General features: G+C 64.0%; 100 protein-coding genes and 4 tRNA genes (2 of these 104 only partly in view). 76 read left to right on the top strand and 28 right to left on the bottom strand.

Translation table 11 applies throughout. From position 1 onward, the window contains the following. Nucleotides 1-643, top strand: partial view of a class I SAM-dependent methyltransferase gene (locus QRM60_RS07765; RefSeq protein WP_228419107.1) — the 3' portion only. The gene continues 176 nt to the left of window position 1, outside the view; 643 of the gene's 819 nt are visible here — the last part of the coding sequence; its start codon lies off the left edge, out of view; the stop codon is at nt 641-643. A 21-nt stretch (nt 644-664) separates the two neighbouring features. Here QRM60_RS07765 and QRM60_RS07760 read toward each other — a convergent pair whose 3' ends face one another. Continuing rightward, nucleotides 665-1420 carry a hypothetical protein gene (locus QRM60_RS07760; RefSeq protein ID WP_115556370.1) on the bottom strand — a complete coding sequence of 252 codons (756 nt, stop codon included), beginning with the start codon at nt 1418-1420 and terminating at the stop codon, nt 665-667. 320 nt (nt 1421-1740) lie between these two features. Here QRM60_RS07760 and QRM60_RS07755 point away from each other — a divergent pair, with 320 nt between their 5' ends. After that, nucleotides 1741-2232, top strand: coding sequence for an acyl-CoA thioesterase (locus tag QRM60_RS07755; protein WP_014508277.1), 492 nt, complete (start codon nt 1741-1743; stop codon nt 2230-2232). Between the two features lie 479 nt (nt 2233-2711). On the opposite strand, the gene QRM60_RS07750 is transcribed toward QRM60_RS07755, so the two are convergent. Together QRM60_RS07750 and QRM60_RS07745 are read right to left on the bottom strand one after the other, a co-directional pair. Beyond that, nucleotides 2712-3461, bottom strand: a complete 750-nt coding sequence (locus QRM60_RS07750; RefSeq protein WP_115000983.1) for a C40 family peptidase — start codon at nt 3459-3461, stop codon at nt 2712-2714. Nucleotides 3462-3570: 109 nt separating this feature from the next. Next, nucleotides 3571-4146 carry a C40 family peptidase gene (locus QRM60_RS07745; protein ID WP_115530845.1) on the bottom strand — a complete coding sequence of 192 codons (576 nt, stop codon included), beginning with the start codon at nt 4144-4146 and terminating at the stop codon, nt 3571-3573. A 74-nt stretch (nt 4147-4220) separates the two neighbouring features. On the opposite strand from QRM60_RS07745, the gene QRM60_RS07740 reads away from it, so the two are divergent. The 6 genes from QRM60_RS07740 to QRM60_RS07715 all read left to right on the top strand — a co-directional run bounded on the left by QRM60_RS07740 (nt 4221) and on the right by QRM60_RS07715 (nt 9986). Continuing rightward, nucleotides 4221-4700 carry a peptidylprolyl isomerase gene (locus tag QRM60_RS07740; RefSeq protein ID WP_011037712.1) on the top strand — a complete coding sequence of 160 codons (480 nt, stop codon included), beginning with the start codon at nt 4221-4223 and terminating at the stop codon, nt 4698-4700. Nucleotides 4701-4790: 90 nt separating this feature from the next. Further along, on the top strand, nt 4791-6035 hold the full coding sequence (locus QRM60_RS07735; RefSeq protein WP_115530741.1) for a DUF418 domain-containing protein: 1245 nt from the start codon (nt 4791-4793) through the stop codon (nt 6033-6035). 3 nt (nt 6036-6038) lie between these two features. Then, on the top strand, nt 6039-7289 hold the full coding sequence (locus QRM60_RS07730; RefSeq protein WP_285445900.1) for an FAD-dependent oxidoreductase: 1251 nt from the start codon (nt 6039-6041) through the stop codon (nt 7287-7289). Next, on the top strand, nt 7286-8656 hold the full coding sequence (gene gorA, locus QRM60_RS07725) for a glutathione-disulfide reductase (RefSeq protein ID WP_115530739.1): 1371 nt from the start codon (nt 7286-7288) through the stop codon (nt 8654-8656). The genes QRM60_RS07730 and gorA overlap by 4 nt, the downstream gene beginning before the upstream one ends. Nucleotides 8657-8859: 203 nt before the next feature. Then, on the top strand, nt 8860-9258 hold the full coding sequence (locus QRM60_RS07720) for an MGMT family protein (RefSeq protein ID WP_285445899.1): 399 nt from the start codon (nt 8860-8862) through the stop codon (nt 9256-9258). Nucleotides 9259-9302: 44 nt separating this feature from the next. Next, nucleotides 9303-9986, top strand: coding sequence for a rhomboid family intramembrane serine protease (locus QRM60_RS07715; RefSeq protein WP_029216918.1), 684 nt, complete (start codon nt 9303-9305; stop codon nt 9984-9986). A 210-nt stretch (nt 9987-10196) separates the two neighbouring features. Here the strand turns inward: QRM60_RS07715 and QRM60_RS07710 are convergent, their stop codons facing one another. From QRM60_RS07710 to QRM60_RS07700, 3 genes are all read right to left on the bottom strand, one after another. Then, nucleotides 10197-12209: a M13 family metallopeptidase gene (locus tag QRM60_RS07710; RefSeq protein ID WP_259175852.1), complete on the bottom strand. Its 2013-nt coding sequence runs from the start codon at nt 12207-12209 to the stop codon at nt 10197-10199. 184 nt (nt 12210-12393) lie between these two features. Beyond that, on the bottom strand, nt 12394-14499 hold the full coding sequence (locus QRM60_RS07705) for a M13 family metallopeptidase (RefSeq protein WP_103699989.1): 2106 nt from the start codon (nt 14497-14499) through the stop codon (nt 12394-12396). Nucleotides 14500-14975: 476 nt separating this feature from the next. Next, complete coding sequence (locus QRM60_RS07700) at nt 14976-17075, bottom strand: M13-type metalloendopeptidase (protein WP_285445923.1); 2100 nt, start codon at nt 17073-17075, stop codon at nt 14976-14978. Nucleotides 17076-17426: 351 nt separating this feature from the next. Between QRM60_RS07700 and QRM60_RS07695 the strand changes: the two genes are divergently transcribed. Next, the gene (locus QRM60_RS07695) at nt 17427-19022 is read left to right on the top strand and encodes an NAD(P)/FAD-dependent oxidoreductase (protein ID WP_285445898.1); all 1596 of its coding nucleotides are present in this window, start codon (nt 17427-17429) and stop codon (nt 19020-19022) included. A gap of 106 nt (nt 19023-19128) precedes the next feature. Here the strand turns inward: QRM60_RS07695 and QRM60_RS07690 are convergent, their stop codons facing one another. Together QRM60_RS07690 and QRM60_RS07685 are read right to left on the bottom strand one after the other, a co-directional pair. Beyond that, the gene (locus QRM60_RS07690; protein ID WP_285445897.1) at nt 19129-22188 is read right to left on the bottom strand and encodes a TonB-dependent receptor; all 3060 of its coding nucleotides are present in this window, start codon (nt 22186-22188) and stop codon (nt 19129-19131) included. A gap of 361 nt (nt 22189-22549) precedes the next feature. Continuing rightward, entirely contained in the window at nt 22550-25540 is a 2991-nt protein-coding gene (locus QRM60_RS07685) for a TonB-dependent receptor (RefSeq protein WP_285445896.1), read from the bottom strand. A 321-nt stretch (nt 25541-25861) separates the two neighbouring features. Between QRM60_RS07685 and apbC the strand changes: the two genes are divergently transcribed. Both apbC and dcd read left to right on the top strand, forming a co-directional pair. Beyond that, the gene (apbC, locus tag QRM60_RS07680; RefSeq protein ID WP_115005885.1) at nt 25862-26713 is read left to right on the top strand and encodes an iron-sulfur cluster carrier protein ApbC; all 852 of its coding nucleotides are present in this window, start codon (nt 25862-25864) and stop codon (nt 26711-26713) included. A gap of 91 nt (nt 26714-26804) precedes the next feature. After that, the gene (dcd, locus tag QRM60_RS07675; RefSeq protein WP_010366727.1) at nt 26805-27374 is read left to right on the top strand and encodes a dCTP deaminase; all 570 of its coding nucleotides are present in this window, start codon (nt 26805-26807) and stop codon (nt 27372-27374) included. A 26-nt stretch (nt 27375-27400) separates the two neighbouring features. Here the strand turns inward: dcd and QRM60_RS07670 are convergent, their stop codons facing one another. The 4 genes from QRM60_RS07670 to QRM60_RS07655 form a co-directional block, all read right to left on the bottom strand. Continuing rightward, complete coding sequence (locus QRM60_RS07670; protein WP_115556359.1) at nt 27401-27586, bottom strand: DUF5668 domain-containing protein; 186 nt, start codon at nt 27584-27586, stop codon at nt 27401-27403. A 344-nt stretch (nt 27587-27930) separates the two neighbouring features. Continuing rightward, nucleotides 27931-28098 carry a DUF5668 domain-containing protein gene (locus QRM60_RS07665; protein WP_011037698.1) on the bottom strand — a complete coding sequence of 56 codons (168 nt, stop codon included), beginning with the start codon at nt 28096-28098 and terminating at the stop codon, nt 27931-27933. Nucleotides 28099-28123: 25 nt separating this feature from the next. After that, complete coding sequence (locus QRM60_RS07660) at nt 28124-28561, bottom strand: HIT family protein (RefSeq protein ID WP_285445895.1); 438 nt, start codon at nt 28559-28561, stop codon at nt 28124-28126. Beyond that, nucleotides 28558-29220 (bottom strand): dienelactone hydrolase family protein, encoded by a 663-nt coding sequence (locus tag QRM60_RS07655; RefSeq protein WP_115540601.1) that lies wholly within the window; start codon nt 29218-29220, stop codon nt 28558-28560. Before QRM60_RS07655 ends, QRM60_RS07660 begins: the two co-directional genes overlap by 4 nt. Before the next feature lie 183 nt (nt 29221-29403). Between QRM60_RS07655 and rimO the strand changes: the two genes are divergently transcribed. Further along, nucleotides 29404-30777 carry a 30S ribosomal protein S12 methylthiotransferase RimO gene (gene rimO / locus QRM60_RS07650; protein ID WP_115556357.1) on the top strand — a complete coding sequence of 458 codons (1374 nt, stop codon included), beginning with the start codon at nt 29404-29406 and terminating at the stop codon, nt 30775-30777. Nucleotides 30778-31101: 324 nt separating this feature from the next. On the opposite strand, the gene greB is transcribed toward rimO, so the two are convergent. Next, nucleotides 31102-31608: a transcription elongation factor GreB gene (gene greB, locus QRM60_RS07645; RefSeq protein WP_285445894.1), complete on the bottom strand. Its 507-nt coding sequence runs from the start codon at nt 31606-31608 to the stop codon at nt 31102-31104. A 107-nt stretch (nt 31609-31715) separates the two neighbouring features. Between greB and QRM60_RS07640 the strand changes: the two genes are divergently transcribed. Further along, nucleotides 31716-33182 (top strand): rhomboid family intramembrane serine protease, encoded by a 1467-nt coding sequence (locus QRM60_RS07640; RefSeq protein WP_285445893.1) that lies wholly within the window; start codon nt 31716-31718, stop codon nt 33180-33182. 33 nt (nt 33183-33215) lie between these two features. Here the strand turns inward: QRM60_RS07640 and QRM60_RS07635 are convergent, their stop codons facing one another. Next, entirely contained in the window at nt 33216-34490 is a 1275-nt protein-coding gene (locus QRM60_RS07635) for a hypothetical protein (protein ID WP_285445892.1), read from the bottom strand. Between the two features lie 534 nt (nt 34491-35024). Here QRM60_RS07635 and nudK point away from each other — a divergent pair. Then, nucleotides 35025-35624, top strand: a complete 600-nt coding sequence (nudK, locus tag QRM60_RS07630; protein WP_285445891.1) for a GDP-mannose pyrophosphatase NudK — start codon at nt 35025-35027, stop codon at nt 35622-35624. Nucleotides 35625-35826: 202 nt separating this feature from the next. Here nudK and QRM60_RS07625 read toward each other — a convergent pair whose 3' ends face one another. Both QRM60_RS07625 and QRM60_RS07620 read right to left on the bottom strand, forming a co-directional pair. Beyond that, on the bottom strand, nt 35827-36348 hold the full coding sequence (locus QRM60_RS07625; protein ID WP_285445890.1) for a hypothetical protein: 522 nt from the start codon (nt 36346-36348) through the stop codon (nt 35827-35829). A gap of 121 nt (nt 36349-36469) precedes the next feature. Continuing rightward, on the bottom strand, nt 36470-37975 hold the full coding sequence (locus tag QRM60_RS07620) for a helicase HerA-like domain-containing protein (protein WP_285445889.1): 1506 nt from the start codon (nt 37973-37975) through the stop codon (nt 36470-36472). A gap of 235 nt (nt 37976-38210) precedes the next feature. Between QRM60_RS07620 and QRM60_RS07615 the strand changes: the two genes are divergently transcribed. Further along, nucleotides 38211-39791 (top strand): transglycosylase SLT domain-containing protein, encoded by a 1581-nt coding sequence (locus QRM60_RS07615; RefSeq protein WP_042598379.1) that lies wholly within the window; start codon nt 38211-38213, stop codon nt 39789-39791. A 90-nt stretch (nt 39792-39881) separates the two neighbouring features. Here QRM60_RS07615 and QRM60_RS07610 read toward each other — a convergent pair whose 3' ends face one another. From QRM60_RS07610 to QRM60_RS07600, 3 genes are all read right to left on the bottom strand, one after another. Then, nucleotides 39882-40871 (bottom strand): hypothetical protein, encoded by a 990-nt coding sequence (locus QRM60_RS07610; protein WP_285445888.1) that lies wholly within the window; start codon nt 40869-40871, stop codon nt 39882-39884. A 307-nt stretch (nt 40872-41178) separates the two neighbouring features. Beyond that, nucleotides 41179-42027, bottom strand: a complete 849-nt coding sequence (asd, locus tag QRM60_RS07605) for an archaetidylserine decarboxylase (RefSeq protein ID WP_057672031.1) — start codon at nt 42025-42027, stop codon at nt 41179-41181. Next, nucleotides 42024-42674, bottom strand: coding sequence for an SCO family protein (locus QRM60_RS07600; RefSeq protein WP_011037684.1), 651 nt, complete (start codon nt 42672-42674; stop codon nt 42024-42026). The genes asd and QRM60_RS07600 overlap by 4 nt, the downstream gene beginning before the upstream one ends. A gap of 80 nt (nt 42675-42754) precedes the next feature. On the opposite strand from QRM60_RS07600, the gene prmB reads away from it, so the two are divergent. The 9 genes from prmB to QRM60_RS07555 all read left to right on the top strand — a co-directional run bounded on the left by prmB (nt 42755) and on the right by QRM60_RS07555 (nt 51724). Next, a complete protein-coding gene (gene prmB, locus QRM60_RS07595) occupies nt 42755-43681 on the top strand; it encodes a 50S ribosomal protein L3 N(5)-glutamine methyltransferase (RefSeq protein WP_115000955.1) in 927 nt (308 codons plus the stop codon). After that, nucleotides 43671-44159 (top strand): hypothetical protein, encoded by a 489-nt coding sequence (locus tag QRM60_RS07590; protein ID WP_285445887.1) that lies wholly within the window; start codon nt 43671-43673, stop codon nt 44157-44159. The genes prmB and QRM60_RS07590 overlap by 11 nt, the downstream gene beginning before the upstream one ends. Continuing rightward, nucleotides 44149-45252 carry a chorismate synthase gene (gene aroC, locus QRM60_RS07585; protein ID WP_285445886.1) on the top strand — a complete coding sequence of 368 codons (1104 nt, stop codon included), beginning with the start codon at nt 44149-44151 and terminating at the stop codon, nt 45250-45252. The genes QRM60_RS07590 and aroC overlap by 11 nt, the downstream gene beginning before the upstream one ends. Continuing rightward, a complete protein-coding gene (locus QRM60_RS07580) occupies nt 45245-46303 on the top strand; it encodes a D-glycerate dehydrogenase (RefSeq protein WP_285445885.1) in 1059 nt (352 codons plus the stop codon). Before aroC ends, QRM60_RS07580 begins: the two co-directional genes overlap by 8 nt. Nucleotides 46304-46387: 84 nt before the next feature. After that, nucleotides 46388-47413 (top strand): aspartate-semialdehyde dehydrogenase, encoded by a 1026-nt coding sequence (locus QRM60_RS07575; protein ID WP_011037679.1) that lies wholly within the window; start codon nt 46388-46390, stop codon nt 47411-47413. Nucleotides 47414-47895: 482 nt separating this feature from the next. Next, a complete protein-coding gene (locus tag QRM60_RS07570) occupies nt 47896-49869 on the top strand; it encodes a FimV/HubP family polar landmark protein (protein WP_285445884.1) in 1974 nt (657 codons plus the stop codon). Then, on the top strand, nt 49866-50246 hold the full coding sequence (locus tag QRM60_RS07565) for a VOC family protein (protein ID WP_076054659.1): 381 nt from the start codon (nt 49866-49868) through the stop codon (nt 50244-50246). The genes QRM60_RS07570 and QRM60_RS07565 overlap by 4 nt, the downstream gene beginning before the upstream one ends. Before the next feature lie 39 nt (nt 50247-50285). Further along, on the top strand, nt 50286-51059 hold the full coding sequence (truA, locus tag QRM60_RS07560; protein WP_011037676.1) for a tRNA pseudouridine(38-40) synthase TruA: 774 nt from the start codon (nt 50286-50288) through the stop codon (nt 51057-51059). Beyond that, complete coding sequence (locus QRM60_RS07555; RefSeq protein ID WP_011037675.1) at nt 51056-51724, top strand: phosphoribosylanthranilate isomerase; 669 nt, start codon at nt 51056-51058, stop codon at nt 51722-51724. Before truA ends, QRM60_RS07555 begins: the two co-directional genes overlap by 4 nt. Nucleotides 51725-51978: 254 nt before the next feature. On the opposite strand, the gene QRM60_RS07550 is transcribed toward QRM60_RS07555, so the two are convergent. Beyond that, the gene (locus QRM60_RS07550; protein ID WP_285445883.1) at nt 51979-52875 is read right to left on the bottom strand and encodes a LysR family transcriptional regulator; all 897 of its coding nucleotides are present in this window, start codon (nt 52873-52875) and stop codon (nt 51979-51981) included. Between the two features lie 111 nt (nt 52876-52986). On the opposite strand from QRM60_RS07550, the gene trpB reads away from it, so the two are divergent. From trpB to QRM60_RS07500, 10 genes are all read left to right on the top strand, one after another. Next, nucleotides 52987-54204 carry a tryptophan synthase subunit beta gene (trpB, locus tag QRM60_RS07545; protein ID WP_011037673.1) on the top strand — a complete coding sequence of 406 codons (1218 nt, stop codon included), beginning with the start codon at nt 52987-52989 and terminating at the stop codon, nt 54202-54204. Beyond that, a complete protein-coding gene (locus tag QRM60_RS07540; protein WP_186829758.1) occupies nt 54201-54719 on the top strand; it encodes a hypothetical protein in 519 nt (172 codons plus the stop codon). The genes trpB and QRM60_RS07540 overlap by 4 nt, the downstream gene beginning before the upstream one ends. Then, the gene (gene trpA, locus QRM60_RS07535) at nt 54716-55534 is read left to right on the top strand and encodes a tryptophan synthase subunit alpha (RefSeq protein ID WP_285445882.1); all 819 of its coding nucleotides are present in this window, start codon (nt 54716-54718) and stop codon (nt 55532-55534) included. The genes QRM60_RS07540 and trpA overlap by 4 nt, the downstream gene beginning before the upstream one ends. Before the next feature lie 214 nt (nt 55535-55748). Continuing rightward, a complete protein-coding gene (gene accD, locus QRM60_RS07530; protein ID WP_042598394.1) occupies nt 55749-56636 on the top strand; it encodes an acetyl-CoA carboxylase, carboxyltransferase subunit beta in 888 nt (295 codons plus the stop codon). Beyond that, nucleotides 56633-57982 carry a phosphoglucosamine mutase gene (glmM, locus tag QRM60_RS07525; protein WP_285445881.1) on the top strand — a complete coding sequence of 450 codons (1350 nt, stop codon included), beginning with the start codon at nt 56633-56635 and terminating at the stop codon, nt 57980-57982. The genes accD and glmM overlap by 4 nt, the downstream gene beginning before the upstream one ends. 114 nt (nt 57983-58096) lie before the next feature. Then, the gene (locus QRM60_RS07520) at nt 58097-59035 is read left to right on the top strand and encodes a 2-oxoglutarate and iron-dependent oxygenase domain-containing protein (protein ID WP_115573205.1); all 939 of its coding nucleotides are present in this window, start codon (nt 58097-58099) and stop codon (nt 59033-59035) included. Between the two features lie 264 nt (nt 59036-59299). Next, a complete protein-coding gene (locus tag QRM60_RS07515; RefSeq protein WP_285445922.1) occupies nt 59300-59929 on the top strand; it encodes a methylamine utilization protein in 630 nt (209 codons plus the stop codon). Next, nucleotides 59926-62289 carry a bifunctional diguanylate cyclase/phosphodiesterase gene (locus tag QRM60_RS07510; RefSeq protein ID WP_285445880.1) on the top strand — a complete coding sequence of 788 codons (2364 nt, stop codon included), beginning with the start codon at nt 59926-59928 and terminating at the stop codon, nt 62287-62289. The genes QRM60_RS07515 and QRM60_RS07510 overlap by 4 nt, the downstream gene beginning before the upstream one ends. Next, nucleotides 62286-63161, top strand: a complete 876-nt coding sequence (locus QRM60_RS07505) for a DUF3034 family protein (protein WP_285445879.1) — start codon at nt 62286-62288, stop codon at nt 63159-63161. The genes QRM60_RS07510 and QRM60_RS07505 overlap by 4 nt, the downstream gene beginning before the upstream one ends. Then, nucleotides 63161-63586, top strand: a complete 426-nt coding sequence (locus tag QRM60_RS07500) for a group 1 truncated hemoglobin (RefSeq protein WP_161962732.1) — start codon at nt 63161-63163, stop codon at nt 63584-63586. Before QRM60_RS07505 ends, QRM60_RS07500 begins: the two co-directional genes overlap by 1 nt. Nucleotides 63587-63689: 103 nt before the next feature. Here the strand turns inward: QRM60_RS07500 and QRM60_RS07495 are convergent, their stop codons facing one another. Then, the gene (locus tag QRM60_RS07495) at nt 63690-64490 is read right to left on the bottom strand and encodes an SDR family oxidoreductase (protein ID WP_285445878.1); all 801 of its coding nucleotides are present in this window, start codon (nt 64488-64490) and stop codon (nt 63690-63692) included. A 112-nt stretch (nt 64491-64602) separates the two neighbouring features. Between QRM60_RS07495 and tpiA the strand changes: the two genes are divergently transcribed. The 25 genes from tpiA (at nt 64603) to pnp (ending at nt 90557) form a co-directional block, all read left to right on the top strand. Further along, nucleotides 64603-65358, top strand: a complete 756-nt coding sequence (tpiA, locus tag QRM60_RS07490; RefSeq protein ID WP_014508214.1) for a triose-phosphate isomerase — start codon at nt 64603-64605, stop codon at nt 65356-65358. A gap of 33 nt (nt 65359-65391) precedes the next feature. After that, on the top strand, nt 65392-65880 hold the full coding sequence (secG, locus tag QRM60_RS07485) for a preprotein translocase subunit SecG (protein WP_011037660.1): 489 nt from the start codon (nt 65392-65394) through the stop codon (nt 65878-65880). A gap of 49 nt (nt 65881-65929) precedes the next feature. Continuing rightward, nucleotides 65930-66014: transfer RNA gene (locus QRM60_RS07480), tRNA-Leu, on the top strand. A gap of 105 nt (nt 66015-66119) precedes the next feature. Continuing rightward, a complete protein-coding gene (locus tag QRM60_RS07475) occupies nt 66120-66476 on the top strand; it encodes an NADH-quinone oxidoreductase subunit A (protein WP_011037659.1) in 357 nt (118 codons plus the stop codon). Then, the gene (locus QRM60_RS07470; RefSeq protein ID WP_016944318.1) at nt 66467-67021 is read left to right on the top strand and encodes an NADH-quinone oxidoreductase subunit B; all 555 of its coding nucleotides are present in this window, start codon (nt 66467-66469) and stop codon (nt 67019-67021) included. Before QRM60_RS07475 ends, QRM60_RS07470 begins: the two co-directional genes overlap by 10 nt. 36 nt (nt 67022-67057) lie before the next feature. After that, entirely contained in the window at nt 67058-67810 is a 753-nt protein-coding gene (locus QRM60_RS07465) for an NADH-quinone oxidoreductase subunit C (RefSeq protein WP_011037657.1), read from the top strand. Next, the gene (locus tag QRM60_RS07460; protein WP_011037656.1) at nt 67807-69114 is read left to right on the top strand and encodes an NADH-quinone oxidoreductase subunit D; all 1308 of its coding nucleotides are present in this window, start codon (nt 67807-67809) and stop codon (nt 69112-69114) included. Before QRM60_RS07465 ends, QRM60_RS07460 begins: the two co-directional genes overlap by 4 nt. Continuing rightward, nucleotides 69111-69638, top strand: coding sequence for an NADH-quinone oxidoreductase subunit NuoE (gene nuoE, locus QRM60_RS07455; protein WP_011037655.1), 528 nt, complete (start codon nt 69111-69113; stop codon nt 69636-69638). The genes QRM60_RS07460 and nuoE overlap by 4 nt, the downstream gene beginning before the upstream one ends. Before the next feature lie 3 nt (nt 69639-69641). Then, the gene (gene nuoF, locus QRM60_RS07450; protein ID WP_012437962.1) at nt 69642-70976 is read left to right on the top strand and encodes an NADH-quinone oxidoreductase subunit NuoF; all 1335 of its coding nucleotides are present in this window, start codon (nt 69642-69644) and stop codon (nt 70974-70976) included. Continuing rightward, nucleotides 70973-73207, top strand: coding sequence for an NADH-quinone oxidoreductase subunit NuoG (nuoG, locus tag QRM60_RS07445; RefSeq protein WP_285445877.1), 2235 nt, complete (start codon nt 70973-70975; stop codon nt 73205-73207). The genes nuoF and nuoG overlap by 4 nt, the downstream gene beginning before the upstream one ends. Beyond that, entirely contained in the window at nt 73204-74295 is a 1092-nt protein-coding gene (gene nuoH / locus QRM60_RS07440) for an NADH-quinone oxidoreductase subunit NuoH (protein WP_115573201.1), read from the top strand. The genes nuoG and nuoH overlap by 4 nt, the downstream gene beginning before the upstream one ends. Before the next feature lie 3 nt (nt 74296-74298). Further along, nucleotides 74299-74787 carry an NADH-quinone oxidoreductase subunit NuoI gene (gene nuoI / locus QRM60_RS07435; protein ID WP_014508211.1) on the top strand — a complete coding sequence of 163 codons (489 nt, stop codon included), beginning with the start codon at nt 74299-74301 and terminating at the stop codon, nt 74785-74787. A 4-nt stretch (nt 74788-74791) separates the two neighbouring features. After that, the gene (locus QRM60_RS07430) at nt 74792-75454 is read left to right on the top strand and encodes an NADH-quinone oxidoreductase subunit J (protein ID WP_016944316.1); all 663 of its coding nucleotides are present in this window, start codon (nt 74792-74794) and stop codon (nt 75452-75454) included. Next, complete coding sequence (nuoK, locus tag QRM60_RS07425; RefSeq protein WP_005914274.1) at nt 75451-75756, top strand: NADH-quinone oxidoreductase subunit NuoK; 306 nt, start codon at nt 75451-75453, stop codon at nt 75754-75756. The genes QRM60_RS07430 and nuoK overlap by 4 nt, the downstream gene beginning before the upstream one ends. A gap of 7 nt (nt 75757-75763) precedes the next feature. Then, nucleotides 75764-77932 carry an NADH-quinone oxidoreductase subunit L gene (nuoL, locus tag QRM60_RS07420; protein WP_115573200.1) on the top strand — a complete coding sequence of 723 codons (2169 nt, stop codon included), beginning with the start codon at nt 75764-75766 and terminating at the stop codon, nt 77930-77932. Nucleotides 77933-77952: 20 nt separating this feature from the next. Continuing rightward, the gene (locus tag QRM60_RS07415) at nt 77953-79455 is read left to right on the top strand and encodes an NADH-quinone oxidoreductase subunit M (protein WP_011037648.1); all 1503 of its coding nucleotides are present in this window, start codon (nt 77953-77955) and stop codon (nt 79453-79455) included. Nucleotides 79456-79491: 36 nt separating this feature from the next. Further along, the gene (gene nuoN, locus QRM60_RS07410) at nt 79492-80952 is read left to right on the top strand and encodes an NADH-quinone oxidoreductase subunit NuoN (RefSeq protein ID WP_285445876.1); all 1461 of its coding nucleotides are present in this window, start codon (nt 79492-79494) and stop codon (nt 80950-80952) included. Nucleotides 80953-81153: 201 nt separating this feature from the next. After that, a tRNA-Met gene (locus QRM60_RS07405) sits at nt 81154-81230 on the top strand. Nucleotides 81231-81428: 198 nt separating this feature from the next. Then, a complete protein-coding gene (gene rimP, locus QRM60_RS07400; protein WP_014508208.1) occupies nt 81429-82019 on the top strand; it encodes a ribosome maturation factor RimP in 591 nt (196 codons plus the stop codon). Nucleotides 82020-82023: 4 nt separating this feature from the next. Next, entirely contained in the window at nt 82024-83535 is a 1512-nt protein-coding gene (gene nusA, locus QRM60_RS07395) for a transcription termination factor NusA (protein ID WP_011037645.1), read from the top strand. 95 nt (nt 83536-83630) lie between these two features. Next, complete coding sequence (gene infB, locus QRM60_RS07390; protein ID WP_285445875.1) at nt 83631-86339, top strand: translation initiation factor IF-2; 2709 nt, start codon at nt 83631-83633, stop codon at nt 86337-86339. A 115-nt stretch (nt 86340-86454) separates the two neighbouring features. After that, nucleotides 86455-86847, top strand: coding sequence for a 30S ribosome-binding factor RbfA (rbfA, locus tag QRM60_RS07385; RefSeq protein WP_029216910.1), 393 nt, complete (start codon nt 86455-86457; stop codon nt 86845-86847). A gap of 77 nt (nt 86848-86924) precedes the next feature. Further along, on the top strand, nt 86925-87851 hold the full coding sequence (gene truB / locus QRM60_RS07380; protein ID WP_115556334.1) for a tRNA pseudouridine(55) synthase TruB: 927 nt from the start codon (nt 86925-86927) through the stop codon (nt 87849-87851). A 157-nt stretch (nt 87852-88008) separates the two neighbouring features. Next, entirely contained in the window at nt 88009-88269 is a 261-nt protein-coding gene (gene rpsO, locus QRM60_RS07375) for a 30S ribosomal protein S15 (protein ID WP_011037641.1), read from the top strand. Nucleotides 88270-88442: 173 nt separating this feature from the next. Further along, the gene (gene pnp, locus QRM60_RS07370; RefSeq protein ID WP_011037640.1) at nt 88443-90557 is read left to right on the top strand and encodes a polyribonucleotide nucleotidyltransferase; all 2115 of its coding nucleotides are present in this window, start codon (nt 88443-88445) and stop codon (nt 90555-90557) included. A gap of 702 nt (nt 90558-91259) precedes the next feature. Here the strand turns inward: pnp and QRM60_RS07365 are convergent. The 3 genes from QRM60_RS07365 to QRM60_RS07355 all read right to left on the bottom strand — a co-directional run bounded on the left by QRM60_RS07365 (nt 91260) and on the right by QRM60_RS07355 (nt 93534). Then, entirely contained in the window at nt 91260-92321 is a 1062-nt protein-coding gene (locus QRM60_RS07365) for a DUF2272 domain-containing protein (protein WP_161962730.1), read from the bottom strand. Between the two features lie 62 nt (nt 92322-92383). Then, complete coding sequence (gene nadC, locus QRM60_RS07360; protein WP_115556332.1) at nt 92384-93256, bottom strand: carboxylating nicotinate-nucleotide diphosphorylase; 873 nt, start codon at nt 93254-93256, stop codon at nt 92384-92386. Nucleotides 93257-93264: 8 nt separating this feature from the next. Further along, entirely contained in the window at nt 93265-93534 is a 270-nt protein-coding gene (locus tag QRM60_RS07355) for a Trm112 family protein (RefSeq protein WP_011037637.1), read from the bottom strand. Nucleotides 93535-93592: 58 nt separating this feature from the next. Here QRM60_RS07355 and purE point away from each other — a divergent pair, with 58 nt between their 5' ends. Both purE and QRM60_RS07345 read left to right on the top strand, forming a co-directional pair. Then, the gene (gene purE, locus QRM60_RS07350; protein WP_115556331.1) at nt 93593-94096 is read left to right on the top strand and encodes a 5-(carboxyamino)imidazole ribonucleotide mutase; all 504 of its coding nucleotides are present in this window, start codon (nt 93593-93595) and stop codon (nt 94094-94096) included. After that, a complete protein-coding gene (locus QRM60_RS07345; RefSeq protein WP_115556330.1) occupies nt 94093-95235 on the top strand; it encodes a 5-(carboxyamino)imidazole ribonucleotide synthase in 1143 nt (380 codons plus the stop codon). The genes purE and QRM60_RS07345 overlap by 4 nt, the downstream gene beginning before the upstream one ends. A gap of 232 nt (nt 95236-95467) precedes the next feature. Here QRM60_RS07345 and QRM60_RS07340 read toward each other — a convergent pair whose 3' ends face one another. After that, nucleotides 95468-96046: a Fe-Mn family superoxide dismutase gene (locus tag QRM60_RS07340; RefSeq protein WP_012437975.1), complete on the bottom strand. Its 579-nt coding sequence runs from the start codon at nt 96044-96046 to the stop codon at nt 95468-95470. Between the two features lie 121 nt (nt 96047-96167). On the opposite strand from QRM60_RS07340, the gene grxD reads away from it, so the two are divergent. The 5 genes from grxD (at nt 96168) to ppnN (ending at nt 102913) form a co-directional block, all read left to right on the top strand. Further along, complete coding sequence (grxD, locus tag QRM60_RS07335; protein WP_011037633.1) at nt 96168-96488, top strand: Grx4 family monothiol glutaredoxin; 321 nt, start codon at nt 96168-96170, stop codon at nt 96486-96488. Further along, complete coding sequence (locus QRM60_RS07330; RefSeq protein WP_115556329.1) at nt 96485-97225, top strand: SDR family NAD(P)-dependent oxidoreductase; 741 nt, start codon at nt 96485-96487, stop codon at nt 97223-97225. The genes grxD and QRM60_RS07330 overlap by 4 nt, the downstream gene beginning before the upstream one ends. Further along, entirely contained in the window at nt 97222-97821 is a 600-nt protein-coding gene (locus tag QRM60_RS07325; protein WP_006450537.1) for a YhgN family NAAT transporter, read from the top strand. The genes QRM60_RS07330 and QRM60_RS07325 overlap by 4 nt, the downstream gene beginning before the upstream one ends. 394 nt (nt 97822-98215) lie before the next feature. After that, nucleotides 98216-101422, top strand: coding sequence for a TonB-dependent receptor (locus QRM60_RS07320; protein ID WP_285445874.1), 3207 nt, complete (start codon nt 98216-98218; stop codon nt 101420-101422). Between the two features lie 105 nt (nt 101423-101527). Next, complete coding sequence (gene ppnN, locus QRM60_RS07315; protein ID WP_040941054.1) at nt 101528-102913, top strand: nucleotide 5'-monophosphate nucleosidase PpnN; 1386 nt, start codon at nt 101528-101530, stop codon at nt 102911-102913. Here ppnN and QRM60_RS07310 read toward each other — a convergent pair. Further along, entirely contained in the window at nt 102895-103941 is a 1047-nt protein-coding gene (locus QRM60_RS07310) for a histidine kinase (RefSeq protein WP_115573195.1), read from the bottom strand. The two genes, ppnN and QRM60_RS07310, sit on opposite strands and share 19 nt — an antisense overlap. 165 nt (nt 103942-104106) lie before the next feature. Between QRM60_RS07310 and QRM60_RS07305 the strand changes: the two genes are divergently transcribed. The 6 genes from QRM60_RS07305 to QRM60_RS07280 are packed head-to-tail and all read left to right on the top strand — an operon-like array spanning nt 104107 to nt 110533. Continuing rightward, nucleotides 104107-104679: a GspH/FimT family pseudopilin gene (locus QRM60_RS07305; protein ID WP_115573194.1), complete on the top strand. Its 573-nt coding sequence runs from the start codon at nt 104107-104109 to the stop codon at nt 104677-104679. Between the two features lie 19 nt (nt 104680-104698). After that, nucleotides 104699-105160, top strand: a complete 462-nt coding sequence (gene pilV / locus QRM60_RS07300; RefSeq protein WP_115557421.1) for a type IV pilus modification protein PilV — start codon at nt 104699-104701, stop codon at nt 105158-105160. Further along, complete coding sequence (locus QRM60_RS07295; RefSeq protein WP_115556326.1) at nt 105157-106182, top strand: PilW family protein; 1026 nt, start codon at nt 105157-105159, stop codon at nt 106180-106182. Before pilV ends, QRM60_RS07295 begins: the two co-directional genes overlap by 4 nt. Then, entirely contained in the window at nt 106179-106733 is a 555-nt protein-coding gene (locus QRM60_RS07290; protein WP_103702882.1) for a PilX N-terminal domain-containing pilus assembly protein, read from the top strand. Before QRM60_RS07295 ends, QRM60_RS07290 begins: the two co-directional genes overlap by 4 nt. Before the next feature lie 12 nt (nt 106734-106745). Further along, nucleotides 106746-110099 (top strand): PilC/PilY family type IV pilus protein, encoded by a 3354-nt coding sequence (locus QRM60_RS07285; RefSeq protein WP_285445873.1) that lies wholly within the window; start codon nt 106746-106748, stop codon nt 110097-110099. 5 nt (nt 110100-110104) lie between these two features. Beyond that, nucleotides 110105-110533, top strand: coding sequence for a type IV pilin protein (locus QRM60_RS07280; RefSeq protein WP_285445921.1), 429 nt, complete (start codon nt 110105-110107; stop codon nt 110531-110533). A 431-nt stretch (nt 110534-110964) separates the two neighbouring features. On the opposite strand, the gene QRM60_RS07275 is transcribed toward QRM60_RS07280, so the two are convergent. Beyond that, nucleotides 110965-111041: transfer RNA gene (locus QRM60_RS07275), tRNA-Asn, on the bottom strand. Nucleotides 111042-111099: 58 nt separating this feature from the next. Further along, nucleotides 111100-111498 (bottom strand): GspH/FimT family pseudopilin, encoded by a 399-nt coding sequence (locus QRM60_RS07270; protein WP_228419381.1) that lies wholly within the window; start codon nt 111496-111498, stop codon nt 111100-111102. A gap of 288 nt (nt 111499-111786) precedes the next feature. Here QRM60_RS07270 and uvrB point away from each other — a divergent pair, with 288 nt between their 5' ends. From uvrB to QRM60_RS07250, 4 genes are all read left to right on the top strand, one after another. Beyond that, complete coding sequence (gene uvrB / locus QRM60_RS07265; RefSeq protein WP_012437987.1) at nt 111787-113808, top strand: excinuclease ABC subunit UvrB; 2022 nt, start codon at nt 111787-111789, stop codon at nt 113806-113808. A 96-nt stretch (nt 113809-113904) separates the two neighbouring features. Next, nucleotides 113905-113979: transfer RNA gene (locus QRM60_RS07260), tRNA-Val, on the top strand. A 406-nt stretch (nt 113980-114385) separates the two neighbouring features. Next, entirely contained in the window at nt 114386-114628 is a 243-nt protein-coding gene (locus tag QRM60_RS07255; protein ID WP_115556322.1) for a hypothetical protein, read from the top strand. Between the two features lie 33 nt (nt 114629-114661). Continuing rightward, nucleotides 114662-115343, top strand: the 5' end (the start) of a protein-coding gene (locus QRM60_RS07250) for a type IV secretory system conjugative DNA transfer family protein (protein WP_115556321.1). 992 nt of this gene lie beyond the right edge of the window; 682 of the gene's 1674 nt are visible here — the first part of the coding sequence; the start codon lies at nt 114662-114664; its stop codon lies off the right edge, out of view.

Here is a 115343-nt window from a genome sequence, read left to right as displayed (position 1 = left end):
GCGCCCCGGTGGCGCGCTGGGCAATACGCTTGAATGGCAGGTGCGCGCGCTGTCCAGCAGCCTGCTGGTGCAGCATCTACAAGCGCACACCGGGCATGGCGCCATTCTCGAACTGGGCTGCGGCAATGGCTGGTTGTCGCATCTGCTTGCGCAGGCCCTGCAGCGCGAGGTCTGCGGTGTCGACGTCAACCGCACCGAATTGACCCAGGCCGCGCGCGTCTTCGGCCATGACGCGCGGCTGACATTCGTCGCTGCCGACATCCACACGCTAATGTTGCCGTGCGATGTATTCGATGTGATCGTGTTGCCCGCCTGCGTGCAGTATTTCAGCGATCCCGCCGCGCTCGTCAGCCGCCTGCTCGGTTGCCTGCGCGAAGGCGGTGAGCTGCACATCCTCGACAGCCCGCTGTACGCCACGCCGCAGCGCGGCCGGGAAAGCGCCGCACGCAGCCTGCGTTACTTCACCGACCTGGGATGTCCGGCGCTGGCCGCGCACTATCACCAGCACACCTACGCCAGCTTCGACCGCTTCGCCGTGCAGTGGTTGTTCGATCCCCGGCGCGCGAGCGCGCGGCTGGGGCGCCTGTTCAAACGGCGGCAGCCGCATTTTCCGTGGTTGTGTCTGCGCAAGCAGGACAACTGACGGCCAGGCAATCGATCGGGGTCAGTGGGCTCGCACGGCCTCCATCAGCGTGGTGGCCCCCGGCGCCTGGTGCTGGGCAACCGCGCCCACCACGATGAAGAAGACGAGCACGCCCAGCAGCGGCCAGATCGTGTGGCGGACGCACAGCCACCACCAGCCCTGAGCCTGGATGCCGCGCATCCGCCGGTACAGCCCGCCGGCCAATGCCGCGTCCACCAGGAGTTCGGCCATCAGCACCGGTGCCGACCACATCACCCAGACAGCAGCCACCAGGGCGGCTACGGACGCAGCCAGTAGCGCCACGATTGCCAGGACAGGCAATCCCGCATCGCCATCGATGAGGTCCGGAAGTACATCGCCCTCCAAAAGCCCGGAGCCGGCCGGTGCGGCTCCTGTGCCGGAACGGCCCGCACCACTGGAGCCGCCACCGCCGTTCCAGCCGGGCGTTGTTGGCGTGCTACCGCCGTCGAGGTCGATGCTGTGATCCAGCAGCTCCTCGTACGCGTCATCCATGTCGTTGCGCCAACGCACCCAGGCCCACATCAGTAGCAGGAACACGCCATAGGCGGCGAGTGTGGCTAGCGGATAGCGCAGCACCATCGCGTCGATGCCGCCATTGCGCAGCAGGTGCGAGCTCAGCAGCCCGCCACTGGCGGTGATCATCACGATGGCGCTCATCTGCAGCCGTGGCCAGCCGTCGCGTTCCAGGCGCTGACGTGTCTGCAGGAGGTCGTGGATGTGCCGTTCGGGCATCGCGGTGCGTCCTGCAGCAGGCACGCCTGTGCCGGAATGCCGAGCGTAAGGAGTTTCGCGTGTGCGTGCATGTGCAGACGCCTATCGATCCTGCGTGGTGGCGAGAACGGGAAGGGCATCCGCGGCGCGCATTCGTCGTTGCAAGTGGTCTTTGTCCAGCCTCCTGCTGGAGGAATGACGGATTCGCTCGCAATGCGCTGGCCTGCTGGTACGTAGAGACGCAGCTTGCGGTCGATACCACTCAGCGGAATCCAGGCGGGACGTGGTGCGTTGAACACGACGGCGATGCCCGCCTGCGCGCACACATGGCACACTTCAAGCTCATCCTTTGGCGAGAGACACCGGTGATTGGCCAACAACGTGATCTGACATTTCGTTTCCTGGCCGAGCCCAGCGACGTCAACTTCGGCGGCAAGGTGCACGGCGGCGTGGTCATGAAGTGGATCGACCAGGTGGGTTTTGCGGCGGCCAGTGGCTGGAGCGGGCATTACTGCGTCACCGTGGCGGTGGGCGGCATCCGGTTCGTGGCGCCGGTGCGCATTGGCGATCTGGTCGCAGTGTCGGCCAAGCTGGTCTACACCGGCCGCAGCAGCATGCATTTCGCCATCGACGTACGCGCGCGCAGCCCGATGGGCGGCGACTCGCGGCTGTGCACCCACTGCATCATCGTGTTCGTGGCGATGGATCCAGACGGCGTCACTCCGGTGGAAGTACCGTCATGGCGGCCGTCCACACCGGAAGACCAACGCCTGGCCGAATACGCGCTCAAGGTGATGGAACTGAGCAAGGGCATCGAAGACACGATGGCGCATTACCAGGCCGATACTGGCCGCTAAGCGGTATTTGATGATGTGGGAGCGGGCCGCCGCCTCGTGGGGCTTGCACCGCATGTTGCCGCAGGTGCTTCCCACGCATTGTTTGTCGGTGTCGGCCGCGTAAGCAGCTGCGCCCTCGCGTCGCTCTACAAGCAATGCGACGCGCAAGCCTCACAGCTCATCAAGCACGTATTGCACTCGTTGCTCTGTGTTGGCAAGCAAACGTTGATTGTTGGCGAAGTGGGCCAGATCAAACCCGTATGGCAGGCGCCGCCGCCTATCGCTGTGCAAATGGCCTTGGCGGTGGCGGTGGCGCGGTCGGAGACGGGGCTGGTCTAGAGGCTTGCAGCCATTCGCGCTGACACCTGGATTGCAGCGGCTCCGGCCATCGGCGGTCAGGGCAGCGCGTTGCACCGATGGCTCAGGCCGTGCGCGGCCGGCCGAAAACAAAAAAGCCGCAGCAACCGCCGCGGCTTTGATGTGCAGAACGAACGTTGCGATCAGAGTACGCGGCGCGCCTGGATGAACTTTTCGCTCCAGTAACCGCTGGCCAGCGAGTCCACGCGCACGTCCTTGCCGCGGCTCGGCGCGTGCAGGAACTTGCCGTCGCCGACCACCAGGCCGACATGATCGATGCGGCCGCGGCGGCCGAAGAACACCAGGTCGCCGGCCTTGAGCGCGTGCGGGTCCTTGATCAGCTCGGCGGTTTCATCGCGAGCGATATCGCGGGAGACGCGCGGCAGTTCGATGCCCAGCGCAGTCTTGAACACGTAACCAACCAGGCCGCTGCAGTCGAAGCCTTCGGTGGACTCGCCACCCCAGACGTACGGCGTGCCCAGCAGGGCCATTGCGCGCTGCAGGATCACCTGCACTTTGCTGTCGGCCACGGCGTTCTGTGCCGCGTTGGCGGCGCTCTGCGAAACGTCGTAGTTGGCGAGCAGGCGGCTGAGGTCGCCAGCGAACATCGCCGAGCGGTCCATCAGGGGAATGGCGTCGTTGGCAGCCAGGTGCGGAAGCAGGGCGGCCAGCGTTGCAGTGGCAGCGGCATCAGCGCGGCTGCGGGTGGCGGCTTTCTCAGCGGCGACGGCGCTTTCAGATGCGGTCGTCGGCGGAACGGAAGAGGGGCTGGGGGCGGTCTGTGCCAAGGCGGGAAGTGCTGCGAGCCAGAGCGCGGTGGCGCACAACAGGCGGAGCGGTTTCCGGGGCGGATGCGGTGCGGCGCCAGGGTTGAGCTGTTCGTCGTTCGTCACGCGGGAATCACAATTCTGCTGTCGATGCGGGATGATGCCTTGGTGAAGGGTTCGTTACGTTCAAAAAACGTTAACTTTCCGTTTTATGACTTGTGACGTACATCACATTTCAGTGTAAAACCCGCTTTGAACCTGAATAATGGTCACGCCAGTAAGCCCCATCGAGGAAATCCAAGCGGACGGTACCGCCGCTGCTTGGGGCGTGCACGAAGCGGCCTTCACCGACGTAAATGCCGACGTGGGTCACGCTTCCGCTGGAGCCAAAAAAGACCAGATCGCCAGTTGACAGTTTTTCCGCTGGAATCTTAGGACCCTGCACGGCGGCCAGGTCACGCGAGGTCCTGGGCAATGAGAGCGCCAGCACGTCCTTGTAGACATAGGTGACAAGCCCGCTGCAGTCGAAGCCGCTCTCCGGAGTGTTGCCGCCATACCGGTACGGCGTGCCGACCAGGCCCAGGGCGCGCATGAGGATGTTGTTGGCGGCAGCGGGGTTTGCCGGCGGTACCTGGGGCCAGACGCGTGCGGTGGCCGGTGCTGGCGCCGGGCGGCGCACCGGTGCCTGCGAGCAGGCGGCCAGCAGCGACAGACCCAGCATCAGGCAGGCCGCGGCGGTGCGGGGACGAACGGCAGCAACTGGCGTGATAGGCATTGAGCCGGGATAATGGGCGGTTACGAAGGTCGCCATGATGGCGGCGCACTCGACGGCCCACAAGCCGTCCTCAACCGTCTGCCACCGGGCAGCCCCATTCAGAGCCAGGCATGAAGATCGAAAAAGACAGCGTCGTCCGCTTCCATTACACCGTTTCCGAGCTCGGCCAGGAGCCGATCGAAAGTTCCAAGGAGCGCGACCCGTTGGCGATCCTGATCGGCCACGGCAACATCATCCCGGGCCTGGAAGCGGCCATGATGGACAAGGAAGCCGGCGAGAGCTTCGGCGTCGACGTCAAGGCCACCGAGGCTTACGGCGAATACCGCGAAGGCCTGAGCCAGCGCGTGCCCAAGAAGCACTTCGGCGCCACCAAGCTGGTGCCGGGCACGCAGGTGGTGCTGCAGACCAACTTCGGCCCGCGTGCGGTGACGGTGCAGAAGGTCGGCATGAGCGTGGTCGATGTGGATCTCAACCACCCGATGGCCGGCAAGGACCTGCACTTTGACGTGGAAATCATCGAAGTGCGCGAAGCTACCCAGGAAGAGCGTGACCACGGCCATGTGCACGGCGACGGCGGTCACCACCACTGAGTCACCGCTGTGCATCCTGACGGCCCGCCTCTTCGGCGGGCCGTTTGCATTGTGCGACCTGCTGTGCCGCCTGCCGTTACCCAGGTTTCGATGACCGAGCGTTCTGTATTGTTGCCAATTGCCGCGACCGAGCGGATTGCGGTGCTGGATGTGCTGCGCGGTTTCGCGCTGCTGGGCATCTTGCTGATGAACATCGAAGGCTTCGTCGGCCCGCTGGACCTGGCGGTGACCGGCGTCGATCCGCACTGGCATGGCCTGGACCGCGTGGTCGATGCGCTGACTTATGTGTTTGTGCAGGGCAAGTTCTACACCTTGTTCTCGCTGTTGTTCGGCATGGGGTTTGCGGTGATGGCGCAACGCGCCCAGCAGGCGCAGCGCCCGTTCCTGGGCATGTATCTGCGCCGCAGTGCCGGCCTGCTGGTGATCGGTCTTGCCCATGCGGTGCTGCTGTGGTCGGGCGATGTGCTGGTGACCTATGCGCTGCTGGCGCTGCTGTTGCTGGCCACCCGCTCCGTGCCCACGGCCACGCTGCCGTGGTTTGCGGTGTTCGTGTACCTGTGTGCGCCGGGGTTGATCCTGCTCTATGGCGCGGTGGGCGCGCTGGCCCAGGCGGATCCCGCCGCCGCGGCCGAGTGGAACGTGGCGATGCGCGAGGTGGCGCAGCAGGCGGTGGCCAACGTGCAGGCGCAGCGCAGTGCGCTGGGCAGCGGCACCTATGTGCAGGCCACCGTGCAGCGTTGGCACGATCTGCGCGAGGCCTTGAGCGCGCTGACCATCAACGGCCCGGCCATGCTCGGGATGTTCCTGCTGGGTGGCTGGTTTGTGCGCAGCGGCGCGATTGCCGCGCCCGAGCGCTTTGTGCGTCTGTTCGGTTGGCTGCGTTACGGCGTGTTGCCACTGGGTCTGGCGTTGATGCTGGTGAGCTACCGGCTAGAGCCGTGGATGGATCCGGCCCGGCTGGATCTGCGGCTGTCGTTGGCGTTCGCGCTGGCACTGCTGGGCGGGGCGATGATGTGCCTGGGCTATGCGGCCTGGGTGATGCGTTTTGCAGCGCAGCTGCGCTGGCTGGCACCGGCCGGGCGCATGGCCTTGAGCAACTATCTGCTGCAGTCGCTGCTGTGTACGAGCATCTTCTACGGCTATGGCCTGAGCTATTTCGAACAGTTGCCACGTGCCTGGCAACCGCCATTTGCGCTGCTGGTTTTCGCAGTGCAGGTGGCACTGAGCCACCTATGGTTGCGCTGGTTCCGCTTCGGCCCGGTGGAGTGGCTGTGGCGCTGCGTGACCTACCTGCAGGTGCCGCCACTGCGGCGTCATGCTGGCGCTGCGGGCTGACGCATGAGCAACGCACGCGTGGATGTGGTGGTGATCGGTGCCGGTGCGATCGGGCTGGCCACTGCGCGTGCGTTGGTCGGTGCCGGCCGCCAGGTGCAGGTGCTTGATGCCGGCGCGATCGGCGGGGCAACGTCGTATGGCAACTGCGGCACCATCACGCCCAGCCATGCACCGCCGCTGGCAGCGCCGGGCATGCTTGGCCAGGCGCTGAAATGGATGTTGACGCCGGATGCGCCGCTGTATATCCCGCCGCGGCTGGATCCCACGCTGTGGCGTTGGTTATGGCGCTTTGCACGGCGCTGCAACCAGCGCGATTGGCGGGCCAGCGTGCAGGCGCGCGCTGCGCTGCTACACGATGCACGCCTGCGGCTTGCCCACTGGATCGAACGCGACGGGCTGGACTGCGAATTCCGCAGCGATGGCTTGGACTATGTATTCGGCGATGCGCGCAGGTTCGAACATTACCGTGCCGAATGCGCAGCGTTGGCGCAGTGGGGCATCCAGGCACACGCTATCGATGGCGAAGACTATGTGCGGGACGACCCCGCCTTTCGCCAGGGTATTGCCGGCGCGATCCACTTCCCCGGCGATGCGCATCTGCGCCCCGAACGCTACACCGCCGAGCTGGCACGCGTGCTGCGCGCACGTGGCGGCGTGATCCAGGAACACTGCCGTGTGCACGCCGTGCGTCCGGATGCGCAGGGCGTGTGCCTGCACACCGCGCACGGACAACTGCATGCGCGCGAGGTGGTGATCGCCACCGGGCCGTGGTCGCCGCAACTTGCTGCACAACTGGCGCTACGGCTGCCGGTGCAGGCCGGCAAGGGCTATTCGATCACCTATAGCGCGCCGGCGCAGATGCCAAAACGCCCGGTGGTGCTGAAGGACCGTTGGGTGTTCGTGGTGCCATGGCGCGACCGCCTGCGGATCGGCAGCACCATGGAATTCTCCGGCCACAACAGCCAGCTCAACGCGACCCGCCTGGCCGCGCTGGAGCGCGCGGCAGCGCAATTCCTGCATGCGCCGAAAGGCCCTGTCGAAATCGAACGCTGGTATGGATGGCGCCCGATGACCTGGGACGATGTGCCGGTGTTGGGCGCGGTGCCGCGCAGTCCTCACGTCTGGCTCGCGGCCGGCCATGGCATGCTCGGCATCAGCATGAGTACTGCAAGTGGACAACTGATGGCCGACCTGATCACCGGGCGCGCACCCGCGCTGGACCCGCATCCCTACCGCGCAGAGCGTTTTGCATGAGCGCACGTTACGACTACGACGTGGTGGTGCTGGGCGGTGGCTCCGGTGGTCTTGCCGCAGCGTTCCGCGCAGCCAAGCATGGCGCGCGCGTGGCGATCATGGAGCCGGGCGAGCTCGGCGGAACCTGCGTCAATCTCGGTTGCGTGCCGAAGAAGGCGATGTGGTTGGCGGCCGATCTGGCGAGCAAGATCGAACTGGCCGGTGCACTCGGGTTTGATGTGGTGCGCCCAACCTTGACCTGGCAGGAATTGGTCACCCACCGGCAGGGCTACATCGGCAACATCCACGCCAGTTACCGGCGCCGCCTCGACGATGATGGTGTGGTGCTGATCCCGCAGCGTGGCGTGTTGCAGGACCGGCATACCTTGATGGGCGCCGACGGCGTGCCCGTCACTGCCGAGCACATCGTCATTGCCACAGGTGCGCATCCATTGCGCCCGCACGTGGAGGGCGCCGAGCATGGTCATGTGTCCGACGACTTCTTCAACCTCTGCCATGCGCCGGACCACGTGGCCATCGTGGGCGGCGGCTATATCGCGGTGGAGATTGCGGGGCTGTTGCAGGCGCTTGGCAGCCGCGTGCATCTGTTCGTGCAGGGCGAGCGGTTGCTGGAACGCTTCGACGCCGAACTCACGTTGCAGCTGGCCGATAACCTGCGCCATCTCGGTGTGCGCCTGCACTTCGGTTTCCGCACCACCGGTGTGCAGCGCGATGAGGCGGGCAAGCTGCGCATGCGTGGCCACAGCGCACATCCGGGCGAGCTGGGCAACGATGTCTTTGACCAGGTTTTCTTTGCAATTGGCCGCCGTGCCAACACCGCCGGGCTTGGCCTGGAAGCGCTTGGCGTGGAACTCGGCAAGAAGGGCGAAATCGTCGTGGACGACGGCCAGACCACCAACGTGCCCAACATCCATGCGGTTGGCGATGTGGGCGGCAAGGTCGGGCTGACGCCGGTGGCGATCGCGGCCGGGCGCAAGTTGATGGATCGCCTGTTCGGTGGTCAGCCGGATGCGCGCATGGATTACGACAACGTGCCCAGCGTGGTGTTTTCGCACCCGCCGCTGGGTGCGGTGGGCCTCACCGAAGAGCAGGCGCGTGAGCGCTACGACGGTGCGGTGCGCGTGTACCGCAGCAACTTCCGCCCGATGCTGCACGCATTGGCCGATGCGCCGCAGCGCAGCGTGTTCAAGCTGGTGTGCGTGGGCGAGGAAGAGCGCGTGGTCGGCGTGCACCTGCTCGGCGAAAGCGCCGACGAGATGCTGCAGGGCTTTGCGGTGGCGGTCAAAATGGGCGCCACCAAGCGCGACTTCGACGAGACCGTGGCGATTCATCCCACCTCATCGGAAGAAATTGTGTTGATGCATTGAGCGCTGCATGCTGGCGGCATGCGTTTGCGGGTCGCAGCGTGGCAATCAGCGCAGAGGTCAGGCCCGGCACGTTGTTGCTCTGGGCAAAGCTGCACGTCTCTCAGCAGCCAGCAAGGCGTTGTTGTCCGATGGTGTGTGGTGCCTTATCACACGAGCGCGCAGCTGGCCTGACGCGCATTGCCTCCGGATGGCATCATCCGCGCATGCCGTCACCTCGCCCCTCCAAGACTCGTCTCGCCGGCTCGCACGCCGGTGACGTCTCCACCACGCGCACTGCCGAGCAGGTTCGGCTGCGGATTCTGGACGTGATCCGCGCCATTCCCGCGGGCGAGGTTGCAGGCTACGGGGAAGTGGCGATGCGTGCGGGTCTGCCAGGGCGTGCGCGCCTGGTGGCTAAGCTGTTGAGCAGCAACCAGGATGCAGCGTTGCCCTGGCATCGGGTGCTGCGCAGCGACGGGCGCATCGCGCTGCCGGAGGGCTCTGCCGGCTACCAAGCGCAATGCCAGCGATTGCGTTCCGAAGGCGTGCTGGTGGAGCGGGGCAGGGTACGGCGTGCCACTGCAGCGCAACGGCTGGATGCGGCCGTGTGGGGTCCTTCATAAGCCTGCCGTTATGATGAGCGGCAGTCCCGAAGGATGCCGCCATGCTGCCCCAACTGCCGCCCGTCACCAAAGCCCTGCTGATCGCCAATCTCGGCATGTTCATCCTGCAATGGGCGCTGGGTGACCTGGGTGCCGGCCTGCTGCCGTCCGATGCAGCCCTGTCGCCGCTGATGTTGTGGCCGCTCTCCAATGGCTTCGATGCGTTCTCGCCGGGCGCCAGCTTCATGCCGTGGCAACTGCTGACCTATGCGTTTCTGCATGGCGGGTTCAACCATCTGTTCTTCAACATGCTGGCGCTCTTCATGTTCGGCGCGCCGCTGGAACAGACCTGGGGCCAGAAGCGATTCCTGACGTATTACCTCGTGTGTGTGGCCGGCGCCGGCGTGTGCCAGCTGCTGATGGCCTGGTTCACCCAGAGCGGGGCACCGGTGCTGGGCGCGTCTGGCGGGGTGTTCGGCTTGTTGCTCGCCTACGGCATGCTGTTCCCGAACCAGCGGGTGATGCTGCTGTTTCCGCCGATCCCGATGAAGGCACGGACCTTCGTGATCGTGTTCGGTGCGATCGAGCTGCTGCTTGGTGCCACCGGCTGGCAGCCGGGCGTTGCCCACTTTGCGCACCTGGGCGGCATGCTGTTCGGGTGGTTGTTGATCCGCCACTGGCGCGGCCAGCCGCCGTTTGGTGGCAAGCGCGGCAAGGGGCGCAAGCCGCCGCTGCGTGTGGTGCGCTGAATCAAGCGACGCTATGGCAGGTGCGCTGTGAACCTGTAGGAGCGGCCTTGGCCGCGATGGCCTGTCATCGGTAAGGCCCCATCGCGGCCAAGGCCGCTCCTACAAAGCGTGCTTGGCGGTGGTGAGCAACGCGACGGTTCAAACGCCAGACAAAAAAAGAGCGCGGATTCCGCGCTCTCTTCATTGCTGCCGATGATGCTTCGCGCTAACTCAGCGCCAGATCTTCAACTGGTCTGCATCCACACGCTGCATCGGCTGGCCCGGCTTGCAGCTGAAGGTGGCGCCGAACTCCGGCAAGTTGGACAGCGGGCCGTTGGTGCGCCACTGGCCAGGTGCACGGATGTCCGCACTGGCCCGCTGCACCGCTTCGTTCGGTGACAGCTGCTGCGCCCACAGGCCGGCCCAGGCGGTGAAGAAGGCCTGCTTGTCGGCCTGCGTTGCCGCCGGCTGCGCCTTGCTGAAGGCCTGCCATGCCAGCTCCACGCCGGCCAGATCGGCCAGGTTTTCTTCGGCGGTCTGCGCGCCATTGACCTTGGTATTGGGCACACCCGGGTAGGCGTAGGCACCGTACTGGTTGGCCACCTTGCCGGTCAGCAGCGTCCAGCTGCTCTTTTCGGCGGGCGTCCACCAGCTGCGCAGTTCGCCCTTGGCATCGACCAGTGCGCCCTTGGCATCGATGGCACGCGTCATTTCATGCGCCACCAGCGCGCCGTAGGCACCGTATTGCGCGGCCGGCGTGGCGCCGGTGCTCAAGACCGGCGGCTGCAGCACCGCAGCGGTGATGATCAGGCGGTTCTGTGCGATGTCGTAGGCCAGGGCCGGCTGCTGCGGCAGCACGTCCCAACGGCGGTCGGCGTTGCCCTTGCCGATGCGCTTCATTTCTTCCCGGTGACGCCAGGTGGAGGCGATCAGCATGTTGCCGCCGAAGCTGCCACGGCCCATCGGCTGCACGGTGTAGTCGAGGTCGCGGCGCGGTGCGCCCACTTCGATCTTCATTGCGCTCAGCTTGGCCTTGGCTTCGGCGATGACCTCGCCATTGCCCCAGCCGGTGCGCTCCAGCGCGGCCAGCTGCGCATCGCGGATCTGGTCGGCGATGGCTTCGGCCTGGCGGCGGGTGTCGCTGCTGAGGTAACGGCTCACGTACTCGCGGCCGAGCATCGGGCCGGCGGCCACGTTGATGGCATCGAGCACCTGCTGCCAGCGCTGCGGCGGCAACGCGTCGCCGCGCAGCAAGCGGCCGCGGAACTGGTATTCGGCGTCATGGAAGCTCTTGGACAGGTACGGCGCCATGGCATCGCCCACGCGCCAGCGCAGGTAGGCCTTCCACTGCTCGGGCTTGATGCTGACGATCATGCTGTCGAGCTGCTTGAACATCGCCGGGTCGGCCATCGACACCAGGTCGTCCTTGACGCCCTGGGCCTCGAGGAAGTCGCCCAGGCGCAGGTTCTTGTACTGCTTGGTCAGCTCCTTGGTGGCGATCGGCGCGTAGTTGTTGAACGGGTTGTTGATGCCCTGCACGGACTGCGCGCTGCGCGCCAGTGCGGTTTCGATCTGCAACACCGAGGCCGCATCGGCATCGAGCTTGTCGGCCGGGGTGCCGGTCAGCGCCAGGATCTGCTTGACGTAGGCGCGGTAGCGGCCCATCAGCGCCTGGGTATCGGCGTCGGTGCGGGTGTAGAACGCCGGATCCGGCATGCCCATGCCGCCCTGCATGAAGTAACCGATGTGGCGGTCGAGCGCCTTCAGGTCCACGTCCGGGCCGAAGTTGAAGCCGACCGGGATACCGACCTGGTGCAGCGCGGCGATCGAAGCGGGCACATCCTTGGCCTTCTTGATCGCATCGATGCGCGACAGCAACGGGGCGATGGGATTGGAGCCATCCTTTTCCACGGCGGCCTCATCCAGGCCGCTGGCCCAGAAATCGCCCAGCAGCTTCTGCACATTGCCCTGCGGGCTGTTCATCGCCGCATCCAGCAGCTCGCGCTGCTGCTGCAGGGCGCGGTCGGACAGCTGGCCCAGCGCGGTGACCGCGCCAGCCTGCGGCACCGGGTTGCTCTTGAGCCAACCGGCATTGGCGTAATCGTAGAAATCGGTGCAGGCGGCCGGCACAGCCGGGGCCTTGGGGGCTGCCTTCTTCTTGCGAGCGGCGTCGGCGTCGGGGGCGGACAACAGCGTGATCAGGCTGAAGCCAAGAGCGAGGGCAAGCGGACGAATGGTGGGCATCGAGACGAAGGGTGGCCAGATTGAAGTCGGCGGAGTTTAGCAAGGCTGCGCCTCGCGCAGGCAGGCGGCAGCGGCCGTTCGTCCGTGCGAGCGCTCGCTGGCATGAACGCGACAGGCCCGCGGGTGCGGGCCTGTGCGTGATGCGTTGGTACTGGAAGCGATTGCAGACGGTGCCTGCATCGAATTACCAGATCACCACGCGGTCTTTCTCCGGGCGCACCATTGCATCGCCCGGCTTGCAGGCGAAGGCGGTGGCGAACTGCGGCATGTTCGACGGTGATGCGATGGCGCGTAGCTTGGCTGGCGCGTGCGGGTCCGACGCCAGATAGACCATCTGTTGTTGATCACGGACGCGTTGACGCCAGCTGCGGGCGAAGGCAAGGAAAAAGCGCTGGTCGGGGCTGTAGCCGTCGATGGCCTTGGCCCGTTCCGGATGCTGCTGCAAGGCGGTCTGCAACGCGTCATAGGCAACGTTGGTGCCGCCCAGGTCGGCGATGTTCTCGCCAAGGGTGAGTTTGCCGTTGACGTGCAGGGTCGGATGGCTGGGCAGGGGCGCATACGCATCGAACTGTTTGACCAACTGGTTGCTGCGTTGGTCGAACTTGCGCCGATCGTCTGCCGTCCACCAGTTGACGTTGTTGCCTGCACCATCGAACTGGCTGCCCTGATCGTCGAACCCATGGGTGGCCTCGTGACCGATCACCGCGCCGATACCGCCGTAGTTCAACGCATCGTCGGCAGTGGCATCGAAATACGGAGGCTGCAGGATCGCCGCAGGAAAGTTGATCGAATTGGTCATCGGGTCGTAATACGCGTTGACCGTCTGCGGCGTCATCGACCAACGGCCGCGATCGGTGGGTTTGCCGATCTGCGCAATGTCGTAGCGATAATTGAACGTGTCCGCCGCCTGCAGGTTGCCGTAATAGTCGCCGGGTGTGATCTGCAACCCCGACCAGTCACGCCAGGTGTCCGGATAGCCGATCTTGGGCAGGAAGGTCTGCCACTTGGCCAAGGCTTTGGCCTTGGTCTCAGCACTCATCCAGTCGACCTGTTCGATACGTGTCTTGAGCGCCGCGCGAACGTTGTCGACCAGTTCGCTGGCGCGTTGCTTGGCATCTGGCGTGAACACCTTGGCCACATAGAGCTGCCCAACGCCTTCGCCCATTGCGCCGTTGACCGAACGCAGCACGCGCTTCCAGCGCGGCAGCTGCTCTGGCTGCCCGGACAGCGTCTTGCCATAGAACGCAAAGCGATTATCGGCAAATGCCTTGCTCAAGCGCGTGGATGCGTCATCGATCGCATGGAAGCGTAGGTAGGCCTGCCACTGCGCAATGGGCGCGCTGGCCAATGCCTGATCGAACGCGGCAAAAAACCGTGGCTGCGCGAGCGAGAAGCCGCTGCCGACCGGTACGCCTTGGGTGGCGAAAAAATCCTCCCACGGAAAGTGCGGAGTGAGCTTGTCCGCCTCGGCGAGGGTGACCAGGCGGTATTGGTTCTTTGGTTCACGCGCGTCCACGGGGGCCAGCGATGCGGCAGCCAGGCGCGTTTCGAGCGCAAGCACGTCGTTTGCCTGTGTCGTGGCCAGCGCGGCAGGGGTGCCGGTGAGTTCGAACGATTTGGCGATGTAGGCAAGGTAGGCTGCGCGGATCGGCGCGTGCTCCGCACCCGTGTAGTAGTCCTTGGTTGGCAGGCCAAGGCCACCTTCCTGTGTAAACGCAATCTGCTGGTCGGCATTGTGGAAATCTGCACCGGCACCGAACGCAAAGACCTGTGCGTCGCCTTCGCCATGCCGGCTGATGATGTAGGCAGCGACATCTTTGCCGGAGTGCAATGCGGCGATCTTATCCAGCTGCGGCTGGATCGGCTTGGCACCGGCGGCTTCGATTGCGGCCTCGTCCATGCCGGACGCATACAGCGCGCCGATTTTTTGTTCCAGCGATGGGGCTTGTGTACCGGCCTGTTTCGCCGCGGCTTCAAGCAGCTCGCGTTGGATCAGCAGGCTTTTTTCAGTCAGGAGTTCGTCGATGCCCCAGCTGGTGTGGTCGGCCGGAATCGGATTGGCCTTGGCCCAGGCGCCATTGACGAACTCGTCCAGGTTTTGGCACGCGCTGGCTGCAGGGCCCAGCTCGCTGATGTCGAATGCGGGTGTGTCCGCTGCCGTGGCGGGCGGCGCGGCAGGCGCTGCAGTGGCGGCCGATGCAGGGGCGCTCTCTGCATCGGAGGCGCGCTTGCAGCCGGGCAGGGCCACCAGCAGGGCCAGGGCAAGGGTGGAGGTCTTGAGCAAGGGCATGTCTGGCATCGGCGAGGAGATGGATGCCGAGCATAAGCGGACGCGGCCTTGCGAACGCCGGGATTGAGGTTTGTTGAGCTTGGTCAGGCGATAGCGGTTCACGAAGCGCATCCAGTGACTGGATGCTGCAATGGCAATCAATGTCAGTGCTGTACAAGCGCTTGTCTTGAGCGTGCCTGGTAAAGCACTCCCGAGAGCGTTGCAGCGAGATTGGTTGAAGCGCATCCAGTGACTGGATGCTGCAATGGCAATCAATGTCAGTGCTGTACAAGCGCTTGTCTTGAGCGTGCCTGGTAAAGCACTCCCGAGAGCGTTGCAGCGAGATTGGTTGCCGAAGTGACGTGCCGACTTTCAATTGAGGCATTTGCACTGCCAGCGCGGAATAACGAGGTTGCACGCCCGCCAACGGCGCCACAGCACGCACAAAAAAAGCGGCGACCCGAAGATCGCCGCTTTCTCTTAACACGGTTGCGCGATTACCAGATCACAACCTGCTGATCGCCTTGACGCACCATCGCATCGCCCGCCTTGCACGAGAATGCGGCGGCAAATGCCGGCATGTTCGACGGCGCGCCGATGGCGCGGAAGTTGGCCGGCGCGTGCGGGTCGGTCTTCAGGCGCACCACCAATTCTTCCGGGGTAAAGTTACGACGCCACACCGTGGCCCAGTTGAGGAAGAAGCGCTGGTCGCGGGTGATGCCGTCGCTCTTGGGGTCGTCCTTGCCGGCGGTGGCGGTCTTCATTGCGTCATAGGCGGTGTTGAGGCCGCCCAGGTCGGCGATGTTCTCGCCCAGGGTCAGGTCGCCCTTGACCTTGTCGCCTGCCGGCGTGCGGTAGCCGTCGAACTGCGCCACCAGCTTGCCGGTGCGTGCTTTGAACGCGTCCAGATCCTTCTGCGTCCACCAACCCGGATCGGCGATGAAGTTGCCATCGGCACCGAAGCGGCTGCCCTGGTCGTCGTAGCCGTGGGTCATCTCATGCCCGATCACCGCACCGATGCCGCCGTAGTTCATTTCCTCCGGCGCATTGGGGTCGAAGAACGGCGGCTGCAGGATGGCGGCCGGGAACACGATCTCGTTCTGCAGCGGGTTGTAGTACGCGTTGACGGTCTGCGGGCTCATGCCCCATTCGGTCTTGTCCACCGGCTTGCCGATCTTGGACAGATTCCACTTGTAGTTGAACTCGGATGCCGCCATCACGTTGCCCAGGTAGCTATCACGGCTGGTGCTCAGGCCGTTCCATTCACGCCACTTTTCCGGGTAGCCGATCTTGGGCGTGAAGCTTTCCCACTTGGCGATCGCCTTGGTCTTGGTCTCCGGGCTCATCCAGTCGAGCTTTTCGATGCGCGCCTTCAGTGCGGTGCGCAGATTGGTCACCAGGGTTTCCATCTTGGCCTTGGAATCGCCCGGGAAGGCGACCTTGACGTACATCTGGCCCAGCGTTTCGCCGGCCTGGCTGTTGATGGTGGCCAGCACGCGCTTCCAGCGCGGCTTGATTTCCTTCTGGCCGCGCATGGTCTTGTTGTAGAACGCGAAGCTCTCATCCACGAACGGCTGGCTCAGGTACGGCGAGGCACCGTCGACGGTGTGGAAGCGCAGGTAAGCGCGCCAGATGGCCGGGTCGGTGTCGGCGATCATCTTGCTCACTTCCTGATGGAAGGCCGGGATTGCCAGCGAGAACATCTCCGGCGTAGCCACGCCCTGCGACTTGAAGAACTCGGTCCACGACCAGTTCGGGGTCAGCTTGTCGGCATCGGCCGGCGAGATCGGGTTATAGGCGAGCGAGGCATCGCGCGACATCTGCGTGCTGGTCTTGGAGACCTTGGCCAGGCGGGTTTCGAACGCGACGACCTGCTTGGCCTGCGCGGTGGCATCGGCGGCGGCAACGCCAGACAGTTCCAGCACCTTGGCGACGTGCGCCTGGTAGGCGTCCAGCTTGGCCTTGTTGCCGGCGCTGGTGTAGTACTCCGGGTCCGGCAGACCCAGGCCACCCTGCATCGCATAGGCGATGTTCTGGCTGGACTTCTTGAAGTCCGCTTCCGCGCCGAAGCTGAAGAGCTCGTTGTTGCCCTTGGCCGCGCTGCTGCGCAGATAGTCGACCAGCTTGGCCTGGTCGCTGATGGCGTCGATGGCGGCCAGGTCCGGCTTCAGCGGCTCGATGCCCTGGGCGTTGATCTTGGCTTCGTCCATGCCGGTGGACCACAGGTCGCCGACGATCTTTTCGACGCCGGTGGCACCGGTGTCTGCAGCGGCCTGTTCGGCCAGCTGCTGCTGGATCGCGTTGGAGCGCTCGTCGAGCATTTCGAACGCGCCCCAGCTGGTGCGGTCGCCCGGCACCGGGTTGGCAGCCAGGAACTTGGCGTTGGCGTAGGCGTTCAGATCGGTACAGGCATTGCCGTTGGGATCCAGATCGGCCGCAGTGAACTGATTCACCGCCGGCAGCTTGCTCTGGTCCAGGGTCAGCGTCTTGGGTGCGGCGGCCGCGCTGGCAGCGGCATCAGGCGCGGTGGCCGGTGCGGCGTCTTCGGGCTTCTCGCAGCCGCTCAGCGCGGCGGCGACGGCCAGGGACAGCGTCAATAGATGAGGGGTACGAATCACAAAGGCTCCAGGAGCAACAGTCAATTGGGAAGCCCCGTCACAGCGGAGCCGTGGCGGCACTCTACCTTTCTGTATGACAGCACGCATGGTGTCGAAGGTCATGGGTAGGCAATGTCCAGAGGGGCTGGCCCTTTGTGACCTTCGGTGCAGCCGTGGTGCACAAGGGCGGTGCACACGGCCGGCATTCGGTGGTTCCGCGTCCTGCGTTGCGGCGTTGGCGCGTGTTGTGCTCCTTGGCCTGACCATCGATTCCCGTGACTTCGTGGAACCCCTTGATCGCGATGAGCGCCTGAATGGTCCAGCTGCGCGCGCGGTGCTATATACACGCGCATGCCTACCGCTTCCGCACCGTTGGATGCACTGATCATCGGCGCCGGCCACAACGGCCTGGTGTGCGCCGCCTACCTGGCCAAGGCGGGCAAACGGGTGCTGGTACTGGAGGCGCGCGATGTGGTTGGCGGCGCGGCGGTCACCGAAGAGTTTCATCCCGGGTTTCGCAACTCGGTGGCGGCCTACACGGTCTCGTTGCTGCAGCCCAAGGTCATTGCCGATCTCGCCCTGGAGCAGCACGGCTTGCAGGTGGTTGCGCGCCGTATCAACAACTTCCTGCCACTGCCCAATGGCGAGTATCTGTTGGCCGGCGCGGGCCGCACCGCGATGGAAGTAGCCAAATTTTCCGCACGCGACGCCGCTGCACTGCCAGCTTACGAGGCGCGCCTGGAACAGCTGGCCGATGTCTTGCGTGCGTTGGCCTTAGAGCCGCCGCCCGATGTCACCGAGGGTGGCTGGCTGCGCGCGCTGCCGCAGCTGTGGCGCGCCGGCAAGGTGGGGCTGCAGCTAAAGGAATTACCGCTCGCGTTGCGGCAGGACCTGCTCGACCTGTTCACCATTTCCGCAGCCGAGTACCTGGATCGCTGGTTCGAAAGCGCGCCGATCAAGGCGCTCTTCGGCTTCGACGGCATTGTCGGCAACTACGCCAGCCCTTACGCGCCAGGCACGGCGTACGTGTTGTTGCATCACGTGTTCGGGCAGAGCAACGGCGTCAAGGGCGCCTGGGGCCACGCCATCGGCGGCATGGGCGCGATCACCCAAGCCATGGCGGCCAGCGCGCGTGCAGCGGGTGCGCAGATCCGCACAGGCTGTGCGGTCGTCCAGGTGCTGGTGGAGGAAGGGCGTGCGGTGGGCGTCGTCACCACCGGTGGCGAAACACTGCGCGCGCGTGCGGTGGTGGCCAACGTCAACCCAAAGCTGCTGTATGAGCGCCTGATGCAATCGCAGGATGTGCCAATGGACACCCGCGAACGCATGGCGCATTACCGCTGCGGATCAGGCACGTTTCGGATGAATGTGGCGCTCGCGCGCCTCCCCGATTTCAGCGCATTGCCGGGGGCAGGCGAGCACCTCACCGCCGGCATCATTCTCGCGCCCAGCCTGGACTACATGGACCGTGCCTGGCAGGACGCGCGCGCGTTCGGCTGGTCGCGCGCGCCGGTGGTGGAATTACTGATTCCCAGCACCCTGGATGCCAGTCTGGCGCCTGCCGGCCAGCATGTGGCCAGCCTGTTCTGTCAGCACGTGGCCCCGGTGTTGCCAGACGGACGGCACTGGGATGACCACCGTGAGGAAGTGGCCGATCTGATGATCGCGACGGTGGAGCAGTACGCCCCCGGATTCGCCGCATCGGTGCTCGGCCGCCAGGTGCTGTCTCCGCTCGACCTGGAACGCATCTTCGGCCTGATAGGCGGCGATATCTTCCACGGCGCACTCAGTCTCAATCAGCTGTTTTCCGCACGCCCGATGTTGGGGCAGGGCGGCTACCGCGGCGCCGTCCCCGGGCTCTACCTATGTGGATCGGGCGCGCATCCCGGCGGTGGGGTGACGGGAGCGCCTGGACATAATGCGGCGCGGGTGATTTTGGGGCATTGATAGGTTGCGAGTTGCAGCACCCCAAAAAAGAAGGCTCCGGAAACCGGAGCCTTGGAGAGGTCTCAACTGCCCGGAGCGTCGATGACGCTCCGGGTTTGTTGCGCTATCAGAAGTCGTAAGACGCGGAGAGACGTAGGTAGCGCGGCGTGTTGTAGCTGTAGTCCTGCAAACCGATGCCATACGTATTGGATACAAGGCCCGGGTCGGTCTCATAGACGCCATCAACACGGTTCGCGCTGCGATCGTTCAGCACATTGAAGATCTGCAGACCAACGGCCAGCTTGTGGTCTGCAAACGACGGACGATAGGTCACGCCAAGATCCACATTCTTGATCCAGGGCGTGCGGCCTGCGTCGCCAGGATTGGAAGGCTGACCGCCGCAGTAATGATAGGCGGAGCCATAGCTGATCGGATCCTGGCCATTCTCAAAGTACCCAAGGCATGTTCTTGGCGTACCGGACATCACGCGCAGCGTTGCCGATGCCATCCACTCCGGGCTGATCTGATAAGCACCAAAGGCCTTGAGTTGGTGGCGACGATCATTGGCGAGGCTTCCGCCGGCGTAATACATCAGTGCCGCAGCATCCCAGTCCTGTGTCTTGGACACGTCCGCCTGACCAAGATCCGACTTCACCTGACCTTCGGTGTTGCCGTAGCTGTGCGACCAGGTGTAATCGACGCGGCCATACCATTTTTCGTCGAACGGGTGTTCCAGGAACAGGTCGACCGAGACATAACTACGCTTGGCCTTATCGGTGAAACCCCAGTCCTGCTGCGACATTTGCACCTGCGTGTAACCGGAGCCGTCGGCATTGGCCAAGCTATAGGTGTTGGTTTTGCCGGGATTGAACATGACGCAGCCAGGAATATCGACTGCATCTGGATTTCCACCCGTGGCGACGAGCTTGTCGGCAATCCTTGCGGTGTCGCAGACGTCGTCAATCGCGCTCTGCAGCTTGCGATATGTGAACTTGGCGCCCGAGTTCCAGCTTTCGCCCAAGGTCTTCTCGAAGCCAAGGATGAATTCGTCCTGGTATTGCGATTTCAGGTCGGTGGGCGCGAAGGCATTCGGATCAGGTGCCTGCCCGTATTCGCCATTGGAGGAGACCGGGCCGGGACCGATGGGCGCTAGGCCGGTTGGTTCGCCATTGGCGTCGATGCCCGTATAGGTGAAGTACTCATCTGTATAGGTCGAAGCCGAGGCACCACGAACTGCAACGCTGTTGGGAAGGGCAAGATAATAACGACCCAGATTGGCAAACACCTTCAGAGAGGAATCGCCAAAGACATCCCAGCTTGCGCCAAAACGGGGCGCCCACTGGTCACCACTGTCGACATATTCGACATGATCACTGTTGTAGTTGGTGAACTGGTCGTTACGGATACCGAGTGTTAACAGCCACTTGTCGTTGACCTGCCAACGATCCTCAAGGTAATACGCCTTTTGCTCAACGGCCATGCTGGTTGTGGTCGTGAAAATGCGCTGCTGTGCGTAGTAACCGTCCGACCCAGGCCCCGTGGCACCGACCCCGAGACCGGGCCGCACGGCGGTCTGCTCATCGGCCGCTCGTCCGTAGATCCACTGGTAGCCAGGGCCCGTGGTGCGGACGCCTTCGTCGTAGGCGTTGAAATACATGTTGTCCACGCCTGCGGTCAGGTCGTGGTCACCCAGCCGATAGTTCAGCTCCAGCCTCAGGCTGCGGGTCTTGTTGATTGGATCGTCAGCCTTCGCCCGATTGGTCGCCTGATTGTTGCGAATCGGCGTGCCACCGGTGATGGCCGGATTCTGGCTCGTCACACTTCCGAGAAACGGCAAGTCAGAAATGAAGGGATTGAACTGCTGATTGTGCTGCGTGCTGCGGCCCCACGTCGCGTTCAAGGTCAAGTCGTCGGTGATGTAGCCGGTGTACTTGAAGATGTCGTAGGTGTCTTTGATTTTAAATGTGTCAGGAAACGTCCCAGTCGGGCCTCCACGGACTAGGCCGTCGTAGTCGAAGCTGGTGTAGGAACCACTGCGCCGGTCGGTGTTCTGAATTCGGGTGTACTCAACGATGTTGTTATCGTTGATATTCCAGTCCAATTTTCCGTAGAACTTCGGCGTGCTGTACTCGTAATTGTTGCGGGCCTGGATGGAGTCACTACTCGCATTGGTGCTGACACCGTCAACCTTCTCGGACTCGCCTGCCACAAAGATAAACAGGCGATCTTCGATCAGAGGGCCGCCCGCGTAGGCGCTGTAGACGGTACGCGTCTGCGTATTGTCCTTGCCAGCCCGATACAGCGTGCCCGGCTGGTCAGGTGTGTCGTATTTGTATCCAGCAGGCAGCGTGGCATTCGGAAACCACACATCTCCCCGCGAGCTCGCCAGCGAGTCGGGTTCCCAGACAGACTGGACACCGAAGTGCCACTCATTGGTGCCGCGCTTACCAAGCTGATTGATCACGCCGCCGGTCGAGCGACCGTATTTTGCGCTGTAACCACCGGTGTAGGTTTCCTGCTGGTCGATCGCACCGTATGGCAGGCTGACGCCACCGAGGTTGCTGAGCGGATTGCTGACATTGAAACCGTTGATGTAGTAGGCATTTTCGGTGACGCCCGAGCCGCCGAACGACACTACCGAGCGGGAACCGTTATTGAATGCACCAGCGCCCGACACTGCGCCGGGAGCGAGCAATGCGATCGCTTCCGCACTCCGTCCCAACGGCAGGGTCGCCAGCTGTTCGGAGGTAATCACCGAACGCGATGTGGTCGAGCTGACATCGATCTTCGGCGCATTGGCGGCGGTCACCGTGATCGCGCCGAGCGTCGTGGCGTCGGCAGTACTTGAGCTGCCGGCATCCGCAAACGACACTTCTGTGCCGGAACCGACGCGCAACTGCACGTTCTTGCGGGTATCGACGACCTGATCACCGCGCTTCAGCGTGACGGTGTAGGCGCCCACCGGCAACGAACCTAGGTTGTAGCGGCCATTCGCATCGATGGTGATGGTGCGGCTGAGGCCTGTATCGCTTTGCACAACGATGGTGCTGCCGGCTTCGCTGGGCGCGCTGCCGTAGATGCTGCCGGTGGTGCTCTGCGCATACACCGCGCCGTTGGCTAGGCACGCACCGAGCACGACAGCGAGAGCGGTGCGCTTGAGGACCTGGCGACGAAATTGATTGCTCATTCCTAACCTTTGAACTGGGAAATCGGGGAAGTGGCGGTCACCGAAGAGTCAGATGGCCTTAACCCGAACGTAATGAATCTGTGCCCGCCGTTGCAATAGCTATCAACGGTTCATTAATGAAATGACGGACATCCGCGTTGAAAGTGCGGAAGTCAGCACAATTCGGTGCCAGTTTGCACAATGCATGACGATTGGCGTCTGTGAATTCATCTTCGTAATCTCTTCAGATAACAGCCGATTAATGTGAGATCCATCAGTTATTGGTTTCAGTAAAAACCAATAAGCACTGCAATAGGTTTCGAAAGAAACTAAAAAGGCCCCGACAAGCGGGGCCTTCCGGTGCTGCGGCTAATGCCAGCACTTAGAACTTCACAGTCGTCCCCAGGTAGAAGAACCGGCCCACGTTGTCGTACAGCGCGGAAGTAAAGTCCGAACCGAAGTAGTTACGCGGCGGGTCCTTGTCGAAGGCGTTGTCGATGCCGAGATACACATCGATCTTCGAGCCGGGGAACTGATAGCCGAACTGGAAGTTGTGGTACGTGTACGAGCCGTTGCGGATCGGGCTGGCCGAGCCCGGGTTGCTGTTGTAGCTCTCCGGGGTCACGCGCAGGTTGCCGTCCACGTAGTTCATGTCCCACGAGGCGCGCCATTCGTTCCAGTTGTACTTGGTCTGGAACTGCGCGCGCCAGCGCGGGTCGGTCACGTAGGTCACGTACTCGTCGTACTCTTCCGGGAAATCCTGGAACACCCACTCGCGCGACTGGATCAGGCGCGTGCCGACCAGGCGCAACACGGTGTTGCCTTCGCCCAGCTGGAAGCGGTAGTCCATTTCCAGATCCACGCCGACACGCCGCGAGCGCGCCAGGTTTTCGTTGAGCGCCTGCCACCCGATGATGCTGTGTTCGGGATAGATCCGGCCTTGCGGGTCAGTGAAGCCACCCAGCGGTGCGCGCTGCACGAAGCCGCAGAAGCTGTTGTTGATCCCACCCGGGTTGTCCACGCAACGCGTGGCATTGGTTTCGGCCGTCACCGAGCCAATCGCGTCCTGCAGGTCGATGCGCCAGTAGTCAACCGACATGCCGAAACCTTCGAAGAACTCCGGCTGCCACACCAGCCCGTACGACAGGCTGCGCGCGCGTTCCGGCTTCAGTTCCGGATTGCCGCCGCTCACGCCGGGGCGGTTGGCGGTGTAGGTATCGATCCAGCCCACCGGAACGCCCAAGGCGCTGCAATTAGCCTGGCGTAGCGCCACATCGCCGGCGGTGCCGGGACGATTGCTGTTGCTGGAGAGGTAATTGCAGGGGTCATTGATGGTGGCGAAGTTTTCGCTCTGCGAGTCGTACAGCTCACCGATGCTGGGTGCGCGCACCGCCTGGGCCAGCGTGCCGCGCAGACGCAGCGACGGGATGATGGTCCAGTCCAGGCCGATGTTCCAGGTCTTGGTCGAGCCGATGCTGCTGTAGTCCGAGTAGCGGCCGGCCAGATCCAGTGCGAGACGATCCACGCCGGGCAAACCTGCCAGTAGCGGAATGGTGCTCTCCACGAACACTTCCCGCACGGTGTACTCGCCGCCGCTGTTCGGGATGGCATTGAGGAAGGTCACGCCCGATGCGGCCAGCGGATCGGTGATTTCTTCGCTCTGTTCCTTGCGGTATTCCACGCCACCGGCGATGCCGATGTCACCGGCCGGCAGCGACAGCAGGTTGCTGTTGGCCACCGATGCGCTGAAGACCGTCTGCTGGATCTTGGCCTGCGAGCGGGCGGTGGTGTTGAACCACGCTGCTGCTTCCGGGCTCACCGCGCCGTTGCCGAACACGCTGAAGGGCACGCAGCCTTCGCGGGCCAGCGCCGAATACACACGATTGGTGTTGGGGTTGATGGCATTCGGATCGAGCGTGGTACGGCACACGATATTGCCGCTGGCATCACGTGCCGCATCGATACCGGCCTGCCAGCGCTCGTTGATGCGGTTGTTGAGGTTCTGGCGGTCAACCGTGGTCTTGCCGTAGTTGGCCGACACATCGTAGGTCCAGTTGTCGGTGAAGTTACCTTCGGCGCCGAGCACTGCACGGTAGGTCTTGCGTTCGATGTTTTCGCCGCGCCGACCGGCATCGACGTTGAAGCGATTCATCAGGATCTGCGTGGCACCGCGTGAATCCATCAGCGCACCGAGTTCGGGACTGACATACGGGTTCTGCCGACGCACGCGCAGCGAGCTGTCGAAGGCGGGCTGGCCGAAGAATTCCGAATCGGTCTCGCTGTACTTGCCTTCGAAGACCAGGCGATGGTTCTCGCTGAGCTCGAAGTTGACCATCGTGTTGACGCTCTTGCGATCGAAACCGGGTTGCAGATCGGCCACGGCGTTGAGGTCGGCAAAGTCGCAATCCACGCACGAGGTGTTGCTCACCACGGTGCCGTCATAACGATTACGGCGGAACGTGCCGTCTTCATTGAACAGGTAGCGGTTGCCGTAGCTGGCTGGGTTGCGGAAATCGAAGGTGCCCAGGTTGAAGGTGCCGCCGTAGCTGGTGGAATGGTTGCCACCGGGGCCGCTGAGCACGTTCTGCGGGTTGCGTTCGCTGGGCGGACGGGTCGGGTCGTAGGCGGGGTTGGGCACCGTCACCAGGTATTCGCGGCCGATGGCGCGGTTGCCGCGGCCAAAGCGGTCCTGCTTGCTGTATTCGCCGGAAACGGCGATGTTGCCGCGCCCACCGGCAAAGTCGGCGCCTGCCGAGAAACTGGCGAAGGAGCGGTTGTAGTTGCCTTCGTCGGCCAGGCCGGTTTGCGCGCGCGTTTCAAAGCCGGTGAACGATTTCTTGAGGATGAAGTTCACTACGCCCGCCACCGCGTCAGCCCCGTACACCGCCGAGGCGCCGCCGGTGATGACTTCCACGCGCTCGACCCATTCCACCGGAATGGTGTTGACGTCGACCGCGGTGGAGCCCGGGCTGGAACCCACATGGCGACGACCGTTGACCAGCACCAGCGTGCGATCCACGCCCATGCCGCGCAGGTCGAGCAGGCCCAGGCCCGCGGTGCCGATGAAGCGGGTGGAGTTGCCCAGCGTGTAGCTCGGCGCCAACGCCGGCATGCGTGCCATCAGGTCGCTGATGGTGGTGGCACCGGTGGCGCGGATTTCTTCTGCGGTGATCGCGGTGACCGGCGATGGGGTGACAAAGCCGGTACGCGCGATGCGCGAGCCGGTGACGGTCACCTTGTCCAGATCGGTGGTGTCCGGGGCAACGCCATTTTCGGACTGCGCAAGCGCGTGGCCTGCGGGAACGACCAGCACGGCGAGCAACGCCGCGCTCAAACGGTGACGACGGGTACGGTGCAGAGAACGACTCGACATGCCTTGCGGATCCTCGCTGGGTTGATGCGACGGCCGCGCTCGCTGAGCGCCGGCTGAACTGATTTTTGAACGTAACAATTCCTTAATCGTGTGTCCACCTTTGTGAAATATGTCGCGCATTGACACGGTTGAGGCAGCCGGCTCAGCAGGGCAAGGCAACACAAATCGCTCAAGCAACAGCGGCTGCGCCGGTACACTTGGCGGTCCATGGCGGATCGCGCCGGCCGTTGTTGCCGCTGGGCGTCGTCGACTTCAGTTGGGTAAGGCAATGAGCAGAAAAATCACACGCGCAGCGCCAACTGCGCAGCCGAGGCGCCGGGCATGAGTACCGAGCGCAGGATCGCCGCGCACGCGGTGCAGGGCGCCCTCGCGCCGCACGCGCGCATCCGCAACGTGATTGCGGTGGGCTCGGGTAAGGGCGGGGTGGGCAAGTCCACTACTGCGGTCAATCTGGCGCTGGCGCTCCACCAGCAGGGCGCGCGGGTTGGTGTGCTCGACGCGGACATCTACGGGCCGAGCGTGCCGGCGATGCTGGGGTTGAGCGGCAAGCCCGACAGCCCGGACAACAAGTCGATCGAGCCATTGCGCGCGTTCGGCATCGAGGCGATGTCGATCGGCCTGCTGGTCGACCAGGACACACCGATGATCTGGCGCGGCCCGATGGCCACCTCGGCGTTGACCCAGCTCTTCAACGACACGCTGTGGGACGACCTGGACTACCTGCTGATCGATCTGCCGCCAGGCACCGGCGACATCCAGCTCACCTTGTCGCAGAAGATCCCGGTGGCCGGTGCGGTGATCGTCACCACGCCGCAGGACATCGCCACGCTGGATGCGCGCAAGGCCTTGAAGATGTTCGAGAAGGTCGAAGTGCCGGTGCTGGGCATCGTCGAGAACATGGCGGTGCACACCTGCTCCAACTGCGGGCATCGCGAACATCTGTTCGGCGAAGGCGGCGGCGAGCGCATGGCCGCGCAGTACGGCGTGCCGCTGCTGGGGTCGCTGCCGCTGGATATCGGCATCCGCGAGCAGGGCGATGCGGGCCAGCCGATCGTGATCGCCGCGCCGCAATCGGCAGCCGCGCAGGCCTATCTGGCGGCGGCTGCGCGGCTGTCGGAGGAGCTGGGCAAGCGCCCGCGCGCCAGCATCCCGATTTCTGCCTCGCTGCTGTAACCGCCAAGCGAGGTGTGACCACGCACGCTAGACTTTGCCGCCCTTCGCGCGGGCCGCTCGGCCCGCCGCCTTCCGTCTTAAGGAACACCGCATGAGCATCAAGAGCGACCGCTGGATCAAGCGCATGGCCGAACAGCACGCCATGATCGAGCCGTTCGAACCCGGCCAGATCAAGCACGACGCCGCCGGCCAGCGCATCGTCAGCTTCGGCACCTCCAGCTACGGCTACGACGTGCGCTGCTCGCGCGAGTTCAAGATCTTCACCAACATCAACTCGACGATCGTCGACCCGAAGCATTTCGACCCGGGCAGCTTCGTCGACATCGAGTCCGATGTCTGCATCATCCCGCCGAACAGCTTTGCGCTGGCACGCACGGTCGAATACTTCCGCATTCCGCGCGACACGCTGGTGGTGTGCCTGGGCAAGAGCACCTACGCGCGCTGCGGCATCATCGTCAACGTGACGCCGCTGGAGCCGGAATGGGAAGGCCACGTCACGTTGGAATTCAGCAACACCACGCCGCTGCCGGCGCGCATCTACGCCAACGAAGGCGTGGCGCAAATGCTGTTTTTCCAGTCCGATGAGGTGTGCGAAACCTCGTACAAGGACCGAGGCGGCAAGTACCAGGGCCAGACCGGCGTGACCCTGCCGCGCACGTGATGCAGTGATGCGGCCGTGACCCTGCCTCAGCAGGTCACGGCCGTGCGCTGCCAGTAGCGCAGCAGTTGGCGCACGCCAGCGGCGATCAGAAACGCTGGCCACCAGGTCGACACCAGGTTGCCAAGATCGAAACGGGCCAGCCCGAGGTTATCCAGCAGGAATAAGCTGCCCAGCGTGATCAGAAACAGTGCAGGAATCAGGCGGTAGCGCATGGCGATGTCCTCGGTAGGTGTGAGGCCATGCTGCGCGCGATGCGCGCGCCGATCAGGTGCCGGAAGTCAACAATTGCGGATGACAAAGGTCATGTCGAAGACCGCAAGGTCATGACTGCATTGGTAACCATGTCGCCTTCGGTTGATCGCTGGCAATCAGGTCGTCGACGTCTTCAGGGGTGCGGAACCCCTGTTTTTTCTACGGTGCAGTCGAAATGCGCATGAGGCTTCGCGCGTACCCTCATCCGCCCCTTCGGGGCACCTTCTCCCGATGGGAGAAGGGATCTTGGCGCTCTGATTACGCGCGGGGCTGATCGACTGCTCACCCCATTCCCAATTCCCGGCTACTTGCCCCGCCCGAACAACATCCCCACGCCGCAAGCGACCAGCGCGGCCGGCCACCAGGTGGCTATCAGCTTGCCCAGGCTGAGATTGGTCCAGCCCAGGTTGTTGGCCAGAAACAGCAGGCCGACGAGGATCAGGATCAGCGCGGCAACGACGTTGGATTTCATGCGGGCAACAGATGGGAACGGGCGCCTATCGTAGCCGTTGCGCCCACGCCGCGACACGCTCCTGCAGTGCATCGGGCGCAAACCGTTGCGCGCTGCCGCTGCCCCACACCGGCCCGGGCCAGGCCGCATCGCCGGGATGGCGGCCGACCAGGTGCACATGCAGCTGGCGCACGATGTTGCCCAGCGCGCCGATATTGAGCTTGCTCACCTGCGGCTCGACCCGCAGCAGCTGCGAGAGCTGGTTGATCTCCGCCAGCAACAGGCGCTGCTGGCCGCCATCCAGATCGATCCATTCGCTGACCTCGGCCACCCGCGGTACCAGTACCAGCCAGGGGAAGCGGGTGTCGTCCATCAGCCGCACCTGCGACAGCGGGCCCTCGGCGACGAAGACGCTGTCGGCGGCCAGCCGCGCATCCAGTTCAAAGGCGCCCGTGGCCGGCGCATTCGAGACGGGGGCGCTCATCCCAGGTGGGCGTCGAAGAAGCCCAGGGTGCGCTCCAGCGCCCGCTCGGCGCTGTCGGCGTCGTAGTGGGTCGGGTCGATGCTGCGATTGAAGGCGTGCCCGGTCGGGTAGACGAAGGTCTCCATCTGCGGCAGCTTTTCGCGGTGCGCCTGGATCGCTTCGGGCGGAATGCTGCTGTCCTGCTCCCCGAAGTGGAACATCACCGGCGCCTTGGGCGTTTCGTCCAGCAGCTGCGTATTGCGGCCGCCGTAATAGCTCACCGAGGGCAGCCCCAGACGGATCGCCGACAGCAGCGCCACCGAGCCGCCCCAGCAATAGCCCACTGTGCCCACCTTGCCGGCACGGGTCAGCAGGGTGGCGGCAGATTTCACCACCTCCACCGCGCGTTCCAGGCCCACCGCGTTGGCCAGCGCCAGGCCGCGCTTGAGGCTTTCCTGGTCGTAGGGCAGCTGCACGTCCTTTTCTTCCAGGTCGAAAAAGGCCGGCGCCAGCACCTCGTAGCCGCGTGCGGCGTAGTCATCGGCCACCGCGCGGATATGTTCGTTGACGCCGAAGATCTCCTGGATCACCACCAGGCCGCCGCGCGGGCTGGTGGCGGGGGTGGCGTGCCAGGCGGCAACCTGGCCGTCGGAGGTGTCGAGCGTGGTCCAGTGACCCATGGGAATTCCTGATGTGCAGCGAGGGAGGCGCGCATTATCGACCGGACCGGCATCGTGAAAAGTGAGGGTTTCGCAAAGCCGGCCGGGCTGGCGAGGTACGGCGGTTCAGAGCGCTGCCCGCACGCCGCTATAATTGGCCTTGCCCAGGCCCCAGGCCGCTCCGTTTCCCAGGCTCCTGCTTCCATGTCCCAGCTGAACCCCAAAGTCGGCTTCGTCAGCCTTGGCTGCCCGAAGGCGCTCGTCGATTCCGAACGCATCCTCACCCAGCTACGCGTGGAGGGCTACGACATCGTGCCCAGCTACGACGCGGCCGACGTGGTAGTGGTCAATACCTGCGGCTTCATCGATTCGGCGGTGACCGAGTCGCTGGATGCGATCGGCGAGGCGATGAACGCCAACGGCAAGGTGATCGTCACCGGCTGCCTGGGCAAGCGCCCGGAGCAGATCCGCGAGGCCTACCCGCAGGTGCTGGCGGTCTCCGGCCCGCAGGACTACCAGAGCGTGATGGAAGCGGTGCACGCCGCGCTGCCGCCGCGTCACGACCCGTTTGTGGATCTGGTGCCGGACTACGGCATCAAGCTCACGCCGCGCCACTACGCGTACCTGAAGATTTCCGAAGGCTGCAATCACCGTTGCAGCTTTTGCATCATTCCGTCCATGCGCGGCGATCTGGCCTCGCGCCCGGTCGACGAGGTGCTGCGCGAGGCCGAGCGGCTGGTGCGCGGCGGCGTCAAGGAGCTGCTGGTGGTCTCGCAGGACACCTCGGCCTACGGCGTGGACCTGAAGTATGCCGAGCGCCCGTGGCGCGATCGCATGTACCAGACCCGCATGAAGGCGCTGTGCGAAGGTTTGTCGGAGCTGGGCGTGTGGACGCGGCTGCATTACGTTTACCCGTATCCGCACGTGGACGATGTGATTCCGCTGATGGCCGAAGGCAAGCTGCTGCCGTACCTGGACATCCCGTTCCAGCACGCCAGCCCGCGCATCCTCAAGCTGATGAAGCGGCCGGGCGCAGTGGAAAAGACCCTGGAGCGCGTGCAGCGCTGGAAGGCGATGTGCCCGGAGATCACGGTGCGCTCGACCTTCATCGTCGGCTTCCCCGGCGAGACCGATGCCGAGTTCGAAGCGCTGCTGGAGTTTCTGGACCAGGCCCAGCTGGACCGCGTGGGGGCGTTTGCGTATTCGCCGGTGGAGGGCGCCAGCGCCAACGCGTTGCCGGACCCGGTGCCGGAAGAACTGAAGCAGGAGCGTCTGGCGCGTTTCATGGCCAGGCAGGCGGAGATCTCCGCGGCGCGGCTGGAAGCCAAGATCGGCACGGTGCAGCAGTGCCTGGTCGACCTGATCGAAGACGATATCGCGGTGGCCCGTTCGCGCGCGGACGCGCCGGAGATCGACGGCCTGGTGCACATCCAGAACGGCGGCGAGCTCAAGTTGAAGGTGGGCGACCTGGTCGATGTGGAGATCACCGACAGCGATGAGCACGACCTGTTCGGTGATGCGCTGCCGTCTGATCTTGCGGTGCAGCCGCCCCGCGCATTGAACCTGCAGATGGTCTAGCCGCAGCGGCGGGCCAGCGAGTGGCAAGCGTCGCTGGCCGTTTGGTGTGTGCAATGAAACTGGTGTGCGCCGAAATATCCAGCACGCCAGCACGCAATCGACGCACCCGCCTCATAGGAGCGGGTTCGCGCGCGACGAGGCTTCCGCAGCGCAGCTGGACTGTTCAAGGTGCGCTGCATTGCCACCGCACACGGCCAGCCGCGTAGGAGCGCGCCAGCGCGCGATGAGGCGTTACCCCACAACCACACGCCTCCAACCGCGCGCATCGGCACCAGCAGGCAAGGATCCAAACCACCCGGATTGCCTCACGCACGCCCACGCCACCTAAGCTGCCGTGTACTCCACCGCCACCACCACAAAGGTGTGCTTGCCCGACGGGAGTTGTGCCTCGAACTCATCGTCCACGCGCTTTTTCAGCAACGCGCGCGCCAATGGCGAATCGATGCTGATCCAGCCGCGCCCGGCGTCGGTCTCGTCTGGCCCCACGATGCGGTAACGCAGCAGCTCGCCGCTGTCGGCATCTTCCAGCTCAACCTGTGCGCCAAAGAACACCGCCTGCGGATCCGTCGGTGCGGTATCCACTACGCGCAGCGCTTCCAGCCGCTTGCTGAGGTAACGCACACGGCGATCGATCTCGCCCAGCTGTTTCTTGCGATAGGTGTACTCGGCGTTTTCCGAGCGGTCGCCCTCGGCTGCGGCCGCCGCGAGCGCGCGCACCACCTCGGGCCGACGCAGGCGCCACAGCTCGTCCAGTTCGGCCTTTAGCCGCGCATGGCCTTCCGGCGTGATCAACGCAGTGCTTTTTTCGGCAGGGGGGCGCCAGCGGCTCATGGGCGACCAACGGGGCAGGATGGGGGCGCGATGCTAGCGCGCATGGCGCGCTTGCGCATCCGCATCCGCCCGGCGAAGCTTTGCGCCTTGGGACACGGACGCCTGCCATGCTGATCATGCCGCTGCATAAACCCTGGTCGCGCCAGAACATTCCCTGGGTCACGCTGCTGCTGGTGCTGCTCAATGTCGTGATCCATGTGGGGTACCAGCGCAAGGACGACGGCCTCATCGCCAATGCGGTGCGCTATTACGTGGAGTCCGGCCTGGGCGCGCTGGAGGGCAAGGCGCATGCGCGCTACCTGGCACAGAGCGACGATGCGAAGGTGCGTGCGGCGCGCCAGGCGCAATGGGACAAGGTGCCGGTGCGGCAACGGGTGGCCTACCTGGCGCAGCTGACCATGAACGATGTGGCGTTTACCGATGCCCTGCGCAGCGGACGCCTGTTCGACGACGATGCGCAACGACGCGACTGGTACGCGTTGCGTGCGCCCTACGATGCGCGGCTGTCCAAGGTGTTCACCTTGCGCCACATCCAGCGCAGTTCGGAATGGTCGCCGCAGCGCATGCTGTCGGCCACCTTCCTGCACGGCGACCTGGACCATCTGCTGGGCAACATGGTGTTCCTGCTGGCGCTGGGCACGTTGCTGGAAGGGGCGATCGGCAGCGGCTGGTTCCTGCTGCTGTACCTGCTCGGCGGGTTTGGTGCGAGCGCAGTGAGCCTGTGGTGGCGGTGGGGCCAACCCGGTGGCGGGCTGGGCGCCTCTGGCGCAATCGCGGCGCTGATGGGCGCGTTCTGCGTGGTCTGGGGCCGCCGGCGGGTGCGCTTTTTCTACTGGTTTTTCGTGGTGTTTAACTATGTGCGGGGTCCGGCGATTCTGTTGCTGCCGCTGTGGTTGGGCTGGGAGCTCTACAACCTGCTCTGGCGTGACAATCAAGGCATTGGATTCGATGCGCATGCCGGTGGGCTGGTGAGTGGCGCGCTGCTCGGTGCGCTGCTGGTGCTGGTGCGGCAGACCCGCCCGGCTTTCATGGAGGACGACGCGGTGGCGCAGGCGGACGACCGCTGGGAGCGTGCACAGCGGCATCTGGGGCGCATGGAAAATGCCGAGGCCGAGCGCCTGCTGGCAGAGCTGGCAAGCGAGCAGCCACGCAGCGCGGAGATTGCCCTGGCGCGCTATCGCGTGGCCCGTAACGCGGGCCGTCTCAAGGAACTTCAGCAGCACGCGGACACGCTGCTGCGGCTGCACGCGCACAGCGCCGAACAGACGCGCCTGCAGCTGACGGTGGCGGCCGAATTGGCCAAGGACCACCTCGACTGCGATCCATCGGCACGGATGGCGTTGATCGGCAATTGCCTGCGCAATGGCCTGCTGGCCGACGCGGAACGGCTGTTGAAAGACAGTGCGCTGAGCACGCCGCGCGCGGAGCTTGCCCAGCAGTGGTTCGTGCTGGCGTTGCGGCATGGCGAGTTGCAGGCGGGCGAGCAGCGCACGCGCGTGCTGCGTCAGTTACTGGAGCAATTCCCCGAGCAGGGCCAGGCCAACAAGGCGCGGTTCCTGCTGGACAATGGGTGAGAGCGGCTGCGGAAAAGACCGCGCAGCCGCCACTTACGCGGGTTGAATCGCCACCGCTTTCAGTGCCGCTGCCAGCTTGGCGCGCTGGGCTTCATCGTCACAGTGGTCCAGCGCGTTCTGCAGCACCATGCGCGCGTCATCGTCGCGCGCGAAGCGCTCGGCCAACAGCAAGCCGGCGTCCAGCGACCAGGCCGGCAGCATGCGCTCGCGCGGCCACGCGCCGATGGCGGCCAGCAGGCCATCGGTCGCCAATTGGTATTGCCCGGCCATCTTCGCGCGCTCGGCCAGCAGCGTCGCCTGCTCGGGCAATAGCGGTGCAAAGTTGGGGTCGGTGTCCAGCGCTTCGCGTTGCAGGGCCAGTGCGCGTCGCTCCTGTTTTTCCTGCAGCAGGCGATTGATGTACTGGCGGGTGTGGTCGCGCAGTTCGTCGTTAAGGTGGTGCTGGCGCAGCAGGCGCTGGTACAACTCATGCACCGCCAGGCTCACCGCACGCGAGCGCACCGCGCCGCGCAAGGCCTGAAATGCTTCGTCCGAATGCCCATCGCGCACGAACTGCTCTGCTTCGTCGAGCAGGCGTTGGTCGGGGTCTTCGCGCTGCAGGGCAACGCCGCCGCTGGGCTCGTAGCCGAGTTCCTCGTGGTACTGGTAGACCAGATAGCCCATCAGATGGAAGCTGGCGAACAGGCTCCAGATCGAGGCCACCACGATGGTCAGCTCGCGCACCACCGGCGGCAGGTACTTCAATGCCACGAAGATCGCCGCCGTGCCGCTACCCTGGATGACGTAGAGCAAGCCATAGGCGGCCAGGTACGGCCAGCCGATGCGTAGCGCCATGTCGATAGAGACCGCCGGATTGAGTGCGCGGCGCAGGCTGCCGTCGATGGCCAGGGCGATCATCATGCCGGGCAGCAACAGCTGGACGGCCAGGTACGCAACGGTCAAGCCAGGTTTGCCGGCGATCACGCCAGCGGCGACGATCACAATACCCAGTGCGAAGGCCAGCAGAATCAGCCGCAGCACTGCGCTGTCGAAGCTGTTGTAGCCCAGCCGCGGCGCATCGTGCTCGCCGTTGGCGCTGTGCCGCAGGATGTCGAAAGCGTAGGTATAGGTGGCCATGCCGAGCACGCCCAGGACAACAAGCTTCAGGATGCCCGGCAAGACCAGCAGCGCGCTGCACAAGGTCAGCGCGATCAGCGCGTATAGCGCAGAGCCACGCAGCGGATAGGTGGCGATGGCCGGAATACGGGTCCAGAACGGTGCGGGCGCAGCCTGCGCCGCCACCTTGCGTGCGCGAAAACGGTCTTCCATGACGCTCCCCAGGCGTGTGATGTGGCGCGATTGTGCGGCGGCGCGTGCCCGCGCGCAATTGGATGTGGTGGTCGCACCGAAGTGGAAGAGCTCGGTTGCTGAGTTGGGGGGCGACGGGAGAGAGCGGGGAGGGCGGTCCCATGCTGATTGGCTAGTCGTGCGTGCGCTCCGTGTTGGGTTGTTGTCACTGTTGGGGGCGCGCGATATCTGCATGAGCATGGGCGTCGAATGCGCATGACGGTGACGCATGGGAGTGCTGTGTTTCGTCCAGTGAAGGCGTGCACCGATTGTTGCGGGATGCAGCGCGGGGATCAGCTTGCGCACCGCGTCGCTGGCGTGCGACTGCGCCAGGCGCATCTACGTCATGCGTCAACACGCTCGTCGGCATCACGTCGCGAAACAGGGCAGCCCTCATGCAGCAAGGCGCATCCCGTGCCTTGCGCCGGGTAAACTGCGCAGCCTCGCGCAAGGCACGGCCGGATGGCGTGGCACGGTGTTGCGCTGTTGATCGGTCATGTCACAAGGAGTGTCGTCTTGCTTCCAACCGCCACCGGCAACCCGCAGGTTCGTGTTCGGTCCATCGATGTGCTCTCGGACAACTGGTATGTCCTGCGCAAGGTCACCTTCGATTTCCAGCGCAAGGATGGCCGGTGGCAGACCTTGTCGCGGGAGGCCTACGATCGCGGAAATGGCGCCACCATTCTGCTGTACAGCCGCGCCAGGCAAACGGTGATGCTCACCCGCCAGTTCCGGCTGCCGACCCTGCTCAACGGCAACCCCGACGGCATGCTGATCGAAGCCTGCGCCGGCCTGCTGGATCAGGACGATCCCGAGGCCTGTATCCGCAAGGAAACCGAAGAGGAAACCGGCTACCGCATCGAGAACGTGCGTAAGGTCTTCGAGGCCTTCATGAGCCCGGGCTCGGTGACCGAACGTCTGTATTTCTTCGTCGGTGAATATATCGACGGCGACAAGGTGAGCGCCGGCGGCGGGGTCGAAGAAGACGGCGAAGAGATCGAGGTGCTGGAACTGTCGCTCGACGCTGCGCTGGCGATGATTGCTACCGGCGAGATCGCCGATGCCAAGACCATCATGTTGCTGCAGTACGCCAAGTTGCATGGTGTGCTTGATTAAGGTGCGGCCTGCCTCAGGCGCGTCATTAAGTGCCGCTAGCAAAACGACTGTGTGGCCGCCAGGCAGGGCCGTTCCCGCAATGTTTATGCCCGCCGGTGCCCTTAGGGCTCTCCGTGCCGCCCGCACTCACCGGGCGGTTGCTTGCTACGTTTTTCCGATCTAAGCCGGCATCGCGTGCTGAGCTTTTAAAGCCGGGTCCGTGTTAGCGGACGCGTTTCAAAACCTTGTCGCGATGTTCCGGCCAGTCGCCGCTGTGGCAGTTGTGCCCATCCTGGGCCAAGGAGTAGCTGGGTTTCTGGTCGCTCGCGGTAGGTTCTGTGTTGATCCGAAAGCCGTACAGATTTGGATTGAGCGAAAGATCGGACGCATCGTCGCGGGAGAGCATCAGACACTCGCTGCCGACGATGTCGAGCCACCAGGGACCGCGTTCGGTGACAACGACATTGCTGCGTTGGCTTTCGGGAGCGATGCACGTGGTCTTGAGCGTGTAGCGACGACTGCTTTTGTCTCCCTGTGCCGCTTCAAGCCAGAGTTCCGCGCGAACGGCCTGGCACGGCGCAGTGTCTGGATGCAGCTTGCCAACATAGTGCCCCGCAAGCAGGTGTTGCCTGCTCGGTGGCCACGCAGCGTGTGGATCTGCTTGCTGTGTTTGTGGCGCAGAGAACGCCGCGCCCGTGCTGGAAAGCAGGAGAAACGTCGCGATAGACGCTGCAGATCCATGCATCTTGTGGCTCCTTGTCGTGCGAATGCGGTGTGGCGCGTGCGCTTGCGCGCGGTGCGCTGCGGTTAAGGCCTCATCGCGCGCGAGCGCGCTCCTACTGGGTGCGTCGGTTGCGTTGCTGCACTCAGCGCTTCCCACCAAAAATACTGCCGAAAATACCGCGCACGATCTGTTGCCCGATCTTGTTACCCACCGTGCGCGAGGTCTGCTTGGCCATGGCTTCGAGCATGCCCTGGCGGCGCTTGGTGCCGAATACCGCGTCCTTGATCGCCTGGCCGAAGCCGCTGTCCTGCGCGTCGTCGTCTTCGCGCGTGCGCGCCGGTGGGGCGTTGGTCTGCTCGGCCACCTGTTCGACCCGCCGCGCCAGCAATTCGGCCGCCGATTCGCGATTGATCGCCGCGTCGTAGCGCGTGCCCACCGGGCTGGCGGCACGCACCTGCGCCCGCTCGTTGTCGGCAAGGGCGCCCATGCGGCAGCGCGGCGGCGCAATCAGGGTCTGCTGCACCGGTGCCGGCACGCCCTTGCCTTGCAGTGGAGACACCAGTGCCTCGCCGGTGCCCAGGCTGGAAATGGCGGTGGCCACGTCGAGCTTCGGGTTGGCGACAAACGTCTGCGCGGCGGTCTTGACCGCCTTCTGGTCGCGCGGCGTGTATGCACGCAATGCATGCTGCACGCGGTTGCCGAGCTGGCCGAGGATGTTGTCGGGGATATCGTCGGGGAACTGCGAGCAGAAATACACGCCCACGCCCTTGGAGCGGATCAGGCGCACCACCTGTTCGATGCGCTGCACCAGCGCAGGCGGCGCATCGTCGAACAGCAAGTGCGCCTCGTCGAACACGAACACCAGCTTGGGCTGCTCCAGGTCGCCCACTTCCGGCAGGCGCTCGAACAGTTCCGACAGCAGCCAGAGCAGGAAGGTGGAATACAGCCGCGGCTTAAGCACCAGCTGGTTGGCGGCCAGGATGCCGATCACCCCGCGGCCATCCGGTGCCACCCGCATCAGGTCGGCAAATTCCAGCGCGGGCTCGCCGAAGAACTGTTCGCCGCCATCCTGCGACAGCCGCAGCAAGGCGCGCTGGATCGCCGCCACCGACTGCGCCGACACCAGGCCATAGCTGGTCGAGAGCTCCTTGCGTTCTTTCACCACCAACGCCAGCAGCGCGCGCAGGTCGTCCAGGTCCAGCAACAGCAGGCCGCGGTCGTCGGCCAGCTTGAACACGATGTCCAGCACGCCGGACTGGGTGTCATTGAGCTCCAGAATGCGCGCCAGCAGGGTGGGGCCCATTTCGCTCACGGTCGTGCGCACCGGGTGGCCCAACTGCCCGTACAGGTCCCAGAACACCACCGGGTTGGCGGCGGGCGCGTAATCGCCGATGCCGATCTCCGTTGCGCGCTGCAGCACGCCGGGTGCGCCATCGCCGGCCACCGCCAGGCCGCCCACGTCGCCTTTGACATCGGCCAGGAACACCGGCACGCCCAGACGCGAGAAACCTTCGGCCAGGGTCATCAAGGTGACGGTCTTGCCGGTGCCGGTAGCCCCGGCCACCAGGCCGTGCCGGTTGCCGAAGCGGCCCTCCAGAACCACCGGAATACCGTCGGTAATGCCTTTGCCGAGCAGGAACGAGGCCATTGCGCAGATCCGGTAGGAAAGGCCGGATTCTATCCGTCAAACCTGGCCGGCATGGGGTACTCGCCCATTCGCCAATGGCGTTTGCCAGCGGTAGGCCCGGTGCGGGTGGCGGGCTGCCGGCTTGCGGTTGAAGCGGTAGCCAACCTAACGGTGCACTGACCCTGCCGGGCCGGCCGCCTTGCCCCGGTGTGACCCCGGCGGCTACCCTGCCTGCCTTTCCGCTGTACTGCCGACGATGCCGCTCGCTCATTTTGGTTTGCGCCCATGGCCTGTGTTGGCCGTGCTGGCGTTGTTGTCCCTCGCTCCTACCGCCCATGCCTTGTCCAAGCGCGATACCGAAAAGGTCGCCGCGCTGGATGCGCGCATGGCCGCCGCCGAGAAGCGCTACCGCGACGCCCTGGTGCTGGTGAACAACTCCGACCCCAAGGGCACCGCCGAAGGCGACGCCGCACTGGAGGACATGGAAGACGTCATCGATGCCTGCATCAAGCAGCGTGGCTGCCTGGTGGCCAATCAGCTGTCGACCTACAAGCGCTTGCTCAAGGCGCGCGCGGATGCGGAAGCGCCGGCGTCCGACGAGCCGGAAGACGACGACACCCTGCTGCAGGCCGACCCGGACCACATCGGCCCGCTGGCGACCGACGTCCCCGCTGCGGCCCGCACGGCCAGTCTGCTCAACGACCAGCAGCACGACTTCGACAAGATGGTGCAGTACAACCCGGCGGTGCAGGCCGGCATCCGTCGCTGGCTGACCGACATGCGTCCATCGCTGCTGACCAGCTATGAGAACTACGCCAACCTGCGTGCGGTGATGTGGCCGGAATGGCAGAAACGCGCGCTGCCGGAGGCGCTGCTGTTCGGCATCATGGCCAAGGAATCCAACGGCAAGGTGCACGCCAGTTCGCGTGCGGGCGCCGCAGGGCTGATGCAGTTCATGCCGGCCACCGGGCGCCGCTTCGGGCTGGGCCCGGACGGTACCGGTTTCGATACGCGCTTCGATGCGCGCAGTGCCGCCGAGGCCAGCGCCGCGTATCTCAACGAGCGCATGGTGGGGCTCAACCGCAGCATCGAACTGGCGCTTGCGGCCTACAACGGTGGCGAAGGGCGCGCGGCACGCGTCTTCGCCCAGTCCGGTGGCCGCGGGTTCTGGGAGCAGGACGTCTACAACCAGTTCCCGGCTGAAACCAAGGACTACGTGCCGATGGTGATCGCCGCGGCCTGGATCTTCCTGCACCCACGCCAGTACGGTGTGGACTTTCCCAAGCTCAATGCACAGTCGGCCACCATCAAGTTGGCCAAGTCGACCACCATTTACGAACTCACCATCTGCCTGGGCAGCATGGGCACGCGCGACGGCTATATGCGCGCGCTGCGCAATCTCAACCCGCGCTACGAGCCCGATGGCTGGATCCCGGCCGGGACCACCATCAACGCCACCAACCGCATCGCCAGCCTGTACACGCGTTATTGCGTGAGCGGCCCGCGCGCCGACCTGGCCCGCGCGTTGATCACCGCCGACCTCAATAGCGCGATCGTGCGCACCAGCGCGCCGGAGTACGTGCCCAGCGTGGCGGTGGGCGATGTGAGCCCGATGGCCGGCGTGCCGACCACGGTGGCCACCGGCCAGCCGGCGGTCGCCAAGCCCAAGGCCAAGCAGGTGCGCAGCTACACCGTTGCCAAGGGCGACACCCTGGGCCGGGTCGCGCAGAAATACCAGTGCGAGATCAAGGAGCTGGCCAAGGCCAACGGCCTGAAGGCGCCGTCGTACGCGCTCAAGCCGGGGCAATCGATCAAGCTGGCTGGTTGCGATCGCTGAGAGCCGCGGTTTGCTGACGCGGCTGATGGCGTAGGCATCGGCCAGCACGCGGTCGGCCGCGCGCTGCCGCGGATACCGGCGGGGACGCAGTCACTGTGTGGCGGGTGCGGGCGCTGCTGGAGCCGCATCCGCATCCTTGTCAGACGCGGGCGCGTCGTCCTGCCAGAAGGTCTGTGCCTTCGCCCACCAGCGTGTCCAGCGTGCGCGCCAGCCCTGACGTAACGCGTCTGGCCCCAGTTTGCTGGTCTGCTGCTCGGCAAAATGCATCAGATCCCTGGTGGCCGGCGCCGCGTTCTGTTCGATCGCCTGCCACATGAAGCGGGTGAGGATGCGGGCGATCACCCAGCTCGAGTCCAGGTCGCCACTCTCCGCTTCGATGCGGGTGATCAACGCCTGCAGTTCGGCGCGCACGTCCGGCGGCACATTCGGGTTTTCGCTCAGGCGTTTGAGCCGGCGCAGGCCGTCCAGCAACCGGTGCTCGGCAAAATCCTGGCCCACGCGCGCCAGCTCGCCCAGCCAGGGTGCACGCACCGCCAGGCCGATCGCATCCGCATGCAGCACCGCCGCGTCCCAGCGCTTGTCCTGGATGGCCGCGTAGGCCATCACCACGTGCAACATGAGCAAGGTGGTGAGGGTGTCGTCGGGATTGGCGTCGTGTTTCCACAGGCTGTCGCTGGAGCGCTGCGCAAGCTGCGGCCAGTGCTTGCGTTCGAACGCCACCGAGCGCAGTGCCGTGGCGATCAGCGCGCCCTGCGACCCGCAATCGCGCTCCAGCAGGTCCGCTTCGGCGATCGCGGGCAACAGTTTGTTGGCGGCCAGCGCGGTGTAGGACAGCATCGCGTGGAGCATGCAGATGTCGTCGGCAGTGAGTGGTTCCGGCGGCGTATCCAGCAGGCTACCGCCGCGCTGGTAGGCGGCAAAGGCGACCGGCAACCCATGCTCACTGAACTGCCGGTAGCCCCGGTATTGCAGGCCGGAACGCAGCGCATCCAGCTGCTGTTGCTCGCTCTGCTGGCCACAACCGGCCAGCACCGTGGCGAGGGCGACGGCCAGTGGCCATCGCAACATCCGTGTGGTCATGCAGGGTCCTAGGTGGGAAGTGTCCAGTGCGCCATGGCAGCGTACTGCGTTGGCGTAGCGGTGCCGCGATTGTCTGTCAGTGGAGCGGCGTGTGCGCGTTTGGCCAGGTTCCAAGACATCGCGTTGGAGCAACAGCGTCGCCAAACGAAGCGCTGAAACGCCTGGCGCGTTACGTCTGGCCCAGTCGCGTAGCAGTCTGCGGCACGTGCGCGTGTCAGAGAGCGGCGATGTCTGACGACAGCAGCACGATGACCGTAGGCCGCGCCGCGCGAGTGAAGTGTTTAAACGCCTGTCGCGCCGCTGCGCGTCAGGCCACCTGGCGTCGTGCCAGCGCCTGTCCCAGCCGCACCGACGATTCCGCAGCCAGCCCGCCTTCAAGCGCGGCAACGCCCGGCGGCAGCAAGACGATGACCGTCGATCCATAATTGAAGCGCGCCATCTCCGCAAAGCGCTCCAGCGTGATCCCCTTGCCGCGGTAATCCTTGCGCGTGATGCGGTCACCGTAGCGCGGGATCTCCACACCGCTCCAGACGGTTTCCACGCCGGACACCAGCAGCGCACCCACCATCACCGAGGCCATCGGGCCGAAGTCGGTATCGAAATGGCACACCAGGCGTTCGTTGCGGGCGAACAGCCGCGGCACGTTGCGCACTGCATCGGGGCCAACACTGAAAAGCCGGCCAGGCACGTGCACGGTTTCGCGCAAGGTGCCGCTCCACGGCATGTGCACGCGGTGATAGTCCTTCGGCGACAGATACACCGTGGCGAACAGGCCATTGTGGAATGGCACTGCGGCGGACTCATCGCCGAGCAGTTCCGCGGCCGTGAACGATTGGCCCTTGGCCTGAAAGATGCGCCCGTTCTCGATCGGCCCGAGTTGGCTGATGCGCCCGTCCGCCGGCATCAACAGTGCCTGCGGGTCGGCGTCGGGCACACGCGCGCCGGGCTTCAGCGCGCGGGTGAAAAACGCATTGAAGGTGGGGTAGGCGTGCGGATCCGGCTCCTGGGCTTCGCTCAGATCCACGCCAAACTTGCGCGTGACCGTGTCGATCAACCACTGCTTGGTCGCCGGCGTCTTGGAATACGCCAGGGCGCGCGCCAGCGAGGACAGCAGCCGATGCGGCAGCACGTAGGTCAGGGAAGTGACAAGACTCACGGAGCGGTTACCTTGGTCAGCTGTTGGAGGTCGGCGGCAATCGCCTTCGGGTCGAGCGGGGGACGGATCAGGCCAGCCAGCCGGCCCTGCGGATCGAGCACGGCGATGCCGGCCGAGTGATCCATGCTGTAGTCGTTGGGGTTCTGCGCGAAATTCTTGCCCGGCACTTTCTGGAACACGAACCCCAGCGCGGTGGCGAAGCGCTCCAGCGACGGCTCATCGGCCGTGGCCGCCAGCGTGTCCTTGTGGAAGGCGTGCGCGTATTCGCCCAGGCGTGCGGGCGGGTCGCGCTGCGGGTCCACCGACACGAACAGCACGCGTGGGCGCAGGCTCTCGGGAACGCTCTCCCACTGCCGCTGGGCCACCGCCAGATCGGTCAGTGTGGTGGGGCAGACATCCGGGCAAAAGGTGAAGCCCAGGAACACCAGCGTCCAATGGCCGTTCAATTCGCCGGGCACCAGCTGGGTGCCATCGGACTGGCGCAGGCTGAACTGCGGCAGCGGGCGCGGCTGTGGGTAGAAGGTGATGGTCTGGGTGGGCGGCCAGGGCGAGCGCGGGGTGCCGCCAAGGAACTTCTGGCCCAGCAACAGGCCTAGCCCGGCGGCCAGCGCCACCAGCAGCACGATGCCGGTATTGCGATTGAACATGGCGGTTTCCAGTGCAACGGACGCTCATGATACCGATCCGACCTCTATAATCGGGGGCCGAACACTTCTTAGTTGTTGCCATGACTGCCGCCGCGGCCGACGAACTGCACACCATCATCGACCTGATCCGCTACGGCACCAGCCGTTTCAACGAGGCCGGTCTCACCTTCGGCCACAGCTACGACAACGCGCTGGACGAAGCCACGCAGCTGGTTCTGCACAGCCTGCACCTGCCGCACGATCTGGGCCCGGCCTACGGCCAGGCACGCCTGCTGCGCGCAGAAAAAGAGCGCGTGCTGGCACTGTTCCAGCGCCGCGTCGACGAGCGCGTGCCGGCGGCATATCTCACCGGCGAGGCCTGGTTTGCCGGGCTGAGTTTCAAGAGCGATGCGCGCGCACTGGTGCCGCGTTCACCGATCGCCGAGCTGATCGAAGCTGGCTTCGAGCCCTGGCTGGGCGGCCGCGAAGTGACCCGCGCGCTGGACCTGTGCACCGGCTCCGGCTGCATCGCCATCGCGATGGGCCACTACAACCCGCATTGGGACGTGGACGGCGTGGACATCAGCGATGACGCGCTGGTGCTGGCCGCCGAGAACAAGACGCGCCTGCATGCCGACAATGTCAGCCTGCTCAAATCCGATCTGTTCACCGGCCTGGCCGGGCGGCAGTACGACCTGATCGTGACCAACCCGCCGTATGTCACCAACGACGAAACCGACGCGCTGCCGCAGGAATATTCCTATGAGCCGGAACTCGGCCTGCGTGCGGGCGACGATGGCCTGGACCTGGTGCTGAAGATCCTGCGCGATGCGCCGCAGCACCTCAGCGAAGACGGCCTGCTGATCTGTGAAGTGGGCGAGTCCGAGCAGCACCTGATCAAGCTGCTGCCGGAAGTGGATTTCGCCTGGGTCGAGTTCAAGGTCGGCCAGATGGGCATCTTCGCCGTCGAATGCCGCGAGCTGATCGCACACAGCGCACGCATCACCGAGCTGGCCAGTGCGCGCTGAGGCACGCACGCACCGGCCACATCTGAGCGATGTCGTGCTGCTGGTGCCGGTGTCCGTGCTCGGCATGTGCATTCCGTTCGGACTGCTCGATGTGGTGTTTCGGTTGTTCGACCCGATGTACGGCGGCCCGGCACTTCAGCGTTGGGCCAGTGCCGCTGCAGAAATCACCTTGGGGTCCATGGCATTTTTCGGGCTTGTCTGTGCCTGGGTCGTGACCACCAGCTCGGATGCCACATTGCGTACGCATCGGCGCCGCAGCTGGATCGTGGCGTTTGGCCTGCTGGTCGGGATGGGCGTGGCGGTGCATTTGCTGGCCAACTGGTTGCTCAGCGGCCATGCCCGGCTGGGCGTGTTCCTGCTCGTGGCAAGTGGTGTGCTGGCAGTGGCGCCGATGCTGGTCGCCGCACGTCACCTGCCGCGCATGCTGCACGCGCTGCAGCCTGCAGAGATGTTGAAAGGATGCCGTCATGGGCAGTAACAGTTTTGGCCGCTTGTTCACGGTCACCACTTTCGGCGAATCACATGGGCCGGCGATCGGCTGCATCATCGACGGTTGCCCTCCCGGCCTGGAGATCGCGCCGGAAGAGTTCACCCACGACCTGCAGCGGCGTGCCACCGGCAAGAGCCGGCATACCTCCGCGCGCCGCGAGGCCGACGAGATCGAAATCCTGTCCGGCGTCTACGAGGGCCGCACCACCGGCACGCCGATCGGGCTGCTGATCCGCAACACCGATCAGCGCAGCAAGGACTACACCAACATCGCCCAGCAGTTCCGCCCCGGGCATGCCGACTACACCTATTGGCAGAAATACGGCATCCGCGACCCGCGCGGCGGCGGGCGCTCGTCTGCACGCGAAACCACCATGCGCGTGGCCGCCGGCGTGATCGCCAAGAAGTGGCTCAAGCAGCGCTACGGCGTGCTGGTGCGCGGTTTCCTGTCGCAGCTGGGCGAGATCCGCCCGACCGGTTTCGATTGGGATGCGGTGGAGGACAACCCGTTCTTCTGGCCGCATGCGGCGCAGGTGCCGGAGCTGGAAATCTATATGGATGCGCTGCGCAAGTCCGGTGACTCGGTCGGTGCGCGCGTGGACGTGGTGGCCGGTGGCGTGCCGCCGGGCTGGGGCGAGCCGATCTACGGCAAGCTGGATTCCGAACTGGCCGCCGCGCTGATGAGCATCAATGCGGTCAAGGGCGTGGAGATTGGCGATGGCTTCGCCAGTGCCGCGCAGAAGGGCACCGAACACCGCGATCTGATCACCCCGGAAGGCTTCCTCAGCAATCACGCTGGCGGCGTTCTCGGCGGTATTTCCACCGGGCAGGCGGTCACCGCCTCGATGGTGCTCAAGCCGACCTCCAGCCTGCGGCTGCCCGGCGCCACCGTGGATGCCGACGGTGCCGTGGTGGATGTCATCACCACCGGGCGCCACGACCCGTGCGTGGGCATCCGTGCCACGCCGATCGCCGAGGCCATGATGGCGCTGGTGTTGATGGACCAGGCCTTGCGCCACCGCGCCCAATGCGGCGACGTGGGCGAGGTGGCGCCGCTGATTCCCGGTCAGGCCGATGTCTGAGACCGCGCGCCCCAAGGTCTGGGTCAGCCAGCCGTTGTTCGACGATGTGGTCGAACAGCTGGGCGCGCATTTCGAACTGGTCACCACCACGCAGGTCACGGCGTATTCGTCGGCCGACCTGGCCGCGCGGCTGGCCCCGCTGGATGGCGCGCTGGTCACGCTCAACGAGCGCATCGGCGCAGCGGAAATCGCCGCAGCACCGCAGCTGCGCGCCATCGCCAATGTCGGGGTGGGCTACAACAATCTCGACATCGATGCGCTGAGCGCGGCGGGCATCCTGGCCAGCAACACGCCGGATGTGTTGAGCGAAACCACCGCCGACCTGGGGTTTGCCCTGCTGATGGCCACCGCACGCCGCGTCACTGAGGCCGAACGCTGGCTGCGTGACGGGCAGTGGGGGCAGTGGTCGTTCAAGACCATGCTCGGCGCCGATATCCATGGCAGCACGCTGGGCATTCTGGGCATGGGCCGGATCGGGCAGGGCATCGCCCGGCGCGGCGCGCATGGCTTCGGCATGCGCGTGCTGTACCACAACCGCAGCCAGCTGCCGGCCGAGACCGAACAGGCGGTGGGTGCGCAGTATGTCGACCTCGATACCTTGCTGGCGCAGGCCGATCACCTGGTACTGGTGCTGCCCTACACCCAGGCCTCGCACCACATCATCGATGCCGCCGCGCTGGCGAAGATGCGGCCCACCGCCACGCTGGTGAACATCGCGCGCGGCGGGATCGTTGATGAGATCGCGCTGGCCGATGCGTTGGCCAATGGCCGCCTGGCCGGTGCCGGTCTCGATGTCTACGAGGGCGAGCCGCGGGTGCGCCCGGAGCTGCTGGCGCTGCACAACGTGGTGCTCACCCCACATATCGGCAGTGCCAGCCTGGCCACGCGCCGCGCCATGGTGCAGCTGGCGGTGGACAACCTGATCGCCGCGCTGGGCGTGGGCGCCAACGCCGGGCATCCGCCGAGCGCACTCAACGCCGATGCGGTGGCGGCTGCCAAACGCGGTGGCGCGATCGTGGGCGCAACCAAAATCGCTACGACCAAACGATAGGGAACCTCCGCGGCCAGCTTTGGAGGTTCCCCGAACCCAGCCCGCAGTGCTCCCTTTCTTTCCCCTTTCGATAAAGACATTCTCATGAGCAACGAAACCCGTCGTTTCAACGTCGCCGTCGTGGGCGCCACCGGCGCTGTCGGCGAAACCATGTTGAGCATCCTGGCCGAACGTCAGTTCCCGGTCGCCACCTTGTACGCACTGGCATCGGCGCGCTCGGCGGGCGGGCAGGTCGAGTTCAACGGCGGCAAGGTCGATGTGCTGGACCTGGCTGACTTCGACCCCACCGGCGTGGACATCGCGCTGTTTTCCGCAGGCGGCAGTGTCTCCAAGGAATATGGCCCCAAGTTCGCTGCGGCCGGTGCGGTGGTGATCGATAATTCCTCGGCGTTCCGCTACGACGACGATGTGCCGCTGGTGGTGTCCGAGGTCAACCCCGAAGCGCTGAAGCAGCGCCCGCGCGGGATCATTGCCAACCCCAATTGCTCGACCATGCAGATGCTGGTGGCGCTGGGCCCGATCCACCGCAAGTACGGCATCGAGCGCATCAACGTGGCGACCTATCAGTCGGTGTCCGGCGGCGGCCGTTCGGCGATGGAGGAACTGGGCAAGCAGACTAGCGAATTGCTGAGCTTCCAGCAGATCGACCCGCAGCGCTTCCCGGTGCAGATCGCTTTCAACCTGATTCCGCACATCGACGATTTCCAGGACAACGGCTACACCAAGGAAGAGATGAAGCTGGTCTGGGAGACCCGCAAGATCCTCGGTGACGAAAACATCCAGGTGAATCCCACCGCGGTGCGCGTGCCGGTGTTCTACGGGCATTCGGAAGCGGTGGCCATCGAGACCCGCGAAAAGATCACCGTGGCCGAAGCCCGCGCATTGCTGGCAGCCTCGCCGGGCGTGGAAGTGGTGGACGAGCACAAGGCCGGCGGCTACCCGACCCCGGTGACGCATGCCTCCGGCCAGGACGCGGTATTCGTTGGCCGCATCCGCGAGGATCTCTCGCACCCGCGCGGCCTGAATCTGTGGATCGTCTCCGACAATATCCGCAAGGGCGCCGCACTCAATGCCGTGCAGCTGGCCGAATTGGTCGCACAGGAAGGCTGAGCCTGCGCAGCAGCGTAGGAGTGCGCTCGCGCGCGATGAGGCTTCCCAGTAACGCCCCATCGCGCACAAGTGCGCTCCTACGTTCATTCGTGGGGATGCCGGACGCGAGCCTCGCCGTGACGTCTGCCACCGCGCCGTGCGCAGCAAGGCCTGAGCGCTCAGCGGCGTAGGAGCGCGCTTGCGCGCGATGGGTTTGCCCGGTAATGCCCCATCGCGCACAAGTGCGCTCCTACGCTTGTTTCGTGCCACGTGACGTCGACCAACGCCTTGGTCGTAACTATGCTTGGACAACGCGCCAGCGCAGCTGGCTTGCAACGCACCGCCGTTGCCACCCGCGTGCAAATTTGCATCTGCTCCTGCCAGCGTGTTCATGGCCACACAGGCGCGCCTGCACGCATGGCGCGTTGCGGCATTACGCCAGTGCACGCACTCTGCATGATGAAGCCGACTCTTTCGCTCATTCAGCGGCTATATTGATGCGCATGAAACATAGGGGCCGGGGCGCGATGCGCCCGATACAAGGGGTGGGCGCGCTGCTGCTGGCGTTATGCAGTGGTGCGGCCATGGCGTTGGGGTTGGGCGATATCCGGGTGCTGTCCAAGCCCGGGCAGCCGTTGGTGGCCGAGATCCCGGTCATCTCCAACGAGCCTGGCGAACTGGACAACGCGCGTGTGGCGCTGGCATCGCCAACCATCTTTGCGCGGGTCGGCCTGGAGCGGCCGCAAGGCCTGGTCAGCAACCTGCAGTTCCAGTTTGCGCAGGACGCCCGCGGCCGCGCGGTGATTCGCGTGACCAGCACGCAGGCGGTCGATCAGCCGGCCATCAACTTCCTGATCGAAGTGGAGTGGGGCCAGGGCCGCCTGGTGCGCGAGTATTCGGCGCTGGTCGATGCGCCCAATACCGCAGCGGCGATTGCCGAGCCGGGCATCGAGGCGCCACAAGCCGGTGCCAGCAACACCATTGCGCGCGAACCGGCCGCCGCTTCCGGCGCGCGACCAAGTCGCCAGGACAATGCAGTGGAAAGGCCGGCCACACGGCCTGCTGCCGCTGCGCCGGCGCCATCGGCCAGCACAGCGGGCGACCAGCTGCCGGCCGTGCGCCCGGGCCAGACCTTGTCGGAGATCGCTGCCGGGGTGGCGCGTTCCAGCGGGCATTCGCTGGACCAGACCATGCTGGCGTTGTTGCGCACCAATCCCGATGCCTTCATCAACGGCAACATCAACCGGCTCAAGCAGGGCGCGGTGTTGCGCACGCCGCAGCAGGACGCGCTGGCCGAAGTGGGCGCCGCCGAGGCCGCGGCGCTGGTGCGCGAACAGGCCACGCAGTGGCGGCAGGCGCGTGCGCCCATGCCGCAACCGGCCGAGGCGGGCACCACACCGGCCGCCAGCCCTGCGCCGGCGGCAGCCGCCGCTGCAGGCGCCGCTGGTGGCGCACGGCTAGAGATCGCCCCCGCAGTGGCGACGGATACCAACAAGGCCGGCACCACGTCCGGCACCAGTGGCGAAGGCGAGGGCGAGATGGCGGCCAACGAACAGTTGCAACAGGCCAAGGAAGACATCGCCACCCGCGATGCCGAGCTGCAGGAGCTGCGCACCCGCGTGGCCGACCTGGAAAAGCTCAAGCAGCAGCAACAGGCGTTGATCGCCATGAAGGACACCGACCTGGCCGCCGCCCAGCGGCGCCTGGCCGAAACCTCGGCGGCATCCGCGCAGGGCAGCGGATTCCCGCTGTGGTTGATCGGCGGGCTGGTGTTGATCGTGGCCGCAGTGGTGGCCTGGCTGGCCGCACGCCGCCGCAAGCCATCGCCGCTGCCGCCGTTGCCGCGCCGCAATTTCGATTTCATTCCGCCTGGCGCTGCAGCTGCTGCCGCCGAGCCGGATGCGGATGCCGCCGCCACCGCGCCCAGCGAGCGAGACGTGGTGCAGGAGACCGAGTTCGAGCAAATTGATCTGCACGAAGACGAACGCGCCGGTGGCGCGCAGCCGCCGCTGTCGGACGTGCTGCGGCGCGAACCGCAGCTGGCCGAGCCGGTGCCGCACGCAACTGCCCCGGTGGTGTCCAGTGACGATTGGCGCGCCTTGCGCGCGACGCCTGCCGCGCCGTCAAACGATCTGGCCGACGCCAGGCCTGCCCCGGCAGCGGAGCCGGCACGCGAACCCGCACCAGCGCCAATGACTGCCGCACACGCACCGCCTTCACCAGCCGCGCAGCAGGACAGCCTGGACTTCGACCCCGCCCCGCCGGTGCCGGTCGCCGATGCGCCGCATGCCGAGACGTTCAGTGCTGCTGCGCCGCGTGAATTCGCCTCGGCCGGCCGTGATCGTCTCGAGCTGGCGGTGGCTTACATGGACCTGGGCGACAAGGACACCGCACGCGGACTGTTGCTGGAAGTCGCCGCCACCGGCGATGCGGCCACCCGTGCCGAAGCGGCCGACCTGCTCGACCGTCTGGCATGAGCCCGGCCATGGACACGCTTGGCGCACGCGAGCGCCGCATTGATTACATCGAGTTCGCCTCCGCCGACCTGGAGGCCAGCCGCGCGTTCTTTGCGCAGGTGTTCGGCTGGCAGTTCCAGGCCTATGGTCCGGACTATCTGGCCTTCAACGATGGCCGGCTGGATGGCGGCTTCTATCGCGCAGCGGCGGCGCCGCCCGCCGACACCGGCCCATTGGTAGTGCTGTATGCCGATGACCTGGCCCCGGTGCTGGAGCAGGTGGCCGCCGCCGGCGGGCAGATCGTCAAGCCGGTCTTCGGCTTCCCCGGTGGCAGCCGGTTTCATTTTCGCGAGCCCGGCGGCACCACGCTGGCCGTGTGGTCCGAGCGCACCGTCTAGTCGGCTGCGCATGACCGGTACACCAAGAGGCAGACACTGATGCGTTACGCGCTGGGCGTGGAATATGACGGCAGCGAGTTCCAGGGCTGGCAGCAACTGGGCGAGCACGGCGGGCCAAGTGTGCAGGCAACCCTGCAGGCGGCATTGTCGTCGGTGGCCGATGCGCCGATCCAGGTGGTCTGTGCCGGCCGCACCGATGCCGGCGTGCATGGCGAATGCCAGGTGGTGCATTTCGACAGCGATGCCCGCCGCGAACCGCGCGGCTGGATGCTGGGCACCACCGCGCGGCTGCCGCCCTCGGTGGCGGTGCGCTGGTGCGTGCCGGCAGCCGAGGACTTCCATGCGCGGTTTTCCGCGCGGGCGCGGCGTTATCGCTATCGCCTGCTCAACCGGCAGATCCGCCCGGCGCTGTACCGGCAGACCCTGAGCTGGGAGCGCCGGCCGCTGGATGCGCAGGCCATGCACACCGCCGCGCAGGCATTGCTGGGCGAGAACGACTTCGGCGCATTTCGCAGCGTGCAATGCCAGGCCCTGCATGCGCGGCGCAATCTGCAGGCCATCACCGTGCAGCGGCTGGGCGAGGTGGTGGAGGTGCAGGTGCAGGCCAATGCATTCCTTCATCACATGGTGCGGAATATTGTTGGCTCGCTGATTTTGGTCGGGACCGGTGAACAGCCGATCGACTGGATCGCGACATTGCTCGCCGGACGCGACCGCACTGTGGCCGGCCCGACGGCACCGCCGCAAGGCCTGGTGTTCATCGGGCCGCTGTATCCCGCAGAGTGGCATCTGCCCGCCGAGGTGACCCAATGAATCGATCGCTGTACCGCACCCGCATCAAGTTCTGTGGCATGACCCGCGCCGGCGACATCCGGCTCGCCGGCGAGCTGGGTGTGGACGCGGTGGGTTTCATCTTCGCCCATGGCAGCCCGCGCCGCGTGGCCCCGGCCGAAGCGCGCGCCATGCGCCAGGCCACCGCGCCGATGGTCGATGTGGTGGCGTTGTTCCGCAACAACTCCAAGGAAGAAGTCCGCGAAGTGGTGCGTACCGTGCGTCCCACCTTGCTGCAGTTCCATGGCGAAGAAGACGACGCCTTCTGCCGCAGCTTCAATCTGCCGTATCTCAAGGCGGTGCCGATGGGCGCTTCCGGCGTGAACGGCGAAGACGCCAACGCGCGGACGCTGCAGTTGGCCTATCCCAATACGGCCGGCTTTCTGTTTGACAGCCATGCGCCGGGCGAGGGCGGCGGGACCGGCAAGACCTTCGACTGGTCGCGCCTGCCCACCGGCCTGCATCGCCCGTTCCTGCTGGCTGGCGGCATCACCGCCGACAACGTCTTCGACGCGATCGTGGCGACCCTGCCGTGGGGCGTGGACGTGTCCAGCGGCGTGGAGCTTGCGCCGGGCATCAAGGACGGCCACAAGATGCGCAAGTTCGTCGAAGAAGTGCGCCGCGCTGACTGTCACGAGATGTCGTAACGGTGGTGTCTTAAGCGCGCTGCAGTGTGCTGCGGTATGAGCCCCGATGATGGTGGTGCCGCGCTGATGCCGACGTTCGCCAGATCAGATGCAGGCGTTGGCGAGGTGACCTGCACAGGCGCGTCGCGCAATAAACCCGGAGCGTCATCAGACGCTTCGGGCAGCTGAGAACTCTCCAGGCTCCGGTTCCCGGGGCCTTTTTCGTGCGTGGTAGCGCGAAGATGCCGCTGCTCGATGTAGCGCCTCGCCCGTGATTAGGGCTGATCCGCCGCAAGCTCGCCACGCAACCAGCCGGCAAGCTGTGCGATCCGCGGATCGGGGTTGCGCCGCGCCGCGCACAGGCCCCAGCGGCCTCGGGTCGGGGTAAAGCCCCACGGCGCCACCAGCCGCCCGGCCGCTAAGTCAGCGGCGACCAGCGATTGCGGCGCGATCGCCACGCCCAGTCCGGCCGCAGCGGCTTCCAGCAGATACATCAGGTGCTCGAACTCAGTGCCGAAGCGCAAGCTGTCGGCCGGGATGCCATGCGCCTGCGCCCAGTCCGGCCAGGCTTGCGGGCGTGAACGCGTATGCAGCAGCGGGTGCGCCAGCAGTGCGTCCGGCGGCTGCCCGGCCAGCTGGGTCGCCAGCGGGCTTTGCGGGCTGAGCACCGGCCCGATCCACTCCACGCCCAGCTCGTGCACCTGCCAGTCGCCCGGCCAGGGCGGGGTGTCGAGCAGTAGCGCAGCGTCCAGGCCGTCTAGGTCCGGCCCGGGCGGTTGCTCGTTCGCCGACAGATGCACGCGCAGATCGGGCAGATCGCGCTGCAGCCGGCCCAGCCGAGGAATCACCCAGCGCGCCAGCAGGCTGCCGGAGCAGCCCAGCACCAACGGCGCCTCGTTGCGCGGGCTGGCCAGGTCCGCCCAGGTGTCGGCGATCAACGCAAAGCCCTCGCTGGTGGCATCGCGCAGGCGCGTGCCGGCGGCGGTCAGCACCAGCCCGCGGCCCTGTCGGGTGAACAGGGCGGTGCCCAACAGCTGTTCCAGAGAACGCACATGCCGGCTGATGGCACCGTGGGTCACGTGCAGGGCGTCGGCAGCGCGGCTGACACTTTGCAGGCGCGCCGCGGCCTCAAAGGCACGCAAGGCGGCAAGCGGGGGCAGGGAAGCAGGCATATGTGAGTACAGGTCACAGGTTACGGCGATCTTATCGATTTATCCGTCGCGCCGCCTGCGTTAGAGTGCGCCTTTCCCGTATTTCCGCAGTGTTGCGGAGGAATAGCTCCCATGTCGGCCCAGCCCATCAGTGACTTTCATGCGTATCCGGATGCCGCCGGCCATTTCGGCAAGTTTGGCGGCCGTTTCGTCGCGGAAACCTTGATCGCGCCCCTGCAGGAACTGTCTGCCGCCTACGATCTGGCGCGCCAGGATCCGGCCTTCATTGCCGAGTACGACAAGGATCTCAAGCATTACGTCGGCCGCCCCAGCCCGATCTACCACGCCGAGCGGCTGAGCCGCGAAGTGGGCGGGGCGCAGATCCTGCTCAAGCGCGAAGACCTGAACCACACCGGCGCGCACAAGATCAACAACACCATCGGCCAGGCGCTGCTGGCCAGCCGCATGGGCAAGACCCGCATCATCGCCGAGACCGGCGCCGGCCAGCATGGCGTGGCCAGTGCCACCGTCGCGGCGCGGCTAGGCCTGGAATGCGTGGTCTACATGGGCGCCACCGATATCGAGCGGCAGAAGATCAACGTCTACCGCATGCAGTTGCTCGGTGCGAAGGTCATCCCGGTCACCTCGGGCTCGGCCACGCTCAAGGACGCGCTGAATGAAGCGATGCGCGACTGGGTCAGCAACGTGCAGGACACCTTCTACATCATTGGCACCGTCGCCGGCCCGGATCCGTATCCGCGCATGGTGCGCGATTTCAACGCCATCGTCGGCCGCGAAGCGCGTGCGCAGATGCTGGAAGACTACGGCCGCCTGCCGGATGCGATCAGCGCCTGCGTGGGCGGCGGCAGCAACGCCATCGGCCTGTTCCACGCGTTCTTGAACGACCCCGGCGTCAAGATCTACGGCGCCGAAGCGGCGGGTGATGGCATTGCCAGCGGCCGCCACGCGGCATCGATCGCCGCCGGTCGCCCCGGCGTGCTGCACGGCAATCGCACGTATGTGATCTGCGATGACGATGGCCAGATCATCGAGACCCATTCTGTCTCGGCGGGCCTGGACTACCCCGGCGTGGGACCGGAGCATGCCTTCCTCTCCGACAGCGGCCGTGCCGTGTACCAGGGCATCACCGACGACGAAGCGCTGGCCGCGTTCCACTTGCTGGCGCATACCGAAGGCATCCTGGCCGCGCTGGAATCCAGTCATGCGGTCGCGCAGTCGATCAAGCTTGCGCGCGAAATGCCCAAGGACGCGCTGGTGCTGTGCAACCTGTCCGGCCGTGGCGACAAGGACGTGCACACCATCGCCGCACGCGAAGGCATGGTGCTGTGATCGCAGCGCACGCGCGCAACCTCGGCGGTGGCATGGCGCTGCTGTGCCTGTCTGCACTCGCAGCCGCCGCAGCATCGGCGCCCGCGCTGGATCGTAGCGGCGCGGTGCGGGTTGGCCAGCGCTTCGCCGAGCTGGCGCCGCGCGCCGCCTGGAAGCCGATGAATGCCGGCCCGATCGGACAGTGCGACTACGTGGAAGCAGGGCTGCTGCCCACGGGCGTGGCAATGATGGTCGAGGACGGGCGCGTTGTCCGCTTCGACGTCACCGATGCCGGGGTCGTGGGCCCCTTCGGCATTCGCATCGGCGACAGCGAGGCCAGTGTGCGTGCACGCCTGCCCGCGGGCTACAGCGTCGAGCCGCATCACTATGGCGGTGACGACGGCAAGGATCTTTATCTGACATGGCATGACCCCGCGCGTGGGCTCGCCGTTCGCTACGAAACTGGAGAAGGCAGCGTGACATCGATGTACTGGGGAAGCTGGGACGCCGTGCAACTGGTGGAGGGATGCGCATGAGCCGCGCACCCGACCGTATCGCTGCGTGCTTCGACGCGCTGCGCCACTCCGGCCGCAAGGCGCTGATTCCCTTCATCACCGCCGGCGACCCGTCGCTGGAAGCCACCGTGCCGGTGATGCATGCGCTGGTGCGCGCCGGGGCGAACATCATCGAGCTCGGCGTGCCGTTCTCCGACCCGATGGCCGATGGCCCCACCATCCAGCGCAGCTCTGAGCGTGCGCTGGGCCGCGGTGCCGGACTGGCCTATGTGATCGAAGCCGTGCAGGAATTCCGGCGCGAGGACGCTACCACCCCGGTGGTGCTGATGGGCTACCTCAACCCGATCGAAATCCACGGCACCAGGCGCTTTGCCGAAACCGCGGTGGCCGCCGGCATCGATGGCGTGCTGCTGGTCGACCTGCCGCCCGAGGAGGCCGACGACACCCGCGCCATTTTCAGCGAGGTTGGTCTGGCGCTGATCGCCTTGGCGTCGCCCACCACTGGCGAGGCTCGGCTGGACATGCTGTGCAGCACTGCGCAGGGCTATTTGTATTACGTCAGCTTCTCTGGCGTGACTGGCGCGGCCGACCGGCTGGACACGCACGCCGCCAGCGACCGCCTGCGCCAGCTGCGCGCCCGTGCCGGCGCACCGGTGGTGGCCGGCTTCGGCATCAAGGACGCCGCCAGTGCTGCCGCGATGGCGGTGGATGCGGATGGCGTGGTCGTCGGCAGTGCGCTGGTGGCGGCCCTGGCCGACGCATCGGACGTACGCAGTGCGCGTGAACGGGCCGAAGACTTCCTGCAGCCGCTGCGGCAGGCGCTGGACGCCGGCTAAGGCGCCGCTGCCGGGCGCCTGCCGGTGGAATATGTAGGTGCCCAACGGCGGCGATCATGCCGGCAATACGTTCCCGCATGATCGCCTGGCGTTTTGGCCCAGGCCGCTCGGCGCCACCCCGCGCGGCCGCCCACTGCACCGCCATGGGGCGCTGGGATAGACTGTCGCCCCTCTGCGGCCTGCACGGCCGCCTTGCATGGATTGTCATACACGCATGAGCTGGCTCAGCAAATTGATGCCCTCCGGCATCCGCACCGAGAACACCCCCGCCAAGAAGCGCAGCGTCCCCGAGGGCCTGTGGGAGAAGTGCAGCAACTGCGGCAGCGCGCTGTACGGCCCGGAGCTTGAGGAGAACCTGGAGGTGTGTCCGAAGTGTGACCACCACATGGCGATCCGCGCCCGCGCCCGTCTGGCCGCGCTGTTCGACGTGGACAGCCCGACCACCGAAATCGCGGCCCAACTGGGCCCGGTGGACGTGCTCAAGTTCAAGGATCAGAAGAAGTACGGCGAGCGCATCAAGGCCAGCCAGAAAAGCAGTGGCGAATACGACGCCCTGATCGCCATGCGCGGCATGCTCAAGGGCAACCCGCTGGTGGCCGCCGCGTTCGATTTCGCCTTCATGGGCGGCTCGATGGGCTCGGTGGTCGGCGAGCGCTTTGCGCGTGCGGCCGAAGTGGCGCTGGAAGTGGGCTGCCCGTTCGTGTGCTTCTCCGCAAGTGGCGGCGCGCGCATGCAGGAAGGCCTGTTCTCGCTGATGCAGATGGCCAAGACCTCCGCGGCGCTCGGTCGCTTGCGCGAAGCCGGCCTGCCGTATATCTCGGTGCTGACCCATCCCACCACCGGTGGCGTGTCGGCCTCGTTCGCGATGCTGGGCGATATCAACATCGCCGAACCGCATGCGCTGATCGGTTTTGCCGGCCCGCGCGTGATCGAGCAGACCGTGCGCGAGACGCTGCCCGAAGGTTTCCAGCGCTCGGAGTTCCTGCTCGATCACGGCGCCATCGACCAGATCTGCGACCGCCGCGACATGCGCGACCGCATCGCCGAGCTGACCACCATGATGATGCGTCAGCCGCATCCGCAGGACGCAGACGCCGCATGAGCAGTCGCAAGTATTTCGGCACCGACGGCATCCGCGGTCGGGTCGGGCAGGGCGTGATCTCAGCCGATTTCGTGTTGCGCCTGGGCAATGCGCTTGGGCGTGTGCTCACCGCTGGGCGCAGCAAGCGCCCGTTGGTGCTGATTGGCAAGGACACCCGCATTTCCGGCTACATGTTTGAAGCAGCGCTGGAAGCCGGCCTGGTGGCCGCTGGTGCCGACGTGCAGCTGATCGGGCCGATGCCGACTCCGGCCATTGCGTTTTTGACCAGCACCTTGCGCGCAAACGCCGGCGTGGTGATCAGCGCATCGCACAACCCGCATTACGACAACGGCATCAAGTTCTTTTCCGCCGAGGGCGAGAAGCTTGATGACGCCACCGAAGCGGCGATCGAAGCGGCCCTGGATGCGCCATTCCACACCGTGGAATCCGAGCGCCTGGGCAAGGCGATCCGTACCCGCGATGCGATCGGCCGCTACATCGAATTCTGCAAGGCCAGCGTCCCGCGTGGCTTCACCCTGCATGGGTTGAAGATGGTGCTCGACTGCGCGCACGGCGCCACGTACCACATCGCGCCGATGCTGTTCCGCGAGCTCGGCGCCGAGGTGGTGGTGATCGGTGCGGCGCCGGACGGGCTCAATATCAACGACGGTGTCGGCTCCACGCATATCGACAATCTCGCCGCCAAGGTGCGCGAGACCGGCGCGCAGTTGGGCATCGCCTTCGATGGCGACGGCGACCGCGTGCTGATGGCCGACGACCAGGGCAACCCGGTCGATGGCGACGATCTGCTGTACGTGCTCGCGCGCTCGTGGCAGGCCAGCGGCCGGCTCACCGGCACGGTGGTCGGCACCTTGATGACCAATTACGGGCTGGAGAAAGCCCTGGCGGCGTTGCAGATCCCGTTCCAGCGCGCCAAGGTCGGCGACCGCTACGTGCACCAGGCCCTGGTCGAGGGCAGTGGCACGCTGGGCGGCGAAACCTCCGGCCATCTGTTGTGTCTGGACCGGGCCACCACCGGTGATGGCATCGTCAGCGCCTTGCAGGTGCTCGAAGCGCTGGGACGCGACGGGCACAGCCTGCGTGAGGCGCTGAGCAGCCTGAGCAAGGTGCCTCAACAGACCGTCAACGTGCGTCTGGGCGGCGGTGCAGCCAAGGCCATTGTGGAAGCCGCCAGCGTGCAGCAGGCGCTGCAGCAAGCGCAGGCGGCGGTGCAGGGGCGTGGCCGCGCCTTCCTGCGCCCGTCCGGCACCGAGCCGGTGGTACGCGTGACTGTGGAGGCCGACGAAGCGGGGTTGATGCAGGACACGCTCGATCGCCTCGCCGGAGCGGTGCGTGACGCGGCGTGAGTCGCTCATCATTGGCATCTGCGTGGTCTTCGCCAAGGCCGCGACGTTTTATGTGCTGTATCGCCTGCTGTCCTGAGCGGCAGGTCTTCTTTCATTCTTGAGCAAGACATCTGTATGAGCGCGCGCATCCCCACGCTGGACATCACCCGTTTCGACAGCGACCGCGAGGCGTTTGTCGCCGAGCTCGGTGCCGCCTATCGGCAATGGGGCTTTGCCGGCATCCGCAATCACGGCATTGCGCAGTCGGACATCGATGCCGCCTACGAGGTGTTCAAGGCATTTTTCGCGCTGCCCGACGAGGTCAAGCGCAGCTATCACGTGCCCGGCAGTGGTGGCGCGCGCGGCTATACGGCGTTCGGCGTTGAGACCGCCAAGGACTCCAAGCATTTCGATTTGAAGGAGTTCTGGCACATCGGCCGCGAGATCCCGGACGATTCGCCGTACCGCGCGGTGATGGCGCCCAATCTGTGGCCGACCGAAGTGCCGGGCTTCCGCGAACGTGGCTACCACCTGTATCAGCAGTTGGATAAGCTGGGCTCGCGCGTGTTGTCGGCGCTGGCGCTGCACATCGGCCTGCCGCAGGACTACTTCGCCGACAAGACCGATCACGGCAATTCGATCCTGCGCCCGATCCATTACCCGCCGATCACCAGCGACGACATCCCGAATGTGCGCGCCGGCGCGCACGGCGACATCAATTTCATCACCTTGCTGGTGGGCGCCAGTGCCGCCGGCCTGGAAGTGCGTTCCAACGAAGGCGAGTGGGTGCCGTTCACTGCGGACGCCGACACCATCGTGGTCAATATCGGCGACATGCTGCAGCGCCTGACCAACCATGTGTATCCGTCCACCATCCACCGCGTGGTCAATCCGCCGGGCGAGGAGGCGCGCAAGCCGCGCTATTCGGTGCCATTCTTCCTGCATCCGAACCCGGATTTCGTGATCGACGTGTTGCCGTCCTGCATCAGCGCCGACAATCCCAGCCGCTATCCTGAACCGATCACCGCACACGGGTTTTTGGAAGAGCGCCTGCGCGAGATCAAGCTGAAGTAAGCCGAACGGACCCAAGCGCGGCGTATGGCCGCGCTCGCAACATGGCGGATGACGCTCGCCACAGTTTGCTTGATGAACGTTCGCTCGCGTCCGGTTAAAGCTTGCGTTCACCTCTGCCGATATCCCAGTCTGGCCGCTAGCGCGACGTCGGATTTGCCTGGCGCCCGCTGCAGGACTGCGATGAGGTGCGGGCGCATGTGGACGCGAAAAGTAATCAACGTTGTTGGAACATCGGCGCTGGCGTTGACCGGGTGCCTTGCGGGTGTGGCCTTGGCAACACCGGTGACGGTGATTGTCCAGGACGCCGCTGGCGTGCTGGTTGATGCAGTGGTGAGCCTGGAAACCGCACGTCCGGTGCCGGCGACCGGCACCTCGAAAACGGTGTCGATGGATCAGGTGAATTCGCAGTTCGTTCCCGCGGTGCTCGCGGTACGCACGGGTAGCCTGGTGCGCTTCCCAAACAATGATCAAATCCGGCATCAGGTGTATTCGTTTTCGCCTGCCAAGAAGTTCGAGTTGCCGCTGTTCCAGGGCACCACGGCTGCGCCGGTACGCTTCGATCAGGCCGGGCTGGTGACGGTGGGCTGCAACATCCATGACTGGATGCTGGGGTATATCGTGGTGCTGGACACCCCGTATTTCGGCAAGAGCGGCAGCGATGGCCGTGTCCAGATCGATGCGCCCGCGGGCAGCTACACCCTGCGCGTCTGGCATCCGCGCATCAAGGGCGCTGCGCTGTCCGAGCCACTGGTGCTGAGCCGCGATGCGCTGCAGCGCCGTGTCACCGTGCAGACCACCGGCACAGCGCCAGCGGTGGCGCCGCCGGATGATCGCGTGCGCGCGCTGCAGGACAAGTTCCGTCGCGCCGCCGACCCGAAAAAGCCGTCTCCATGAAGGCGATGCGACTGCATACGCGCATCGCCGCGCTGCTGGTGCTGGTGGTGCTCGGCACCCAGGCGTTGACCTTCATTGCCGTGCAGGTGGCCACCGAGCGCAGCGTCAAGGCGCAACTCGGTGAAGAGCTGCTGATTGGCGAGCGAGTATGGCAACGCATCAACCAGCGCCGCGATGAACAACTGCTGCAATCGGCCTCGGTGCTGGCGGACGATTTCGGCTTCCGCGCAGCCGTTGCCAGCGGCGATGTGCCCACGATGCAGTCGGCGTTGCGCAACCACGCCGCGCGCATGGATGCGCAGACGGCGGTGCTGCTGTCGCCTGAAGGCGATTTTCTGACCGGGCTAGCGGATCTGCCGCAGGCCGAACAGCTGCGTGCCGTGCAGGCCTTGCTGCAACAGGCCCAGCACGACGGGCGTGCGGTCGGTGTGGTGGCCTTGGATCAACGCATCGTGCGTCTGGCGGTGGTGCAGGTACTGGCGCCGAGCCGGGTGGGCTGGATTGCGATCGGCAACGAATCCGGCGACAGCCTTGCGCAGGATTTCCGCAGCACCACGGGTCTGGATGCCACCTTTTTCATCGACAGTGCGCCGCCGCGCGTGCTGGCGTCCACGCTGGAACCAGCCGAACGCACGGAATTCGCCCAGCAATTGCGCACCACCGAACACGCGCAGGGCGCTGCAATCCCGCTGACCTTGGCGGACTCGCGTTACCTGGTGAAGTTGCAGTCCATCCAGGGCGATACCCGCGTGCGGGTTGCCTTGCAGGCCTCGTTGGACCGCGCGGTGGCGCCGTACCGCACACTCAAATTACGGATTTTGCTGCTGGCTGGCCTGGCCACCGCCGCCGCACTGGGCGTATCGATTTTTCTCGCGCGCAGCGTCAGTAAGCCGGTGGCGCTGCTGGTGCAGGCAGCACGCCGCATCCAGCGCGGTGATTACCACACCACCGTGCAACTGCCGCCCGGGCGCGAATTGGCGGAGCTGGCCGACAGCTTCGGGCGCATGCAGCAGCAGATCGCCACGCGCGAGCAGCACATCCTGCACCAGGCACGCCACGACGCACTCACTGGCTTGCCCAACCGCATCTGGCTGCTGGAGCAGCTGCAGCAGGTGGTGGATCAGACCGTGGCCTCGGGCGGCACCGCAGCGGTGCTGATCCTGGACCTGGAGCGCTTCAAGGAACTCAACGACAGCCTGGGCCACGACTTCGCAGATCAGGTCTTGGTCGAAGCCGGGCGCAGGCTTGCCGAGGTGGTGCAGGCGCCCAATATCGTCGGGCGCCTTGGCAGCGACGAATTCATGGTGGTGGTGGCGCATGCCGACCCGGCCACCGTGCAGGAAGAAGCCCAACGCCTGCTGCTGCAGTTGCGCAGCCCGCTGGCGTTGCCGCAGGCGCGCATCCAGCTCGAAGCCAGCATCGGCATTGCATTGATTCCCGAACATGGCGCCGACCCGGACACGCTGCTGCGTCGCGCCGACATCGCGCGTGGCCAGGTCGGCGACACTGCCAGTGGCGCCAGCGTGTACCGGCTTGGCCAGGACGAGCAGCATCTGCGCCGGCTGCGTCTCACCGGCGATCTGCGCCAGGCCATCGGTGGCAACGAGCTGACCTTGCGTTTCCAGCCCAAGATCAGCCTGCGTACCGATCAGGTGGAGCAGGTCGAGGTACTCGTGCGCTGGCATCACCCGGTGCTGGGGCCGATCGGTCCGGACGAATTCATTCCGTTGGCCGAGCATTCCGGCGTCATCCATCCGCTCACCCGCTTCGTGCTTGACGAGGCGTTGCACTGCCAATCGCAATGGCGAGCGCAAGGGCTTGAACTGGGCATGGCGATCAACCTGTCGGCCCTGGATCTGTCCGACCCCGGCCTGCCGGACTTCGTGCGCGGCTGCCTGCAGCGGCATGCGGTGCCGGCCACCTCGGTCACGCTGGAACTGACCGAAAGCGCATTGATGCGCGATGTCGAATTTGCGCTGCATATGTTGCATCAACTCCGCAATGTGGGCGTGCGGCTATCGGTCGACGACTTCGGCACCGGCTATTCCTCGCTGGCCCAGCTCAAGCGCATGCCGGTGAACGAATTGAAGATCGACAAGAGCTTTGTCATGCAGCTGGCCGAAGGCACCGACGATGCCTTCATCGTGCGCAGCACGATCGATCTGGGGCACAACCTCGGCCTGAGCGTGATTGCCGAGGGCGTGGAAAACGACACTGCGCTGGCGCTGCTGCGCGGCTACGGCTGCGACATGGTGCAGGGCTATCTGTATTCGCCGCCACTGGAAGAAAAGCCGCTGCTGGCATGGTGCATGCGCCAGCTCGGTCGCTCGCCCGCGGCGCAGGCGGGAGGTCAACGATGAAGCGTTCTCCACGCACGGCAGTCGCTGCGACGCTACTCGCCGCAATGGCCCTGAGCCCACTGCTGTGCATGGCGGGCGAGGGCCGGTTGCTGGCCACCGGCGGCGTCTCGATGCTCGAAGGCAGCAGTGGCGGTGGCATCGTGCCCTGGGCCACGTTGTCGGGGTACGGCACGCGTGATGAACTCGGCATCGTGGCGTTCGCCACCCACGTCGATAGCGGCGATTACCGTCTGGATGTGCAGGGCGCCGCATTGACCGTTGGCAATCGGCTCGAGCTTTCGGTGTCGCGCCAGCGTCTGGACCTGGGCACCTTGCAGGACCGGCTGGGGTTGCCGTGGAATGCGCTTGGCCAGGATGTATTCGGCGCGAAAGTGCGACTGCATGGTGACCTGGTCTACGGGCGCGCGCCGCAGCTGAGTCTGGGTGTGCAGTACAAGCGGCTGCGCGACGGCACCTTGCCGCTGGCGATCGGTGCACGCGACGACCACGGCACCGATGTCTATCTCAGCGCCACGCGGCTATTGCTGCAAGGCGTTGGCGGCTACCAGTTGCTGCTCAACGGTACCGTGCGCGCTACCCGTGCCAATCAAACCGGGTTGCTGGGCTTCGGCGGCGACCGTCGCAACAGCTATCGGCTGGTCGGTGAAGTCAGCGCTGGCGTGGTGCTGAGCCCGTCGTGGGTGGTGGGGCTGGAATATCGCGACAAGCCGAACAATCTCGGTTTCGCCCGCGAGCAAGCCTGGGCCGACGGCTTCGTCGCCTGGTTCCCGACCAAGCACGTGTCGCTGACCGCCGCCTGGGCCGATCTGGGCGAGGTTGCCACCTTGAAGCGTCAGCGCGGACCGTATCTTTCCCTGCAGGTGGCGTTGTGATGACCCGATGGCTGCGCTATTCGCTGCTGTGCGTGCTGATGTTGAGCGGCTGTGCCACCACGCAACCGCGGCAGACGCTGTACGAAGAATTGGGCGGTCAGCCCGGCATCGAGGCCCTGGTGGAAACCATGCTTTCGCGCATCGCCGACGACCCGCGCATCGTCGAGCACTTTGCACGCGTCAATATCGTCATGCTCAACGAGCGGCTGGTGCAGAAGTTCTGCCATGTCGCCGATGGCCCGTGCCCGGACACTGCCAAGTCCATGGCACAGGCGCACCAGCATATGGCCATCCGCGAGGGCGACTTCAATGCCCTGGTCGAAGATCTCAACTGGGCAATGGATCAGCGCAACATTCCGCGCCGAACCCAGAATCGCCTGCTCACACGGCTGGCCGCGATGCATGGCGAAATCGTCAATCACTGACACTAACGCTGCGCACGTTGCAGTACGCAGAGCATGTGTTCAACCAGGGGCGTGATAGGTCTGTCCGCATCCGCTTGCAGCAGGCGCCATGCGCACGGACGCCTCACTCCAAAGGACGCACCCGGTGCGAGCCACGTGCCATCAGCCGCAGCAGCAGCGCGTGCGGCAACACGTGCAGCGCAAGGTTCACCAGGTGGTAGCGCCACCCCGGTATCGCCAGCACCTGCCCGCGTTCCAGCGCGGCGATGCCGTACGCCGCCACGGCATCGGCCTGCAGCCACGCCCAGCCGGGCAGGGTGGACATCGCCGCGCGGGTGCCGGTGACATCGTGGAATTCCGACCAGGCAAAGCCCGGGCAGAGCGCGCACACCTTCACCGCGCAATCGGCGTTCTCCAGCGCCAGCGATTCGCTGAAGCGCAGCATGAAACTCTTGGCGGCCGCATACAGCGTCTGGCCATCGGCGCTGGGCGTCAGTGCGGCGAACGAGGCGACGTTGAGGATCCGGCCCTGGCCACTGGCGCGGATCATCGGCAACAGCCGCCAGGTCAGTTCGCACACCGCCGTCACCATCACCTGCAGAAACCGCGCATGCGTCTGCCAGTCGTTCTGCAGATACCGCCCTGGCACGCCGTAGCCGGCGTTGTTGACCAGGGTGCCCACGGTCCAGCCTTGGCGCTGGATTTCGGCGACCAGCCGGGCAGGGGCGGCCGGGTCGCCCAGATCCTCCGGCAGGATTTCCACCCGCACCTGCGCGCCCAATTCCGCCGCCAGCGCCTCCAGCCGGTCCACCCGCCGCGCCGTCAGGATCAGTGGCATCCCGCGCGCTGCGTAGGCACGGGCAATCTCGCGACCGATCCCGCTGGAAGCGCCGGTGATCAGGGCGAAGACAGGCGAAACGGACATGGCAGGTTCCTGGTTGGGGCGAAATGGGACACGCATCGGACACAAGTCTGCCGGGTACCGACAGGCCATGGGCTATTCTCACGCCTGTCTTCAACTCAGGAACCTGCACCTGATGCGTCGAAAGATCGTTGCTGGAAATTGGAAGCTGCATGGCACGCGTGCCTTCGCCACCGAACTGGTGGCGCAGGTGGCCGCGCACATGCCCCTGGCGGGTGTCGATGTCGTCATCCTGCCGCCCTTGCCGTATCTCGGTGATCTGATCGAGGACTTCGAGGCCCACCACCTGGCATTCGGTGCACAGGACGTCAGTAGCAACGAGAAGGGCGCCTACACCGGTGAAGTGTCCGCCTCGATGCTGGTGGATGTCGGTGCCGAATACGGCCTGGTCGGGCATTCGGAGCGCCGTCAGTATCACCAGGAAAGCAGCGAGCTGGTCGCGCGCAAGTTTGCCGCCGCCATGCATGCCGGGCTGATCCCGGTGCTGTGCGTTGGCGAATCGCTGGAACAGCGCGAGGCAGGTCAGACTGAGGCAATCCTACGTGCCCAGTTGGAGCCGGTCCTGAGCCTGGTTGGCAGCACCGGATTCGCCCGCGCCGTAGTGGCCTACGAGCCGATCTGGGCCATCGGGACCGGGCGCACCGCCACGCCGGACCAGGCCCAGGCCGTGCACGCCTTCATTCGTGGCGAAGTCGCGAAGGCGGATGCTAGAATTGCCGATTCACTGCCCATCCTGTACGGGGGGAGTGTCAAGCCCGACAACGCCAGCGAGCTGTTTTCCCAGCCCGACGTCGACGGTGGGCTGGTCGGCGGCGCATCACTGGTTGCCGAAGACTTCCTGGCCATCGCGCGTGCGGCGGCCGCTTGTTAACCCATTAAGTTTTGTCCGGGGACGGATTTCGAAATGCTGATGTTGATCCTCAATGTGGTCTACGTGCTGGTCGCGCTGGCGATGATTGCGCTGATCCTGATGCAGCGTGGCGCCGGTGCGGCGGCGGGCTCGGGCTTCGGCGCGGGCGCGTCGGGCACGGTGTTCGGCTCGCAGGGTGCGTCGAACTTCCTGTCCAAGTCGACCAAGTGGCTGGCGGTGGTGTTCTTCAGCATCAGCCTGTTCATGGCCTGGTACGCCACCCATGGCGCCCGTCCCACCGACCAGAACCTGGGCGTGATGTCGCAGTCGGCCACGCCGGCTCCGGCCGCCGCGGGTGAGTTGACCCAGCCGTTGCCGCAGGCGCCTGCCGCTGGCGCAGTGCCCACCGCTCCCTCGCAGCCGTTGCCTGCTGCGGCCGAGCCGGCCACTGCACCTGCCGCAACACCTGTGCAGTCCGCACCGACGCAGCCGGCGCCTGCCGCACGCGAAGAAAAGACGCCGGAACCAGCACAAAAAGACTGAAGGCGGTTACAATACGCTGCGCACTGGGATGCCCAGCGGCGCAACGTATGCCCAGGTGGCGGAATTGGTAGACGCACTACCTTGAGGTGGTAGCGACTTAGGTCGTAGGGGTTCGAGTCCCCTCTTGGGCACCATTGTTTGGCTGCAGTTCCTGCGCATCGCGGCAATGCCGGCGCGGGGTCTGCCTATACCCCATGCCGGCACGCGGCGCGTGCGGGCAGAGGCAAGAGAGAATCGCTGTGCTGGCCGAATATTTGCCGAGTCTGCTGTTTCTGGTTGTCGCCACTGGCATCGGCATCGTGCTGATGTTGATTGGTCGGTTCCTCGCTCCGCGCAGCCCGGACGCGCGCAAGCTTTCGCCGTACGAGTGTGGCTTCGAGGCATTCGAAGACGCGCGCATGAAGTTCGATGTGCGCTACTACCTCATCGCGATCCAGTTCATCGTGTTCGATCTGGAAATCATCTTCATCGTGCCGTGGACACAGGTGTTCATGGAGATCGGCGCACGCTCGCTGGTCACCATGGGCCTGTTCGTCGGCATGTTGTTCCTCGGTTTTATCTACGTGTGGAAGAAGGGAGCGCTGGAATGGGAGTGATTCAGACCCTGGATCGTCTGATGACCAACCCGATGCCGGAAGGCCGGGTCGAAGACATCCTGCGCCCGGAAGGCGAAAACCCGTTGCTCGAAAAGGGCTACGTGACCACCAGCGTCGATGCACTGTTGAACTGGGCGCGTACCGGTTCGATGTGGCCGATGACCTTTGGTCTGGCCTGCTGTGCAGTCGAGATGATGCACGCCGGTGCGGCGCGCCTGGACCTGGACCGCTACGGCGTGGTGTTCCGCCCGTCGCCGCGCCAGTCCGACGTGATGATCGTCGCCGGCACTCTGGTCAACAAGATGGCGCCGGCATTGCGCAAGGTCTACGACCAGATGCCCGACCCGAAGTGGGTCATCTCGATGGGCAGCTGCGCCAACGGCGGCGGCTACTATCACTATTCGTATTCGGTGGTGCGCGGTTGCGATCGCATCGTGCCGGTGGACATCTATGTCCCGGGCTGCCCGCCGACCGCCGAGGCGCTGGTCTACGGCATCTTGCAGCTGCAGAAGAAAATCTGGCGCACCCAGACAATCGCACGCTGACACCCGTCTTCTCCTACCGAGAGCAGCCAAGCCCCCATGGCAGAGCAAGCATCTTCCTTCACTGACCGACTAGCGGCGCGTTTCGCCGGTGCGCAGATCTCCGTGGTCCAGCCGCGCGGCGAAGTGACGCTGGAAGTCGCTGCGGCACAGTGGCACGCCACCTGTCTTGCCTTGCGCGACGAGCTCGGTTTCGAGCAGCTCAGCGACCTGTGTGGCGTCGATTATCTCGGCTACGGCAGCGACGAGTGGGACACCGCCGACGTGTCGTCCCAGGGTTTCAGCCGTGGTGTCGAGGGCAAGGCGCTGGGTCGCTTTGCCTGGGGCGAATTCCCCAGTCAAGAAAGTTCCAACGGTGCCCAACCGCAGCAGCTGCCGACGCAGCGCTTCGCGGTGGTGGCCCAGCTGATTTCCTACCAGCACAACCAGCGTTTGCGCGTGCGGTGCTATGCACCCGACGAGCAGGTGCCGGTGGTGGCGTCGTTGACCGACATCTGGCCCGGTGTGAACTGGTTCGAGCGCGAAGCGTTCGATCTGTTCGGCATCGTGTTCGATGGCCATCCGGACCTGCGCCGCATCCTGACCGACTACGGATTTGTCGGCCATCCGTTCCGCAAGGACTTCCCGCTGATCGGCAACGTCGAAGTGCGTTACGACGACGAGCGCAAGCGCGTGGTGTACGAGCCGGTGACCTCGGTGGAGCCGCGTGTCGGCGTGCCACGCGTGATCCGCGACGACGCGCGTTATGAGACTGCCGCTGGTGAAGTGGGCAAGTCGGAGACTGCCAAGTGAGTGAATACCGCCAGGCAACCGATGCCTTCGCGAGCAATCCTGTGGAAAGCAAGCAGGAAATCCGCAATTACACGATGAACTTCGGCCCGCAGCATCCTGCGGCGCACGGCGTATTGCGCCTGATCCTGGAAATGGACGGCGAAACCGTGGTGCGTGCCGACCCGCATATCGGCCTGCTGCACCGTGGCACCGAGAAGCTGGCCGAGTCCAAACCGTTCAACCAGTCGGTTCCGTACATGGACCGCCTGGATTACGTGTCGATGATGTGCAACGAGCACGCCTACGTGCGTGCCATCGAATCCCTGATGGGGATCGAAGCGCCGGAGCGCGCGCAGTACATCCGCACCATGTTCGACGAGATCACCCGCATCAAGAACCACCTGATGTGGGTGGGTTCCAACGCGCTTGACCTCGGCGCGATGGCGGTGATGCTGTACGCCTTCCGCGAGCGCGAAGAATTGATGGACGTCTACGAGGCAGTCAGTGGCGCGCGCATGCACGCCGCCTATTACCGTCCGGGCGGCGTCTACCGTGATCTGCCTGACCGCATGCCCAAGTACAAGGAATCGCGTTGGCACAAGGGCGGGGCGCTGACCAAGCTCAACGCCGCGCGCGAAGGCTCGATGCTGGACTTCCTCGAGAACTTCACCGACACGTTCCCCTCCCGTGTGGACGAATACGAAACGTTGCTTACCGAGAATCGCATCTGGAAGCAGCGCACCGTGGACGTTGGCATCATCAGCCCGGATCTGGCGCGCGCCTGGGGCATGACCGGTCCGATGCTGCGTGGTTCGGGCATCGAATGGGATCTGCGCAAGAAGCAGCCGTACGCCAAGTACGACGCGGTGGACTTCGACGTGCCGGTCGGCACCAACGGCGACTGCTACGACCGTTACCTGGTGCGCGTGGCCGAGATGCGCGAGTCCAACCGCATCATCAAGCAGTGCGTGAAGTGGCTGAAGGCCAATCCTGGCCCGGTCATGGTCACCAATTTCAAGGTCGCTCCGCCAAGCCGCGAAGGCATGAAGGACGATATGGAAGCGCTGATCCATCACTTCAAGCTGTTCAGCGAAGGCTACTGCGTTCCCGCCGGCGAGACTTATTGCGCCGTTGAAGCCCCCAAGGGCGAGTTCGGCTGCTACTTGATGTCCGATGGCGCCAACAAGCCGTTCCGCGTGCATCTGCGCGCACCGGGCTTTGCGCATCTGTCCTCGATGGACGCGGTGGTGCGCGGGTATTTGCTGGCCGACGTCGTGGCGATGATCGGTACTTACGATTTGGTTTTCGGTGAGGTTGACCGATGAAGGCGACGGGTAATTTCGAAGCGGCGCGCGACGTCGATCCGCAGGTAGTGCTGAGCGACAAGACGCGCGCGCACATCGATCATTGGCTGAGCAAGTTCCCGCCCGACCGCAAGCGTTCGGCCGTGTTGCAGGGTCTGCATGCCGCGCAGGAACAGAACCAGGGTTGGTTGACCGACGAGCTGATCGTGGGCGTGGCCAAGTATCTGGAGCTGCCGCCGGTGTGGGCCTACGAAGTGGCCAGCTTCTACTCGATGTTCGAGACCGAGAAGGTCGGCCGCCACAACGTGGCGTTCTGCACCAACATCAGCTGCTGGCTCAACGGCGCCGAGGATCTGCTGGCGCACGCGGAAAAGAAGCTGGGCTGCAAGTTGGGTCAGTCGACCGCCGATGGGCGCGTCTACCTCAAGCGCGAAGAAGAATGTCTGGCGGCCTGCTCTGCAGCGCCGATGATGGTCATCAACGGCCATTACCACGAGCACCTGACGAAAGAAAAGGTCGACGCGCTGCTGGACGGGCTGGAGTAAGGCATGGCACATCATCACGCACCCTCAGGCCCGGTCGGTCCGGCGCCGCTGCCGCATCAGGTCGTCTACACGACCCTGCACTACGACACCCCGTGGTCGTACGAAAGCTATCTGAAGACCGGTGGCTACGCCGCGCTGCGCAAGATCCTCGAAGAGAAGATCCCGCCGGCCGACGTCATCGAAATGGTGAAGGCATCCAACCTGCGCGGCCGCGGTGGCGCGGGCTTCCCGACCGGTCTGAAGTGGTCCTTCATGCCCAAGGGCACCATGCAGAAGTACATCCTGTGCAACTCGGACGAATCCGAGCCGGGGACCTGCAAGGACCGCGACATCCTGCGTTACAACCCGCATTCGGTGGTGGAGGGCATGGCAATCGCCTGCTACGCCACCGGCTCGACCGTGGGCTACAACTATCTGCGTGGTGAGTTCCACCACGAGCCGTTCGAAAATTTCGAGCTGGCACTGGCTGATGCCTATGCCAACGGCTGGCTGGGCAAGAACATTCTCGGCAGCGGCGTGGATATCGATATCTACGGTGCGCTGGGCGCTGGCGCGTACATCTGCGGCGAAGAAACCGCGCTGATGGAATCGCTGGAAGGCAAGAAGGGCCAGCCGCGCTACAAGCCGCCGTTCCCGGCGAACTTCGGCCTGTACGGCAAGCCCACCACCATCAACAACACCGAGACCTACGCGTCGGTGCCGGCGATCATTCGCAACGGCCCGGAGTGGTTCCTGGGGTTGAGCAAGACCAAGAACGGCGGCCCGAAGATCTTCTCGGTGTCTGGCTGCGTGCAGAAGGGCGGCAATTTCGAAGTGCCGCTCGGCACCACCTTCGACGAACTGCTGGAAATGGCCGGTGGCCTGCGTCCGGGCCGCAAGCTCAAGGGCGTGGTGCCTGGCGGCGTGTCGATGCCGGTGCTGAAGGCCGACCAGGTCGCTGGCCTGCAGATGGATTACGACACCCTGCGCGCGCTCGGCACCGGTCTGGGATCGGGCGCGATCGTGGTGCTGGATGACAGCGTGTGCTGCGTGCGGTTTGCCTGCCGCATCTCGCAGTTCTTCCACAAGGAATCCTGCGGCCAGTGCACCCCGTGCCGCGAAGGCACCGGCTGGATGCACCGCGTGCTGGAGCGCATCGTCGCCGGCAAGGCCACGATGGAAGACCTCCACCAGCTGCGCACCGTGGCCGGCCAGATCGAAGGTCACACCATCTGCGCGTTCGGCGAAGCGGCGGCATGGCCGATTCAGGGCTTCCTGCGCCAGTTCTGGGACGAGTTCGAGTACTACATCGTCAACGGTCGTTCGATCGTCGACACGCATGTCGGAGTGGCCGCATGAGCGCCCAACCAGTGAACCCGAACGTGCCACCGGACCATGTCACCGTCGAGATCGACGGCCAGTCGCTGGTGGTGCCGAAGGGCTCGATGATCATCCAGGCCGCCGACAAGGCCGGCATCCCGATCCCGCGCTTCTGTTACCACGAGAAGCTGCCGATCGCGGCCAACTGCCGCATGTGCCTGGTCGACGTTGAAAAGTCGCCCAAGCCGTCGCCTGCCTGCGCCACGCCGGTGATGGACGGCATGAAGGTCACCACGCGCAGCGAAAAAGCGCTGAAGTACCAGCGCAGCGTGATGGAATTCCTGCTGATCAACCACCCGCTGGACTGCCCGATCTGCGATCAGGGCGGCGAGTGCGAATTGCAGGACGTCTCGCTTGGCTACGGCCGTTCGGTGAGCCGCTTCAATGAGCGCAAGCGGGTGGTGCCGGACGAAGACATCGGCCCGCTGGTGGCGACCGAGATGACCCGCTGCATCCAGTGCACGCGCTGCGTGCGCTTCACCGCTGATATCGCCGGAACCTACGAGTTGGGCGGCATGTATCGCGGTGAGAACCTGCAGATCGGCACCTACGACGGCAAGCCGCTGACCACTGAAATTTCCGGCAACGTCATCGACGTTTGCCCGGTGGGCGCGCTGACCAACAAAGTGTTCCAGTTCCGTGCGCGTCCGTGGGAACTGATGGCACGCGAGTCGCTCGGCTATCACGATGCGATGGGCTCCAACCTGTTCCTGCACGTGCGTCGCGGCGAAGTGCTGCGCACCGTGCCGCGCGAGAACGAGGCCGTCAACGAGTGCTGGCTGTCCGATCGTGACCGTTATTCGCATCAGGGTCTGTATGCCGAAGACCGTGCGGTGAAGCCGCTCAAGAAGGTCAATGGTGAATGGACTGAAGTGAGCTGGGCCGAAGGCCTGGCCGCTGCGACGCAGATCCTGCGCGACAACGCCGGTGATCAGCTCGGCGTGCTCGTGCACCCGGCCACCTCGAACGAAGAAGGCGCCTTGCTGGCGCGTCTGGCTGAGGGCCTGGGCAGCGGCAACCTGGATCACCGCCTGCTCAACCGCGATTTCTCCGACGCCGCTGTTGCCGAAGCCTTTGCCACGCCGCTGGCCGAGATCGAAGAGGCCGATGTCGTGGTGCTGTTCGGCACCAACGTGCGCCATGAGCTGCCGCTGCTGCATGCCCGCCTGCGCAAGGCGAGCATCCAGAACCGCACCCAGATCCATTCGGTCAATCCGGTCGATTTCGATTTCGCCTTCACCCAGGCCAGCCGGACGGTGGTCTCGCCATCGCAGCTGGCTGGTGCGCTGGACGACGCCACGCTGCGTGATGCGGTCAAGGGCGCAAGCCGCGCCGTGATCGTGGTCGGCGCATTGGCAGAAAATCATCCGCAGGCGGCCACGCTGCGTGCAGCGGCACGTGCCTTTGCTGCGGCAACCGGTGCGTCGCTGTGCCGGATCCCGCAGGGCGCCAATGCGCTCGGCCTGGTCTCGCAGGGTGTGTTGCCGACTGCGCGGACAGTCGCCGGCATGTTTGCCGAGCCGCGTCAGGCGTATGTGGTGTACGGCATCGAACCCGGTCTGGATTTTGCCGATGCGGCCGCTGCGCGCAGCGCGCTGGCCGGCGCGAAAGTCGTGGCTTTCAGCCAGTTCGCCTGTGCATCCACACGCGACGTGGCCGATGTGATTTTGCCGATCGGCGCCTTGCCGGAAATCGATGCGTCGCTGACCAATCTCGATGGCCGCGTGCAGACCGCACGTGCTGCGGGTCGGTTGCCGGTCGAGGCGCGTGAGGGCTGGCGCGTGCTGCGCGCACTGGGTGGTGAGCTGGGTCTGGCTGGGTTCGAGTTCATCGACCTGGTGGGTCTGCGCGCCGGCATGCAGCAGCGCAGCGTGACTGCAGCGACGTCGGCGCAGCCGGCTGCTGCGAGCGAAGGTCTGGAAGTTGCCGCAACTGCCGCGATCTACCGCACCGATGCGGTGGTACGCCGCGCTGCCGCACTGCAGTCGCACCCGCTCAACATCGCCCCGTGTGTGGCGATGCATCCGGAGCAGGCCGCGCAGCTGCAGGTCGCTGCCGGGCAAGTCGTCAAGGTTGGCACCGACGCGGGCAGGGCAGCCTTGCCGGTGGTGCTGGACAAGCGTGTCGCACCGGGCACGGTGTGGATCGAATCCGGCCATGGCGCAACCGCGCCGTTGGGTGCCGGTCGGGTAACGGTGGTGGCTGCATGAACGAGTTGCTGTTGAACGTGGTCGACCCCCTGCACCAGTGGTTCCTCGGACTGGGCGATGGCGGCGTGTTGCTGTGGACTGTGCTGAAGATCCTGCTGATCGCCGTGCCGGTGATCGTGACGGTCGCCTTCTACGTGGTCTGGGAGCGCAAGCTGATCGGCTGGATGCACGTGCGCCACGGGCCGATGTACGTGGGCATGGGCATTTTCCAGGCCTTCGCCGACGTCTTCAAATTGCTGTTCAAGGAAATCCTGCAGCCCAGCAGCTCGCACAAGGCGATGTTCATCATCGCGCCGCTGCTCACCCTGGCGCCGGCGTTTGCGGCCTGGTCGGTGGTGCCGTTCGATGCGAAGCTGGTGTTGTCCAATGCCAACGTAGGTCTGCTGTATTTGCTGGCGATGACCTCGCTGGGCGTCTACGGCATCATCCTGGCTGGCTGGGCGTCCAACTCCAAGTATGCGTTCCTGGGTGCGATGCGCTCAGCCGCGCAGGTGGTCAGCTACGAAATTGCGATGGGCTTTGCACTGGTCGGCGTGATGATCGCCTCGGGCAGCGTCAACCTCAGCCAGATCGTGTTTGCGCAGGCGGGTAGCTCAGGCTTCTTCGACTGGTTCCTGATTCCGCTGTTCCCGTTGTTCATCGTGTACTGGGTCTCGGGCGTCGCCGAAACCAACCGCGCGCCGTTCGACGTGGTGGAAGGCGAATCTGAAATCGTCGCCGGTCACATGGTGGAGTACTCGGGCGGCGCGTTCGCGCTGTTCTTCCTGGCCGAATACGCCAACATGATCCTGGTCAGCTTCCTGATCTCGATCTTCTTCCTCGGTGGCTGGCTGAGCCCGATCCAGGGCTGGGTCGCGGCAGATATCTCGCCGTGGGTCAATTGGCTGTGGACCGGTGGCTGGCCGTGGCTGCTGATGAAGGTGTTCTTCTTTGCGAGTGCTTACATCTGGTTCCGCGCAAGCTTCCCGCGTTACCGCTACGACCAGATCATGCGTCTGGGCTGGAAGGTGTTCATTCCGCTCACGATCGTGTGGATCGCGGTGACGGCATTGATGGTGTTCTACGGCGTGATCCAGAAGGGCGTGTAATTGATGAACAAGATCACCCATTACTTCAAGAGCCTGCTGCTGCTCGAACTGCTCGGAGGGCTGTGGCTGACGTTGAAATACACGTTCAAGCCCAAGTACACCGTGCTGTATCCGATGGAGAAGTTCCCGCAGTCGCCGCGCTTCCGTGGTTTGCACGCGCTGCGTCGCTACCCCAATGGCGAAGAGCGCTGCATTGCCTGCAAGCTGTGCGAAGCGGTTTGCCCGGCACTAGCGATCACCATCGACTCGGCCAAGCGCGAGGACGGCACCCGTCGCACCACGCGCTACGACATCGACCTGTTCAAGTGCATCTTCTGCGGCTTCTGCGAAGAAAGCTGCCCGGTGGACTCGATCGTCGAAACGCACATCCTCGAGTACCACTTCGAGAAGCGTGGCGAGAATATTGTCAACAAGCCGCAGCTGCTGGCGATCGGAGACCGGCTTGAAGCCGAGATCGCCGAGCGTCGCGCTGCCGATGCCGCCTTCCGTTGAGGTCATGATGGACTGGGTCACTATTGCTTTCTACGCCTTCTCCGCCGTCGCGGTCGTCTCCGCCGGTGCGGTGATCAGCGTGCGCAACCCGGTGTATGCCGTGTTGTGCCTGATCCTCACCTTCTTCTCGATGGCCTGCATCTGGCTGCTGGTGGGCGCCGAGTTCCTGGGCGTAACCCTGGTGCTGGTCTACGTCGGCGCGGTGATGGTGCTGTTCCTGTTCGTGGTGATGATGCTGGACATCGACACTAGCCGGTTGCGCGAAGGCTGGGTCAAGTACATGCCGGTCGGCGTCATTGTGGCGGTTGCCATGCTGGCCCAGATGGTCACGCTGATCGGGGTCAAGGGACGCTTGGCAACCCCGTTCCCGGTCGACAACGCTGCCGCGCAAGCCGCCGATACGTCCAACCTGACCTGGCTGGCAAAGAGCCTGTACACCGAGTTCCTGCTGCCGTTCGAGTTCGCCGCGGTGATCCTGACTGTTGCCGTGGTGGCGGCGGTGATGCTGACCTTGCGCAAGCGCACCGGCATCAAGATGCAGAACGCAAGCGAGCAGTCGCGGGTGCGGTCCACCGACCGTCTGCGCATGGTCAAAATGGCGGTTGAAAAGCCGGTACAGGTTGCGCCGACCCTGGATGCGACCGACGGACAGGAGGCGAAGTCTTGATTACCTTGGGCCACCTGCTGGGCTTGGGCGCGGTGCTGTTCTGCATCTCGCTGGCCGGCATCTTCCTCAATCGCAAGAACGTCATCGTGCTGTTGATGTCGATCGAGCTGATGCTGTTGTCGGTCAACGTCAACTTCATCGCTTTCTCGCGCGAGCTCGGCGATACCGCAGGTCAGTTGTTCGTGTTCTTCATCCTGACCGTTGCCGCCGCGGAGGCCGCCATCGGCCTTGCGATCCTGGTGACACTGTTCCGTACGCGCCGCACGATCAATGTGGCCGAAGTCGATACGTTGAAGGGCTGACCTGTAGATGGAAATCACTCTCTCCAAGAGTCTGCTGATCGCAGTGGTGCTTGCACCGCTGGTCGGCAGCATCATCGCCGGCCTCTTCGGTCGCCAGGTAGGGCGCAAGGGCGCGCAGTACGTCACCATCCTCGGTGTGGCGGTCAGCTGCGTGTTGTCCTGCCTGACGCTGTACCAATTGGTGGAGCAGGGCGCCAGCCCGTTCAACCAGAATCTGTACACCTTCTTCGACGTCGGTAACTACTCGGCGCATGTCGGCTTCATGGTCGACCGCCTGACCGCGATGATGATGGTGGTGGTGACCTTCGTGTCACTGCTGGTGCACATCTACACCATCGGCTACATGGAAGAAGATCCGGGTTACCAACGCTTCTTCAGCTACATCTCGTTGTTCACCTTCTCCATGCTGACGCTGGTGATGAGCAACAACTTCCTGCAGCTGTTCTTCGGTTGGGAAGCGGTGGGCCTGGTGTCCTACCTGTTGATCGGCTTCTGGTTCAAGCGCCCGACCGCAGTGTTCGCCAACATGAAGGCGTTCCTGGTCAATCGCGTGGGCGACTTCGGTTTCATCCTCGGTATTGCCGGGGTGCTGCTGTGGTTCGGCTCGCTCGACTACTCCACCGTGTTTGCCAACGCGACCACCATGGCTGGTGCCAAGGTGCAGCTGTTCGCCGGCCACGAGTGGAGCGTGATGACGCTGATCTGCATCTGCCTGTTCATTGGTGCGATGGGCAAGTCGGCGCAGGTGCCGCTGCATGTGTGGCTGCCGGACTCCATGGAAGGCCCGACCCCGATTTCGGCACTGATCCATGCCGCGACGATGGTGACCGCGGGCATCTTCATGGTGGCGCGCATGTCGCCGCTGTTCGAGCTGTCCGAAACCGCGCTGAACTTCATCCTGTTCATCGGTGCGACTACGGCCTTCTTCACCGGCCTGATCGGCATCGTGCAGAACGACATCAAGCGCGTGGTGGCGTATTCCACGCTGTCGCAGCTGGGCTACATGACCGTCGCGCTAGGCGTCTCTGCCTATTCGGCCGCCGTGTTCCACCTGATGACGCATGCCTTCTTCAAGGCGCTGCTGTTCCTTGCGGCCGGCTCGGTGATCATCGGCATGCACCACGAGCAGGACATGCGCAAGATGGGCGGGCTGCGCAAGTACATGAAGGTGACCTACTGGACCAGCGTGATCGGTACCCTGGCGCTGGTCGGTACGCCGTTCTTCTCGGGTTTCTACTCCAAGGACACCATCATCGAGGCGGCCGCGCACCACGCGCATGAGTCGCACAGCTGGATCGCCACCTACGGCTACTGGGCAGTGCTCGGCGGCGTGCTCGTCACCAGCTTCTACAGCTTCCGCCTGCTGTTTCTGACCTTCCACGGCAAGGAACGCTTCCGCGATGCGCATGCACATGACGTGCACGCCCATCACGACAGCGCCCATACCGATGCCGAGGCGCAGGTGCATGCGTACGACAGCCACGGTCATGATGCACACGATGCGCATGGGCACGACGATCATGGTCATGGCCACCATGGTGCCCACGAGCCGCATGAGTCCAAGTGGGTGGTCACGCTGCCGCTCATCTTGCTGGCGATTCCGTCGGTGGCGATCGGCTTCTTCACCATTGGCCCGATGCTGTTCGGTACCGACTGGCAGGGCCACCACGCGGCGCATGCGATGAAGGGGCAGGCCGTGTCGTTCTTCACCGGCATCGTCGACTTCTACGACCCGGCACGCGATACCGTCGGCGCACTGGCCGAAGAGTTCCATGGTCCGGTGGCGTTCGCGCTGCACGGCATGATGGCGGCACCGTTCTTCCTGACCGTCGCCGGCCTGCTGCTGGCCGCGCTGTTCTATCTCTGGAAGCCAGAGCTGGCCACCAAGTCACGCAAGGCGTTTGCGCCGATCGTGTGGCTGCTCGAAAACAAGTACGGCTTTGACAAGCTGTGGATCAATGGCTTCGCCGGTGGTGGCGTGGTCCTTGGAAAGGCTTCCCGCGCAATCGACACCCACGTGGTGGATGGCGTGGCGGTCAATGGTTCTGCCCGACTGATCGACCTGGCTGCACATCTGCTGCGTCGCACGCAATCCGGTTTCCTCTATCACTACGCCTTCGCAATGATCATCGGTTTGATCGCCTTGTTGGCGGTACTGATGCATTTCTGGCGTTGACCTGTACGGAATAAGAAAACGTGTCGAACTGGCCTTTACTGTCTCTCCTGATCTGGCTGCCGATTATCGGTGGCGCCCTGATCCTCGCATTGCGCAACGCCGAGACCGCCCGCTGGGCGTCTCTTGCGGTGGCCGTGGCGACCTTCGTGCTGAGTCTGCCGCTGCTCGGGTATGACACGGCGAACGATGCCATGCAGTTCATCGAGCAACATGCCTGGATCCCGGCCTACAACATCGGCTACAACCTGGGCGTGGACGGCATTGCGGTCGCGTTGATCGTGTTGACCACGCTGGTGACCGTGCTTGCGTTGATCGGCGCCTGGCGCTCGATCGACAAGCGCGTCAACCAGTACGTCGCGGCCTTCCTGATCCTGGAAGGCGTCACGGTCGGCATCTTTGCGGCCACTGACGCGATGCTGTTCTACGTGTTCTTCGAAGCCATGCTGATCCCGATGTTCCTGATCATCGGTGTCTGGGGCGGCCCGCGTCGCATCTACGCGGCCATGAAGTTCTTCCTGTACACCTTCCTCGGCTCGGTGCTGATGCTGGTGGGCCTGATCTACCTGTACCTGAAGGGTGGCAGCTTCCAGCTGGCCGACCTGTACGCGCTGCAGCTGACCGCCAAGGAGCAGACCTGGATCTTCTTCGCGTTCATGATCGCTTTCGCGGTCAAGGTGCCGATGTTTCCGGTGCACACCTGGCTGCCGGATGCGCACGTTGAGGCGCCGACCGCTGGCTCGGTGATCCTGGCGGCGATCGCGCTGAAGATCGGCGGCTACGGCTTCCTGCGCTTCAACCTGCCGATCCTGCCTGACGCCAGCAACCAATGGGCCTGGCTGGTGATCGCGCTGTCGCTGATCGCGGTGATTTACGTCGGTCTGGTGGCGCTGGTGCAGGACGACATGAAGAAGCTGGTGGCGTATTCGTCCATCGCGCACATGGGCTTCGTCACCCTCGGTACCTTCATCGCGTTCACCCTGGTGCGCGAGTACGGCAGCACCGATGCGGCCCGTCTTGGCCTGCAGGGCGCGATGGTGCAGATGATTTCGCACGGCTTCGTGTCCGGCGCGATGTTCTCCTGCATCGGCGTGCTGTACGACCGCATGCATACCCGCCGCATTGCCGATTACGGCGGCGTGGTGAATGTCATGCCGTGGTTTGCCACCTTTGCCATGTTGTTCTTCATGGCGAACGCCGGCCTGCCGGGCACGAGCGGTTTCGTTGGCGAATTCATGGTCATCCTGGCCAGCTTCCAGAAGCATCCGTTGGTGGCTTTTGCTGCGGCAACCACGCTGGTGATCACTGCGGCCTACACGCTGTGGCTCTACAAGCGCGTGTTCTTCGGCGAAGTGGCCAATGCGCATGTGGCGGAGCTGAAGGACATCAACGGTCGCGAGGCCTTCGTGTTGGGCGTGTTTGCTGCCGGTGTACTGGCGCTTGGCCTGTATCCGAAGCCGCTGACCGACCTGATGGAACCGTCGATCGCCAAGCTGGCGACCCAGATTGCAACGACCAAGCTCTAACCGCTTGCCGTCCGTATTGATTTTCAGGATTTGATGATGACCACGCCAACGCTCGCGCCGTTGACCACCGCTGACCTGGCTCCGCTCGCACCGGAGCTGGTGCTGATCGGCGGTGCCTTCGCACTGTTGATGATCGATCTGTTCGTGAGCCAGCGGCACAAGGTCTGGACCCACCTGTTCTCTGTCGCAGTCCTGGCCGTGGTGCTGGTGATGCTGGCAACCGGCACGGGCGGGCAGGGCGAAGCCTTCCACGGCATGTTCGTGCGCGACACCGCCGCCGATGTCATGAAGACGGTGATCGTGCTGGTCAGTGGCCTGAGCCTGGTTTACGGCTGGAGCTACCTGCGCGAGCGCAATCTGTACCAGGGCGAGATTCCGGTGCTGGTGCTGTTTGCGACTGCCGGCATGATGTTGCTCACGTCCGCCGGCAGCCTGCTGATGGTCTACCTGGGCCTGGAGTTGCTGGCGCTGTGCTCGTATGCGCTGGTGGCGTCCAACCGGGACAACGGCCTGGCGACCGAAGCGGCGATGAAGTACTTCGTGCTGGGTTCGCTGGCCTCCGGTCTGCTGCTGTACGGCATGTCGCTGGTGTATGGCGCCACGGGGACGCTGAGCCTGGCCGGCATCCACGACGCAATCGAAGGCTCGGGCGAGCGCACGCTGTTGCTGACCGGCACGATCTTCATGATCGCCGGCGTGGCTTTCAAACTGGGTGCTGCGCCCTTCCACATGTGGCTGCCCGACGTCTATCAGGGTGCGCCCGCGCCGATCGCGCTGTTCATCAGCTCTGCGCCCAAGCTGGCCGCCTTCGGCATGGCGTATCGCCTGCTCGAAATGGGCATGGGCCCGCTGTCGCCGCAGTGGCATCTGCTGATCGGTGGCCTGTCTGCGCTGTCGCTGGTGATCGGTAACCTGATGGCCATCGCGCAGAGCAACCTCAAGCGCATGCTGGCCTATTCAACTGTCTCGCATATCGGCTTCCTGCTGATGGGCGTGGCCGGTGGCGGCGAAGAGGGCTATGCCGCAGCGATGTTCTACGCGGTGAGCTACACCATCATGTCCACGGCGTCGTTCGGCGCGATCATTGCGCTGTCGCGCAACGGCTTCGAAGCTGAGCACATCGACGACTTCAAGGGCCTGAACGCACGCAACCCGTGGATGGCTGGCCTGGTGCTCTGCATCATGGCGTCGTTGGCCGGTATTCCGCCGTTCCTCGGTTTCTGGACCAAGCTGGCCGTGCTCGGCGCGGCGGTGAAGGGCGACATGTTGTGGCTCGCGATGGTCGGCGTGCTGTGCGCGGTGATCGGTGCGTATTACTACCTGCGCGTCATCAAGGTCATGTACTTCGACGAACCAGTCGGCGAGCCGCTGCCGGCCAACAAGGATCGCGTGCTGGGGACGGTGCTGGGTGTCAATGCGCTCGCGTTGCTCGCACTGGGCCTGGCCTGGAACCCGATCATGGTGTGGTGCCAGCGCGCGTTTGCGGGCCTCGCCTAATCGCATAGCTAGTGCCCGCTGTGTGCGGGCACGTGTCCTGACTAACCTGGCAGGGCACTGAAATAAAGTCGTGATCGCTGTTTCGTTTTTGTGTCATCGCGGTTATCATGTGCCGCGACGTTGAGAGCCTCCAAGGTCTTCAACAGATGAAAAACTAGGGCTTGCAATTTTCTCCCAAGTTCTTCATAATTCCGCTTCTGCTGCGGGGTGGAGCAGTCTGGCAGCTCGTCGGGCTCATAACCCGAAGGTCGCAGGTTCAAATCCTGCCCCCGCTACCAAGTTTTGATGGATTGCCCTCGGGCAACCCATCAGCTTCTTGGATCGTAAGGACGCATGTTCCCGTCCTTATGCCGACCCTGAGAGGTCGGGCTTTTTTCACGCAAGGGGCCCATCGGGCCCCTTGTTTTTTCCGGAACCGGAAAGTTTGCTGCCGGTTGCCGGGGGTTCTACTGGCAATCATCTGATCAGGGCAGTCTGTGAGCGAAAAAGCGACCGAAATCGCCAACCTGCTGGGTCCAACGGTTGAGTCCTTGGGTCTGGAACTGCTGGGTGTCGAATATCTTCCGGCCCCGGGTGGCGCAACGTTGCGCCTGTATATCGATGTGCCGCTCGCCGAGCAGCCCGATCGCATCATCAACGTCGATGACTGCGAGCGCGTGAGCCGCGAAGTGTCTGCCCAGTTGGACGTCGAAGATCCGATCAGCGGCAACTACACGCTGGAAGTCTCCTCGCCAGGTGTGGATCGTCCCTTGTTCACGCTGGATCAGTTCGCCCGCCATGTCGGCGAGTCCGCCAAGATCGTGTTGAAGCTGGCGCAGGATGGTCGGCGCCGCTTTCAGGGCCCGATCGTGCGCATCGATGCCGAGGCTGCTGCGGTCGTGTTCTCGGTCGATGGCAAGGACGTGCAGATCGGCTTCGACAATATCGACAAGGCGCGCATCCTGCCGGACTGGGTCGCACTGGGCCTGGCACCGCAGAAACCGAATAAGCCCGGCCCGAAAAAACCCGGGCACGACAAGAAGAAACCATCCAACGAGCCGGCGGCTGGCAAGCCGCGCGCGGAGTGACTAAATGAGCAAGGAACTTTTGCTGGTAGTGGATGCGGTCGCCAACGAAAAAGGCGTGCCGCGTGAGGTGATCTTCGACGCGATCGAGGCCGCTTTGGCTTCCGCGGCGAAGAAGCGCTATCCCGACCAGGACGTGCTGACGCGCGTGACCATCGACCACAAGGATGGCAATTACGAAACCTTCCGCCGTTGGGAAGTGGTGGCCGACGACGTGGTGATGGAATCGCCCGACCGCCAGGTGCGCCTGATGGATGCCATCGAGGAAGCCGACGGCGTCGATGTGGGTGACTACGTCGAAGAGCAGATCGAAAACCCGGACTTCGGCCGTATCGCCGCGCAGGCCGCCAAGCAGGTCATCGTGCAGCGTGTGCGCGAAGCCGAGCGGCAGCAGGTGGTCGATGCGTGGAAGGATCGCGTGGGTGAGTTGATCACCGGCGTGGTCAAGCGTGCCGAGCGCGGCAATATCTTTGTGGACCTGGGCGGTAATGCCGAAGCCTTCATTCCGAAGGACAAGGGCATTCCGCGCGATGTGCTGCGCCCGGGCGACCGTGTGCGCGGTTATCTGGCCGAAGTGCGCTCCGAGCCGCGTGGCCCGCAGCTGTTCATCAGCCGCGCCGCACCGGAATTCATGATCGAGCTGTTCAAGCTGGAAGTGCCGGAAGTGGGCCAGGGCCTGGTCGAGATCAAGGCCTGCGCACGTGACCCGGGTGACCGCGCCAAGATCGCGGTGATTGCGCACGATACCCGCACCGATCCGATCGGTGCCTGCATCGGCATGCGCGGTTCGCGCGTGCAGGCGGTGTCCAACGAGCTCAATGGCGAGCGCGTGGATATCGTGTTGTGGAACGAGAACCCGGCCAACTTCGTGATCAACGCGATGGCGCCTGCCGAAGTGCAGTCGATCATCGTCGATGAAGACAAGCATTCGATGGACCTGGCCGTGGCGGAAGACCGCCTGGCACAGGCGATCGGCAAGGGCGGCCAGAACGTGCGTCTGGCCAGCCGCCTGACCGGTTGGCAGCTCAACGTGATGACCGCCGATCAGGTGGCCGCCAAGTCCGAGGCTGAACAGGCATCGGCGCGCCAGCTGTTCATGGATCGCCTGGAAGTGGACGAGGAAATCTCCGCGATCCTGGTGTCCGAAGGCTTCAACACGGTCGAAGAAATCGCCTACGTGCCGGTTGGCGAGCTGCTGGCGGTGGAGGGTTTCGACGAAGACATCGTCGAGGAACTGCGCGCCCGTGCCCGCGACGCGCTGCTCAATGCCGCGCTGGCCGAGGAAGAGGGACTGGAAGGGACTCAGCCCACCGAGGACCTGCTGGCGTTGGAGGGGATGGACGAGGAAACGGCCTTTGCTCTGGCCGAGCACGGCGTGCGCACCAGCGAGGACTTGTCCGACCTGGCAGCGGACGAGATCGTCGACTTCGGCATCGAGGGCATGACCCAGGAGCGCGCCGCGGCGCTGATCCTGGCGGCCCGCGCCGAGGAGATCGCCCGTTTGGAGCGCGGCGAATGAGCCGGCAATGAACCGCGCCCTGACCCCATCAGGGCTTAGAATCAGCGTTTCCCTTGCTCTGGGCGAGGGGGCGCCAACCAGATCATAGGATCCGAATGTCGCAGCAAACCACCATCCGCAAGCTTGCCGAACTGGTCAATACGCCGGTCGATAAACTGCTGGTTCAACTGGCCGAGGCCGGAATGAAGTTCAGCGGTCCCGACCAGGTCGTGACCAGCACCGAGAAGATGAAACTGCTTGGCTTTCTGCGTCGCACGCATGGCAAAGCCGACACGCCCGCCGAAGCGGCGAGCGAAGCAGCCAAGAAGATCACGCTCAATCGGCGCAAGCTGCAGGAAGTCACGGTCAACGCCGGCCGCACCAAGACCACGGTCAACGTGGAAGTGCGGCAGAAGCGTACGTACGTGAAGTCCGAGAACGAAGGCAGCGGCCGTGCCGCGCCAATGACGCCGGACGAAGAGCGCGCCGACATCCTGGCCAAGCTCGCCGCCTCGCGTCAGCGCAACCTGGACGAGCAGCAGCGTCTGGCCGAAAGCGATCGTGCGCGCGATGAAGCCATTCAGCGCAAGCGCGACGAAGAGCAGGCCGCAAAAGACCGTGTAGAAGCCGAGCGCAAGGCTGCCGAGGAAGCCGCTGCGGCTGCCAGTGCGCCGGCCCCGGTTGCTGCTGCCCCGACGCCCTCGGCGGCGCCTGCCGCGCGTGCACCGTCTTCGCCGTCGTCGGCACCGCGTCCGGCCCGTCCGGCTGGCGCCTCGCCCGCCTCGCGTCCGGCGACGCCGGCACGTCCGGACGATCGCAACAATGCCGCCAAGCACAAGACGCGCGGTTCGCACGTCATGGTGGCTGGCGTCGAAGACGACGATGCGACCAAGCGCTTTGCCGGTCAGCTGCATCTGTCTGCGGCCGATCGTGCGCGCCGTTCCAATGTGCGTGGCAAGCCGACCGGCCGTCCGGGTTCGTCGTCGTCGCGTCGCAACGATGGTGGTCGCGGTAGCAATCAGAGCAACAGTGGCCCGCACGGGTTCGAGCGTCCGACCGCACCGGTGGTGCGTGAAGTGGCGATCGGCGAGACCATCACCGTGGCCGATCTGGCGCAGAAGCTCGCGCTCAAGGGCGGCGACGTGGTCAAGGCGCTGTTCAAGATGGGCGTCATGGCGACCATCACCCAGAGCATCGATCACGACACCGCGGCGCTGGTGACCGAAGAACTCGGCCACAAGGCCGTGCGTGCGGACAATGCCGACTTCGAAGATGCGCTGCTGGCGCATGCCGAAGACGCCCAGGGCGAAACCACCTCGCGTCCGCCGGTGGTCACCATCATGGGTCACGTCGATCACGGCAAGACCTCGCTGCTGGATTACATCCGTCGGACCAAGATCGCCTCTGGCGAAGCCGGCGGCATCACCCAGCACATCGGTGCGTACCACGTCGAAACCGGCCGTGGCGTCATCAGCTTCCTGGATACGCCCGGCCATGCCGCGTTTACCTCGATGCGTGCGCGCGGCGCCAAGATCACCGACATCGTGGTGCTGGTCGTTGCAGCCGATGACGGCGTGATGCCGCAGACCAAGGAAGCGGTGGCGCATGCCAAGGCGGCAGGCGTTCCGTTGATCGTGGCAGTCAACAAGATCGACAAGGCCGGCGCGGATCCGCTGCGGGTCAAGAACGAGTTGCTGGCTGAAAACGTGGTGGCCGAAGACTTCGGTGGCGATACCCAATTCATCGAAGTGTCGGCCAAGGTCGGTACCGGTGTGGACACGCTGCTGGATGCAATTTCGCTGCAGGCAGAAGTGCTGGAACTCAAGGCAGTGGCCGATGGCCGCGCCAGCGGTACCGTGATTGAATCGTCGCTGGACAAGGGCCGCGGCCCGGTCGCGACGGTGCTGGTGCAGCAGGGTGCGCTGAAGCGTGGCGACTACCTGGTGTGCGGCATTCAATACGGCCGCGTGCGTGCGCTGTTCGACGAAACCGGCCACCAGCCGGCCTCGGCGGGCCCGTCGATTCCGGTGCAGGTGCTCGGCTTGTCCGGCGTGCCGGAAGCCGGCGACGACTTCGTGGTCGTCGACGACGAGCGTCTGGCCAAGGACGTGGCGCAGCAGCGCGAAACCAAGCGCCGCGAATCGCGTCTGGTCGCCTCGGCCACCAACCGCATGGAAGACATCCTGGCCCAGATGGGCAAGGGCGAAGGCCAGCAGGTGTTGAACCTGGTGATCAAGGCCGACGTGCAGGGTTCGGTGGAAGCGCTCAAGCAGTCGCTGGTGGCGTTGTCCAATGACGACATCCGCATCAACGTGATCCACTCCGGCGTGGGCGGCATCACCGAGTCGGATGCGAATTCGGCAGCGGCCTCCAAGGCCACGATCATCGGCTTCAACGTGCGTGCGGATGCATCGGCACGCAAGATCGTCGAGTCCAACGGTATCGATCTGCGGTACTTCTCGATCATCTATGACGTGATCGACCAGGTGAAGCAGGTGGCGTCCGGTCTGCTCGGCGTGGAAATCCGCGAAGAGATCATCGGTATCGCGCAGGTCCGCGACGTGTTCCGCAGCTCGAAGTTCGGTGCGGTTGCAGGCTGCATGATCATCGAAGGTGTGGTGAAGCGCAGCAAGCCGATCCGCGTGCTCCGCGACAGCGTCGTGGTGTTCGAGGGCGAGCTGGAATCGCTGCGTCGCTTCAAGGAAAACGTCGACGAAGTGCGCAACGGTACCGAGTGCGGTATTGGCGTGAAGGCCTACAACGACGTCAAGGCGGGCGACCAGATCGAGTGCTTCGAGCGCATCGAAGTGGCGCGTACGCTGTAACACCATCGCCGGGGCCGCGCGGCCCCGACGCTGCATGACGCGGGCGGCCTGGCCGCCCACGTCTTTTTTTGGCTCCGGTGCCGTTCGGCCCGATGCATCAACCAGGTCCATGACCATGCCAACCAAATCATTCCACCGTACCGACCGCGTTTCGGCGCAGGTACGCCGCGACCTCGGCACCATCGTGCACGCCGCGGTGCGCGATCACGGCCTGCCGTCGGTCAGCGTGTCCGATGTCGAAATCAGCCGCGATCTGGCGCACGCCAAGGTGTTCGTCACCGCGCTGCAGCAAGAGCGTTCCGCCGAGGCGGTGAAGGGGCTCAAGGAAATCGCCGGGCAGTTGCGCACGCAGCTGGCACGCGCGATGAAGCTGCGCCACGTGCCCGAGTTGCACTTCCACTACGACGATTCGGTGGACCGCGGCGAGCGCATCGATAACCTGTTGCGCGACCTGGACGATATCGGCCCCGAGGCCGCGCCCGATGCGCAGGATGCCGAGCCGCGCTGAGCGCCGGCAGCACACGGCCGCCGCTCCGTGCGGCCTTGACCATGCGGGCCGCATCGCGCCCGAGCGAGCGTTGATCCGTGAGACCCCGCATCACCTTCCGTCCGCTGCACGGCATTTTGCTGCTCGACAAGCCGGCCGGACTCAGTTCGAACAACGCCCTGCAGGCCGCCCGCCGGTTGCTGCGTGCCGAGAAGGGCGGCCACACCGGCAGCCTGGATCCGCTGGCCACCGGCCTGCTGCCGCTGTGCTTTGGCGAGGCCACCAAGATTGCCGGCCTGTTGCTGGGTTCGGCCAAGGCCTACGACGCCGACATCGTGCTGGGCGTCACCACCGATACCGACGATGCCGATGGGCAGCCGCTGCGTGAGCGCCCGGTGCCTGCGCTCAGCGAGGCTGCGTTGCAGATGGCGCTGGCGCCGTTCATCGGCCGCATCCAGCAGCAGGCGCCGATCTATTCGGCGCTCAAGCAGGGCGGCGAGCCGCTGTACGCCAAGGCGCGCCGTGGCGAGGTCATCGAGGCGCCGGTGCGCGAGGTCGAGGTGCATGCCATCACGTTGACCAGCTATGCGTCGCCGCGGTTGCGGCTGCGCGTGACCTGCGGCTCCGGCACCTATATCCGTAGCCTGGCACGCGACCTTGGCGAGCTGCTGGGCTGTGGCGCGCACATCGCCGCGCTGCGCCGCGTGTGGGTGGAGCCGTTCCGCACGCCAGAGATGATCACGCTGGAAGCGCTCACCGTGCTGGTCGAATCCGGCGCCGATGCGGCGCAATTGCTGCTGCCGGTGGCCGCTGGGCTAAGCGATTTTGCGCAGATCACGCTCGACGCCACCTTGGTGGCGCGCTTTCGCATGGGGCAGCGGTTGCGCGATCCGGCATTCCCGGAAGGGCCGGTTGCGGTGTTCGATGCGGACGGCAGCCCCGCCGGGCTGGGCCTTGTCGACGCGGACGGACGCCTGTCGCCGCAGCGCCTATTCAACGGTCTGAACGCCGCTGCAGCTTGTTAAGGTTTAGTCAACTTGTTCCCGGGGCCGCGCGACGTTACAATTTTGCGGCCCCGATCGGGGCACCCTCAGCGCCAAGCGCGCACATTCCTAGCAAACGGCGAGTCCGACGGTGCGTCATGCACGTTCCTGTCGACCACGCATCTATCGAGAACACATCATGTCTGTCGACACCCAGAAAGTTATTGAAGACAACAAGCGCAGCGCCCAGGACACCGGTTCGCCGGAAGTGCAGGTCGCTCTGCTGACCGCGCGCATCGAGCTGCTGACCGGTCACTTCAAGACCCACAAGAAGGATCACCACAGCCGTCGCGGTCTGCTGCAGATGGTCAACCGTCGCCGCAGCCTGCTCGACTACCTGAAGAAGAAGGACGGCGAGCGCTACAAGTCGCTGATCGAGAAGCTCGGCCTGCGCCGCTAATCGAGTCCTACCGCCGCGGCGCAGCGATGCGCCGCGGTTTCGTTTTGGTCGTTCGCAATTTGTAATCCGTAAAGCGTCACATGCGTCATGGGCCGGAGCCTCCCGGCCGCCCGTTCTCGGCATGGGTCGACGACGGTCCAACGAAGACAGTTACACCTAAGGAAAAAACCTCCGTGGCAAAAATCACCAAAACCTTCCAGTACGGCAAGCACACCGTCACCCTGGAGACGGGCGAAGTCGCTCGCCAGGCGAGCGGTGCCGTCATCGTCAAGATGGACGACACCGTACTGCTGGTCACCGCCGTCGCCGCCAAGACCGCGCGCGAAGGGCAGGACTTCTTCCCCCTGACGGTTGACTATCAGGAGAAGTTCTATGCCGGCGGCCGCATCCCGGGCGGCTTCTTCAAGCGCGAAGGACGTGCGACCGAGAAGGAAACGTTGATCTCGCGCCTGATCGATCGTCCGATCCGTCCGCTGTTCCCGGAGGACTACAAGAACGAAGTGCAGATCATCGCTACGGTGATGTCGATGAACCCGGACATCGACGGCGATATCGCCGCGCTGATCGGTGCGTCGGCTGCGCTGTCGTTGGCCGGTACCCCCTTCAACGGCCCGATCGGCGCCGCCAAGGTGGGCTACAAGAACGGCGAATACATTCTCAACCCGACCATCACCGAGCTGAAGGATTCGCAGCTTGAGCTGGTTGTGGCCGGTACGGCGAACGCCGTGCTGATGGTGGAGTCGGAAGCGGCGCTGCTGTCGGAAGAAGTGATGCTGGGCGCGGTTACCTTCGGTCATCGCGAGATGCAGAAGGTCATCAACATCATCAACGAACTGACCGTCGAAGCCGGCACCAAGCCCAGCACCTGGGTGGCCCCGGCCAAGAACACCGCGCTGATCAGCGCGTTGAAGGAAGCGGTTGGTACCCAGCTGGCGGGTGCCTTCCAGGTGCGCGACAAGCTGCAGCGTCGCGACGCCATTTCGGCGATCAAGAAGGACGTGCTCGAGTCGCTGGCAGGCCGCGTGGCGTCCGAGGGCTGGAGCTCGGCCGAGCTGTCGAAGGAATTCGGCGAACTGGAATACCACACCATGCGTGACTCGGTGCTGGAGACCAAGGTGCGTATCGACGGCCGTGCACTGGACACCGTGCGCCCGATCTCGGTGCAGGCCGGCGTGCTGCCGCGGACCCATGGCTCGGCGCTGTTCACCCGCGGCGAGACGCAGGCGATCGTGGTCACCACGCTGGGCACCGCGCGCGATGGCCAGGTGATCGACGCGGTCGCTGGCGAGTACAAGGAAAACTTCCTGTTCCATTACAACTTCCCTCCGTATTCGGTGGGCGAGTGCGGCCGTTTTGGCGCGCCGAAGCGTCGCGAGATCGGCCACGGCCGTCTGGCCAAGCGCGGCGTGCTGGCCGTGATGCCGAGCCTGGAAGAATTCCCGTACACCATTCGCGTTGTCTCGGAAATCACCGAGTCCAACGGTTCCTCGTCGATGGCTTCGGTGTGCGGCTCCTCGCTCGCACTGATGGACGCCGGCGTGCCGGTCAAGGCACCGGTGGCGGGTATCGCCATGGGCCTGGTGAAGGAAGACGACCGCTTCGTGGTGCTGTCCGACATCCTGGGTGACGAAGATCACCTGGGCGACATGGACTTCAAGGTGGCCGGTACTGCTGAAGGCGTGTCCGCGCTGCAGATGGACATCAAGATCGAAGGCATCACCGAAGAGATCATGAAGCAGGCGCTGCAGCAGGCCAAGGCTGGCCGTCTGCACATCCTGGGCGAGATGTCCAAGGCGCTGACCACCCCGCGTCAGGAGCTGAGCGACTACGCGCCGCGCCTGCTGACCATCAAGATCCACCCGGACAAGATCCGCGAAGTGATCGGCAAGGGTGGCTCGACCATCCAGGCGATCACCAAGGAAACCGGGACGCAGATCGATATCCAGGACGACGGCACGATCATCATTGCTTCGGTCAACGCCATCGCCGCGCAAGCTGCGAAGTCGCGCATCGAGCAGATCACCTCGGACGTGGAGCCGGGCCGCATCTACGAAGGCAAGGTCGCCAAGATCATGGACTTCGGTGCGTTCGTGACCATCCTGCCGGGCAAGGACGGCCTGGTGCACGTGTCGCAGATTTCCAGCGAGCGCGTGGAGAAGGTCGGCGACAAGTTGAAGGAAGGCGATCTGGTCCGCGTCAAGGTGCTGGAAGTGGACAAGCAGGGCCGCATCCGTCTGTCGATCAAGGCAGTGGAAGAAGGCGAGGGCGTGCCTGCATCGGCTGAGTAATCGCCTCTGCATGTGCGTTAGAAAAAGCGGGCTTCGGCCCGCTTTTTTGTTGGGCGAAGTACGGTGCAGTGCAGCTTTTTGTTTGGGGTGTTGTTGTGCACGCATAAGGAGTGCGTACATGTGCGCACCCGGCAAAGCCCAGTGCATATCGCTTTGGTTGGATCTGCTCGAATGGACGAAATCGTTTCTCCGAAACCTGGCTGACTAATGCCGTGGCTTCTCCCGCCGGGAGACGTGTCCAATGGAACGGATTGCGGTAGGTGGAAGGCAGCAGGATCGCTGCGCTTCTCGCTTCAACTCGATCACTCACTGGTGGCAGAGGATTGCGCCTCGCATCAGTTCGATCAGCGAGTGAGCGGCTCTATCCGCGAGAAGCTGCTTCTGACTCTCGTCGGGAGAAGGTGCTTCGCACGCGCGTGAGGGCGCACTGGAATTACGTGGGCATGGCGCCGTGCCCAGCCAGCAGCTGGGAGGGCACCAGCTGCTGGGAGGCCAAGTGCAGCACCGCTGACGCTTGGCGGGCAGCGCTTCATGTACGGTGCTCTGCTCGTACCCTCATGCTTGATGGCGAGGCGGGACTCAACTCTTTAGTTCGATGCCGAATCGGATCCAGAACCGGATCTGTATCGTTAACGCGAAAAGCCCAAGTGCCGCCTGTCTATCTCAGAAAGCACGGCACAACGCAGATCCTTCGGCCTTACCTCACTCCGTCTGCGGCTGTGCAGGAGCAGGCTGCCCTTCCGGACGCGGCGGCACCACGCGCGGGAAGCCTGGCTGCATTGGCTGCGTTGCCGGTGGCGCGGTAGGCGCGGGTAATGGTTCGGTCGGCGGCGGTGCGGTCACTGCTGCGTCGGGGCGCAGCTTCAACAGCGCGGCCCAGTCGCGGCGGTTGAAGTCGCACAACTCCTCGTGTGCCGGTGTGCACTCGCGCGCCGCGCCCAGGCTGTCCTCGTTTTCGCTCTCGCCCTGGCTGGCGTCGGTCTGCGGCGTGGGCAGTACCACGCGGCCGGCGCGATCCAGCGGCATCTTGCGCATCATCACGGTGTTGAAGACGTTGCCGCCGATCAGGTAGAGCGTGCGATCGCCCCCGACATTGGCCGCCACCACCACGTCGCAATGCGACTTCCATGGCATCGGTGCGCTGCCGCCCAGTGCGGCCCGCAGGCCGGCATAGCCGAGCGAGACATCGCGCCCGCGCAACAGGCACAGCATGTCGCCAGGTGCGGGTTTTTCCACGGCCGGGTCGGTGAACTGGTATGGGCCGGTGGCCCCGTCGTGATAGGCGCTGCGGATGTAGTCCAGGTGACGCGCGGAGCGGCGGAAGCCACTGACGCCGGCTTGCGTCATCACCCACGAAATGAAGGCGGCCGACCAAGGGTTGTCGACCAGGAATGCGCGGCAATCACTGGCGGTGTAGCGGCTTCCGTCGAGGGCGGCACAGCTGGACGCGCCCGCGCTGCCCCCCATCGAGGCGAGCGTGCCGCTATCGCGCCAGTAGCCGGCGACACGTTGCCAGGCGATCATGCCGTCGTCGGCGAGCGAGGCGGACTCCGCCTCGGTCACGCCCAGGCTGGCGAGCTTGCCTTTGCTGTCGATAAAAGGGCGCTGCCACAGCCGGTGCTCGTTGCAGGCGCTGCGCACGATGGCGATGGCGGCCGGGCTGGTGCCGAAGCGCGGAGGGATATCACACACTTCCGCTGCGGCGGCAGTGCCGCCCCAGCCTGCCAGCAGCAGGCAGATCCATGGCCAAGGTTTTGCAGTCATTACCGATTCCGCAGAGAACACTGCGCGCAGGCTGACAGAGCTGCCTGCGGACAGGCGTGAAATCAGTAAGGCGCCGGCCCCAGCTTGAGCGACAGATCCACCGCCTGCACATGCTTGGTCAGGCCGCCAATGGAAATGCAATCCACGCCGTCCTGCGCAATGGCCCGAATGCCGGCCAGATCCACACTGCCGGAGACTTCCAGCGGGATGCGTTGCGGTGGCGGCAAGGCGGCCACGATCTGCACGGCGGCGCGCCGCATTGCCGGGTCGAAATCATCGATGAGGATGCGTGTGCACCCAACAAGCAGTGCCTCGTGCAGCTGCTCCAGCGTTTCCACCTCCACCACCAGCGGCAACTGTGGTTGCTGCGCGCGTGCGGCGTGCACGGCGGCGCTCAGCGAGCCCGCCGCGCGGATGTGATTTTCTTTCAGCATCACGGTGTCGAACAGGCCGATGCGGTGGTTGTCGCCGCCGCCGCAGCGCACCGCGTATTTCTGTGCGGCGCGCAGGCCGGGCAGGGTCTTGCGGGTGTCCAGGATGCGCGTACCGGTGCCGGCCACCGCTGCGACGTAGGCCGCGGTGGTGGTGGCCGTGCCAGAAAGTGTCTGCAGGAAGTTGAGCGAGGTGCGTTCGGCGCTGACCAGGCTGCGGCTGCGGCCGTGCAGGGTGGCCAGTACGGTGCCGGCGCCGACGCGATCGCCTTCCTGGATGCGCCATGCGATCTGCACCTGCGGATCCAGCGCGCGGTGCGTGGCGTCGAACCACGGCCGCCCGGCGATCACCGCGTCCTGCTTGCACAGCAGATAGGCCGTGTCCGGCGCGTCGGGCAGCAGTGCGGCGGTGACATCGCCGCTGCCGATGTCTTCGGCCAGCGCGCGCGCCACGTCTGCCTGCACCAGCGCATCGGCTGGCGCGACAGGTGCGGTGGTGGTCATGGCCGAACTCACTTCTCGGGGAAGTCGGCGATCTGGCTCGGGTTGATGGCTTCTTCGGCCAGCAGCACCGGGATGCCATCGTCGACGCGGAAGATCTGTTTGCGGTCGCGGGTGATCAGGGCCTCGCGCAGCGGTTGGTCCTGCACGGCGCCGTCGACGCGTTGCAAGGTGCCGGCGGCGATGGCGCGGTTGAGTGCTTCCAGGCCCTTGCCATCGAGCAGCGAAAGCGGCTGGCGGGTGTCGGGGGAGCACAGCAGGTCGAGCAGTTTGCGATCCATCGAAGTCTTGTCTTGCGTGGAAGATGGCTAGAATACGTCTTTACCGCAGGGCAGGGCCATGACCTCCAACCACTCCGCGCCGCTGGTCGGCATCGTGATGGGTTCCCGTTCGGACTGGGACACCATGCAACACGCAGCTCAGAAGCTCGATGCGCTGGGCGTGCCGTACGAGGTCAAGGTGGTCTCGGCACACCGCACGCCGGATGTGCTGTTCACCTACGCCGAACAGGCAGGCGAGCGCGGCCTGCGCGCGATCATCGCCGGCGCCGGCGGTGCGGCGCATCTGCCCGGCATGCTGGCGGCCAAGACCGCAGTGCCGGTGCTGGGCGTGCCGGTGCAGTCCAAGGCGCTCAACGGCATGGATTCGCTGCTGTCGATCGTGCAGATGCCAGCCGGTATTCCGGTGGCCACCTTCGCGATCGGCACTGCGGGCGCTGCCAATGCGGCCCTGTTTGCAGCGGCGATGCTGGCGCCGGAGCAGCCGCAGATCGGTCAGGCATTGGCGCAGTTCCGCGCCAAGCAAACCGACGATGTGATGGCTAGCGACGACCCGCGCCAATGACCACGGTCGGCATTCTGGGCGGCGGCCAATTGGCGCGCATGCTGGTGTTGGCCGGTGCGCCGCTGGGGCTGCGGTTTGCCGTGTTCGATCCGGCAGCCGACGCCTGCGCAGGGCAGGTGGCGCCGTTGCAGGTGGGCGCATTCGACGACGCAGCCGCACTGGCTGCCTTCGCCGCGCAGGTGGACGTGCTCACCTTCGATTTCGAGAACGTACCGGCCGCCAGCGCGCAGCAGTTGGCGACGCAGGTGCCGGTGTTCCCCAACCCGGCCGCACTGGCGATTGCGCAAGACCGGCTCAGCGAAAAAACCTTATTCCGCGAACTGGGTATTCCAGTACCCGAATTTGCCGCCATCGATGACCGTGCCGGCCTGGATGCCGCATTGGCGCGCATCGGGGCGCCGTGCGTGCTCAAGACGCGACGCTTCGGCTACGACGGCAAGGGGCAGTTCCGGATCAAGACGCTCGCCGACGCCGATGCTGCCTGGGATGCCTTGGGTGCGCAGGCGGCAACGGTTGGCCTGATCGTGGAAGCCTTCGTGCCGTTCGAGCGCGAAGTCAGCGTGGTCGCTGTGCGTGGCCGCGATGGCGAGTTTCGTGCCTGGCCATTGACCGAAAACTGGCATGTGGATGGCGTGCTCTCGGCCAGCCTGGCGCCTGCCAGCGTGGACGCCGGGTTGCAGGAAGCGGCTGAAGCGCATGCGCGCGCCCTTGCCGAACGCCTGGACTATGTCGGCGTGTTTGCATTGGAGCTGTTCGTGCGCGAAGGCACCCTGCTGGCCAACGAAATGGCCCCGCGCGTGCACAACTCCGGGCACTGGACGATCGAAGGCGCCGAGACTTCGCAGTTCGAAAACCACGTGCGGGCCGTGCTGGGCTTGCCGCTCGGCAGCACTGCCATGCGTGGCCATGCCTGCATGCTGAACTGGCTGTGCGCCATGCCCGATGCAGCGGCCTTCCTGGCGGTGCATGGCGGGCATTGGCACGATTACGGCAAGCAGGCGCGTGATGGGCGCAAGGTGGGGCATGCCACGGTGCGCGCGGATACGCCGGCGCTATTGGCGCAACTGCTGGGGGACGTTGGTCAGGCCCTGCAGCGCGATGCGCAGATGGCGCCGGTTGTGGCGCGGTTGGCGCCTTAGCGTGCGCGTGGCGCTGCAGGCTGTGCAGCGCCGCTAAGTTTGATTGGGGTTTTAACTGCATGCTGCGTCCTTGAAGAGTGAATGCAACTTCAAGGGCGCGCTGCGTGTTGCGTCAGCGCTAACGCGGTGGCATCGCCTGGCGCGTTGGTGCCCCAGGGCTGGTTGCGCGAGCAGCACGCGGCGCAAGACACGCCACTCCGGCGCTGCACTTCTCAGCATGCGCCAAAGCGCATCAGCGCAGACGGCTGGCCACAAAGTCCCAATTGATCAGTTTCCAGAAGGCATCCAGGTACTGCGCGCGGTCCTGCTGGTGATCCAGGTAGTAGGCGTGTTCCCACAGATCGCAGGCGAGCAGCGCGGTGTCTGGGCCGGTCAGCGGCGTGGAGGCATTCGGAGTGGCCACCACGGCCAATCTGCCATCCGGGCGCTGCACTAGCCACACCCAGCCCGAACCCACCGTGCCGAGCGCGATGCGGTTGAATTCCTGCTTGAAATGCACGAAGTCGCCGAACGATGCCGCGATGCTGTCGGCCAGCCGGCCCAGGGGTTCGCCGCCGCCGCGCGGGCGCAGGCACTGCCAATAGAAATTATGGTTCCACACTTGCGCGGCAAGCTGGAACAACGTGCCCTGCGCCTGCGCGATGATCTCTTCCAGCATCAGCTCGGCGAACTCGCTGCCTTCGATGCGCGCATTGAGCCGTTCGACCTCGCTGCGATGGCACACGCCATGGTGGGCGTCCACTGTCGCAGCCGACAGATGTGGCTCCAGGGCGGCGCGGGAGTAGGGCAGAGCAAGGTGTTCGATCGGCATGGTGTTCGGGGCAGCGAAGGGAGTCCGGCGAGAGGGCGCGTTGAAGGCTTACAATGCGCGCCTTTGCGGAAGTCTATCCGACCCGGCGGTCGGGCCTGCCGCTCCCAGTCAGGAGAGTTCAATGCCGGTGATGGAACGGATCCAGGCCGAAGTCGAGCAGCACCCGATCGTGCTGTTCATGAAAGGCACCCCGCAATTCCCGATGTGCGGTTTTTCCAGCCGCGCCGTGCAGGCCCTGGTGGCCGCAGGCGCCGACCAGTTGCGCACCGTGAACGTGCTCGAAGAACCTGAAATCCGCGCCAATCTGCCGCGGTATTCCAACTGGCCGACCTTCCCGCAGCTCTTCATCCACGGTGAGCTGATCGGTGGCTGCGACATCACCATGGAGCTGTTCGAAGCGGGCGAGCTCAAGCGCATCGTGAGTGAGGCCTACCAGCCGTGAGCAGCACGCAGGCAGCCGCTGCAGCGGCGCTGGCCGGGCGGGTCGTGCTGGTCACCGGCGCCGCTGGCGGGTTGGGCGCTGCGGCCGCGCAGGCCTGCGCACAGGCAGGTGCCACCGTGGTGTTGCTGGGCCGCAAGCTGCGCCCGCTCGAGCGTGTCTATGACGCGCTGGCCGGGGAGGGCGCAGCACCATTGCTGTACCCGCTGGATCTGGCCGGAGCGACGCCGGATGACTATGCCGCGCTCGCACAGCGTCTGCAGTCCGAGTTGGGCGGGCTCAGTGGCGTGCTGCATTGCGCCGCCGAGTTCGCCGGGCTCACGCCGGCTGAACTGGCCGCGCCTGCGGAGTTTGCACGCAGCATCCATGTCAACCTGACCGCACGTGCCTGGCTCACCCAGGCCTGCCTGCCGCTGCTGCGCCAGCAAGAGGATGCGGCGCTGGTGTTCGTCGTGGATGATCCCGCGCGTGTCGGCCAGGCTTACTGGGGTGCGTACGGCGCTGCCCAGCATGCGCAACGTGGCTTGCTTGCCAGCCTGCATCATGAAACGGCCGCCGGCCCGGTCCGCGTCAGCGGGCTGCAGCCAGGGCCGATGCGCACCGCCTTGCGCGCACGTGCGTTCACGCATCAGGAAGACAGCGACGCGCTGGATCCCACGCGCTACGCCACTGCCTGCGTCACCTTGTTGTCCATGGCGGGCGCCTCGCACCGCGGTGCGATCTGGAGCCCCCCCGCATGACCATTCTGTCGGCAGCGCTGCTGCTGTTCCTGATCCTCGACCCGCTCGGCAACATCCCGGTGTTTCTCAGCGTGCTCAAGCCGCTGCCGCCGAAGCGCCAACGCTTCGTGCTCGCGCGCGAGTTGCTGATCGCCCTGTTCGTGCTGATGGCGTTTCTGTGGGGCGGCAAGTACGCGCTGGAGTTGATGCATCTGCGTCAGGAATCGGTGGCGATCGCCGGCGGCATCGTGCTGTTCCTGATCGGCATCCGCATGATCTTCCCGCGCCCCGAAGGCCTGATGGGCGAGATTCCCGATGGCGAGCCCTTCATCGTGCCGCTCGCAATCCCGCTGGTGGCCGGCCCGTCAGGCATGGCCGCAGTGATGCTGATGGGCAGCAACGAACCCACCCGGTTATGGGATTGGAGCCTGGCGCTGATGATTGCCTGGATCGGTGCATCCACCATCCTGGCCTCCGCACCGCTGCTGTACAAACTGCTCGGTCATCGCGCATTGACCGCAATCGAGCGCCTGATGGGCATGTTGTTGGTGGCCATTTCGGTACAGATGTTCCTGGATGGCCTGGGCACGTATTTCAAGCTTCCGGTGTCGATCTGAGGTTTCGCCGGCGGCTGCTGGTGTTGATCTGGCTTCCGGTGGCCTAGCTGGCTTGATCTTGGCGCAGCTGCGCAAGGGGAGGGGTGGCCCCACGCGATGACTTGATGGCATGACGTTCGATGCCATTGCCAAGTTCGAGACGTCCATCTCACATCGCACGCGACTTTGCGCGCCTTGGCGTTTCCGCCTTCACATGCGAAGTTCATGTTGCAGCGCGCGAAGTTTGTCACGCCGCCGTCACAATCAGGCCTTAGCGTGTTAATCTGTTGTTAACCGTTGCGGCAGCAACCAGCCGCGCGGCAAGGGACCCCAGATCATCGGCAGCCCACCCCCGGGAACGGTTGGGCTGACTGCGCCTTTTTGTCACTGCCCAACCTGTATCGAGGCTACCGAAATGACCCACCCCCGTTGTCTCCGCATGTCCAAGCTCACGCTTGGTCTCGTTGCTGCACTCGCCGCCGCCCCCGTGTTCGCACAGAGCACCTCCGCCGGCGTCGCTGGCCTGGTCACCAGCAGCGGCGGTCAGCCGGTGCCGAATGCCGAAGTCACGATCACCCACGTCGAATCGGGCACCGTCAGCCGCGCCACCACCGATGCCAGCGGACGCTACAACGCGCGCGGCCTGCGTGTGGGCGGCCCTTACACCATCACCATCACCAAGTCGGGTGAGGGCACCAAGACCGAAGAAGGCGTTTTCCTGAACTTGAATCAGGTCAACAGCGTGGATGCGGCTCTGGGTGGCGACGTGACCACGCTTGGCGCGGTGCAGGCCATTGGCGGCGACTACGGCTCGGCGCTGTTCAGTGCCAATAAAATGGGCACCGGCACCAACGTGACCCGCGAGCAGATTGAATCGCTGCCGTCGATTAACCGCAACTTGCAGGACTACGTGCGCCTGGATCCCCGCGTGGCGCAGACCGACAAGGCGCGCAATGAAATTTCGGTGGGTGGCCAGAACCCGCGCTTCAACCTGATCCGCGTCGATGGCATCAGCACCAACGATGCGTTCGGCCTAGAGTCCAATGGTTTGCCGACACCACGTCAGCCGTTCTCGATGGACGTCATCGACGAAATTTCGGTCGACGTCGCCAACTACGATGTCACCATCACTGGTGCCACTGGCGGCGTGATCAATGCGGTCACCAAGTCCGGTACCAACGAATTTCACGGTTCGGTGTACGGCACCTATCGCGAGAACGATTGGTCGGGCAAGAACCAGAATGATATCCGCCCGCAGCTGTTCGATGACGAGACCACCTACGGTTTGACCCTTGGTGGCCCGATCATTAAGGACAAGCTGTTCTTCTTCGCCAACTACGAAAAGTACAAGGGCAAGGGCGTGTTTACCGGAGCCTCTGGTTACGGTCCGACTGGCTCGGGCGAAAGCAATATCGTTCCGATCTCGCAGGCGCAAGTCGATGAAATTATCGACATTTCGCGCAATGTCTACGGATTCGATCCGGGTACGCTTGCGCTGCCGGCACTAGATTCGGATTCGGAAGAAAAGGGCTTCAAGCTCGACTGGAATATTTCCGACAAGCACCGTGCGTCCTTCCGCTACGGCGAGACCGAGCAGAGCACTGCGAACCTCAACGGTTTTGGTAACCAGGCGCTGTCGCTGAATTCGTACCATTACGTCCGCGATTTCAGCCTCAAAACCTATACTGCGCAGTTGTTCAGTGATTGGACCGACACCTTCTCGACTGAAGCCAAGGTCTCGTACCGTGATTACTCGGCGGTGCGTACGGCCGCTTCGCAGTTGCCGGCCGTCGCTGTGCGTATCGGTAACAACACCGTCAACCTGGGCACCGAGCAGAGCACCCAGGCCAACGAGCTGCGTACCGAAACGTGGAATGCCTTCTTCGCGGGCACGTTGTTCTTGAATGACCACACCGTCAAGTTTGGCTTCGACTACGAAGATAACGATCTTTTCAATCTGTTCGGTCAGCGTGTATTCGGTTCTTATACCTTCAACTCGATTTCGGACTACCGTAACAATATTGCCCAGAATTATCGCTACTCGCAGTCGAACAGCGGAAATATCGACGATATCGCTGCGAAGTGGGGGATGCGCAACGTGGGCGTCTTCGTGCAGGACACCTGGGCAGTCAATAACAATCTGACGCTGACCTTTGGTCTGCGTTACGACGAGCCGATGGTGAAAAACAGTCCTGCCTACAATGCGACGGCATCCTCTGTATTCGGCTTCCGCAACGACCAGACCATCGACGGGAATGGGCTGTTCGAGCCGCGTTTCGGTTTCAACTATACGTTTGATAGTGATCGCCCGACTCAGGTGCGTGGTGGCCTGGGCCTCTTCCAGGGCGCAGCGGCGACGGTTTGGCTGTCGAATCCATACTCCAACACCGGCCTGGCCTATACGGACTTCAACTTCTCTAGCCCGGCACTGGTACGCGACAATGGCATCCGCTTTACTCCGGATATCAATAATCAGCCGCGTGGCACGACTGTCGCTGGAAGCACGCAATCTGTAGATTTCGTTGATGGCAAGCTGGGGCAGCCCTCGGTGTGGAAGGCGAACCTCGCGTTCGATACCGAATTGCCGTGGTACGGAATCGTGGCATCTGCTGAAGCTGTAGTTACCAAGGTCAACGAAGCCATTTACTATCAGCAGCTGAACCTCGGTGCCGCGAGTGCAGTTGGTCAGGACGGTCGCAATATTTACTGGAATGCGAACGGTCTTCGTCCTTCCAGTTGGAACGTCAACGGCCTGCAACCAACGGGTGTTTCAGTGGATGCACGCGGCAACCGTGATCGCCGGTATAATGATGCGCTGATCGCGCGTCCAACCGACAAGGGCGGCAGCGAAAGCTTCACCGTCGGTCTGAGCAAGCCCTTCAATGGCGGTGACTGGTCCTGGGGTCTGTATTACACCTATACCGATGCCGATGAAGTCAGTGGTCTGACCAGCTCGACCTCGGGCTCGCAGTTGGGCAACAACGCGGTTTTCCAGGCCAACGAAAACGTTGCTTCGACCGCAGCGTATGAAATCAAGAACAGCATCCTGGGTACCTTGAACTGGAAGCATGCGTTCTTCGGCGACTACGAGACTAAGCTTGGCTTGATTTACCAGGGCCGCAATGGTCGTCCGTACAGCTATGCCTTCGACAACGATGCCAATGGCGATGGTCGCCTGAACGACTTGCTGTACATCCCGGCAGGTCGCGGCGATGTGTTGTTCGGTTCTGCTGGAGAAGAGCAGGCATTCTGGAACTACATTGAAGGCAATGAGTATCTGGCTGCCCGTCGTGGCCAGGTTGCCGAACGTAATGGCGCACGTAATTCTTGGATCAACCAGTTCGATCTGCATATCGAGCAGGAGATTCCCGGCTTCTTCAAGGGCAACAAGGCTTCTGTGTGGCTCGACGTCATGAATGTCGGCAACCTGCTCAACAAGAAATGGGGCCAGGTCGAGGAGTATGGCTTCCCGGGTATGCGTGGTGTCGTGGAATACGGCGGCATTGATGCAGCCAGTGGCAAGTACGTGTATCGCTTCAACACGCCGGATCAGGCCACGGTATACGACGATCGCGGCATCTCCCGCTGGGCCCTGCAGCTGGGCTTCCGCTACCAGTTCTAATCTGGCCAGCGTGTTGCATGTTGCAAAAACGGCCGGGTTCTCCCGGCCGTTTTCTTTTGGGCGGGTGAGTACGCTAAAGTCCTGCGCAGACGACAGGAGCAAGCTATGGAACTCAGCAGTACGGCAGCACGGGCGCTGCCGGTGGTGGATGCGCGGATCTATCCGCGTGGTGGCCTGGACGTGCTGTCCAAGGCAGAAGTGGCACGGTTGCGTGATGCATCCAGTGGCGGCATGCATGAGCTGTTGCGCCGGTGTGCGCTGGCGGTGCTGACCAGTGGTAGCGCATCCGACGACCCGCGTGCCGCGCGTGATCTGTACCCGGATTTCGACATCCAGGTGAATCAGCAGGATCGCGGCATCCGTATCGATCTGATCAACGCGCCGGCCATGGCCTTCGTGGATGGCGAGATCATCCGCGGCGTGGCCGAGCTGTTGTTCGCCGTGGTGCGCGACTTGGCCTACATGGCCATCGAGCTCGAAGCGCAGCGTGCGGACCTGGACACCAGCGAAGGCATCACCAATGCCGTGTTCGGGCAGCTGCGCAACGCGCGCATCCTGCAGCCGTCCGATCCGAATCTGGTCGTGTGCTGGGGTGGTCACTCCATCTCGCGCGACGAATATCTCTACACCAAACAGGTGGGCTACGAGCTCGGCCTGCGCGGCCTGGACATCTGCACCGGCTGCGGCCCGGGGGCGATGAAGGGCCCGATGAAGGGCGCCACCATTGCGCACGCCAAACAGCGCAAGCACCACACGCGCTATATCGGCGTCACCGAGCCGGGCATCATCGCCGCCGAGTCACCGAACCCGATCGTGAATCACTTGGTGATCATGCCGGACATCGAAAAGCGCTTGGAGGCGTTCGTCCGCATTGGTCACGGCATCCTGGTCTTCCCGGGGGGCGTCGGTACCGCCGAGGAGATCCTGTACCTGCTCGGCATCCTGCTGAGGGAGGAGAACGCCGACCTGCCGTTCCCGCTGATCCTGACCGGGCCGACCATCGCCGCGCCGTACTTCGCCCAGATCGACCGGTTTATCCGCCTGACCCTCGGTGAATCTGTCGCATCGCGCTACGAGATCATCGTCGGCGACCCGGTCGCGGTGGCGCGCCGCATGGCCGAAGGCATTCACGAGGTGCGCGCACACCGCAAGGACCAGAAAGACTCGTACTACTTCAACTGGTCGGTGCACATCCCGCTTGAGTACCAGCAGCCGTTCGTGCCCAGCCACGAAGCCATGGCTGCGCTGGACCTGCACCACGGCCGCCCGGCGCCAGAGCTTGCGGCCGACCTGCGCCGCGCCTTCTCCGGCATCGTTGCCGGCAACGTCAAGGAAGACGGCATGCGCCGCATCGAGGAGTTCGGCCCGTTCGAGATCCACGGCGACCCCGACATCATGCAGGCCCTGGACGAACTGCTGCGCGGCTTCGTGGAACAGCGCCGGATGAAGATCTCGGGGGATTACCGGCCTTGTTATCGGGTAGTGACCTGATCCCCCGAAGCTGCATCTAGCGGAACATGAAGGGCGGCCCAAAAAAGGTCGCCTCTTCGTTCTGCATGAAGCTCCATCCGATGATCGCCATCCTGCAGTCGGGCACGAACAGCGGCGAGGCCGACCTGATGCCCAGTTCTTGCGGTCTTTCCATCGGGGGGGAGTGGGTTGCTGACTTCCACAACAGCCATCTTCGCGGTTTGACGGAGCTCAATGACAACTTGCGAGGTCTCCGAGCGGAGCTCGACACCGTGGCGAATCGCATTTTCAACTAGCGGCTGGATGGAAAGGCAGGGCACCATCAGCTCCGGAATGGAGTCGGGCATTCGCCAGACGATGATGAGACGATCACCGAAGCGTGCTTGCTCAATATCTAGGTAATGCCTGGCAAGCGTAAGCTCCTGCGCCAGAGTGACGCGATCCGGGCCGGCAAGCGTTGCTCGAAAGAGCTCTGCCAGATCCATCAGTAATTGTTCGGCCTTGGCAGGATGAAGGCGTACGAGCGCCGCACCCGTATTGAGCGTGTTGAATAGAAAATGAGGCTGGATACGGGCCTTCAATGCCTCCAGTTCAAACTGTTTGGCACGGATGGCGTATTGGCGGGCCTGCCAATGGGTATGGAATGCCCAGATACCCAGTAAACCGACCGTCAACGCGATACCTTCTGTTCGAAGAATCAGTTCAAGCCAATGCCGCGTGTCCATCGACCAGGCGTTTCCAACCACAGCCATTGCGGCGAACAGCACCAAGGTTGCGGAAAGCATAAGCAGGACGAGAGCTGAGTTTGCAATCGCAAGTGGTCGCGCGCGACTTAATGGATGGCGGAGCGAGTACAGTCCGGCCAGGGTCAACAAGGCAGTCCACTGAGTTGCAAAGGATGTGATCCCGAAACTGATCCATCCCAGTGGTACGCCTGGTGCAAGGCTCAGCACCAGGGCGATTGCCTCGGCGACTACGACCACAACGGTCAGCGTGCGTGCATCCCACAGGGCTTGCAGGAAAGATTCGCCGATAGCGATTGGCGTCATAACGCGGGCCGGAAGGAACTGTTGCCTATCATGCACGTCCCGCTGATTAATTGGGGCATGCCTTTCGTGCGGTTGCTACGCCCGTTCGTCGCGCAGCCTCTGGCAAGTGGAGGGGGCGATGGTTATGGTAGCCACGTGTATTTGGCTGCCTGGGGAGGCTGCCGCATGATCCGTTTTCGGGGCTTTGCGCCTCTTTCGCAGCGCGGCTTTTCGTTGATCGAGATGATGGTCACCATCGTGGTACTGGCGATCGTCATGGCGATTGCATTTCCTAGTTTTACCGCCCTCATCAATAGTAGTCGCCTGTCTTCGGCCGCCAATGAGTTGTCTGCCTCTCTTCAGCTCGCTCGCTCTGAGGCCGTGCGTAACAACGCCAGCGTGACGTTATGTCGGTCCAATGACGGTACTTCGTGCGCCAACGGCGGCACCTGGGCGCGTGTGATTGTCTTGCGTGGGACAGAGGTCTTGCGGGTGAGTGAGATCGGGCCCCAGCTGCAAGTCAGTGTGAGCCAAGCTATTTCCTCTGCCGGCGCGCGAATCGTGTTTCGGCCCGATGGGCTTGCGCGCGACTCGACGGGAACGCGACTTTTGGCAGGAGCAGTTTCGATTTGTATGGCCACCACGCGGCCCCCAGAGAACCAGCGAATTGTCGCGATTGCTGGCGGAAGTCGGGTGGCGATCACCCGCGGAACCGACCCGCAGTGTCAGGCGCCGGCCGACGTGCCTGCATTGTTGTAAGGATATGAGAGAGATGCGTATGCCAGTCAAAGGCAGTCGTCGAGGTCAGTTAGGTGTCAGCCTGATCGAGGTATTGATTTCCGTTGTGATCCTCGGGATCGGGATGCTCGGTATTGCTGCAATGCAAGCACGAGCGCTGCAGAACAATAGTAGCTCGCTTGAACGCAGTCAGATGGTCGTGCAGTCGTACGCAATTCTGGACGCGATGCGTGCCAATCTGGTAGCTGCACGGGCAGGTGCTTACAACATCGGCATGACCTGCAATGTTCCTGCCGGGGGCAGCCTGGCGGCCAATGATCAGCGTGACTGGATCACTGCACTCAAGTCCAGCATGGGCACGAGCGCCTGCGGTTCCATCCAATGTGAGGCGAACGGTGTCAGATGTACTGTGGCCGTGCGTTGGGATGACAGTCGTGCAACATCCTTGGGTACAACAGACAACACGGCGCAACGCCAGTTCAGTGTGGTGACCCGTCTATGAGCATATTGCATGCTTCCCGCAAATCAGCGGCCGGTTTCACGCTGGTCGAACTACTGATTTCATTGGTGCTTGGGTTGCTCGTGACATTAGCCGCGATCGGCTTGTTCCTGACCAGCAGGCGTACCGCAGCTGCGACAGATAGCCTCAGCCGTGTACAGGAAAATGCGCGCATTGCGTTTGAACTGATGGCGCGCGATATCCGTGAGGCAGGTGGCAACCCATGCAATAGCAGTAACAACATGGCGATGGTGAATGTACTGAGTGCACCGGCCTCGCGCTGGTGGACAAACTGGAATGTGGGAACCACCAGCGGCACATTGCAGGGATACGACGGGTCAACCGCTATCGCGGGCATCAACTTCGGTACAACGACGGCCGGGCAGCGTATCGCGGGAACCGATGCGCTGACACTGTTGTCGTCCGGTGATGCCACGGCCGTCGTCACTGTGCACGCACCCGCGTCTGCAACGTTTACGGTCAACACTGCGGCGCATGGGCTGATCCCGGGCGATCTCTTGATGGTGTGTGGTCCAAACGCCGAAACAGGCGGCGTGATGCGGCTCGGTGCAATTTTTCAGATGACTGGTTCTGCCGGGACAGCTTCAGTGGGGCATGGTGCGAGCGGCTCGCCAGGAAACGCAACCAACCGACTGGGGCTGGGAGGCTCGCTGTTTACCTTTGGGTCGAATGCATCCATCACCCGTCTCAATGCCTCGGCTTGGTACATCGGCACCAACGGGCGCACCAGAGGGCTTTATCAATCCACGTTGATCAATACCGGTGGTGTCGCCAGTGTTCAGGCGCAAGAGGTCGCAGAGGGTGTGCAAAATATGGCGGTGACCTATCTGGTGGACGGAACCACAAGTTATGGGAATGCGGCGAGCGTGACTGGTCGTTGGAGCCAAGTAACCGCGGTAAGAATCACCCTGACCTTGGCAGGAACCGATCGTGATGGCGTCGATAATGCCGCGCTATCGCGTACCGTAAGTCAGGTCATCACTCTCAGGAACAGGGCTCCATGAGCGGCGCGCCATCAATTTCTAGTCGCCTACGGCAGCGGGGCGTTTCGCTGGTCGTCGTGCTGATCCTATTGCTCATCATGACATTGCTGGGACTGGCAGTTCTGCGGAGCACTGTGCTTGAAGAACGTATGAGCGCGAACCTGCTGGACCGTAACCTCAGTTTTCAGGCGGCAGAAGCGGCACTGCGTGAGGGTGAGGCGCTTGCAGCAAGTCGTACCAATGCCGAGCACACTGCAATCGCGGCAGCGGCAGCGGGTGGAGGCTGCACGAATGGTGTGTGCCCCCGGCCGGATGCAACCGCAGTGGAGCGCTGGAAAAACACGAGCTTCGGTGGATGGCGCGCTGCAACGACGAGCGTTGGCTCGGTGGCATCAGCTCCCCAATTCTTCATCGAATACATGGGTACGTCTGAAACCTGGCTGGAATGCAATCTCGACCCTCGATACACCGGTAGCGATATTTGCTTGCGCCCGGTCTACCGCGTTACGGCTCGAAGCGAAGCTGCCGGTCGTGCCAGCGTCATTGTTCAATCCAACTTCATTGTCCCGTAGGGAGCTGCTGCCATGAATGCGTGTTCATCTCCTTCTTTCAGGCGTTCCGCCCTGGCTGAACAGTTGCGTTGCGCCTGTATGGCATTGGCAGCAACGTTAGCCGCGGCTCCTGCAGGAGCAGTCAATTTGCCTGACGAGCCACTGCAATCAAGCGGCCGTGTTTCACCGAATATATTGTTTATCTTGGATGATTCCGGCTCGATGAGCGAGGACTCCATGCCTGATGTTTTGCCGGGCACGACGCCGATTAATATCGCGGAGCTGGCTTACAGTAGAAATACTATCTACTATAATCCTGCTTTTGATTATAGGCCTTGGTTAAACCCCGACGGCAGCCAGATGACGGGTGGTGTCAATTATTCAAATGTCTATACCGATGACTCATTTTTGACGGGTGCTGGAAATCTTCAGTCTGCAGTACGTACCTTTTTTGTTCCCAAGGATCTGAATGCCTCGGTTGCACAGTTGGCTAATGTCAGCAGTTATTGGCGCTATCAGATCCATACAGATGGGCGCATTGTAAGGAGTGAGTATCTCCGGAATGTGCAGGGTCAGCAAGGTCTCGCCGGCCGCGACTGTAGTTCCAGTGGTTTCGATTGGCAGTGGAAAAATTGTACTTTTTCATTGCCAAATCCAGCTCGAAACAGTGAGGCTGCGGAGCGAGCCAACTTTGCAATCTGGTATTCCTACTATCGAACCAGAATGAAGGTGGCGAAGGCTAGTGCGGGTCAGGCCTTTGCTGATCTGAATACTTCGGCGCGCGTGGGCTTTCGGACCATCTGGCGTAGAAATAAGACCGGTAATTTAATAACGCAGGACAACCCCATTCCTATCGGTCGAAATGACGGGCTATTCGACGATCCTAACGGGGGCTCGGGAGCGAATAACAACAAGACGCTGTGGTACGACCGGCTTTACGGAGCCGCTGGCTCAGGTGCGACGCCGTTGCACGGCGCGTTGACGGATGCTGGCCTCTACTATGGGAACGCAGCTGCCAATGGACCTTACGGCCCTCAAGTTGGGAGTGCGCAATTTTCGTGCCGGCAGAATTTTACGATTCTGACGACAGATGGTTACTGGAACGGAAAAGATAATTACGCTGACATTGCAAATGAGCAAGACAACGTAGCAGGACAGACCATTACTAGTACTACGCGCGACACCTACACGTATAGGCCAGAGCGTCCCTATGCAAGCTCTGACTCAGATACGCTTGCCGACGTGGCGATGCGATTCTGGAAAAATGATTTGCGAGCCGATTTGGCCAACAATGTGCCAACCTCTAGTCGCGATCCTGGCTTTTGGCAGCACATGGTGACTTATGCAATCTCCATTGGTGCCTCAGGTACCTTAAATCCTGAAACGGATCTTCCTGCGTTAACTGCGGGGACTTTGAACTGGCCAACCCCACGAAATAATACGATCGTCAACGTGGATGATCTGTGGCACGCTTCCGTGAACGGACGAGGGGATTTTATTGTTGCTAGCAATCCCAACGAATTCACCCAGGCACTGAAAGCGTCGCTAGCGTCCATTATTGAGCGTGCGGGTGCATTTTCTAATCTCTCGGCAAATTCCACACGAGTGGACAGCGATACGCTTGCTTTTCAGGCCAGCTTTGTCTCTGGCGTGTGGTCAGGCCAACTGCGCGCATTTCCAGTTACTGCAGCAGGAACATCCGCAACTGCTAGCTGGAATGCCTCAGCAGGTATTCCTACGACCGGTCGTAAGATTTTTACCTTTAATGGCCTGACGGGCGCAACGTTTCCAACGGCGACACAGTTGCTCTCGTTGGCGCGCACCGCCGCTCCGGCTGTCAGTGGCGCCGATAATGCTGCGTACATTGCGGGTGCCCGGAATCAGGAGCTTGCCAATGGCGGTACGCTCCGTAATCGAACTTCGGCGCTGGGTGATATCGTCGGTTCTTCCCCTGTATTTGATGCCCAGACGAACACAGTTTACGTGGGTGCCAATGACGGCATGCTACATGCTGTCGATGCAAGCGATGGTGCCGAGGAGTTTGCTTATATCCCGGCTGCGGTGAGTTTTCCCGATCTGAATACGCTGAGTAAGCCAGATTACGAGCATCGCTATTTCGTGGACGGCCCGGTGATCTTGTCGCGTCGTGATCAGACTCCGGGGGCAACCATTCTTGTGGGTACGCTCGGCCGGGGCGGCAAGGGGTTGTATTCACTGGACGTTACTAATCCGACGACTTTCAGCGCGGCGCGTGTTCAATGGGAGCGTACAGAAACGCCGCTCAACAATATGGGGTTGATTCTAGGGCAGCCGATTATTGCCAGGCTTAATAATGGCGATATGGGCTTGATTGTGCCTAATGGTGTGAATAGCACCAACAACCGTGCAGCACTGCTGATCTATCGTCTTAGTGACGGTGCGCTGTTGGCAGAAATTGATACGGGTGTTGGATCGGCCACATCTCCTAACGGCATGTCGGCGCCAACCATTCGTGACGTGGATGGAAATGGGACGGCTGATTTTGTCTATGCTGGGGATATGCTTGGCAATATGTGGAAATTTGACATCAGTTCGGCAACGCGTACCGCGTGGAGTACGGCGAGTAACCGGCTCCGTATGTTCACCGCGACAAGTCCCACTGGTCAGGTTCAGCCGATTACGTCCTCTCCTGTCGTTGCTCGTGATCCTTCAACATTCCAGCTCTGGGTGTTCTTCGGTACTGGCCGCTTCATGGAGACCGGCGATACCGCAGACCGCAGTGTTCAGACCTTTTATGGCCTGAAAGACGGAACAACTTCAATCGCAAAAAGCGCATTGCAGCAAAGAACCGTTGCAGCGGTTGAAACTGATGTGGATACAGGCCGAACGGTGCGCGCCTTTGAAGCGCCCTCTGTGCTTCCTGCCGGGCGTAGCGGTTGGTACATAGATCTTGTCAACCCGCCTACGCCGCCGGGAACTCCGATCGGTGAGCGCGTGGTAAGTGATCCTCAGGTGGTCAACGATGTACTGAATTTTTCAAGCATCATTCCCAGCAGTGACCCGTGTCTGCCGGGTGGCACCGGATTCCAGAACGCCTTGAACGCGTTTACCGGGGCGAGCCTGTCTGAGTCATTCTTTGACATCGACGGCGACGGGTCTTTTAGCGATGAGACTGTATCGGTAGGCGGCGGTGGCGGTTCCACAGGTACGCCAGTAGCGACTGGTTCCGTTGGACTTGGGGGTATGGGAGGCACCGGTAACATTCTGACTGGCGGCGGTGCAGGTCCTGGTGGTCCTCCTGGTTTGTTATGTACCAATCTGTCTAACGCGACCGTGGAATGCCAACGCATCCGTGAGGCGCGCCGTACGTCTCGGGTGTCTTGGCGCGAATTGCTCAAGGAAATGTGATGAATATTGAATCGGGTGGCCGGAAACGTGTGAGTGGTTTTACTTTGATCGAGCTGATGATTGTGGTCGCTGTGATCGCAGTCTTGGCAGGTATTGCGATGTACAACTATCAGGCAGCCGTTGTGCGGGCAAAGCGGTCCGCAGCGACGAGCTGTCTACAAAGCGGAGCGCAATACATGGAGCGTTATTACACAACGTACATGTCCTACAACGACTCCAGCAGCCCGCCTGCGCTGCCGCAGTGTGACTCCGGTGTCTCGAACAGCTACACAGTTGCGCTTGTGCCCTCTGCAGATGGTAGGACGTTTACGATTACAGCGACGCCGATCAATCAGCAGGCTAGGGCGGATACGAAGTGTGCTGCTTTGTCGATTCTGCAGTCAGGGGAGCGTCGCGAAAGCGGTACCGCAACGGCTATCAGCGATTGCTGGTGATCTTCGCGCTTAGCGCTGCTACTGCTGACCTGCATGCTCGACATGCGTAACCGCGCTGGGCACGTATAAGGGACACCGGCATTAAATGCCTTCGTGCAGCGACGGGGCCGGCTCCATAGCTCGCCCCCTGCTCCGTAGGAGTCGGCGTCCGCAAAATGCATCAATGCAGGAGGCGTACGGGAGCGCGGGGGAAAGTGCGTTTACAGACCTGCAGGCCAACACGTCAGATAAGTGTTAGCGAGATGGCTGTGGCAAGTCAGATTCAGCTCGCGGGAGCGCGCACCGCGCTAGCGTGGTCGAACCTAGCTAATCTGGTGGGCGGGACTTGGTAACCGTTAGGAATGCCGGTTACGGGTATGTCTAGACTGCTGCTGAGCTTATTCCTGACGAGGATGTAAAAAAAAACCGTGCCGGAGCACGGTTTTTTTTCTTGGCGCCCGAAGTTGGACTCGAACCAACGACCCCCTGATTAACAGTCAAGTGCTCTAACCGGCTGAGCTATTCGGGCGGGGAGGCAAATTATAGGGACGGTTGGTTGCATGCGCAAGCCCTGGCGACACTTTTTCTTACAGCGGACATTGCTGGGGAGTTGCTGGTCTTTGCGAACGCACTCTGCCAGCCATGTTGATGATTACTTGGCCGCCGAGTTGGTCGCCGTGGCAGATGTTGAACGTCACGTTGGTTCCAAGAGAACTGCCCAGGCGCCCGTAGCGGACCTGGGTGCGGCCAGCGGTAGTCCGGACGCTTAGCCCGGCGCTGCTGGCGGGCGCCGCTGATGCGATAACGTCCTCGCTTGTGTCTGGTGTTCGATTTCCGTCGGGGTCCGAGTAGATCAGCCAGCCGGCGGTCCAGTCGCGGCCAGTTGTGCAGGTGTTGGCTGTGGAGCTCGGGCACATCGCTACAGGATTTCCTTGTGAAATTGACCTGGATCTGGCAGTTGCCAAATGCGTAGCGAGCTCGAACATGACGGCACGTACCTGGTGCGTCCGGTGAAGGTCGGCGAGGGAGGGCCAGGCAATAGCGGTAATGACGGCAAGCAACGCGACGGTAACCAGGCTCTCCACAAGCGTCCAGCCAAGTTGACTCCTGGGGCTGCTCACGTGGTTTGCGTCCTCGGTGGATGGAGAACACAGGCTCCATTACTACGTGCCTTGGCGCGATCAGCCGGCAGCTGGCCGTTGGGTAGGGAAACCGCAAACGTTGCCATCATCCGCGATCGCTATACTCAGCGGTCGTCTGAAGGTGCACGTTCCATGACCGACCGCTTTGAGCTCGTATCCCCGTATTCCCCAGCCGGCGACCAGCCTGCGGCCATCGACAAGTTGGTGGCTAACTTCGAGGCGGGGCTTGCCAAGCAGACGCTGCTGGGGGTGACGGGTTCGGGCAAGACCTACACCATCGCCAACGTCGTGCAGCAGGTGCAGAAGCCGACGCTGGTGATGGCGCCGAACAAGACGTTGGCGGCGCAGTTGTACGGCGAGTTCAAGTCGTTTTTCCCGAACAACGCGGTGGAGTACTTCGTCAGCTATTACGATTACTACCAGCCTGAAGCGTATGTGCCGTCGTCGGACACCTTCATCGAGAAGGACAGCTCGATCAACGAGCACATCGAGCAGATGCGTCTGTCGGCGACCAAGACGCTGCTGTCACGGCGCGACTCGCTGGTGGTGGCCACGGTGTCGGCGATCTACGGCCTCGGCGCGCCGGAAGACTATCTGTCGCTGCGCCTGATCCTGTCGATCGGCGAGCACATCGACCAGCGCCAGCTGATCCGCCATCTCACCGATCTGCAGTACACACGCAACGAGTTCGAGCTCACGCGCGGTGCGTTCCGTGTACGCGGCGAGGTGCTCGACGTGTTTCCCGCCGAGTCGGACACCGAGGCCTTGCGCATCGAACTGTTCGATGGCGATATCGAGCAACTGACGCTGTTCGATCCGCTGACTGGCGAGACGCTGCGCAAGCTGCAGCGCTACACCGTGTATCCGAAGACCCACTACGCCACCACGCGCGAGCGCACCTTAAGCGCGGTCGACACCATCAAGGAAGAGTTGAAGGAGCGCTTGGAGCAGTTGTATTCGCAGAACAAGCTGGTGGAGGCGCAGCGCCTGGCGCAACGCACCCAGTTCGATCTGGAGATGATGGCGGAGGTGGGCTTCTGTAACGGCATCGAGAACTACTCGCGGCACTTGACCGGCAAGGCGCCTGGCGAGCCGCCACCGACCTTGTTCGACTACTTGCCGCCGGATGCGCTGCTGGTGATCGACGAGTCGCACGTGACCATTCCGCAGATCGGCGCGATGTACAAGGGCGACCGCTCGCGCAAGGAAACGCTGGTGGAATTCGGCTTCCGCCTGCCGTCGGCGCTGGACAATCGCCCGTTGCGCTTTGAGGAATGGGAAGCGCGTTCGCCGCGTAGCATCTATGTGTCGGCAACACCGGGGCCGTACGAGCTGCGCGAATCTGCCGGCGAGATCACCGAGCTGGTGGTGCGGCCCACCGGCTTGATCGACCCGGTGGTCGAGATCCGCCCGGTAGGCACACAGGTCGACGATCTGATGTCCGAGGTGCACGAGCGCATCAAGCTGGGCGACCGCGTCCTGGTCACCACCTTGACCAAGCGCATGGCCGAGAACCTCACAGAATACCTCGGTGAGCACGGCATCCGCGTGCGCTATCTGCACTCGGACATCGACACCGTGGAGCGCGTAGAGATCATCCGCGACCTGCGCTTGGGCAAATTCGACGTGCTGGTCGGCATCAATCTATTGCGCGAAGGCCTGGACATGCCGGAGGTATCCCTGGTTGCGATCCTGGACGCAGACAAGGAGGGCTTCTTGCGCTCGACTGGCTCGTTGATCCAGACCATCGGGCGCGCGGCGCGCAACCTGCGCGGCAAGGCAATCCTCTATGCCGACAAGATGACGCGTTCGATGCAGGCGGCCATCGACGAGACCGACCGTCGGCGCGAGAAGCAGGTTGAGTACAACCTTGAGCACGGCATCACCCCGAAGTCGGTCGCGCGGCCGATCTCCGACATCATGGAAGGCGCGCGCGAAGACGCGGCCGAGAAGAAGGCGGGCAAGGGGCGCTCGAAGTCGCGCCAGGTGGCCGAGGAGCCCGCCGACTATCGCGCGATGGGACCTGCCGAAATCGCCGGCAAGCTCAAGGCACTCGAGCAGAAGATGTACCAGCACGCCAAGGATCTGGAATTCGAGGCGGCGGCGCAGATCCGCGACCAGATCCAGAAGCTCAAGGCGGCCAGCCTCGCGTGAGATGCCTGCGTCGCGATCGCGCAGGGAGGGCTTGTGGCAGCCAAATCCCTGCGCTAGAATGCGCGCCCTGCACAGCGCAATGCTGACGCAGGAAACGGGCGGTTAGCTCAGCGGTAGAGCACTACCTTGACATGGTAGGGGTCACAGGTTCGAACCCTGTACCGCCCACCACTCCAAGTCCAGATGGCAAGCGACTTGAGTGGTTCAACCCCGGCAGCGATGGCTGCCACTGACCCCAAAGTAACCTCCTGGAACCAGTAAAGTTCTGCATCTCTGCAGGTGCTTTTATTCTGGTGACAAGCCGTCCTCTCTGGCTTCGGGCCCAACCCGCCGCGAAAGGCGGTATCTTATCCAACTGGCAACGCCTCGCGCTAAGCGATCAAGAATGGCCTAGAGCCTGCCTCAGGCCCCAGAGAATGCGTGAAAGAGCGTACTTGCTGGCGTTGCGGCCGTGAACGCCTCGCACCCGCTGTGTCATGGCGAGCCGGACCGGACATGGGCAGCGCTGAAATCGCTTTCTCAGACGCACGTCTTGCTTTAGCATCGCCTACCGCGCTGACGGAAAGGAAGACTGGCGATGGACGAGTACCAGCACACCGTGCTGACCAGAGGGGGCTATCGCGTCGTGGCCATCACGCGTGAAGAGGTCTATGCCGCTGACAGCGTCGTGGCTTACGCAGTGGTCACGGACGCGGGCACGCGCTTGACGCCCTACCTCTCGCTGGATCAGGCCAAAGTCTGGATCGACTCACTGGTCGAAAGCGAAGGTGGTGGGCGCAAGTCCGACACGCTGGATCACAAGTCAACTATTCGTCGCTAAACGCTGACAGAAGCAAGCCAGGGAGAAGGGCGCGTGTCCAAGCTCAAAATTGCCGCAATCGCCACCGTGGTGACGATGCTCATCGGGTATTGCCTGTCGGGCTACCTGACGTTGCTGCTATTGCGGCTAGATACCAAGCTGTACGCGTGGGACACCTACTATCGCTACGTCAGCGCCATGGGTCTTCCGGAAGTCGCGCCGTATGTGACCAAGATCAAGTTGGCTGGGGCGTTCGGTTTCGGCCTGCCGGGGATCGTCTGGGCAATCGGCATGGTGCTATTGGTCAAGCCCAAGCAGAAGGCGCTGCATGGCGACGCGCGCTTTGCGGGCGCTGCCGACCTTTCCAGGCATGGGCTGTTCAAGCCAAGCCCGAATGGCATCGTAGTCGGCAAGTTCAATGGCAAGTTGGTCCGGCTCAGTGGCCAGCAGTTCGTCATCCTCGCCGCGCCGACGCGCTCCGGTAAGGGCGTGGGCGTGGTCATTCCGAATCTGCTCGAGTACCAGGAATCGGTGGTGGTTCTGGACATCAAGCAGGAAAACTTCGATCTGACCAGCGGCTGGCGTGCCAGCCAGGGGCACGAGGTTTTTCTCTTCAATCCGTTTGCGGAAGATCGCCGCACGCACCGCTGGAACCCGCTCACCTACGTGTCGGCCGATCCGGCCTTCCGCGTCTCGGATCTGATGAGCATCGCCGCGATGCTGTACCCGGACGGTT

This window comes from Xanthomonas sp. fls2-241-TYG-148, assembly GCF_030208815.1.
Classification (GTDB): Bacteria; Pseudomonadota; Gammaproteobacteria; order Xanthomonadales; family Xanthomonadaceae; genus Xanthomonas; species Xanthomonas campestris.
This window is presented reverse-complemented; position numbering and strand designations above follow the sequence as displayed.

Bases quoted from the DNA above. Each gene is read 5' to 3' on its own strand.
- rimO (WP_115556357.1), top strand. From the start codon at position 29,404: ATGTCCCAGCTGAACCCCAAAGTCGGCTTCGTCAGCCTTGGCTGCCCG.
- QRM60_RS07520 (WP_115573205.1), top strand. From the start codon at position 58,097: ATGAGCGCGCGCATCCCCACGCTGGACATCACCCGTTTCGACAGCGAC.
- QRM60_RS07550 (WP_285445883.1), bottom strand. From the start codon at position 52,875: ATGCCTGCTTCCCTGCCCCCGCTTGCCGCCTTGCGTGCCTTTGAGGCC.
- QRM60_RS07470 (WP_016944318.1), top strand. From the start codon at position 66,467: ATGGGAGTGATTCAGACCCTGGATCGTCTGATGACCAACCCGATGCCG.
- QRM60_RS07345 (WP_115556330.1), top strand. From the start codon at position 94,093: ATGACCACGGTCGGCATTCTGGGCGGCGGCCAATTGGCGCGCATGCTG.
- QRM60_RS07610 (WP_285445888.1), bottom strand. From the start codon at position 40,871: ATGACCACACGGATGTTGCGATGGCCACTGGCCGTCGCCCTCGCCACG.
- purE (WP_115556331.1), top strand. From the start codon at position 93,593: ATGACCTCCAACCACTCCGCGCCGCTGGTCGGCATCGTGATGGGTTCC.
- QRM60_RS07320 (WP_285445874.1), top strand. From the start codon at position 98,216: ATGACCCACCCCCGTTGTCTCCGCATGTCCAAGCTCACGCTTGGTCTC.
- gorA (WP_115530739.1), top strand. From the start codon at position 7,286: ATGAGCGCACGTTACGACTACGACGTGGTGGTGCTGGGCGGTGGCTCC.
- tpiA (WP_014508214.1), top strand. From the start codon at position 64,603: ATGCGTCGAAAGATCGTTGCTGGAAATTGGAAGCTGCATGGCACGCGT.
- QRM60_RS07740 (WP_011037712.1), top strand. From the start codon at position 4,221: ATGAAGATCGAAAAAGACAGCGTCGTCCGCTTCCATTACACCGTTTCC.
- apbC (WP_115005885.1), top strand. From the start codon at position 25,862: ATGAGTACCGAGCGCAGGATCGCCGCGCACGCGGTGCAGGGCGCCCTC.
- nuoI (WP_014508211.1), top strand. From the start codon at position 74,299: ATGAACAAGATCACCCATTACTTCAAGAGCCTGCTGCTGCTCGAACTG.
- QRM60_RS07615 (WP_042598379.1), top strand. From the start codon at position 38,211: ATGCCGCTCGCTCATTTTGGTTTGCGCCCATGGCCTGTGTTGGCCGTG.
- rbfA (WP_029216910.1), top strand. From the start codon at position 86,455: ATGCCAACCAAATCATTCCACCGTACCGACCGCGTTTCGGCGCAGGTA.
- nuoG (WP_285445877.1), top strand. From the start codon at position 70,973: ATGAGCGCCCAACCAGTGAACCCGAACGTGCCACCGGACCATGTCACC.
- QRM60_RS07290 (WP_103702882.1), top strand. From the start codon at position 106,179: ATGAGCGGCGCGCCATCAATTTCTAGTCGCCTACGGCAGCGGGGCGTT.
- nuoE (WP_011037655.1), top strand. From the start codon at position 69,111: ATGAAGGCGACGGGTAATTTCGAAGCGGCGCGCGACGTCGATCCGCAG.
- QRM60_RS07270 (WP_228419381.1), bottom strand. From the start codon at position 111,498: ATGTTCGAGCTCGCTACGCATTTGGCAACTGCCAGATCCAGGTCAATT.
- QRM60_RS07690 (WP_285445897.1), bottom strand. From the start codon at position 22,188: ATGAGCAATCAATTTCGTCGCCAGGTCCTCAAGCGCACCGCTCTCGCT.
- QRM60_RS07500 (WP_161962732.1), top strand. From the start codon at position 63,161: ATGACCCGATGGCTGCGCTATTCGCTGCTGTGCGTGCTGATGTTGAGC.
- glmM (WP_285445881.1), top strand. From the start codon at position 56,633: ATGAGCAGTCGCAAGTATTTCGGCACCGACGGCATCCGCGGTCGGGTC.
- QRM60_RS07695 (WP_285445898.1), top strand. From the start codon at position 17,427: ATGCCTACCGCTTCCGCACCGTTGGATGCACTGATCATCGGCGCCGGC.
- nuoN (WP_285445876.1), top strand. From the start codon at position 79,492: ATGACCACGCCAACGCTCGCGCCGTTGACCACCGCTGACCTGGCTCCG.
- QRM60_RS07685 (WP_285445896.1), bottom strand. From the start codon at position 25,540: ATGTCGAGTCGTTCTCTGCACCGTACCCGTCGTCACCGTTTGAGCGCG.
- QRM60_RS07565 (WP_076054659.1), top strand. From the start codon at position 49,866: ATGAGCCCGGCCATGGACACGCTTGGCGCACGCGAGCGCCGCATTGAT.
- ppnN (WP_040941054.1), top strand. From the start codon at position 101,528: ATGGAACTCAGCAGTACGGCAGCACGGGCGCTGCCGGTGGTGGATGCG.
- QRM60_RS07745 (WP_115530845.1), bottom strand. From the start codon at position 4,146: ATGGCGACCTTCGTAACCGCCCATTATCCCGGCTCAATGCCTATCACG.
- QRM60_RS07430 (WP_016944316.1), top strand. From the start codon at position 74,792: ATGATGGACTGGGTCACTATTGCTTTCTACGCCTTCTCCGCCGTCGCG.
- QRM60_RS07635 (WP_285445892.1), bottom strand. From the start codon at position 34,490: ATGGAAGACCGTTTTCGCGCACGCAAGGTGGCGGCGCAGGCTGCGCCC.
- QRM60_RS07570 (WP_285445884.1), top strand. From the start codon at position 47,896: ATGAAACATAGGGGCCGGGGCGCGATGCGCCCGATACAAGGGGTGGGC.
- QRM60_RS07660 (WP_285445895.1), bottom strand. From the start codon at position 28,561: ATGAGCGCCCCCGTCTCGAATGCGCCGGCCACGGGCGCCTTTGAACTG.
- aroC (WP_285445886.1), top strand. From the start codon at position 44,149: ATGGGCAGTAACAGTTTTGGCCGCTTGTTCACGGTCACCACTTTCGGC.
- nadC (WP_115556332.1), bottom strand. From the start codon at position 93,256: ATGACCACCACCGCACCTGTCGCGCCAGCCGATGCGCTGGTGCAGGCA.
- QRM60_RS07255 (WP_115556322.1), top strand. From the start codon at position 114,386: ATGGACGAGTACCAGCACACCGTGCTGACCAGAGGGGGCTATCGCGTC.
- QRM60_RS07505 (WP_285445879.1), top strand. From the start codon at position 62,286: ATGAAGCGTTCTCCACGCACGGCAGTCGCTGCGACGCTACTCGCCGCA.
- QRM60_RS07710 (WP_259175852.1), bottom strand. From the start codon at position 12,209: ATGCCCACCATTCGTCCGCTTGCCCTCGCTCTTGGCTTCAGCCTGATC.
- dcd (WP_010366727.1), top strand. From the start codon at position 26,805: ATGAGCATCAAGAGCGACCGCTGGATCAAGCGCATGGCCGAACAGCAC.
- QRM60_RS07465 (WP_011037657.1), top strand. From the start codon at position 67,058: ATGGCAGAGCAAGCATCTTCCTTCACTGACCGACTAGCGGCGCGTTTC.
- nusA (WP_011037645.1), top strand. From the start codon at position 82,024: ATGAGCAAGGAACTTTTGCTGGTAGTGGATGCGGTCGCCAACGAAAAA.
- nuoF (WP_012437962.1), top strand. From the start codon at position 69,642: ATGGCACATCATCACGCACCCTCAGGCCCGGTCGGTCCGGCGCCGCTG.
- pilV (WP_115557421.1), top strand. From the start codon at position 104,699: ATGCCAGTCAAAGGCAGTCGTCGAGGTCAGTTAGGTGTCAGCCTGATC.
- QRM60_RS07355 (WP_011037637.1), bottom strand. From the start codon at position 93,534: ATGGATCGCAAACTGCTCGACCTGCTGTGCTCCCCCGACACCCGCCAG.
- infB (WP_285445875.1), top strand. From the start codon at position 83,631: ATGTCGCAGCAAACCACCATCCGCAAGCTTGCCGAACTGGTCAATACG.
- uvrB (WP_012437987.1), top strand. From the start codon at position 111,787: ATGACCGACCGCTTTGAGCTCGTATCCCCGTATTCCCCAGCCGGCGAC.
- QRM60_RS07365 (WP_161962730.1), bottom strand. From the start codon at position 92,321: ATGACTGCAAAACCTTGGCCATGGATCTGCCTGCTGCTGGCAGGCTGG.
- QRM60_RS07730 (WP_285445900.1), top strand. From the start codon at position 6,039: ATGAGCAACGCACGCGTGGATGTGGTGGTGATCGGTGCCGGTGCGATC.
- QRM60_RS07295 (WP_115556326.1), top strand. From the start codon at position 105,157: ATGAGCATATTGCATGCTTCCCGCAAATCAGCGGCCGGTTTCACGCTG.
- QRM60_RS07285 (WP_285445873.1), top strand. From the start codon at position 106,746: ATGAATGCGTGTTCATCTCCTTCTTTCAGGCGTTCCGCCCTGGCTGAA.
- QRM60_RS07705 (WP_103699989.1), bottom strand. From the start codon at position 14,499: ATGCCCTTGCTCAAGACCTCCACCCTTGCCCTGGCCCTGCTGGTGGCC.
- QRM60_RS07495 (WP_285445878.1), bottom strand. From the start codon at position 64,490: ATGTCCGTTTCGCCTGTCTTCGCCCTGATCACCGGCGCTTCCAGCGGG.
- QRM60_RS07310 (WP_115573195.1), bottom strand. From the start codon at position 103,941: ATGACGCCAATCGCTATCGGCGAATCTTTCCTGCAAGCCCTGTGGGAT.
- prmB (WP_115000955.1), top strand. From the start codon at position 42,755: ATGACTGCCGCCGCGGCCGACGAACTGCACACCATCATCGACCTGATC.
- QRM60_RS07600 (WP_011037684.1), bottom strand. From the start codon at position 42,674: ATGTTCAATCGCAATACCGGCATCGTGCTGCTGGTGGCGCTGGCCGCC.
- QRM60_RS07640 (WP_285445893.1), top strand. From the start codon at position 31,716: ATGCTGATCATGCCGCTGCATAAACCCTGGTCGCGCCAGAACATTCCC.
- secG (WP_011037660.1), top strand. From the start codon at position 65,392: ATGCTGATGTTGATCCTCAATGTGGTCTACGTGCTGGTCGCGCTGGCG.
- QRM60_RS07625 (WP_285445890.1), bottom strand. From the start codon at position 36,348: ATGCATGGATCTGCAGCGTCTATCGCGACGTTTCTCCTGCTTTCCAGC.
- accD (WP_042598394.1), top strand. From the start codon at position 55,749: ATGAGCTGGCTCAGCAAATTGATGCCCTCCGGCATCCGCACCGAGAAC.
- nuoL (WP_115573200.1), top strand. From the start codon at position 75,764: ATGGAAATCACTCTCTCCAAGAGTCTGCTGATCGCAGTGGTGCTTGCA.
- QRM60_RS07670 (WP_115556359.1), bottom strand. From the start codon at position 27,586: ATGCGCTACCGCCTGATTCCTGCACTGTTTCTGATCACGCTGGGCAGC.
- QRM60_RS07510 (WP_285445880.1), top strand. From the start codon at position 59,926: ATGAAGGCGATGCGACTGCATACGCGCATCGCCGCGCTGCTGGTGCTG.
- QRM60_RS07575 (WP_011037679.1), top strand. From the start codon at position 46,388: ATGAGCAACGAAACCCGTCGTTTCAACGTCGCCGTCGTGGGCGCCACC.
- QRM60_RS07620 (WP_285445889.1), bottom strand. From the start codon at position 37,975: ATGGCCTCGTTCCTGCTCGGCAAAGGCATTACCGACGGTATTCCGGTG.
- QRM60_RS07305 (WP_115573194.1), top strand. From the start codon at position 104,107: ATGATCCGTTTTCGGGGCTTTGCGCCTCTTTCGCAGCGCGGCTTTTCG.
- QRM60_RS07735 (WP_115530741.1), top strand. From the start codon at position 4,791: ATGACCGAGCGTTCTGTATTGTTGCCAATTGCCGCGACCGAGCGGATT.
- rpsO (WP_011037641.1), top strand. From the start codon at position 88,009: ATGTCTGTCGACACCCAGAAAGTTATTGAAGACAACAAGCGCAGCGCC.
- QRM60_RS07720 (WP_285445899.1), top strand. From the start codon at position 8,860: ATGCCGTCACCTCGCCCCTCCAAGACTCGTCTCGCCGGCTCGCACGCC.
- QRM60_RS07665 (WP_011037698.1), bottom strand. From the start codon at position 28,098: ATGAAATCCAACGTCGTTGCCGCGCTGATCCTGATCCTCGTCGGCCTG.
- QRM60_RS07655 (WP_115540601.1), bottom strand. From the start codon at position 29,220: ATGGGTCACTGGACCACGCTCGACACCTCCGACGGCCAGGTTGCCGCC.
- truA (WP_011037676.1), top strand. From the start codon at position 50,286: ATGCGTTACGCGCTGGGCGTGGAATATGACGGCAGCGAGTTCCAGGGC.
- grxD (WP_011037633.1), top strand. From the start codon at position 96,168: ATGCCGGTGATGGAACGGATCCAGGCCGAAGTCGAGCAGCACCCGATC.
- QRM60_RS07555 (WP_011037675.1), top strand. From the start codon at position 51,056: ATGAATCGATCGCTGTACCGCACCCGCATCAAGTTCTGTGGCATGACC.
- QRM60_RS07325 (WP_006450537.1), top strand. From the start codon at position 97,222: ATGACCATTCTGTCGGCAGCGCTGCTGCTGTTCCTGATCCTCGACCCG.
- trpA (WP_285445882.1), top strand. From the start codon at position 54,716: ATGAGCCGCGCACCCGACCGTATCGCTGCGTGCTTCGACGCGCTGCGC.
- QRM60_RS07580 (WP_285445885.1), top strand. From the start codon at position 45,245: ATGTCTGAGACCGCGCGCCCCAAGGTCTGGGTCAGCCAGCCGTTGTTC.
- greB (WP_285445894.1), bottom strand. From the start codon at position 31,608: ATGAGCCGCTGGCGCCCCCCTGCCGAAAAAAGCACTGCGTTGATCACG.
- nuoH (WP_115573201.1), top strand. From the start codon at position 73,204: ATGAACGAGTTGCTGTTGAACGTGGTCGACCCCCTGCACCAGTGGTTC.
- QRM60_RS07340 (WP_012437975.1), bottom strand. From the start codon at position 96,046: ATGCCGATCGAACACCTTGCTCTGCCCTACTCCCGCGCCGCCCTGGAG.
- trpB (WP_011037673.1), top strand. From the start codon at position 52,987: ATGTCGGCCCAGCCCATCAGTGACTTTCATGCGTATCCGGATGCCGCC.